This is a genomic window from Vibrio navarrensis (assembly GCF_000764325.1).
In the GTDB taxonomy this organism is placed as follows: Bacteria; Pseudomonadota; Gammaproteobacteria; order Enterobacterales; family Vibrionaceae; genus Vibrio; species Vibrio navarrensis.
This window is the reverse complement of the sequence record NZ_JMCG01000001.1, coordinates 1,672,470-1,787,812: the sequence shown is the minus strand read 5'-3', so window position 1 is coordinate 1,787,812 and position 115,343 is coordinate 1,672,470. Positions and strand designations below refer to the sequence as shown.

The following is a 115,343-nucleotide window of genomic DNA, read 5'->3' as shown; positions in this document are numbered from 1 at the left end:
CCACGACCATCGGCAATACGGTAAGTGCCCGCAGAGTGCCATGCCATACGAATCATCAAACCGCCGTAGTGTCCCCAGTCGGCCGGCCACCATTCTTGGCTATTGGTCATTAACGCTTTCAGATCGCGCTTAAGCGCTTCTACATCAAGCTTTTTCAGCTCTTCACGATAATTAAAATCAGCACCGAGTGGATTGGTTTTGCTGTCATGCTGATGAAGGATGTCCAAGTTTAGCGCCTTAGGCCACCAGTCCATATTCGATATACCCGCTGACGTCGCACCGCCGTGCATCACCGGGCATTGGCCACTAGAACCTGTTTGATCGTTATGCATTATATTGCTCCTTGCCTAATTGTATGAACACTCGAAAGTAGAAAATCAGCTTGTATTCGAATGCGTTGAGATACTGTGTTGACGGTTAGAGTATAGACATAGGTTGCTGCTGAAACTAATTCGAAATACCGATACTTGTGATAGGTAGCATTGACTACCATCACGCTATGGTTATTTATAAATGTAACCAGTTACAGAAACCGGTTACATTTGGAGGGGTTTAAGTTATAGTGTCAGCAGTTTGAACTGGCTAACAATGAATTGCCAATTTTGTGAGAGAGGTCATCTATGACTAAGTCTGTTTTTCCTAACGATTTTTTGTGGGGCGGGGCGGTAGCCGCTCACCAAGTTGAGGGCGGTTGGGATCAAGGTGGTAAAGGCGTAAGCATCGTTGACGTGATGACTCGAGGGGAGCATGAGGTCGCACGCAAGATTACCGATGGTGTGCAGGCGGGAGAGTTTTACCCCAACCATCAAGCGGTGGACTTTTACCATCACTACAAACAAGACATTGCACTGTTTGCGGAAATGGGCTTTAAGTGTTTCCGCACGTCAATAGCGTGGACACGCATTTTCCCTAATGGCGATGAAACAGAGCCCAATGAAGCAGGCTTGCAGTTTTATGATGATCTGTTTGACGAACTGTTAAGTCATGGCATTGAGCCAGTCATTACGTTGTCACATTTTGAGATGCCGCTGCATCTGGTAAAGCAGTACGGCAGTTGGCTCAACCGCGATTTGATTGATCACTTCACCAAATTTGCGCAAGTGGTGATGACACGCTACAAACATAAGGTGAAATACTGGATCACCTTTAATGAAATCAATAACCAACGTAACTGGAAGCTACCGATCTTTGGTTATTGCAACTCAGGCATGCTTTACGCTGAGCAAGACCACCCAGAACAAGCCATGTACCAAGTGTTACATCACCAATTTATTGCCAGTGCGTTAGTGGTGAAACTGGGGCACGAGATCAATCCGGATTTTAAAATTGGCAGCATGATCCATATGATGCCGCTGTATCCTGCCACCTCACGTCCGGAAGATGTTTTGTTGGCACAAGAGTTGATGCGTGAGAAATATCTATTCAGTGACGTACAAGTTCGAGGCTATTATCCTAGCTATTTGCTTAAGGAGTGGCAGCGTAAAGGAGTTCAGGTTGAGATGCTGGATGATGATGAAGCCATTCTGCGAGCGGGTTGCGCTGATTATCTGGCAATCAGTTACTACATGACCAATATCGTCTCCGCAGAGCCTGATCCTAATAGTGAGACGACATCGCTGTTTGAAAACAGTCGACTTAATCCCCACCTTCCCGCTTCAGATTGGGGATGGCAGATTGATCCAGATGGCCTGCGTTATGCGCTTTCTGAGCTGTATGAGCGATACCAAAAGCCGATCTTTATCGTAGAGAATGGCTTGGGTGCGTACGATACTGTTGAAGAAGACGGTTCAATTAATGATGATTATCGCATTAACTACTTGGCGGCGCATATCAAAGCAGTAAAGCAAGCGATTCACTACGATGGGGTTGAGGTAATGGGCTACACCCCTTGGGGCTGTATCGACTGCGTTTCCTTTACCACTGGCGAATACAAAAAGCGTTATGGCTTCATCTATGTTGACAAACATGATGATGGAAGTGGTACATTTGCCCGTTCGAAGAAGAAGAGCTTCTACTGGTATCAAAATGTGATCGCCACCAACGGCAAAGAGATTTAATTGCCATTCTGAGCGACACGTTATATAGAGGCGCAATCGCGCCTCTTTTAGTGAGAAAAAAATGGCAACCATAACAGATGTGTGCGCGCTGGCAGGCGTTTCCAAGGCGACAGTGTCACGCGTTATCAACGGCAGCGAGCAAGTGAAACCGAAAACGCGCGAAGCTGTGCATGCGGCGATGCGCCAGCTTGGTTATCAACCAAATACACTAGCTCAAGCGCTCGCGACCAATACCTCGCACTCGATAGGTTTGGTGCTGCCTCACTTTGAAAGTAGCTATTTTGGCAGCGTACTGCACCATGCAGAGCAAGAAACACAAAAAGCGGGTAAGAAACTGCTGGTGGTCAACAGTAAAAACAGTGCAGCAGGGGAACGTGAAGCGGTTGAAACTCTAGCTGCCCAGCGCTGTGATGCGGTTTTACTTTATAGCCGCCATTTATCGCAGGATGAACTGGTTGGCTTGCAGCAAAAGATACAACGGCCGCTATTGATCCTCAATCGACGTTTGACCAGCCCTTATTTATACAGCTTTGGCCTCGATCAGCAGCAGGTGACGTCACTGGCCATGGATCATTTACTCTCACTTGGACACAGACAGATCGCTTGCATTGCGTCGCCATTACAGAGCGAGACGGGCAAAATTCGTTTTCACGGCTATCAAAAAGCGTTGCAAGATAAGGGTATTGCGGTAAGCACTGATTTGGTAATTGAGAGTAATAACACGCTGGCTGGTGGTTATGAAGCGATGAACGAGTTACTACAAACAGATGAAACGTTCACGGCCGTTTTTGCCAGCAACGATGATATGGCGTTAGGTGCAATGCGCGCACTGTACGATCACGGGAAAAAAGTGCCTAGCGATATCGCCGTAATCGGTATCGATAATGAGCCAGCTGCCGCTTATGCGATACCGAGTTTATCAACAGTCAGCCTGCCGATCGTTACCTTAAGTAAAGATGCGACACTTTGTGCTCTCAAGCTCGCCAACAAGGAAACTGTGCCTGTCGAGCATCGTGTTTACCAAAGCGAATTAGTGATTCGAGAATCAACCAGCAAACAAGGTTGATTCAATGAGAAGTTAACAACAATGCCCACCACTTTGGTGGGCATTGTTATTAAAACGGCTTTGAAACAACCTCTCGAGAGCAGAAGGCGTTAAGAGATAAAACGTTCAGGGAAATCAGAGAAGATCGCATCGACTTTGTCAAAATAACGAAACTTATCCGGCTGGTTAAGGGTAAAACACCAGATCTGATATCCGCCACGGCGCAAGTCGAGAATGTGTTTTTCTGTAATCCAGCGATAGTTTAAGTTACAACTGAACGCGTTGACTTCTTTCAGTACTTGTCTGTCTCGTTGTGACAAACGTTCACTTAGCACGGCCAGTCGGTAACCCGGGCAGTGTTTATGTAACTGCAAAATCACCTCGTGGCTAAAGCTAGACAGCAAGATTTTGTCGGTAGTGAGCGGGCTATCATCAAGCAACTCTTTGAGATCACGTACGATACTACTCAATTCGTGGCGATCGACTTTCACTTCAATGTTTAAGCCCAAATCATACTCAGCAGCCATTTTTAGCAGCGATTCCAATGTCATGATCGGTTCATCATTGAACTTGGGGTCAAACCAACCGCCAAAGTCTAAATCTTGTAATTCTTCCAACGTGTGCTCATCGATGCAGCCTTTGCCGTTGCTACAACGGTCGATCGTGTGGTCGTGGCAAACCACCAACACACCATCTTTGGTTGGTTGAACGTCAATTTCAACCCAACTGAGACCAAGATCAATCGCGGCTTGCACACTTGCCCGCGTATTTTCTGGGTAAGAACCTGCCACACCACGGTGGCCGACAATCATTGGAGGCATTGTTTTTCCTTAAAAAATCATACCAAAAAGCGGGTATGGATAACTTGGCGACGCTGTCACAGCAGAAACGCCACTAGTGTGATTCAAAGCACAAAAATCCATTGCATTTCAGACAGTTCACTCTCTTAAAACGCAGCATATCGCCCTTGTGGTCTTTTGTCTTCAAGCGAAGCGTAATATTTTTGCGTTCAAGCCAATTTGCTCAAACAGCAAAGACTTAATGAATGGGTGAGCTAAATAAGCAAAAGGGTCTGCCTAAAAAAGACAAACCCCAAAGTAGAACGTATAAGTTGCAGAGCGTTTGCGAATTACACGCCAGCACGTTTGAGTAGGCCAGCCATCAACGCAGAGCTAGAACGGACTTGCTTGGCCTTATTTCCCAACGTTTTTGCCAGCGCCATGTTATCGATACTTTTGGCAATGTAAGACATTGAACTGTAGAGATCCGTGGCCGATTTGATTTTCGCTTTGTCGTTTAGTGGTGCGAGAAGCTGAACCATCTGAGTTCCGCTCATGCCTTTATCGTTCGCATAGTCTTCCACCGCATTAAGTAGTTGATCAAGATCGATCATCGCTTCAGCACTTTCGATGCCTTGCTTTTTCATCTCTTTCTGATTGCGCTTACGCATTTGCTTGATCACAAAAGAAGGCGTATTGGCTTTTTTGTAAACCACGTAACCAAGCAGGGCAACCACAGCAATACCCCCTAAAACATAACCCCATACTGAACCTGAAGATTCAACCACAGGTTGTAGGGTTTCGACGGTATACTCCACGGTAGTTGGTGCATCAGACATAAAAATTACCTTTGAAAATGGCTTCGGTTTGGAAGCGTAATACTAAAATTCACTGGCGCAGGCTCGCATTGCGGTGCATCAAATTAATATGAATAACCCTCTCCCGAGAGAGGGTCTGCTAACTCATACTGTGATCATTGGGATTTGAACGAAAATAACAAGCCAACTTGCTACAAATTGTAAAAAAGAGTCGTCCTAAATCACATTTTCCTGGTGTGAATGAGTAAAAACTCAACAGTAAAGATTATTTTCGACTGGCATTGCGCTCCGTTTTCACGCTGGAGTAACGGACGATCTCATCCACCAGTTCGCGTATTTCTGGCGGCGTATAGTGAACCGCTTGTCGATTGCTGCGCGACTGAGACGGCGCCTGTGCCAACTCTCGTTTAGTCGCTGGTTTATGTGAACGCTGGATTACCTGATACAAGCTGTCCGCACCTTCAATGATCTGCCATCTTTTATCCCAAAAACTGCCCATACTGGTGCCTCCTATGTTTCAATTTGGTGCAAAACTTTGTTTAAAAAGGGCGAAGTACGCCGAATTTATCCTCTGAAACGATTAGGGCAATTTTCAGGCCAAAGTGACATGGTTCTAAGTTATTTTACTTCTGTTCAATTGATTAGGCTTAACCAAAACGCCAACTCTTGTCGCAAGTGTGTATAATCCTGAGCAGTTTATTTCTCTTTCAAATCGGCGTCATCACGAGGTTACTTTAATGACAAAGGCAAAATTGACGTTAATCCGTGGATTACCGGGTTCCGGCAAAAGTACCTTGGCGCAAAAGCTGGCGAGAGAACATCAGGCGATACACATTGAGACGGATATGTTTTTCGTCGACGCAAACGGAGAGTATCAGTTCGATCCGCAAAGACTAAGCGAAGCGCATCAATGGTGTTTAGCGCGTACCATTGAGCTTTTACAAGCTCAGCAGCATGTGATTGTCAGTAATACATTTGTACGCCACTGGGAACTAGCACCCTATCGCCGATACGCCAAAGAGAATCACATTCCACTTGAGGTTCTGGTTTGCAAAGGAGAGTTCGCTAGCGTTCATCAAGTGCCAGTACAGACGATAGAGAAAATGCGTAAAATTTGGCAAGATTAAACTCAGCTCCAATTTAACGTGCTATGTCGCATCTGTAACTGAAATACGATGTTTGTCAGCGCCGAAATTTCCCACTTAGCCTCGCAACAGTAATGTGCTCAGCTTGCCCGAGATGCGCAATTCGCCCCCAATCTGAATCATAGAAAATGATGATTCACGAGGATTAACGCGATGCGTCTTACCATCTTAGCTTCCTGCCTATTAGCCACTTTCGCTACTTATGCCGAAGGGCTGTATCCACCGCCAGAAGCCGATATTGTGTTGGCTGAAAACTACCAAAGCGGAATTAACATCGATGAGTACTGGTACAGCGAAAAACTGGATGGCATTCGTGCCTATTGGACAGGGGAGCAGCTCCAAACTCGCAGTGGCAAAAAAATTCACGCACCTGCCTGGTTTGTGCAGGCGCTGCCCAACTATCCATTAGATGGCGAGCTTTGGGCTGGGCGAGGTCATTTTCATCTTGTGCAACAAACCGTGTTGGATACCACCCCGATCGACCAAGCATGGCAGCAAATTCGCTTTATGATTTTTGATTCCCCGCATACAGCAGGTGACTACCGCAAGCGTTACCATCACATTACTGATTTGGTTCGAACAATGGACGTTCAACATATCCAATACGTTGAACATATGCCGATACAAAGTGAACAAGCGCTGTTTGCACACTTAGATGAAATAGATCAGCAGCAAGGTGAGGGGATAATGCTGCGTAAAATCAGCAGTCGCTATCAAGCAGGTCGTAGCTCCGATCTACTTAAACTCAAGCGTTATCAAGACGATGAGGCGGTGGTGATTGGCTATAAGCCCGGTAGTGGGCGCCTTATGGGTAAAATGGGCGCCATTTTGGTTAGGCTGGGGGATGGAACGGAATTTTATATCGGTAGCGGGTTTACCGATGTGCAACGCGAAACGCCACCAGCGATCGGCAGCACCATTACTTTTCGTTATAACGGCCTAACCCACAATGGCATTCCTAAGTTTGCTCGTTACTTGCGCCAGCGTGTTACTCAATAAGCGCGGACTATTGAACAGGGTTCTGGCAGCGCTGAAAAAGTTGCTGCCAAAACTGAATGTGCTCTAGATTGGCTTGGCGAAATTCTCGATGAGCTTCTTGGAGCCGATATGCCGAGTTTTGCTCTTCAAATGACGTAATGATGATGGGCAAATGGTTACTCAATTGGTAGTAAGCTGCGTCAAGTTCGGCGTTATACGCTTGAATCGACTTTATGTAGGTTTCATTAAAAACGTTGCGCAGGTAGTTAAAACGAGTCTGATCCCGGTTAGGACCGCAGTGAATAGAAGAAAAATGCTTCGATAGCATATCAGTGGTGAGATTCAGCCAACGTGTTGAGCGTTGTAGCGAGTAGTACAAAGCACCAATCAGCGGCGCTCTCTCTAATACTTCTTGGTAGGGGTAGACTGACAAAGTAACCGGTGCACCCACCTTGGCCGCGGCGTCTATCTGCGCAAAAATCGACAAGGCGTCATGAATCTCACTCCACTGGCTTTGTTGCCCCTCCATTAACCACTGATAACCACTCAATTGCTTTCTCATCGCATCACTGGTCAAGATTAAGTTTCGCAAATGGATGGACAAATGACCCTGTTTGATCATGGCAAGATCTTCCAGTTGTCTCCTCAAGCGAGCCGAGAGCGAGTCAGACATTAGGCATTGACGTAGCGTATCACTTAAACGTAGTTGATAGTCGAAATCTTGGAACTGATCCCAAACCTTTCCAAGCGACGAGTTCTTTTCAGCAACGATTTGAAAAAGGCCACAATCACGCAGCTCATAGCTGTCCAGTAAACCGAGCGATAAGCGAGGCAGCTCACTGTATAGCCGTCTTTTATCCTCAAGTGTGATAGCAAAAGAGGAGGGCGGTGTTGGCGCATCTACCTCTAAAACGTTGGCCAGACGTTCTGCATAGGTGACAAAGCGATCTTCAATACCGCTATTGTCGATGCAGGCAGTCAGCGAAAAGAGGGGAAATAAGAGTAAGCAAACACGCCGTAACATAGTCATCCTCAATAACATCCCATGTTTAGGATAGTATAAAGCCGGCGTTCGCCGGCTTGAAGAGTGTGGTCGATAACTGGGTAGATAGCTATTTTCCTACCAGTTGCAGCTGTATGTCGTCACTTTGCTTGTGCAACCAATGCAGACGCAACCCTAACATTAACGCGGCCGCTGAGAGGCCGACGATGAAGCCAATCCAAAAGCCTTGCGCGCCCATCGGCTCAACAACCCAATCGGTAATGCCAAGCACATAGCCCGTTGGCAAACCCAGCAGCCAGTACGCAATAAACGTACGGTTAAAGATGGCTTTCATATCTTTGTAACCACGAAGCGCACCTGCCGCAATAACTTGAATTGCATCGGTGCATTGATAGATGGCCGAAAACAGTAGTAGTTGCATCGCGAGATGGATCACCGCTTGGTTATCGGTATAGAGCAATGCAATCGGCTCACGCAGCAGCACCGTTGCTGTCGCAGTGAATACCGCAGTGAGTAGCCCAACCATCAAACCAACATGGGAAGCCACTCTTGCGCCTTCAGTGCTGGCTTCGCCAAGTTTATGACCAACGCGAATGCTGGTCGCCGCGCCAATACTCATTGGTAACATAAACAGCAGGGAGGAAAAGTTGATCGCCACCTGGTGGGCTGCAACCACCACAGAGCCGAGCGGTGCGACCATCAACGCCACAACGGCAAAAAGAGTGACTTCAAAAAACAGTGCGGCGGCGACAGGGAAACCAAGTTTAAAGAGTTTGATTTGAGCACTGAGATTAGGGCGATACCAAACATGGAATAGCTTCACCTGTTTGAGCCTTTGTGACGTCGTCACATAAAGCAGCAACATGAAAAACATGATCCAGTAGACAATGGCCGTCGCCACCCCACAACCGACGCCACCGAGCGCAGGCGCGCCAAGTTTGCCATAGACAAACATCCAGTTGAGCGGAATATTGAGCAGCAAGCCGAAAAAGCCAATGACCATCGCGGGTTTGGTCAAAGACAGCCCGTCGGTCAAGCTACGCAGTGTTTGAAACAGCAGAAAAGCTGGTACTGCAAAGATCACCGCGTGGATATAACCTACTGTTTTGGTCGCTAACGCGACTTCAACATCCATAAGGCTAACAATTCGTTCCGTTTGGAAAAGCACCACGATGATAGGCACACTGATAAGCAGTGCCATTACTGCGCCTTGCTGGATTTCATACGGCACATTGTCGCGTTTTCCGGCTCCATTGAGCTGAGCAACAACTGGAACCAGGGCCATCAACAGGCCAATGCCAAACAGAATTGAAGGAAACCAAATGCTTGAGGCAACAGAGACGGCTGCCATATCGATTGCACTCACGCCGCCGGCCATCACGGTATCGACAAAACCCATACCGGTTTGTGCAACGGAAGCAATGAGCACTGGTGTTGCTAACCTGACGAGGTTGGATGCTTCTTTCTTGTAATTTTGCACGTGTACTCCACTAGATAGGTAAATATGTTATAAGGTCTTATTGCATTTCCGGGGCAGACAAAGGCACGTAACCTATGGAGTGGTTGAGCTGATGAACATTCAGCACAGGTATCATTTCGGGAAAGTTGTCTGGTGTTGAGCGTAGGCCAGAACAATCAGTATGATTTTTTTGAAGCCTCCGGAATATTGATCCAAGATAATAATGGAATCTTAAACTACGCGCTAGAAAAAAGAGGTTGCATAGCATGTTTACAGGCATTGTTCAGGGAATGGCAGAAGTGGTCATCATTGATAGAAAAGAACAATTTCAGACTCATACACTCCGTCTATGCAATGAAATGCTAGAAGGGTTAAAAATCGGTGCCTCGGTGGCCCACAACGGCTGTTGCTTAACCGTGACTCGCATTGACGGTGAACTGGTCAGTTTTGACCTTATGCAGCAAACCCTATTACTGACTAATTTGGGCGACTTACAAACAGGCGATAAAGTGAATATTGAGCGAGCCGCGAAGTTTGGTGATGAGATTGGTGGACACAGCATGTCAGGCCATATCAGCAATACCGCTTTGATCGAAGAAGTGATTGATAGCCCCAACAACCGCACCGTTTGGTTTAGCTTGCCAGAGAAGCAAATGAAATACGTGCTCGAAAAAGGTTTTATTGGTGTGGATGGTTGCTCATTAACTATCGGTGAAGTGGTGGAAAATCGTTTTTCCGTGCATCTCATTCCGGAGACATTAAATCGAACTCTGTTTGGCGTAAGAAAGGTTGGAGAGCGAGTAAATATCGAATTTGACCCACAAACCCAAGCGATTGTGGATACCACTGAACGCGTGTTGGCGGCGAAAGGTTTGGCTTAACAACACACCGCCACGTCTCTGTGGCGGTAATCTTCTCTTAGAAAACCTGCTCGTCGTCGGCGTCTATCGTTAGTTGAATGGTGTCTTGCATTTCGTCCACCATCATATTGAGGTGGATTGCGTGGCAACAAGCTGGGCAGTCATCGTAGAAGTCTTGACTGCCATTGCTAGCGTCTAATGTAATACCGATAAGATGGCCACAATGAGGGCATTTGATGTGTTTTTCAGTGTAGTTACGCATACTTCTTTTCCTTACGTCTATTCTGGTTTGTGTCGGCAAACGTGGCGAGTGACGAAATGCTTGCTAGCCAAAGCGCTAAAAAGCCAGTTTATTTGTACACAACAGCACTACGCTCTGAATTTATGTTAGGCAGGAAAGTTGATGTTTGACTCAAAATAAGTGCAAAACATGACAAAAAACTCAATACATAGACAAACGAACAGAAGTTAAAGTGATATGACTCGAAAAATGTCATCGTTGTACTGAAAACGATGACATTCTTGATCTAGCACTGCTGGCTAGGCATTTAATTTATGCGTTTCACTCAGTAAGAGAGAACATTGTCAACCGCCTTCTGTGCTTGTTCCAGATAGTGACCGCCAAACTGATTGCAATGATTGAGAAGATGGTAAAGATTATAAATTTCTCGGCGCTGAGCGTAACCAAATGGGAGTGGTGCTAAGCTCTCATAGCCTTGGTAAAACTCGGGCTGAAAACCGCCAAACAACTCTGTCATGGCAATATCACATTCACGATCTCCCCAATAGCTCGCGGGATCAAAACAGAGTGGGCCACAGGCAGATAGCGCCACGTTTCCATTCCATAAATCACCATGCAATAGGGAAGGGCGAGGGTTGTGGCTAATGAGCTGACGCTTTACGACTTCGACAATCTCATCTAGCACACCAAAGTTGATGCCTTTTTCACGTAAGAGTTGTAATTGCCAACCGATTCGTTGTTCAGCAAAAAAAGTGTGCCATTTTTTATGCCAAGCATTGGGTTGCAGCACCGCGCCAATGAAGTTGTCTTGGTCTAAACCATACTCTTTCTGTTCTCCCCACAAATGCAACCTCGCAAGCTGTTGACCTAATTGATAGCTGCTTTGCGCATCTTCAAGTGGTTTGGTCGGGAGGTAATTGAGAATGATAAAAGCGTTGGATTTAGAGACGCCTGTCAAAATCAACTCTGGCAGATGGATGGTGCAGGTTTCTCGTAGCTGACGCAGATTCTCCGCCTCACTTTCAAACTTTTGCAGGAAATCACGCTCGTTGACTTTGACGAAATAACGTTGTTCGCCATCGCTGATCATAAAGCAGTCACTGATATCACCGCCAGCAAGCGGGATCTTCTCTACAATCTCGTAAGAGAACATTAAAGTGTCTGAAAGCTGCTCTGAAATCGCTTGCCACATAAAGCCTCCCATCTGACGACGCTGGTTTCAACCTAAGTGTATGCTAGAAGGAGAAACAAAATGTCGCCATTTCACAAACTTCAGCAATAATCAGGTAATTTTTCGAAAAAAAATAACTCAAATGTGAATTTAGTCGCTTATCTTCCCCCTTTTTCTGCCTTTTCCCTCTAGAGCATTTTTTGTTCGACCAGTATTATTCATTTTTTGACATTGGTTCCACGGTCTGTATGAAAATACTCATTTGCGATGATTCGGCGGTTGCAAGAAAGTCAATCAGCCGTTCAATTGTATGCGATAGCTCTGTGCATCTTCTCGAAGCGCAAGATGGCTATGAAGCACTGCAGATCATGATGGAACAGAATATCGATGTGCTGTTTTTGGATCTCACCATGCCAGTGATGGACGGTTTTGAGCTGTTAGCCAGTTTGCCCGTCAGTCAATACAAAACTCGTGTGGTGGTGGTTTCTGGAGATGTACAAAGGGAAGCGAAGCAGCGATGTCTGAATATGGGAGCCATCGCCTTTGTAGAAAAACCCTTTAGCGATGAAGAAGCAGAGCCCTTGTTCCAGCAATTAGGGCTACGCTACACCAACCCTCATGTTAAGCCTGTCCTTAAAGCCGAAGCGCTCACCACCCCACTTTTAAAATTTAAAGAGATCGCCAATATTGCTCTAGGTAAAGGAGCGGCGATTATGGCAGACCATCTCAACGAGTTCATTCAGCTACCGGTACCGAATGTAGGACCTCTCACTTGTGGTGAGCTCTACATGACGATGGTTGATGTAGTGAAAAGGGAAGGATCGGTCGCCGTTTCTCAGCGCTTTGTAGGTGGTGGCATTCATGGAGAAGCTTTAGTTTGCCTTCGTGGTAACGACATTGATCAAATAGGTGAGAAGCTCGGTTACCACAAAGACTTTACCACCCATAACGAGGTAATTCTCAACATTGCCAACTTACTGGTTTCTTCTTTTTTAACCTCGCTTGGTGGCCATCTCGACAAATCCTTCTCACTGCGTCAGCCCGCCATCATCGATATGGTGATTCAGGACATCGATTGTGGACAAGAATCAGACGAACTGTTTACCATTGAGTACACCTATTTTGCTGAAAGCATGGATTTTGAATGCGAGGTGCTATTTCTGATTGATAGTCCGTCGGTTGCCATCATCTACGACATCATGGAGACATTATGACTTCGGACTTAACGCTCGATATTGCCGATTTTCACTGGGTAACCCAAATTCTCGATACCATGGACTCAGGCTTGGTTGTTATCGACCGCTCATTTCAAGTGTGTGTCTGGAACAGTTTCATGCAGTCCTACAGTGGGGTGATGTCACAGCACATTTTAGGTAAAAGCCTTTTTGAGTGTTTTCATGAGTTGCCACGCGTCTGGTTGGAGACCAAAGTAAATACCGCCGCAGATCTGGCGACGCGCTCTTTCTCTAGTTGGGAAAACCGTCCTTATCTATTTAAGTTTCATAACTTTTCGCCAGTCTCGCATGGCAGCACCTATATGTATCAAGACATCGTTATCACGCCATTGCGTTCTCTCTGTGGTCAAGTGACACACATAGCGATCCAGGTTAATGATGTTTCCGAAATCGCTCGCAATAAAATTCACCTCAAAGAGACCAATCAGCATCTGTCTGAAATGAGCCGCCGTGATGGGCTGACCGGGCTGTATAATCGAGCCTACTGGGAACAGTCGATGAAAGAAGAGTTTAATCGAATGCAGTTTCTCGATACACACAGTTCACTGGTCATTTTCGATATCGACCATTTTAAACGCGTCAATGATACCTACGGCCACCACGCTGGCGATGAAGTGATTCGTAAAACCTCTAATATGCTCAAGAAAACCGCTCGCAGCAGCGACTTGTGCGGGCGCTATGGTGGTGAAGAGTTTACCGTTCTATTACCAAATACCAGTGCCGATCAAGCGCGTTATTTCGCTGAACGTTTACGCAAACGAGTCGAGCAAGAAATTGTTCGAGTCGAAGACTTCGTGATCAATTACACCATCAGTTTAGGTGTATGTGAGTTTAAACCTGCTTTTTCCGGATACGTGGAGTGGCTCAAATGCGCTGATAAGGCGCTTTATGCGGCAAAAGAGAGCGGCCGCAACCAAACTTGCGTTTACGAAGAGTGATCTCTGTTCGCTTTTGATGGAAAGTACGCCATTTGATCAAATTCTGCGATTTATAATTGATTAAGTTGGTGAAATTTCCCAGACATGTCTTAGTATTAACTTAGATAAAAAAGTTGTAAGCTTACGCGTGATGTAAGCATTCAGACGGAGAAGAAGAGTGGTTGTTGAAACCGATGGATACTTAGCTCTCATAGAGCACCTTGCCTTGAATCTTGATGTATTCGCGTCTGACGTTGGCGATACAGGCACAGAAACCATAGAAGATGTAGTCACAGACATGATTGCATCCAACATCATGGCTCTTTTTGAACAAAATCCAGAACTGCATTCCAGCATCCGTTTTAAATTGCTGAAAGAAGCCGATATGGTCGCAGACGATCTGGGTGAAGTGTTGGCGGGCGTTTGGCATAAGAAAGCGACAAACGAACAGATCAATTTTCTTGATGAGTACATTGCACTGGTAAAAAACCTATTTGACAGTGCTGTGGCTAAGTACGATTGATACTATTGGGTCAGAAGAGTTAGAGTAGAGAGTAACTCTTCTGACCTGCCAAAATTTATCCGCCCAATAAGGATTATCAAGCCGTGAAATGATCACCCCCATGCTTGTAGATGCATGCATAAACTGCAACCCGCCTAAATATATTCCTACATGATAGTCCGATTTACTGGTTTTAAAGAACAGCAAGTCTCCCTGTTGCTTCTGCTGCCATTCAATCTTCCGGCTCGCATCAAATTGCTCTCTCGTGGTTCTGGGCAGAGTAAATTGGTAGGCTTGGCTGAAGGCATGCTGAACAAAAGCCGAACAATCGACGCCATCTTTATCACTCCCACCAAACTGATATGGTGTACCATACCATTCGAGATAAAATGACTGTAGTTGAGGGTTGTTGGCTAAAACGTGCTCCGAAAGATTCATTTTATCAACCTCAGGCTGAGCCATCTTCGTCTGGCTACATCCACCAACAAGAAAAATCATTAGCAAAATTAAATAATTAAATTGTTTCATATGTAATCAGGATGTCTTTTTACTGTCATGTAACTGTCACGAACGGCCCATAAACTTGGCAGTAAATCACACTTTGTCTCATTCCTGTGACTTGATACTTTGGTTAATGTATGAATTCGCCCAAAACTAAACGCGCTTCTCTCTCTTTGATCCAAGCGATCAGCGTGCTGTTTCTCTCTATCATCCTCCTCGTCTTTGCACTCTCGATATCGAGTTACAACGGTGTGCAAAAGATAGGAACACAGTTTAGCACTTTGTCGACCCAAGCTTTACCACTTGCGATGAATAACGCCAAACTAACCCAGAATATTCTCGAACAGATAAAACTGCTCAACTACGGATCTTCACTTAAAGACCCGGATGAACTGCAAGCAACTCGCAGTAAAATTACGCAATTGACTTCAGAAACGTCTCAATACATTGAACGAGTAATGGCCATTACAGGCGCCTTTGAGCAAGTGATTTCCACGCGACAACAACAGCAGTTGCAAAGTAATGTCGATGCGATTGCCCAGATCACCTCAGATATCTTGGCGAGACAAGCACAAGCGATCGAGAACCAACAAAAAATTGACCAAGCAATTAGCAGTTTTCGCTATGGTCTCAGCTCAATTGGTCCAGAGATGAATCGCATCAGCTCGTTTTTGAGTGTCGATAACCCGGAATCCACCGATGCAGCAAACCGCTTTAGCGCAGGGGCAAGCTCCATGGAGAGTACGTTTCTCATGCTAATGATGCAAAGCGATCCAGAAAAGGCGGAGAGCGAGTATCGTGAAATGCGTAACCGTATCGCCGGGATCCGTCTCGCTTATGATGATTTTAAAGAGTGGCATCCAGATGTCACTGAATTTGCTAGCTTAACCGCGCCTTATGAGATGGTGTTGGCTGGCTTTAAAGAACAAGGCGTCCTAGCCATGTTGATGGAGAGAGTTCAAAATCAACAAGAGCAGCAGATGCAAATCACTCAAGCTACACATTTATCCAATGAAACCATCGAGCTATTGAACGCGATCTCGGCCACTGCCTCGTCATTGATCCACCAAGGCGAGCAGATTGTAAATCAAACCATTAGCAATATGATCCTCACTCTGACGCTCAGTGGCGTAGTGGTGGTTGCTCTGGTCATCACTTCATGGCTTGGTTTCCGTGCATGGGTCAATCGTGGTCTGAAAAATATTCTGAAGCGCCTTTCTGAACTCACCCAGCATAATTTTACCCAATTAGCCGAGGAAGTAGGACCGCATGAGATGCGTGAAGTGGCGAGAAAACTCAACCAAGTTATCAACTCCACGGGTGAGTCACTCACGGTCGTTACTAGAAACTGTGAGGCGCTCTATCAAACGGCAGAAATCAGCCACGGTGCGGCGGAGTATTCTAGCCAAAGTTTGAGTGTGCAAAATGATGCCTTAGCGGCGATGGTGGCGACGGTGACTGAACTGGAAGCCTCAATCAAAGAGATCGCGTCTGTTACCAGTGCCTCTTACGATGATGCCAAAACGGCGACAGAAAATACGCGACACGGCGTTAGAGTGGTCGAAGGAAGTCTCAATCGTTTGGCGCTGCTTGAACAGTCATTGAACATCAACGAAGAAGCGATGCGCGAGCTGGATTTACGCGTTAAAGCGATTCGCGAAATGGTCGATCTGATTAGCGGCATCGCGGAAAACACCAACTTGCTAGCGTTGAACGCGGCTATTGAAGCCGCCCGAGCGGGTGAGCAAGGACGAGGATTTGCTGTGGTAGCCGATGAAGTGCGTAAGCTGGCCAGCGATACCTCTAAACAAACATCAAACATCAGCGAAATGATGAACGAGTTGATATCGGCCGCTGAGAAAAGTCGCCAATCGGTCGACGAGTCGCGCAAGGGAATGGCCGAAGCACTAGCAGCAAGCAGTGAAGTGAAAGTCGCCTTCAGCGATATTGAGATCGCCGTTGGACATATTCGCGAGCGCGTTGAACAAATCACTTTGTCGACAGAAGAGCAGCAGCGAGCCACTTCTGAAGTCTCTCGCTCTATTGCCCATGTTTCTGAGCAGGGCGATCAAACTAGGCAGCAGTTGGAATCGATGGTGGAAAGCTCACAGCAAGTTGCGGATATTGCAGGTCAGCAGCAAGAGATGCTGCATAAGTATCAGCTGGCGAGCTAGGTTTAGCCAAGGCAACAAAAAAAGCTCAATCGCCGTATTGAGCTTTTACTTTTCTGAAAATGATTAACGTCGTTTGGTTTGGTAGCGAAAGGGCTGGGTTAGCATCTTATCTAGCCATTGTTCTCGCGCTTTCCTAATTTCTGGCACACCGATTTGTACCCGCTGGTGGCCCAGCTTCGGTTGAGCAACGTAGGTACGGAAAACTCTATCCCACAGCGAGAGGAAAAAACCAAAATTGGAATGCGTTTCCCGCGCAATCACTGAATGATGCACCCGATGCATGTCAGGCGTCACAATCACTTTTCTCATCACCGCATCAAGCCTAAGTGGCAGCTTTGCATTGCTGTGATTAAACATCGCACTGGCGTTAAGAATGATTTCAAACGCCACAATCGCCAGTGGTGAGACACCTAAAGCGAACACACTGCCGATTTTGATCAGCATAGAAAGCAAAATTTCTATCGGATGGAAGCGAGTGCCAGTGGTGACATCGATATCTAAGTCAGCATGATGCATACGGTGTAAACGCCATAACCAAGGCAGTCTGTGAAACAACAGATGCTGCAGATAGATGATGAGATCGAGCGCAATGACAGAAAGCAATACATTGGCCCATATGGGCAGAGAGAGCTGATGGAAAATGCCCATTTGCTGATCTTGAGCCATCTTAGCGGCTTCAAAAGCCGTCAGGGGCAGTAAAAGCGCAATGAGCAAGCCGTTAAGGGCGACCAAGGTGAGGTTGTTAAACCAACGCACCGTTTTAGAAACGGTCAGCGCTTTTCGTGGTCGGTAGTGCTCCCAAACGGCACAGAGCAACAAAACAGTAATAAAAATGCCAAAGCGAATAGTGGAGGGGTCGTTAAAACTCGGCTCGGTCATGTGATTCCTTTAAGCATAGTCGAAAGCGGTGTTGAGCTTGTCGCGTCTAGTCAGTAGAATCCAGTTCCCTTTTATCGACGCGTTTAGTTCGCCATGAGAATGCACGCTTTTCACCGTTTATACCAGTACCGCCAGTCCATCTCAACCAAGCCATTTCAGGCGCGAGGATGTAATGTCGTGCGCTGCCGCAATTGCCAAGTCGCCCTTGAGCACTGCTTGTGCGATATTCAGCCGAACGTACCGACCAATATTGCGTGCATGTTGATCATCTCGGACAATGAGGTGTTTAAGCCGAGCAACACAGGGCGTTTGATTGCTGATGTGGTGCAAGAAACGTACGTTTATCAATGGAACCGTACCGAACCAGAGCATAAAATGCTCGCCTTGTTACAGTGTGACGACTACCAGCCAGTGATCGTTTTTCCCGCAGATTATGTTGATCAAACAGAGCGCTTGATTAAGCAGCTTGATTCCAACATGTTAATACGTGAGCCGTCCAAACATGATAAACGTAAATGGCTGTTGATCTTTATTGACGGCAGCTGGCGCGAAGCGAGAAAAATCTTCCGCCGCTCTGATTATCTACAAAATCTGCCTGTACTCTCCATCGACCCCGAGCAATTGTCCCAATATCAAATGCGCCGCTCAGATAATGAGCAGCACCTATCAACGGCAGAAGTGGCGTCATTAGTACTCAGCCAAGCTGGTGAAACGTATGCCAGCCAGTGTCTGCAAAGTTGGTTTGAAACCTTTCGCGAAAGTTACCTGCTGAGTAAAAGCCGCGCCAAAACCGATGAAAGCAGGCCATGTCGAGCTGCATACCTTCGCCGCTTTAAAAGCGAGATATCTGTCTAAGTTATACTGCTGCGCTGCTGAGTAGTTGCGCAAACGATATCAATCAGCGGATAAATCCTGCCTGTGTCACGGTTTGTAGGCGTACAGATGTGGATAATGCGCAGATATTTATTATCTTTTGACTCCAATACATTGGGAGTCTGACAGGTCTTTTCAGGAGAGAACACATGTACTACGGCTTTGATGTCGGTGGCACTAAAATTGAGTTTGGTGCATTTAATGAAAAACTAGAGCGCGTTGCAACGGAGCGTGTGCCTACGCCTACCGACGATTACTCACTGCTGATTGACACCATCGTCGGTCTAGTTGAAAAGTACGATGCGCAGTTTGGCTGCGAAGGTAAAATCGGTTTAGGTCTGCCGGGGATGGAAGATGCTGATGATGCAACGGTTCTGACGGTAAATGTCCCAGCAGCAAAAGGCAAACCACTGCGTGCTGATTTAGAGGCGCGTATTGGTCGTAACGTAAAAATTGAAAACGATGCCAACTGTTTTGCTCTTTCTGAAGCGTGGGATGAAGAGTTGCAAGATTCGCCATCGGTGATGGGGCTTATTCTTGGTACCGGTTTTGGCGGCGGTTTGATCTACGACGGCAAAGTGTTCTCAGGCCGTAACAACGTGGCAGGCGAACTGGGTCACATGCGTTTGCCGATTGATGCATGGTTCCATCTTGGAGAGAAAGCGCCGCTGCTTGGCTGTGGCTGCGGTAAGAAAGGCTGTCTTGATAGCTATCTTTCAGGTCGTGGCTTTGAGCTGCTTTACGCCCACTATTATGGTGAAGAGAAAAAAGCCATCGACATTATTCAAGCAAACGCCGCCGGCGATGAGAAAGCCGCAGAACATGTTGAGCGCTTTATGGAGTTGCTGGCGATCTGCTTTGCCAATATCTTTACCGCAAACGATCCACACGTGGTTGCGCTGGGTGGCGGCCTGTCTAACTTTGATCTCATTTACGATGAGATGCCAAAACGCGTGCCTAAGTATTTGTTGTCTGTGGCGAAATGTCCGAAGATCATCAAAGCAAAACATGGTGATTCAGGCGGTGTTCGTGGCGCAGCCTTCTTAAATATCAAAGGATAAATTCAATAAAGGCTTGCAGATGCAAGCCTTTATTTTATGTTCAGTCGCGCTTCTTTTTGCCTACGCCCAAGTTATCTTTCTGCTTGAGCGTAATCAACTCAAATCCCAACTTCTTGAAGTGATTATCGCGATAATTGCGCACCGACTTGGTATCTGAAATCGCTTCGAGCTGCTGCTCCATTTTCAAATAAGCCGAGATGTCGATGCCTTCCGCTTCAGCAACCGCTTCGTGAATATTCCGATGTTTTTCGTAGGAAAAGGGCAGTGTTTTCTCAACGCCCTTGTAGATGTAAATTAGAGTGCGAACCATCAGTTTATCTCGCAATGAAAAAGGCCAACGAGTTGGCCTTGATTTAAATTGGCTAGATTTTGCCTTGAAGTGGATAGATTGTCACGCATTCTCCAGCTTTCAGCGTATCCACAGTTGCGGGGACGACGATCAGGCAGTTGATATTCTCTTTACTCTGTATCGTTAACCAAGAGGCCAGACTCTCAAACGAGTGCATTACCGGTGTCACCTGATTGCTTCCCATGCTATCCACCGTCAAAGAGCCATAGCAAAATTCGTGCTCTCCCAGAATGCCCTTAATCCCTTGAGTTAATCGCGCTTTTTGCCCTGCAGCCAGATAACCTCTTTCGCCACGAAGTTTACGCAGCATAGGTGCAACGGTTGAAAGAAAATAGCCTTGCAAACCTTCGAGTGTTGTCTCCATCAAGAAAAGCGGTTTTTGCTCAACGAATTGCAAAGAGAAACCGTTGTCATTAATCTCTGGAATAGAATTAAGTACTATGCCTTGCCAATTCTTAGCGCTTCCGTTGAGGAGGATAACCTCATTCAGATTTAGCGCCTCTTCAAATACTTGTACTCGTTGTTGACGCTTCTCAGTGCTAACAACGTGCGAGTTTACCTCACAACCGAGCGTATGCAGCATGCCAAGAAGAACAGCATGACAAACTTGAGAATCGTTACCATCGAGCGAAAATAGTGCGACACGTGGTTTTCGTATGACCTGACAGTGCTTGATCCCTAAAGTAGTTAGGGAAGAGAGATGTGTTTGCGTCAGTAGCGCACCGCCATCCATGACAACGTCACCATCATGAAGTATCGGTAGGGCCAACACACGCCCGTAAGCGTCAGCGAGGGGCACCGTTTCGCTCTCAGCGAGCGGCTTTAGATTAGAAAGGATACGCTCAATGCCGCTCTCTTGCGTCAACATATCTTGCGACACGTCATCTATTGTTGGGTGCTCTTTAGAGTGACATTGCTCTCGCGCGTAGCGAAGAACAAACTCGGCAATCGAGTCGAGATCATTGATGTTCATTTGCGGCAAGGTCGTCTCTAAGTGATTGGCATCAGATGCAATCGCAATGATGTTTTCATCGTGCGGGTACAACCACGGTTTACCGACTTCCTCGCGGTGCAACTCAATCTTATTAAAGGCGATATTCTTGCAGCCCTCGACCAGCAATAAATCCAGTTTGCTGTGATCAAAACGGCTAAGCAGATAGGCAAATTCAGCTTCAGCTTGCGGCGTTTCTGTCATTAAAGCAAAGCGCTTGTGCGAGGCGATCAGCATTTGCGACGCACCAGCTTTGCGCAGACGGTAACTATCTTTGCCGGGCTTATCGACATCAAAATCATGGTGGGCATGTTTCAGTACACCCACTCTTAAGCCCGCTTCAGTAAGTTTTGGCAGTAGCGCTTCAAGCAAGGTGGTTTTTCCAGTACCAGAATACGCTGCGAAACCGAGTAAAGGGAGAGATGATTTATGCATCATGAACAGATTTTTCCAAACTGGGCTAATTCTTGTGGCGTATTCAGATTCACAAAACATTGTGGCGAATCACTGAAATCCACATAACGTGCATGGTGCTGTGAAAAAAACAGCCCCATTTTGCGCTCGCCACGCTGTAAAAATGTCGTCAAAGCGGGCAGGACACGTTTGTGACAAAGTGCAAAGACAGGTTGTGGATGATGCCCATCGTGGGCGACCCAAATATCGCTGGATTCGTCGACCGACCTACAGAAACGCTCAACCAAGTCGAGACTGATATTTGGGCTGTCACAAGGCACAAAGCCAACCCAATCTGTTTCTATATGATTGAGAGCGGCATGCATGCCTCCGAGTGGCCCTTGGAATCCTTCAATATGATCCGCAAATACCGGAGCGAACGCTTGGTAGCGCGATTGGTTACGATTGGCGTTGATAAAAATACGATCGGTTTGCGGCTTAAGACGCTCGATAACATGTTGGATCAGCGGTTTGTGGTTAAGCTCAATAAACCCTTTATCATCGCCTCCCATTCGGGTGGCTTGCCCTCCGGCAAGAATGACCCACGTGGTCTGTGTTGGTTGCAGCATATCGGTTCTCTTTGATTGAAACTGGGTCTAGCCACTTCAAAATTGCTGCAGACTTTAGCAGAAATCCTTGGCTATTTCCCCAAGCAAGACGAAAGAAACACATCTATCGCCCGCTTGACTAACAAAGCTGTTAAACTTACGCACTTTCTTTGCTACACAGCGCAATCAATGCTTGCAGTCAACTCCTTGAACAAGTAACGTTGCGCAGTTTTTTTATTTGATACTGGACAAAAAAGGTACAGGTTTTGATTTCTACAGCAAACATCACTCAACAATTTGGCGCCAAGCCACTGTTTGAAAATATCTCGGTTAAATTTGGCGAGGGCAACCGCTATGGTTTAATCGGCGCAAATGGTTGTGGTAAATCAACCTTTATGAAAATCCTTAGCGGTGAGCTGGAACCCAGTGCCGGAAACGTGAGCTACGATCCGAACGAACGTGTTGCCAAACTAAACCAGAACCAATTTGCTTATGAAGAGTTTACGGTTATTGATACCGTAATCATGGGCCACAAAGAACTTTGGAAAGTTAAGCAAGAACGTGACCGCATTTACTCGTTACCAGAAATGAGTGAAGAAGATGGGATGAAAGTGGCAGATCTTGAGGTTGAGTTTGCCGAAATGGACGGCTACATGGCCGAAGCAAAAGCGGGCGAGCTGCTTTTGGCGGTAGGCATTCCCATGGAGCAGCACTTTGGTTTAATGAGTGAAGTAGCACCAGGTTGGAAACTGCGTGTTCTTTTGGCGCAAGTGCTGTTTGCTGATCCAGATATCATGCTATTGGACGAACCAACCAACAACTTGGACATTGATACCATCCGTTGGCTAGAAGACACGCTCAACGAGCGCAACTGCACCATGATTATCATTTCGCATGACCGTCACTTCCTGAACTCAGTATGCACTCACATGGCCGATCTGGACTATGGTGAGCTTCGTGTTTACCCAGGCAACTACGATGAATACATGACCGCAGCAACTCAAGCGCGCGAGCGTTTATTAGCCGACAATGCGAAGAAGAAAGCGCAAATTGCCGAACTGCAAACCTTCGTAGCGCGCTTCTCGGCCAACGCGTCAAAAGCAAAGCAGGCAACTTCTCGCGCTAAACAGATTGATAAAATCAAACTGGATGAAGTGAAGGCTTCAAGCCGTCAAAACCCATTTATTCGTTTCGAGCAATCGAAAGAGCTGTTCCGTAACGCACTGGAAGTTGAAAACCTGAGCCAAGGTTTTGAACAAGACCTTTTTGCTGGCTTCAATGCCATTTTTGAGGTGGGTGAGCGTGTTGCCATTATCGGTGAAAACGGCGTCGGTAAAACAACATTACTCAACACACTTGCAGGCGTACTAGAGCCTCGTACAGGCAGCTACAAATGGTCTGAAAACTCAAACATTGGTTACTACGCGCAAGACCACGCACACGAGTTTGCTGAAGACATGAACCTAATGGAGTGGATGGGGCAATGGCGTCAGGAAGGCGACGATGAACAAGTGGTACGTAGCTTCCTTGGTCGCATGCTGTTTGGTCAAGACGACATTAAGAAATCCGTAAAAGTGCTTTCCGGTGGTGAGCAGGGGCGTATGCTTCTCGGTAAGATCATGATGCACAAACCTAACATGCTACTGATGGACGAACCGACCAACCACATGGACATGGAATCGATCGAATCACTCAACAATGCGCTGGAGCAGTATAAAGGTACGCTGTTCTTCGTATCACATGACCGAGTCTTTGTTGACTCTCTAGCCACACGGATTATCGAGATCCGCAATGGTAAGATCACCGATTTCAAAGGTACTTACGCAGAGTTCCTAAAATCTCGCGGTGTCGACTAAGCGACACCGATTATTCTCATTAAGAAAATCCCCTCGCATCAACGAGGGGATTTTTATTCTTGATTCTATCCACTACCTTATTGCACGCAATGGGTGCGCTTGTTTTTGGTGCATTAGAACCAATTAAGTGCAAAATCTCTCTTCGCTATTTTATACATTTCGTTTAAGTAGAAAAAATATTGATAATTTTCATAGAGATGTGATTTATCAATAGAACGACCAATAGTTGGAGCATTCTTTGCTGTATGTAGCGCTCAATTGATTTTCTCACCATCATGGTGATGACAAAGTTTTCTGATGCACAGGATAAGTGCACTACATAAACGGAGAGCTCTAACAATGAGTGTTACCGCCAGTCAGGTTCAAGGAGCCGTTCAAACCCTGACCCAAAGTTCTGACACACTGTTCCTCCTTCTAGGAGCGATCATGGTGTTTTTGATGCATGCTGGTTTTGCCTTTCTTGAAGTGGGGACCGTTCGACAAAAAAACCAAGTAAACGCACTAGTCAAGATCATCGCCGATTTCGGTATCTCTGCGATTGCCTATTTTTTTATTGGCTATTGGGTGGCTTATGGAGGCACTTTCCTCGCTGATGCCAATACCTTGTCACAGGGTAACGGATACGAACTGGTCAAGTTCTTTTTTCTACTGACGTTTGCGGCGGCGATTCCGGCGATAGTTTCTGGTGGTATCGCCGAGCGAGCACGTTTTTATCCTGTCTTGATTGCGACTTTTTTTACCGTCGGTTTGGTTTACCCGCTGTTTGAAGGCATCATTTGGAACGGCAATTTTGGCATTCAAGCGTGGTTTGAAGGTCAATTTGGCGCAGGATTTCACGACTTCGCTGGCTCTGTAGTAGTGCATGGCGTTGGTGGTTGGATTGCACTGGTTGCGGTTTTGTTCCTTGGCATGCGAAAAGGGCGCGTACGTGCAGGAAAGCACACTAACTTTGCTCCGTCCAACATTCCATTTCTTGCATTGGGTGCATGGATCCTGTGTGTTGGTTGGTTTGGTTTCAACGTCATGTCGGCTCAAACCCTAAACGGCATCAGTGGTTTAGTCGCAATGAACTCTCTCATGGCGATGGCTGGTGGTATTGTTGCGGCGCTTGTTGCAGGTAAGAATGACCCGGGTTTTATCCACAACGGACCATTAGCTGGGCTGGTGGCAGTGTGCGCGGGCTCCGATCTCATGCATCCGATTGGTGCGCTCGTTACTGGCTTGATTGCAGGCGTATTGTTTGTTTACCTATTCACTTACTTACAGAACAAAACAAAAATTGATGACGTACTCGGGGTTTGGCCGCTGCATGGTCTTTGTGGAGCTTGGGGTGGTATTGCGGCTGGCATTTTTGGTCAAAGCGCTTTAGGCGGTTTGGGCGGGGTGAGTTTAAGCGTACAAATTCTTGGCACGCTGATGGGTATTAGTGTAGCGTTGATCGGTGCTGTACTTGTTTATGGTGCAATCCACAAAGCCAGTGGACTGCGCCTTTCTGAGGAGGATGAGTTTAACGGCGCCGATTTGGCCATTCACAAGATATCTGCCACTAACATGGAATAATAAACTCCTTGCAACAGTGTGAAAGGGGCCGCATTGTCGGCCCGTTTTGGTATCAGTTCACATTATTGCCTCTTAACGCTAGCAATTGCGACCATCGTCTAACCCTCATCACTATTGTTGTTATTCCTGCAGTGCTACTCTATTAACAAAAGATAGCGAGTGTCGTGTCTGAGTTTTTCTCTCGTTCATCTTCGCGCGACTATCACCACTTCGAGAAACAAGGATGTAACATGAATTTCCCATACCGAAACATTGTTGTATTAACGGGTGCTGGAATCTCTGCTGAGTCAGGCATTCAGACTTTTAGAGCACAAGATGGCCTTTGGGAAAACCACCGCATTGAAGATGTCGCCACCCCAGAGGGCTTTGCTAAAAATCCTGACCTGGTCCAAGAGTTCTATAACCAGCGCCGACGTAAACTGCAGGGCGAGCATATTGAACCCAATGCAGCGCATAAGGCGCTGGGGCGTTTGGAACAAGAGTTGGATGGCAAGGTTACTATCATTACTCAGAACATTGATAATCTGCACGAGCGAGGGGGTAGCAAAAACATCATCCATATGCACGGCGAGCTACTCAAAAGTCGTTGCAGTGTCTCGAATCAGGTGATTGAGCAGAGTGGAGACATTCATACAGGAGATTTATGCCATTGCTGCCAAATGCCAGCTCAAATGAGGCCACACATTGTCTGGTTTGGCGAAATGCCGCTCAGAATGGGGGATATCTATGCCGCGCTTGAAGAGGCTGACCTGTTTGTTTCTATCGGTACTTCGGGGGTGGTTTATCCCGCGGCGGGCTTTGTACATGATGCGAAAATGCACGGTGCGCATACCATAGAAATCAACCTTGAGCCGAGTGCGTTAGAGAGTGAGTTTGCCGAAAAACGTTATGGTAAAGCGAGTGTTGAAGTTCCACGCTTGGTAGAAGAGTTGTTAGCCCATATCGACTCTCAAGCAGCGGTTTGAGAAAGAACAGCCAAAGAAAAAGCGGCACTAAACCGCTTTTTCTTTGGCGATGTGGACTAGTTATCCACTTTCAACTTTTGGAAGTACTCATCGTATAAAACACTGGCTTCACCGACTTCATCTTGCCATACCCCATTATCCATCACAGATTGTGGTGGGAAAATGTTCGGATCGTTAGCAAACGCTTTAGGTAGCAGAGAGTAAGCGCTTTTCACCGGCGTCGGATAACCAATTTCCATCGCAATTTTCGCTGCGTTTTCAGGACGCAGAAGGAAATCGATCATTTTATGGGCGGCGTCAACATTCTTTGCTTGTGCTGGAATGGCTAGGCTATCCATCCAAAAAATAGCCCCTTTTTCCGGCCAGATGATCTCAATCTTGGCGCCTTCTTGGCGAGCCATGTAAGCAGAGCCGTTCCACAACATGCCCAGAGACACTTCACCAGCTAAATAGGGGTTTGCTGGAAAATCCGAGTTGAAGACCAGCACGTTAGGAATGAGTTTCTTCAATTCCTCAAAGGCAGCGTGAATCTCTTTCGCATCCGTGGTATTCGGTGAATAACCCAGTTTAGATAGCGCGATGTGGAAGACCTCACGGGCATCGTCCATCAACATCAGTTGGCCTTCCCATTGGGTATCCCAAAGATCGCCCCAATTTCTCACCGAGTTTTTGGAAAGCATATCCACATTGATGCCGATGCCCGTTGCGCCCCAAATGTAAGGAATAGAGTAGTCGTTGGCAGGGTCAAAAGGCTTATCTAAATAGTTGCTATCGAGTTCAGCGAAGTGGGAGAGTTTGGTTTTATCGATTTTCTGTAACATACCCTCTTTGCGCATTTTGGAGACAAAGTAGGTTGAAGGGACCACCAGATCGTAACCACCACCCTGAGTCTTCAGTTTTGCGTACATACTCTCGTTGGATTCGTATGTCGAATAGATGACTTTGATACCCGTTTCTTTGGTAAAATCTTCCAGCACTTCACTTGGAATGTATTCAGACCAGTTATAAAAATAGAGTTCCTGATCTGCGGCAAAAGAAGGGGTAGACAAGAAAGTAGCAGCACACAATGCGCCGGTATACAGTGCTTTTTTCATTACTGTTCCGCTCATGTTAGCGTGCCCTAAAGGGCAAATGGTTGTAAAAATAGGCTGAAATTCACGAATTAGACGCGAATAGGTCGGGATTATATCAGCAATAAAAAAAATAGGCAGCTCTTGGCTGCCTAAGTGGTTCGCAATGAAATCGTGTGTCGTTTTACTGACCAGCTTTCAGTTTCATAAAGTATTCTTCATATTTCACGGTCTTGTCGCCAACCGCAGCTTGCCACTCTACGCGATCCAGATCTTCCTGAGATGGGAAGAGTGGGGCGACATCTTTAAACTTCTCGTTAGATGCTTTCACAGCCGTCAGATAGCCAGTGTCGTTTGAGATCTGCTCTGCAATTTCTGGGCGCAGTAAGAAATCAATCATCTTATATGCCGCTTCAACGTTTTTCGCGCCAGAGCTGATCGCAAAGTTATCAACCCAACCGATGCCACCTTCTTTAGGGAAAACCAGCTTGAGTGGTAGGCCTTCTTTCTGCGCGGCTGCGGCACTGCCATTCCAAAGCATGCCAAGACCAACTTCACCAGACATGTATGGTGCGCCTGGGTTATCTGAGTTAAATACCAGTACGTTTGGCATCAGTTTTTGCAGCTCGGCATACGCTTCGTCGATCTGCTTTTCATCGGTGGTGTTACCTGAGTAGCCCAATTTACGTAGTGCGATGTGGAACACTTCACGTGTATCGTCCATCACCATCAGTTGGCCTTTTAACTCAGGTTTCCACAGATCTGCCCAGCTTTGGAAATCATTCGGATCATACATATCGGTATTGACCGCAAGACCTGTGATCGCCACAACGTGAGGAATCGAGTAGTCGTTATTTGGATCGTAAGGCTTATTCAGATAGTTACTGTCTAGGTTTTTGAAATTGCTCAGCTTAGATTTGTCGATCTTTTGTAGCATGCCTTCATCGCGCATCTTAGACACGAAATAGGTTGAAGGCACAACAAGATCATAGCCTTGATTGTGAGTCTTTAGCTTTGCATACAAGGTTTCATTTGACTCATAAGTTGAGTAAATCACTTTGATGCCAGTTTCCTTAGTAAACTGCTCTAAGATGCCACTGTTGATGTAAGGTCCCCAGTTCATGAAGACCAGCTCTTTGTTCTCATCTGCGGCAGCAGAAGCAGAAAATAGGGAAAGCGCACATGCACTACCAGCTAATAAAGTAGCCCATTTTTTCATTGACGTTAGCTCCAAACCAAACGTTGCCCGAAGGCTTTTGATAGAAAAACAGAATGATTCGCATCATTCTGTTTCGCGTTTAAATAGCAGCAGAAAGCAGCAGGATTATTTCACTTTCTCTCGTGCAATAAGCTGAGAAGTGATCACCAGTGCTAGCGACACCACTAACATAACTGTTGCAAGGGCATTCACTTCCGGTGAAATGCCGACTTTAACCATCGAATAAATCTTCAATGGCAAAATTTCATACGTTGGACCAGTAACAAATGAGCTGATGATTACATCGTCTAGAGACAAGGTAAAGCTCAATAGCCAACCAGCCGCAACCGCAGGTTTCGCTAGCGGGAGAATAATTTTTCTCAAAATCACCCACTCACTTGCCCCCAAATCCTTCGCTGCTTCCAACATTTTGACATCGAAGCCATTGAGACGGCTGTAAACCGTCACCACAACAAACGGTAAACAAAATGTAATGTGGGCAATCAGCAAGGTAAAGAAACCCAATTGAGCACCCAAAACCAAAAACAGAGCGAGTAACGAAATCGCCATCACGATATCTGGCGACATCATGACAACAAACAGCATTCCGTTAACCGCTTTTTTACCTTTAAAGTGATAACGGAAAAGAGCAACGGCTGTCAGACTACCAATAATAGTAGCTGCTGTAGCAGAAAAGATCGCCACATTAAACGAATGCCAAGCGGCTTGCATTAAGCTGTCGTTGTTCATTAGCGCGTGATACCACTTGGTGGTAAATCCGCCCCATTTCATGCCGAACTTGTTTTCGTTAAACGAGTTGGCAATCAAGACTATGATTGGCAAATACAAAAATGCATACACCAAGGTCATAAAGCTAAATCTAATTGTACGTCCCATTAGTCCAGCTCCACTTTCTTATTCAACAGTTTTCCTGCACGGTAGTAGGCGTATAGCATAATTGCCATTGCAATGGTCAAGGCAATACTGGTTGCCGCGCCAAATGGCCAATCACGAGCATTGAGGACTTGGCTCTTAATTACGTTACCGATCAATAGGTTTTTCGCGCCCCCCAACAAGTCGGCAATGTAGAACATGCCAAGAGCGGGCAGTAACACCAACAAACAACCGCCGATGATGCCCGGCATGGTGAGAGGCAAAATCACCTTAGTTAGCGTTTGTAGCTTATTCGCACCCAAATCTTTCGCGGCTTCAATATAGGTGTAATCCAATTTCTCGATCGCCGAATAGAGCGGCAAAATCATAAATGGCAGCAAGATGTAAACGAGGCCAATCATAACCGCAGTTTCGGTGTACATCAGGCGTAGCGGTTTATCGATAATGTCCAAGGTGAGTAGGGCATTATTGAGGATGCCTTGTGTACCTAAAACGATTTTAAGTCCATAAGTGCGGATCAGTGAGTTGGTCCAAAAAGGCACAATCACCAAAAACAGCATAAAAGGACGCCACTTCGCTGGCATCTTGGCCACAATATAGGCAAAGGGATAACCGATAACCAAACAGATCAAAGTCGCAACAATCGCCATGTAAAAAGAGTGCAACAGCACTTTGGCATACAAAGGATCGAGCAATCTCGCGTAGTTATCGAGCGTGAATGTCATCTCTATTAGATTGGCTTCATCACGAGTCAGAAAACTGGTTCCGATGATCATCAGGTTTGGGATCAGAACAAACAGCACTAACCATGAAACAATCAGTGTGATGATGGCGTTTTGCAGACTAAATTTCTTGCTCATCACTTAGCACCACTTCCCAGCTTTCTACCCAAGTAATGGCGACTTTTTGTCCTAGAGAATGATCTACGTCAGGATCATCTTCGTTAAAGAACTCGCTTACCATCACACGCATTCCTGACTCTGTTTCAATGACCGAATCCAGTGTCATGCCTTTGTAGGTCCGTTCAGTAACGTGACCAACGATGCCTTTCTCTTCCGATTCCTTGATCTCTTCGATACGTAAATCTTCTGGGCGAAGCAACACTTGCAGCTTTTGACCTTGCGTAATCGGTTCATCGAAGTAAACCACTGAGTCCACCCCTTCGATTTCAGCTCGGATACGTTTCTCGTCAACACGCTCTTTGGCAACCGCTTCGAACACGTTGATTTCACCGATGAAACGCGCAACGAACAGATTCTTCGGATCTTCGTAAATTTCACGTGGAGAGCCATCTTGCTCAATGACACCAGAGCGCATAACGATGATGCGGTCGGACATTGACAAGGCTTCTTCTTGATCGTGGGTGACAAAGATAAAGGTAATACCTAGTTGGCGCTGTAGCTGCTTCAACTCAATTTGCATCTGCTTACGCAGTTTGTAATCAAGGGCAGAGAGAGATTCATCGAGCAACAGAACTTTAGGCTTGTTGACCACAGCACGTGCGATAGCGATACGTTGTTGCTGACCTCCAGAGAGCTGATGAGGCTTGCGCTGTGCCATGCTTTCTAGTCGTACCATTTTAAGCGCTTCCATCACGCGTGGCTCAATGTCAGCAGAAGGTCCCTTCTGCATACGCAGACCAAATGCAACGTTTTCAAACACCGTCATGTGAGGAAACAGCGCATAGCTCTGGAATACCGTGTTGACATGCCTTTGTTCCGCAGGAACATTGGTAACATCCTGATTGTCTATGGTAATTTGCCCTTTATCTGCAGTTTCAAAACCTGCAATCATGCGTAAAACCGTTGTTTTACCACAACCAGATGGGCCTAGGATCGTTAAAAACTCACCATGATTAACGTCCAGATTTAAATTACCGATGATTTCCTTACCATCGAAACTCTTACTGATGCCAGTCAAGCGGATAACTGGCTGTCCTGCGTTCTGTTTAGCGTTCAACGTCTGTATTTCTCCCACATTGGTCTTGTCAACTAACTAGTACGACCTGTAGCTATTCACATGTAAGGGGCGCATCATAATCACCAAATTTGTGAATTCAAAGTGTTTTCTTATTCGGAAACAGAAAAAGTTTTGCATGCAAAAGTCGATGTTTCTTACCATACTTCCCCTAGGATTTAGTGACACAATCAACCTGTTGATTGCAAGACAAAAATCCCTGAGCTAAAACCTTCCGCCACCTATACATTTCAAGCGGTTAATTATCAGCCAAATAACAAATATTGCAAGGACTGGTAACAAAACAGAGTTTAGCAAAAAGTAGATTTCAGTATAATGAAGACAATTCTAATCAGCGAGTTAGGTAGATAAGGTACGCAGTAAACCTTGGAATAGACATGAACAACGAATTTGAAAAAGATTTTAACCTTGGTGGCACCATAGATAGGGCGCTTTCTGGGCAATATGAGTTAAAAGCAGGGGCGATTTTTCAAGAAGCTTGGAAGTTGACCATCCGACATCTTTTCAGCTTTTCCCCCGCCATTATCGCTTTTCTGTTAGTGCAGTTAGCTATTTTTTACATCGCGTTACAATTGCAATTAGGCGATCCCGCCGTTTTGCTCGACGCAATTGTCGACCCGAATTTGCTCAATGAGCAGATCTTGTCGGCTATCTATATTGCCAATTTTAGTTTCGAGGTGGTGAGCGCACCGATTTTTGCTGGTGTCAGCTTAATGGCTATGAGCCATGCTGCTGGGCTGAAAACTAAAAACCGTCACATCAGCAAAGGGCTGCAGTTTACTATTCCTGTTATTCTGGCGACACTGTTCAGCCTGATGCTACAGGGGGTGGCCGGAATGCTTTTACCATTTGTGTCACTCTATTTATCGATGGCATTCAGTTTATCTATCTTACTGATTTGTGAGAAGAACGTACCACCGATGCGCTCTCTGCTGTTATCATTTAGGGCGATAAATCGCAAAATACTGGTCATTTCAGGGCTCTATTTACTGGTTATGTTGCTGTTTGTCGTTGCCATTCTTTTCTATGGCATTGGTTTGATTTTCGTGTTGCCGTTCTTTTTCCATCTCAAAGGAATTCTCTATCGAGAGATGTTCGGTATCCGACTCAAGGTCGTTACAGTGCAAGATTCTGGCGATCATAACGATGACAATAATTCGCAGGTGTTCAATGCCTAACAACACATCTCCTTCCATTTTTCTTAAAGCGACAGCCATAGCGATGGCTGTCGCTTTTTCATCTATTGGTCCTTATCTTTTTTACGAAGAGCAGCGTCGTGAGCTGGAAGCTCAACAGGATGACGCAACAGGAGCTGCAGAAGCGTTGCCTGATTTTGCCTCAATCACAGATACTCGAGAAAAGAAACAGGCATTTTTTGATTATTTACGCCCTAAGATTGCCGCAGAAAATCAAAAAATTCTCAAAGACCGTGAGTTTTTGCTCACTCTGAATATTGCCGAACTGTCGCAAAAACAGAGAGAGAGGGCGTTGCGTCTAGCCAAACGTTACGATGTCACGGTGACAGACACGCAATTGAACCGAGCTTGGCTTAGTGAAATGCTTAAACGCGTTAATGTGCTTCCTGAGTCGTTGGTGATGACACAAGCGGCGAATGAGTCTGCATGGGGAACATCACGATTTGCTCGTGAAGCCAACAACCTCTTTGGGCAGTGGTGTTACACTCGAGGTTGCGGCGTTGTCCCTTTGCAGCGCAGTGAAGGCGCATTTCACGAAGTGGCCAAATTCTCTTCCGCTCAAGAATCGATTCATCGTTATTTTATGAATGTGAACCGCAACCGAGCTTATGCAGAATTGCGTAATATTCGCCAAAATTTGGCAGACAAACAGCAGGATCTGTTGAGTGTCGAAACGGCAAGCGCATTAACTCATGGGCTATTGGCCTATTCTGAGCGGGGTATGGATTACGTCCAAGATCTGCAAGCGATGATACGTCACAACAGCGAGTTTTGGAGCCAATAAATAGGATGCAAGTAATGATGAAAAGAAACCTAGCTCTACTAGGATGTGCGATGAGTCTGTTTTCTTCCTTTGGCGTTCAAGCTCAGGAATACATGTTTACTTACTCGAAGTTGTTCTCGCAACTGAAAAACAACAGCAAAGAAGGACATGATGATGTCAAAGTCGGGATCTTCTTTGTCAACCCGCAAACTAAGCAGCTATGTAATATAGAGAAGGCTTGGATGGAAAAGGAACAGCATTACGAAGAGTTTGTTATCCCGCCATCCCAAGAGCTCTTGTTACCACTGGATAATAACTTGAAGTCAGCCAACCCACTGGTCTTTGTCCACACCCCACAGGATATGCGTTGTGACTATTCACTGGTAGTGATGACTAAAGAGCCGCTCGAAGGGAAAGTAACCTACCAGCAACTAGCCCCTTTGATGCCACAAATGAAGGCTCTTTTGGACGATTTAGGGGGCATGTTTTCCAGTTGGTTCACTCCTGAAGTTGAGGGAGTGACGATGGAATTTGCTAATGGACTCAATAGTAAGGTCACATTTTCTAACGGTGATGAAAAAGCGATTGTGAATGGCAAAGTACAAGTTGCGCTAACGGAGATTGGTGAAAAGGGATTTGTACTTTTACCGCAAGCCACAACACGGGTTCTGCCTTACTTGCCTGCGGCAAAAAAATAGTCTTCAACAGGAGTAAAAGAGGCTGCCGAAATGGCAGCCTCTTGCATTGTGTCTTTAAACCAAGCAGGTTACACAGATAGATTGGTTACATCCAATTTCAGTGCGGGATCAAAAGCTTGCACTACGTCGTCTTCGTCTGCGACGACATTTGGCACATCTTCTTTATCAAAGCCAATATCACCACCATTGATAACACCTGAGTCTTTGTTGATTGATTTGAAATCAAACAATTCAAAGTCCGCCAGATGGCTTGGCACAACATTTTGCATCGCTCTGAACATGGTTTCAATTCGTCCTGGGAAACGTTTGTCCCAGTCATTAAGCATCATCTTAATGTTCTGACGTTGAAGGTTTGGCTGAGAGCCACACAGATTACATGGGATGATAGGGTAGCCGACCATATCTGCGTATTTAATAATGTCTTTTTCACGGCAATAAGCCAATGGACGAATAACAACGTGCTCTCCATTATCAGAGACCAGTTTCGGTGGCATTCCTTTAATTTTTCCGCCATAGAACATATTGAGGAAAAGAGTTTCCAGGATATCGTCACGATGATGGCCAAGCGCGATTTTGGTTGCGCCAAGCTCTTTCGCTGTGCGATACAAAATGCCACGGCGCAAACGAGAGCACAAAGAACACGTGGTTTTCCCTTCGGGAATTTTGTCTTGCACGATAGAGTAAGTGTCCTCTTCGACAATCTTGTACTCAACCCCAAGACTTTCTAGATACTCAGGCAACACATGCGCAGGAAACCCCGGCTGTTTTTGATCAAGGTTCACAGCAACCAGAGAAAAGGAGACAGGCGCGCTTTTTTGCAAACTCAGCAGAATATCCAACATCGTAAAGCTGTCTTTACCACCGGATAAACAGACCATAATGCGATCGCCATCTTCGATCATATTAAAGTCAGCAATAGCTTGGCCAGTATTGCGACGAATGCGCTTTTGAAGCTTATTAAAGTTGTATTGTTGAGCTTTCGTACGCTCTTGAATTTGCTCTGTCATCTGCTGCTAATCTTAAATTCATCAAAATAAATGAAGTGCGTATGATACGGATAAATTTGCAAGATGCCAGTGCCGACAAGAAAAAATCCCAGAAGAGACTCCTGGGATTTTTATCGGTTTAGGAAGCGATGTTGGGGTCGAGCGGACTGACATAACCTTTCGGTTTAAGCGCCAACACATCACAGTTAATCTTATCAATCACGTGTTCAGCGGTATTTCCGATAAAGACCGCTGAGAGCCCGGTACGCCCAGTTGTCCCCAAAATCACCATAGCGGCATTCAACTTGTCTGCCGACGCGGGGATGATATCTTCTGGCAACCCCTGCTCAACCATGGTGTGCTCTTCATCTATCCCATATTGCTGCCTCAATGCCTTCATGGACGTGAGATGATGGCCACGTACCGCATCGGTATAGGTCGTCGGGTCAAACTCTGGTAACTCAATAGTAATATTGGCAGGTGTTACTGGATAAGCATTAACCAAATACGCTTGTGCATCCAGTCTGGATGAAATTTCCAGCAACCGCTCAACCATAATGTTATTCAGTTCGATATGTGTCGGGTTATCCGAGCCCACGTTGACTGATGCGATGATATTCGCTTGCTCTGGCCAATCGGCGTTTTTAATCAAGAGTACAGGAACAGGGCACTTACGTAACAAATGCCAATCTGTTGGTGTAAAGATGACCGACTCAAGGACATCGTGCTTACGCGTCCCTTTAATTACGATGTCATGACTGCCTGAAAACACTTCGGCGATGATGGCCTCATAAGGGCGATTATGCCACACCACCTTGATATCAAAAGTCATCGATTCATCAATATATGGCTTTGCAATTTTTCTCATCCACTGCTCGCGTTGATAGATAACACCGCGGCGCATCGCATCACGCTCGTCTAAAGACAGCATAGATGTCATGTCATAGGAGAAATCGTAGATGGATAGAAAGAAAGTAACATGACTCTTCGAGACACTCTTTCTAGCTAATTGTACAGCTCGCGCCAGTGCAGGTTGTTCATCTTTGTTGATGTCGGCAACCACAAGGATTTTACTGTAAATACTCATATCTAAGCCCGCTCATGTTGGAGAACCATATAAGTAACTGTAGCTTAGAAAAGAGATAAATATTAGGAGTTTAGAAGGGTTTTACATAAAAGTATGATGCAGCTCATCTCTGAGCTACATCATTAAAAATGGATTAGTCGTTAGAGACGCCAGCCAGTTCCATTAATGCGCTGTGATCGAGGATAGTAATATATTTCCCCTTAACACTGAGTATTTCAGACTTTTGGAATCGCCCAAGAAGACGGCTAATGGTCTCAACGGTCAAACCAAGGTAGTTGCCGATATCACCACGTGTCATAGTCAAACGGAACTCACGAGGGCTGAATCCGCGCTGAGAGAAACGAGTTGAAAGGTTGTAAAGAAATGCCGCCAAACGCTCTTCCGCATTCTTCTTCGACAGCAGCAGAATCATTTCTTGATCGCCTTTGATTTCACTGCTCATTAGACGCATGATCTGTTGGCGTAGCTTTGGCATTTTGCCTGAAAGGTCATCAAGAATTTCGTAAGGGATCTCGCAAACCATCGAGGTTTCGAGCGCTTGGGCGAAACTAGGATGAGCATCGTCGGTAATCGCATCAAACCCAACTAAGTCCCCGGCAAGATGAAAGGCTGTAATCTGCTCATCGCCTTGCTCAGTGATGGTATAGCTTTTGATCGTACCCGAGCGAATCGCGTAGAGAGATCGTAACTCATCACCCGCTTTAAAAAGCTCTTGGCCTTTTTGGATCGGTTTTTTTCGCTCGATAATCTGATCAAGTTGATCCAATTCAGCTTCATTCAATGTAAATGGGATACAGAGTTGGCTGATACTACAATCTTGACAATGAATCGCACACCCACCGGACTGGATACGCTTTGTCGCAGGTTTTTCAGAAATCATAACAACCTTTCACTATTTGATATACGTCAATATTTTAGCACTGGTGAATACTAAAGGGTAGTAAAAAAGCGTTTGCTCAATGTGAGTCAACGGGCAAGACCGAGCATCGTAGCTGCGCCAAATCCGGTATAGAGTCCATATAGAAGCAAAATTGTGGCCGATGTATGCCTAAAAATGGATGATTTTTGAATTCGAGCGAAATACTCCGCGCCGATTCCGACCAGTAACATGGCGGGCAGGGTGCCCAAACCAAATGCCAGCATCATCAAAGCACCGTTTAAAGCACTGCCAGAGAGCGCGGACCAAGTGAGGGCTGAGTAAACTAAGCCACACGGCAACCATCCCCATAGAAAACCAAAAGGGATCGCTTGTAAAGGGTGGCGGATCGGCATGAAATGTTGAGTCATCGGCTTAATAAAACGCCAAAGCAGTTGCCCAAGTTTCTCCACGAAGAGAAGTCCGTTCCACCACTTCGCGATATAAAGCGCAACCAGAATCATGAATAGAGCGGCCAGTAAGCGTAACCACGCTAGCGATTGATTGAGTCCAGCCATGTCACTGAGAGAAGAGATTGTTCCACCGACAATGGCGCCAAACAGTCCATAGCTCAATAAACGGCCCAAATTATAGAAAAGCGTGTTCAATTTTGGCGAAGGATTTTTACTGCCTAGATTGAGCAATGAGGCAATCCCACCACACATTCCCAAACAATGGCCAGCGCCCGCTAATCCGATCATCAACGCGCCAAGGTAATCACCATTCATTACCTACTTTCTCTCGCTTTGCTGCTGAGATTCTTGCTCGTCATCAAATAGTATGTTTGTTCCTTGACGCTCAAGATCTTCAAATTGTTCGCTTTTGACTGCCCACAAGAAGATCGCGACGGCAAAGCAAACCAAAACAATGGCAATCGGAATGAGAATGTACAAGCTTTCCATATTACTTACCTTGCTCTTTGAGCAGTCTGAGCGAATTAGAGACAACGATGATAGAGCTTGCCGACATGCCAACAACGGCGATGTAAGGGGCAACCAATCCAGCAACCGCTAGCGGTAAAATTAACAGGTTATAGCCTAGAGACCAAGCCAGATTTTCTCGGATGATTTTTCTAGTGCGCAGTGCGAGTTCTCGAGCTTCGAGTAATTTATCAAGTCGATCACCAAGCAACGTCATATCTGCTGATGCTTTAGCAACGTCAGTACCGCTGCCCATCGCGACCGAAAGGTGAGCACCAGCTAAAGTTGGTGCATCGTTTATACCATCGCCAACCATCATGGTAATGTCTGAAGCATCCAAGTTTTGTAAGTAGGCGAGCTTATCTTCGGGTTTGGCAGAAGCTATCACGTGTTCAATGCCCATCGCGCTGGCAACTGGCGTTGCATTGGCAAGAGAGTCACCGGTGAGCAGCGTTGTTTTTATTCCTGCCTCAGCAAACTTCTGCAAAAATTCTCTGCTCTCTTTACGAATCGGATCGTGATAAAAAAATGTGGCGGCGTGTTTGCCAGCAATAGAAAGATATACCGCATGACTTTCAGGCTGCTCACGCTCTAGTACATATCTGCTGCTACCAATTTTTACTTCCTCACCGTTCCAGTAACCACAAATACCAGCGCCAATGACATTGGTCACATCGACTGCTTGAACATCTGAATCTGCGTATCTAGCAAAAGCGCGAGCAATTGGGTGGTTAGCATGGGATTCCAAACTGCTCGCAAGCGCGAGACATTGTGTTTCTGGCCATTCGGCAAAGGTTTCCGTGCGCTGTATCTCGATATCACCTTTGGTCAAAGTACCCGTTTTGTCTATCACCAGATGATTGATTTTACACAGGGTTTCAAACACATGACCTTTGCGCAGTAAGATACCAAAATTACCCATACGTGAGGTCGCACAAGTCAAGGCTGTTGGCGTGGCAAGCGAAAGAGCACAAGGGCAGGTTGCCACAAGCACAGATAACATGATCCAAAACGCATCTTCCGGCTTAGTTTGGTGCCAGTAGAGCCAGGTTGCCGCTGAAATGAGCAAAATGACACCGACAAAATAACGTGCAACGACGTCGGCAATTTCGGCGATTTTCGGTTTAGAATGCTGTGCCTCATCTTGAAGTCGAACGATATTTGAAATTACCGAGTCCGCTTTAGAGCAGGCAACCTCCAATACAAAAGATTCATCACCATTGAGCGTACCAGCATAGACAAGATCACCCATCTGTTTAACAACATGGATCGACTCTCCCGTTAGCATAGACTCGTCAACATGCACACGCCCTTCCACCACTTTACCATCGGCAGGGATATGCTCGCCGGGCAAAACACGGATTTGATCGCCAACTTTCAAACTTTTTACTGGGACCTGTTTGCCTTCAAGGGTGGTTGCAATTGCTGGGATCAACTTGAGCAGATTTCCACTAGCCGCGGCGGCCTTTCTCCGGGCTCTCATCTCCAGAAAACGTCCTACCAAAAGAAAAAAGGTAAACATGGAGATAGATTCAAAAAAGACTTCACCTTGCTCTGTCACGGTAGCGACTAAGCTTGCGCAATAAGCAAAGATGAGTGCTATCGACACAGGCACATCCATACCGAGAGTTCTACCTTTAATGCTTCGCCAAGCATTAAGATAAAAAGGCAGTGCAGAGTAAAGAAGGACCGGAGTGGCAAAAATTAAGCTCACCCAGCGGAAATAATTTTTGAACTCAGGTTCAAGATCACCAAAAACCTCAAGATAGAGCGCGACCGCCAACATCATCACCTGCATAGTCGCAAGGCCAGCAATACCTAAACGATAGAGATATTGCTTCATGGTTGCGTGATAAGCCGCTTCTTGTTTGTCCGCTTCAAAAGGAGCGGCTTTGTAGCCTAATTGATGAATTCCAGATAGCAGTTCACTGAGTTTAGTCTTTGATTTATCCCAAGAAAGTAAAGCTCGGTTTGTCGTAGTGTTTACTTTTATAGACAAAACCCCTTGCTTGCTATTAACTTGCTTTTCAATCAACCATGCACATGCCGCGCAAGAAACGCCCTCCAGAGAAAGCATTACCTCACAGTAATTGTTACTGTGACGGACAAACTCTGACTGAACTTCCTCGTTGTCGTAATGCACTAAGGCTTTGAGCTGCTCAGGGACTAAATCAACCTTTTCTGCCGGCGCAGTTCGATATTGATAGTAAGAGACTAAGCCATTATCGACGATTGTTTGTGCAACGGTTTCACAACCTGGGCAGCACATTGAACGAACATCGCCCAATATCTCCACTTTGAAATCCGTGTTGGCTGGTACATCTTCACCACAGTGATAACAGGATTTTGTCATAGTGCTAATTCATTAAAAGCGTAGAAGGAGAGGGGAACGTGACACGACCTTGAATCAGCCATTTCTGGTCATGAGGCTGAAGCTCAACGAACCATGGCCCTTCAATGTGGTTATCCGGAACCAGACGATAGACACCTTTCGCATCAGCGGTTAATAGCTTAGTGAAATCACGATCCGGTAAAGTGCGATGAGTGAAGGTCGCAGTGAGAGCGGGGAAATGAGCTAAGCTTCCTTTATCAAATACAATAGTGACGCCGGTATCATCTGAAGCGATAGTTGCATTGAGGCCGAGATCTTTGGCTACTTTGATCTTACTGATGTCAACGTTGATCCCTTTGCCTTTTTTATAGTAATCCTCCGCAACGAGCGAAACCGAGTTCTTAGAGAAGACTATGACCGTCGCTATCGTCCAAGTCACTACCGTGAGTGGTAAAATGATCAGGAACCACGGCCAGAATTGTTTATACCAAGGCTTTACCATAAAAAAGTTCTCAACAACAAAATGAAACGTAAGGGCTTTAATTTAAAGGAAAGACAGCCCCTGAAGAAGGGGCTGTTATTGAAATGTTACTTATTATTTTCAGTGTTGCTCAGGCTCCAAACGTAAGCAGCAACCAGTTGAACTTTGTCTTCACCTAGAATATCTTTCCAGGCTGGCATTACGCCAGAACGGCCATTCATGACGGTTTCTGTCACATCTGCGCGCGAATCACCAAATAGCCAGTCCTTGTCTGTCAAATCTGGTGCACCAACAGCAGGGTTACCTTTTCCATCGGTACCATGACATGCAGCACAAACGACAAAACGAGATTTACCTGCTTCGGCTTCGCGAGCATTTACCGAGCGACCCGATAAGCTCAGAACGTAGCTAACAACTTCCTGAACCCCTTGCTCACCCAGCGCGTCTTTCCAACCTGGCATCTGACCAACACGGCCATGCATGATAGTTGTAACGATGGCTTGAGGCTCACCACCATACAACCACGCGTTATCAGTTAGGTTAGGAAAACCTTTTTGACCACGCGCATCTGAACCATGGCACTGTGAACAGTTTTGCAAGAACAAACGTTGACCAACTTTAGTTGCTTCTTCATTTGCTGCAATTTCAGGGATAGAACGCAAAGCACTGCCGTTGTACGCAAGACTACGAAACGCTTCACCAAAGTAGGTGTTAGCATCATCAAGCTCTTTGGCATACTGGTTTAGCTGCTTGTTTTGTTGTGCTGACGCGATGGCTTCTTTGTACTCTGCAACCGTACGGACGGTTTGGTCTGAACTTTGCCACCCAAGTACCCCTTTGAAGCTTCCCAAGCCAGGGAATAGCGTCAAGTACACCGCAGCAAAAACAAACGTACTGATGAAAAGATAAGTCCACCACTTTGGTAGCGGATTGTTCAGCTCGCGAATACCATCGTACTCGTGGCCCATATCTGCACCTTCTTCGACGCCCATTTTATCTTTGGCACACCAGAAAAGAAGTACAGCACAGCCCACAAGCGTACCGACAGTAATCACGATAATCCAGAGACTCCAGAATGTAGTCATTACTTCGTAACTCCTTGTTGATTAGGGCTAGATTTCTCTTCATCAGCAAATACTAAATTGGCTGCTTCATCAAAACTGGCCTTACGTTTTTTGCTGTAAGCCCAGACGACGATACCAATAAAACTGACAAAAAGTACGACAGTATAAATACTGTGAATTGTACCGAAATCCATAACAACCCCCTTATTTCATTGCATGACCCAAAGACTGAAGGTAAGCGATGACAGCGTCCATCTCTGTTTTTCCTTCAACATCTTTGCCAGCGTTGGCGATTTGCTCATCGGTGTATGGCACGCCGAATTGATTGCGGAACAACTCCAGCTTCTTCTGAGTTAATTTGCCATCCAGTACATTCTCAGCTAGCCAAGGAAAACCCGGCATATTTGATTCAGGTACCAGTTCACGAGGGTCCAGTAAGTGGACACGGTGCCATTCGTCCGAATAACGACCACCTACGCGGGCTAAATCTGGACCAGTGCGCTTAGAGCCCCATAGGAATGGATGCTCCCACACACTCTCGCCAGCGACAGAGTAGTGACCATAGCGTTCTGTTTCAGAGCGGAAAGGACGAACCATCTGGCTATGACATACGTTACAACCTTCACGGATGTAAATATCACGACCTTCCATCTCTAGGGCAGAGTAAGCGCGTAGATTTTCTACAGGCTCTGTGGTTTGTTTTTGGAATATCAGTGGAGTGATTTCAACAAGTGCTCCCCAACTAATTGCAAAAACGATAAAAATAGCCAACAAACCGACATTACGTTCAATGATTTCGTGGCGATTATTAGAATTTGAACTCATTCTTCAATCTCCTTATGCCGGTTGTGGAATAGCTTTCAAGCTATGTTTTGGTGCACTGACAGTTTTGTACGTATTGTAGGCCATCAAGAACATACCAGTTAGGAAGATGAAACCACCTAGGAAACGTACAAAGTAGAATGGGTAAGACGCTGATACAGATTCAACGAAACTGTAAGTCAACGTACCATCAGAGTTCACTGCACGCCACATCAGACCTTGCATTACGCCAGATATCCACATCGCTACGATGTACAGAACAGTACCAATTGTCGCTAACCAGAAGTGAACGTTGATCAGACCAACAGAGTACATACGTTCTTGACCAAACAAACGTGGGATCAAGTGGTAAACAGAACCGATAGAAACCATGGCAACCCAGCCCAACGCACCTGAGTGAACGTGACCGATGGTCCAGTCTGTGTAGTGTGATAGCGCGTTGACAGTCTTAATCGACATCATCGGGCCTTCAAAGGTAGACATGCCATAGAAGGAAAGAGACACAATCAAGAAACGCAGGATAGGATCGTAACGTAGCTTATGCCATGCACCAGAAAGTGTCATGATACCGTTAATCATACCACCCCAAGACGGAGCAAATAACACAAGCGACATCACCATGCCCAAAGACTGAGTCCAGTCTGGTAGAGCAGTGTAGTGCAAGTGGTGAGGACCAGCCCAGATATAAAGAGAAACGAGCGCCCAAAAGTGAACGATAGACAAACGGTAAGAATAAACAGGACGTTCAGCTTGTTTAGGAACGAAGTAGTACATCATACCTAAGAAGCCAGCTGTAAGTAGGAAACCTACCGCGTTATGACCATACCACCACTGCACCATAGCATCCACTGCGCCAGAATAAATCGAGTATGATTTACCCAAAGAGACAGGAATCGCCATACTGTTCACAATGTGCAGAACGGCAACAGTGATAATAAAGGCTCCAAAGAACCAGTTCGCCACGTAAATATGAGAGGTCTTACGTTTGATTAATGTTCCGAAGAACACCACAGCATAAGAAACCCATACCGCCGCGATCGCGATGTCGATAGGCCATTCTAACTCCGCATACTCTTTACCCGATGTTAGACCGAGAGGCAGAGTAATCGCTGCAGAGAGGATGATCGCCTGCCAACCCCAAAAGGTAAAGGCAACCAAAGGTCCACCGAAGAGACGAGTTTGACAGGTGCGCTGTACAACATAATAGGATGTTGCGAACAGGGCGCTAGTACCAAACGCGAAAATTACCGCGTTAGTATGCAATGGACGTAAACGACTGTACGTCAACCACGGCGTATCAAAGTTAAGCTGTGGCCATACTAACTGAGCGGCAATCAAAACACCAACAGCCATACCAACAATACCCCATAGAATGGTCACTAGGGTAAACTGGCGAACGACTGTATAGTTGTAGTTTTGTTCAAGCTGCTTTTCTTGGCTCATTTGCATGCTTCCAATTTCTAATTAACTACACTTTACTTCCAACACGACTTGCGTCGTAACGCCACCCAAACCAGCTCAAGAAACTAAGTCATTTCATGACGTTATTTCCCTTGCCGACTTTAAAGAAAAGTGGCATTTTCAGCCTGTAACTATACTTGAATTAACAAATCAATGACAGAGTAGTAACCTTACTGATGCTCGGGAATTGCTCTTTTATTTAAAAACTTTGAAGTTTGTAACAAGGAAAACGGTAAAAATGGCGGCGCAAAAGTTAACAAAGGCAAGGCTCGCACAAATATTGCTCATCCTGACAGTATTAGTCATCGCATTTATCTGGCGCACATTGAAATATGAGTCACTACAAATGCTGGATTGTTCACAAAGCCAACCATGTGAATTAACAATTTCTCAAGAAAAGTTAGAAATAAGGCGAGAAAGTGATGGTATACGCATTCAACTGCCCAAAAATGGCACTTTAAAAATTGATTTAAATCAAAAACAGTATTCTATAACTCGTGATGAAGAAAGTATTCTTCTAAGCACTCAAAGCTATCCTGTCACGTTCTACATCCGTAATAAAGACGTTACTATTGCCAAGGTTTTATATAGATAAATCTGACACAACACGCGAAATTTTAATTCCAAAATCCTCATCACTCTTAGCAATCAATAGAAGTAGTGGTATAAAGGAGATCAATTTACAAAATCATAAATTAGAAAATGCGTTGTCAGACTGTGTTTAGCCATGAGCTTGATGAAACGAAAGCGATTAGCGAGTTTCGCATGAAAATCAGTAACAAGCATCTTGCAATGCTTATTTGCTATTACACAGAAGAGTATTGTTGCGATAAGTTGCAACACGCATTTAAGACTCAGTTTCCTGGCATCCCATTTCATGGCTCAAGCTCATGTCAAGCCATCATGACAGAACATGGTTTTCATCCTGGTCCAGTGGTGGGTGTATTCGCGATATTTGACAGTGGCTTGAGCAATGCCTACGGCACGGGAATCTCTGTGGAAGCAAACCTTCCGCAGATGGTTGATCACAATGTTCAACAGGTGCTTGAAATGGCGCTCTGTCATGCCAATCGACAGAGTGAAGTGCCTAGCCTCATCCTTTTGCATTCAACGCCAGGTAATGAAGAAGAAATCATTCAAGCTTTAGATCAATACTTTGGAACTCTGGTGCCCATCATTGGAGGGAGTGCAGCAGATAATCAAATCAAAGGAGCCTGGTCTCTTTTTACCTCTCAGGGCACGAGCAGAAATGGGATTAGTTTGACGGTTTTCTTTTCATCTCAATCCATCTACACCGGATTTAGTGCGGGTCATATTCCAACAGAGGTAACAGGAAAAGCAACCAAAGTTCACGGGCGAGAACTGATTGAAATTGACAATCTCCCCGCGGCTAGCGTTTATAAAGAGTGGGCAAAGCTTCATTTCAAGGAAAATGAAACGCATAACATTATCTTCGATGTGGCAACCGCATATCCGTTAGGGCGCATCGCTGGTCATCTTTATGATCATCCTTATTTTATCCTTTCCCATCCCATTCGCGAGACAGAGCAAGGGGGGATTGAGCTGTTTTCAAAGATAGACGAAGGCGATAGACTTTATCTGATGCGAGGTTGCAAAGAGCAACTGATACGCCGAGCTGCACGTGTCGTCAATGCGGCATTTTGGCAAAAGCTGGAAGACTCCAACAAGATTGGCGTAATTAACATCTTCTGTGCAGGTTCAATGATCCAAATTCGCCAAGATATTGATGCCGTACTCACACAGTTAGCCGATGAGCTCAATGGCAAACCCTTTATTTGTCCTTTTACTTTTGGGGAGCAAGGAAGATTTATAGGCGGAGAAAATGGTCATGGCAATTTAATGATCTCCTCGGCTATCTTCCATTCACCACATGACGCATAAAATCGAAAACACCTTTATCAAAGAAGAGCTGCAAGAAGCGCTGGCTGAACTAAAAGAGAGTAGGGAACGTGAGAAGAGATTGGCAGAAGAGAATAAAGCCATTCTTAGCGCTATCTCCGCCATGAGTGAAGCTAAAAATCGCCATGAAATATTTTCCGGCTTAAAACGCGTGTTGAAAAAATACATAGATTTTGATGATTTTATTGTACTTTCTCGCCATCGCGAAGAACCCTCATTTTCAACACTACTGACCACCAATCGAGTTTTTGCTCACATCACATGGTCTGAGGGCGACAGATTCAACCGCGCTTTAGGCGGTGAATGTATCCTGCTGTTTGAGCCTTATAAAGCCAATGAATTCCAAAACATTAACAGCTTCATTCAAACTCACATCGGCTCCGTGTTATTAACAGGCATAGACGCAGAAGTGACGCAGTCCGTCATTCTACTCGTTGGGAACAGGTCAGGGCAGTTTAGCATTGAGTCAAAGGAAACGCTGAAACGTTTTTTACCCTTAGTCGAACGCGCTGTTATTGATATTGAACACAAAGAAAAGTTACAACGTATCGTAGAAGCTAGAACTCACGAACTGGCTGTGGCGCGAGAAGAATCAGAGCGAGCCAATAAGGCCAAATCCGAGTTTCTTGCCATGATGAGTCACGAGCTCCGAACTCCACTTAACTCCGTTTTGGGCATGCTCGATCTACTTAAGGATTCCGGGATTTCTAAATATCAAAGCGAAGTTGTACAACAAATGGAAAACTCCGCAGAGCTCTTGTTGGCACTCATCAGCGACATACTAGATATATCCAAGATCGAATCAGGTAACTTTTCTTTATTAGAACAATGGACCAATTTAAGTGACACTGCAACTTCTGTGTTGAAGCAGCAACAGCAACTAGCAGAAAACAAAGGACTCAGTTTTCACTACAGTTTGCTCTTTGACCCGCATAAGGATTATTGGCTTGACCCAATACGTATTTCGCAGATTCTATTCAATCTAGTGGGCAATGCAGTCAAATTTACTCAAACTGGTGAAATACATATTCGTTTAGCTGTCGAGAGAAATAATCTGGTATTGACCGTCAGAGATACTGGTATTGGTATAGAAGAAGATAAAATTTCATCACTATTTGTCGCATTTAAACAGGCGGATAGCTCAATCACACGTAAGTTTGGCGGCACAGGTTTGGGCCTCGCAATCACCAAGCATCTTGTAGAATTAATGTCTGGAACTATCTCAGTTTCTAGTGAGTTTGGAAAAGGATCTGAGTTTTTAGTCCGTTTACCAGTCAAAGAGCTAAGACGGAGCAAGAGTGGTAACGTCACTAAGACTGAGCCGTTCAATAAGATCTTGAACATACTTGTCGTTGAAGACACCCAATCTAATCAAATGGTCATTAAGTTGCTTCTGTCTAAGTTAGGACATAAGGTATTCATGGCAAACAATGGGAGTGAAGCCATTGAATTTATTGGACGAGATGAAGTGTCGCTAGATATGGTACTCATGGATGTCTCGATGCCAGTCATGGACGGACTAACAGCCACACGCACACTTAGAAGCAACGGTTTTCAAGTGCCTATTGTCGCACTAACAGCACACGCTCTAGAAAGTGACCGTCAAGATTGCTTGGAATCTGGAATGGATAGTTTTATCGCAAAACCTGTCAGAAAGCATGAACTAGAGAGTGTTATCCAAACATTCCACCGCGATGAATCTTAGCAGAAACGCTTGAGCTTAATATAGAACAAAACAAACGCAGATTGTTTTGTTCTATATTATGGATTTTATGGTAAATCGGTTATGTTCAATTGCGATCGTCGTGTCGTTATGAGAGAAAAGTGCAGGCATATAAGATTAGAATGATCCTTTATTTAACATAATATACATAATGCGCACTGAGATAATGGCATTACAGGGTCACTTATTAGCAACGCCAATGCTCCGCAAGCCATTGAAATACCTGTTAAACCTAGCCCGTTAAACTTTTTCCATATGAGCTTTCCACTACGTTTCAAACGCTCTAATTGAATAACACGTGAGCTATTTAGACAACATGAGGCGTCCGGGAACACGGGCTTGGATTTCTTTTAGTGCAGATCCTGGCATCTGTACACGAGCAAACCAATACGGCTTGTGCTTCTCCACAAAGGCATTGCTCTGATTCAGACCGTCATAAATGGAATACGCGCGAGCTTGCGCTAAAGCCGCGCCGGCGATATTTCTATTTTCGACTGGCACCTTATCTAAATCTTCCTGTACAGCTGTTTTAACAAACACTGAGTTGGGTGACCAATCTAATGAGTCTAAAACGCGTTGCGACAACTGAGCTTCAAGCTCATGAATGACTTTGGGTAGAAAAGATATATTCGCCATTACTTCTGCACAGGCATAGTACTCTTCGCGTTTGTCCTGCTCACGATACTTAATCATCGTTTCGACTAACGCATCTTCGAACGTATGAGTAAAATGATTAGCAATTAAAAACTGGCCAACGGTTCTTAATACGCCAAGAAGTATTCCAACATCTGGTTCTTTAAAACCAGCGTCAGACAAACGCATTCGAGTAACATTCGCGGTGACTATCATATGCTGCCACATTTTGGGGGCAATTAACTTAGTATTCGCATCAGACCATTTGAGCATCGGCCTCGCCATCAGCACCGGAAAAAGTAATCGGCAATTTTCGATGCCAATTTGACCTATTGCGACTTTTGCATCGGTAACCCCTTTAGCAGCCTTCCCTATACGTTCGCAGAATTTGGGGTTGGAGACTAAATCCACCACACTTGAGCTTAGTTGATGGCTCAACGTGGTTAGTGTGCTCAACTTGCTAAAACTCAAAGATGGTGAGTAAGCAAAAGAAGCCAGATGATCAAAGTGTGGAATTCCGTTAAACAGCTTATCTATGGGATTACTAAGCAGTTTTTTAACTAGAAGATGCTCGGTATGACGGCTTACATCCGCAACGACTCTTTTAAGGGTATTTTGACGATCTTGTACCCTTTCTCGCTTCTCCTTAACTCTGGCTTGCTCACATTCCAACAGGATACGTTGATTACGAGTAATCCGCTCATTTTCGGAAAAGATGACATCATCGCAGTAGCGACCTTGCAAACTGAGCAAACTGTCAACATTAGACTGATCGAGCAAATACTTAATACTCACCAACCATTTTGCATGCCGTACTTCAACTTCATTGGCGACCTGCTCTGCAATGTCTACGGCTTCTTTGGTATATCGTCTATTCGCTAAAAGCAAAACACTCTTCCTTGAACTTTATTTGATATACCTAATTTTATTACATAACCACATAACTTGGGATATTTGTGTGATTTTGGTTCCGAATATTGTGATTGGAAGTTACAAGAAAAACAGTAACGCATTCAACGTAATGTACTTAGGTGAATCACAAGCATGCTTTCCGCGCTGCGGTAACGATAACGAGAGCCTATTTTTAGAAGCGCCTTGCCTGCAGTGCAGATCTTTTGATCACCAATACCAGAGACTCGCTTAACGATGGCATACTTTTCCGTGTGCTCTAGGTAAATGACTAGGTCACAGTACCCTTCGTAGGAATGGAACTGTTTATTTACTTTAGTTTGCAATTGTTTTTTTTATCTTTGCCGCAACAGGATTCCTTGCGGAATCGTCAGCAGAAGATGGAAAAGCTAAGCAAATTGTGATGAAAAAAGTGACACTGTATCTCATGCATTTTCCTTCTTGAAGAAAAGTCCGAGATTAACGTGTCACTCCTTTGATTTGAACATGATTGTTTACGCTTCTCGCGTGAGTCGAAATAACGATGAAACTGAGATGTTTCTCAGGCGTGCTTTTTCCCTTTACTTGATTTAAAGCCCTGGTGTGGGAAAACATTTCTAATGCGCTGTTGAATTTTTTTCGGAACTTGCTCGCTGAAAACCAATTTCATCCCCGTGCGTTGGCTGTAAACTTTTAACTCACCATCAAAGGGCGTTTTATCACCAATCTCCTGCAAATTATGGCGGAATGATGGTGGCAAATTTCCCTTAACCGCATTGATATGCCCTTGCTTAAAGCTAATTTTCAATACAGGTCTGTCGATGGCGACTAACCAAAAGATTAACACCGCTGCAATCACGATAACATAAAGCATAACGCCCTCCTTGGTTTAGTCTGATAGCAGTTTACTTAAGTCTTCTTTTAAGCTGGTAACCGCAGCACTGGCTTTTTCGCTACGCGAAGCTTCACTCAGCAAATATTCAATCGCATCAGATAAAGTGCATCCCAACTCATTTGCTCGAAATGAAAGCTTCTCCCACACGCGATAATCGAGATCTATCGACTTTTTCTTTGTGTGAATCTGCTCTGCGTTAAAATGTCGTTTACGTTTGGCGCGAATGGCTTGCTTAAGCTTTTTATCTAGATCGAGAGCCATATGACGTTCAATCCACTCGATTACTTGCGTAGGTTGATGCTCCAACCTTCGAAGCTCAGCAACTGCGGCATCCGCTTCACTTGAATCGATGTGACGGGTAATCGCTTCTCCATCCTTCCATTTATTGACAAGATATTGCCACTTCCAGCCACATTCTAAATTCTCTAACTGTTGATATTTCATCTATTCCATCCCAGCACATTTATGGTGACAGCGTAACTCAAGCCGCGTCAGTTCTCAAGCTAGAGAAGATGCCAAGTAGAGTCAGATCAACCTTTTTCTTTATCGTAGGCATGCTCGTGGCAATTTACCTGCAGAATTTCATGATTCTGATATACTCCGCTGCAATTCCCGTTGATAAAGAATGTAGATGAACCAAGTTAACTGGCAATTCGTAACGCCTCAATTCGACCATTTTCGCCATGTCCTTTCCGAGCTCCACAACATTGAGCAGACAGACTACTTAGAGCTGCAACCCAGAGCCGCTTCGGCACTTGAAGCCTTTACGATTTCCTCTGGAATGCATCGCTTCTTACTTGTCAACTGTGGCGACAACTCTGTATTCAGAGGTCTTATCAAAGAAGCGCTGCAAGAAACGATATCTAATCATAACGTGTTATCGACCGAATCCTTGGCGGTAGATCAATTGTTTGATACTTATCGGCTCGATAAAAACGGACAAATAGAGATGCTAGCGGGCCAACTCTCACAAGTAGAAAACGTCATTCTGATTGTTTCCGCCAATTTGATTCTAGCTAATCCGCTGCTTTGGCCAAAAATCAAAGCAGCGATGCTTGGTGAGCCAGTGTTACCGAAACCGTTAAAAGCCGAATGGTTTTCTCCACAAGTTGAACCAGTTGTTTATCAAAGCAAAATGGTGATCACTGGCGACAGAAATCAACTAGCAGAACTGGACTATCTTGATGAAGACCTGCTTTCTGTTCTTTCAATGTACACTGAATTGGAGGAGGATTTTCATCTTGATGATGACAACCTGACTCCTTACATCGGCTATTTAAAGTGGTTATGCAATAGATATGAGTTACCCTCTTTTGATCAGGACGCACTTTTACGTTTGCTTACAGCCGGTGTGAGAGAGACGGAAGATCAACATTACCTGCCTCTGTCTCCACTTTGGCTACGCAACATACTTTCTCTTGCGGCCATTGAATCGGATAACTACCTCATAACTGGGGCAAATATGGATCGAGCGATCGAAGAGAAGCAGTTTAGAGAGTCCTATCTTCCTCATCGTGCTATTGATGATATTCTTGATGGACAGGTGATTATTGAAACCACGGGCGAACAGATCGGACAGATTAATGGGTTAACCGTTATTGATGTTGCAGGGCACCCCGTTTCTTACGGCGAGCCGGCACGTATTTCATGCGTGATACATTTTGGCGATGGTGATGTTTCTGATGTGGAACGTAAAGCGGAACTTGGAGGCAATCTACACGCTAAAGGCATGATGATCATGCAGGCGTTTTTAAGTAGTGCACTGCGACTTGATGAACCATTACCCTACTCCGCTTCGATTGTATTTGAACAGTCCTATAGTGAAGTTGATGGTGACAGTGCCTCTCTCGCTGAACTCTGTTGTTTGGTAAGCGCACTTTCCGAGCAGCCAATTGACCAGCAAATCGCAGTCACAGGAGCGGTAGACCAGTTTGGTCGCGTTCAAGCTGTTGGTGGATTGAATGAAAAAATTGAAGGCTTCTACCAAGTTTGTAAACATCAAGGGTTTACAGGTGAACAAGGCGTTATTCTTCCAGAAACGAACTTAAAACATCTTGCATTGCATAAAGAGGTCGTCGAGAGCATTAAAGCGAAAGAATTTCATATTTGGGCTGTATCATCTATTGATGAAGTGATTCCGCTGATTATGGGAAAACCATTTCGTGGCGAAGAAGACAGTGTGCTAAGTATGATTGCTGAGCGCATTGAGAATTTTGCTAAACATGACCATCCTCAAGGCTTTGTAGAACGTATTAAAAACTGGTTTGTCTAGTACTCATCGGAGTTGTTTAGCGTACACGCGTTCACTAAGATGCCTTGGTCAAAAATTGGAGTATACAGACAATGCAAAACAAACGTGAATCATATACCCGAGAAGATCTATTGGCATCTAGTCAGGGCGAGCTTTTTGGTCCTGGTTATCCGCAGCTCCCTGCACCAAATATGCTTATGATGGACCGTGTGACCAAAATGTCAGAGACAGAAGGCGATTTTGGCAAAGGTCTTATCTTAGCTGAGTTGGACATCAAACCGGATTTATGGTTCTTTGATTGCCACTTTCCTGGTGACCCTGTAATGCCAGGCTGCTTAGGTTTGGACGCCATGTGGCAACTTGTTGGTTTCTTTCTTGGTTGGGTTGGTGGCCAAGGTAAAGGCCGTGCATTGGGTGTCGGTGAAGTGAAGTTTACCGGGCAAATCTTACCAACAGCGAAAAAGGTCACTTACGAAATTCATATGAAGCGTGTCGTAAACCGCAAATTGGTCATGGGTTTAGCTGATGGCCGTGTTCTTGTTGATGGCAAAGAAATTTATGTCGCAAAAGATCTGAAAGTCGGCTTGTTCCAAGATACGTCTGCATTTTAGTTTCACTGATTTTGTAGCGGCCCGGTTTGGGCTGCTTATTTTTTCACCAAACCATTTAGTTATAGTGCACCAAATTGATATTTACTAACGGCAAAAGAAAAGGCTCACTAAGAAGTGAGCCTTTCTTACAAATCCTTCTAGTTGTATGTGGACATCATTTATAGAGACCAGAGTGCTTGTCATTTCTGGCGTCACGCCAACCACCTAACCAATACGAGCGAGCATCCATCTGCTGATAAGGACACTCCTCCTGAGACCTACCATTTAAGCCAGCCTTGTAGCCTTGGGATTGTGCTCGATCTAGGCGATCACGCTTTTGTCTCTTCATAATTTTTTACCTCATACGGTCCATTATAACTAACGTACTACTATGAAAGTTTGATGGAGTTTTTGTGACTCCACAATTAAGAATCGATCACTTGCGAGCATTTCTCAAGGTATAAAAAAAGCACAGAGTCAAAAATGTGAGCCTGTGCTTAGTTTAAAAAATCAGTCTATTTTCTGCGGAAACCAAAAAACACTAACAGTGTCAAAGAAAGCCAACCAAGGCCTGCTCCTTTACGTTCTGCCGCCGCTTTATCGACAGGTCTCGCTTCGATGTCTGCTGAAGTCGCACCTGCAATTGGAACTAATTTGACAGCCACAATCGTTTCATCTTTGCTGCCACCACCACAGTAAGCATTATGTGACGTAGAATCATAACCTCCATCACACTTAATCGCAGTAGCAGAAATCACGCCCGCATCATTGATATCGGAAGCATCCACTATTCTATATTGGTTATTGCTTGTCGGCGCATTACTGCCATTGGTGAGATCATCCAAAAACCAAGCTTTGTCGTTAAAGATAGCACGCCGCTCTTGATTCGCTCCTGCTCCACCATATGGAAAGATAAAACCGCGCTTTCTCCGCTCTTTACCATCAATTTCACGGGTATCTTCAGCATCAACTTGACCAACAATCTCGTTGTAATTATTGATCCCGCCCATTTTGCCACCAGCCCCCGAGAAGAATAGATTATCTAACGAAGTTAAAAAGGTCGCCGAAATAGAGTCTGCTGTGACATCTTCGATTAAAAACAATCGATTAGCCGCCGCACCTTCTGAGGGTTTTGAACCAGAACGCTTGGCTTCGCCGACAGCGACAAATTTATCATTGACGTTGGTCACAACAGAGTTGCTATGGATAATGTCGCTACCAATTTTCATCTGTGCGCCACTAACCACTTTCGTTTCCCAAGTCGTTTTATCAAAAGCGCTATCATCGATAGTTCCGACAAAGACACTGGCATTGAGATAGTTGTCATCAGAAAAGGTGTTGTAACCCACCCCATAGATAGTGATAGGTTTATCGTTTTCGTCTCTTAAAAGAGCAAAATCTCTCATACTACCTTGTGCGAGACGATTTCTATCTCTATCCCCACCTTGAGGCCAAACAATTTGGCTAACGTTGCCATTTTGATCCCAAATCGCTGCTTTGGAAGTGTGGTGAGAACCATAGTCATTCGTCGCAGATGTGGCAATGCTGCCAGAAGTGTAAGAGCCATCTGTTTTCCAGGCTCGAGACTGATAGAAATCCCCATTTGGTACAACAGGAGCAACGACAGTATTGCGAGTTTCTAAAGCCGTTTGATCAGCTTTTACCACACTCTGATTGCCTACTGGCAAACCAGCTTCAGTCAAGCTATTGATAACGTTGTTGTATTTATTATCGTAAGCATTGGAAGCTCCTTCAACAAAGGCCAGCGCGTTCGATGTATAGTCTTTACTCAGCTCTTTTGACCATGGAGCCCAGTGAACGGAAGCCCAAGTATCGCAAGTTGAGTAACGCAATTCGCGAAAACAATAGGTTCTGAAATCATCGTAATCTTGGATGTAACTGAAGGCAGGATCCATGGCAAATGGCACTTCTTCACGATAGCTAACCCCATCGACAGATATTCTCGTCTCCAAAGCCAGTTTAAATTGCTCATCACCACAAGCGGCAGCATTGTCAAAGCAGCCTTTATCAAACGGTAGCGTTTTTCCGCTATCCTGATAGACGTTTCCAGCTTGAATGGCAACACCATAGGCTTCGTTGTACGAAGAAGTGCTGCCATTTTGGGCTGGGTCAACTTCCACAACTTTGTATAGCGCGGCGTTTGCCTGCATTGCACTACCCACCAGCAGTGCTACGGTCGTCATTTTGAATTTCATACTGCAATTCATTGGTTTTTAACTATCCTGTTGCATTGCTTCGAGCTCTTCCCATCTCTCGAAAGCGATTTCTAATTCCTGCTCCAAAGCGGTTAACTTATCGAGTACTGGTTGCGTTTTCTCTACAGGCTGCGAGAAGAAATCGGCAGAGTTGACCTGCTCTTGCAAGGCTTCAATGTCGGTTTCTAGCTGTTCCAAACGAGCAGGTAGCGCCTCCAACTCTCTTTGGAGCTTATACGATAACTTCTTCGAGGTGTTCTTTACTGGCGTTGTTTTGGGAGTATCCTCAACCACTTTCGTTTTAGGAGATTGTTTTGTCTCAATTTCCCTTGCCAAGATCGCCTGAGAACGTTGTTGCTGCGCGTCGTGATAACCGCCAACAAACTCTTCAATCCGCCCTTCACCTTCAAAGATCCAACTTGTGGTTACGGTGTTGTCGACAAATTGTCGATCGTGGCTAACCAAAAGCAATGTACCCTGATAATTGGCAAGTAATTCTTCCAAAAGTTCCAACGTTTCAATATCTAAATCATTGGTCGGTTCGTCAAGAATCAATAAGTTATTGGCTTTAAGGAAAATACGCGCAAGCAAGAGCCGGTTTTTCTCACCACCAGAGAGTGCTTTGACCGGCGTTCTGGCACGTTTGGGCGAAAAGAGAAAATCTTGCAAATAACTCAATGCATGTCTATCACGCCCACCAACCGTCACTTCCTGTTTACCATCGGCCAGATTGTCAATAACGGTTTTTTCTGGATCTAAAATCTCACGGTACTGGTCAAAGTAAGCAACTTCAAGTTTAGTACCACAATGAAGCTGCCCGGCATCTGGCGACAATTGGCCAAGCAACAATTTCAGCACTGTACTTTTGCCGCACCCATTTGGACCAATCAATGCGATGCGATCACCACGCATGATATTGAAGCTAAAATCATCAACGATTGTCTTACCATCAAAGGCAAAATGGATATTTTTCGCCTCAAACACGATCTTGCCCGAACGCGATGCATCATCAATCTGGATCTTCGCTTTACCTTGCACTTCCACGCGATTTTGGCGCTCTTCACGCAGTTTTTTTAATGCGCGAACACGTCCTTCGTTACGGGTTCTGCGTGCCTTAATGCCTTGACGAATCCAAACTTCTTCTTGGGCGAGTTTCTTGTCGAATTCTGCATTCTGCATCTCTTCAACCCGAAGCATCTCCTCTTTTTCTACCAAGTAGTTTTCGTAGTCACCCGGGAAAGAGGCGAGCTTGCCACGGTCAAGATCGACGATACGTGTCGCCATCGCCTTGATAAAGGCACGGTCGTGAGAGATAAAGATGATAGAACCACGGAAATCTTTTAAAAACGTTTCTAACCATTCGATCGTCGTGACATCTAAATGGTTAGTCGGTTCATCCAGCAGCAAAACATCTGGATCGCAAACCAATGCTTTGGCCAGAGCCGCTTTACGCTGCCAACCACCGGACAAATCGGTCAGCTTAGTCTCTGCGTTAAGCTGAAGGGCCGCCAAAACGTGGCTCACTCGATCATCAAAACGCCACGCATTAGCGTGATCCAGTTGTTCTTGCACTCTGGCAAGCTGGTTTATATTTTTCTCACTTGGGTCAACCGCAACAAGATCCAAAAGATCATGGTAGATCTTTAACTGCTGGCCGATTTCTGCCAACCCACCAGCAACATAATCATAAACTGTTCCCGATTCATTTCTTGGCGGATCTTGCTCTAGACGCGATACCACCACATCTTGCGTGATCTGAAACTTGCCGTCGTCCATTTGGATTTCACCAGCAAGCACCTTCATTAAGGTCGATTTACCTGCTCCATTACGGCCAACTAAACAGACTCTCTCATTTTCTTGTAAGGCAAAATCCGCTTTATCGAGCAGAGGATGGTCACCAAATGCCAGTTGACCATTATGAATGGTAAGTAATGCCATTATCTTCCAACCATTGAGTTAATTCTTTGAGATCAAAAGGCCAGTTTATTTCGGCCCCTTGGCAATGCAATACAGGAATGGTGACACCGTAACGAGAAAACAACCCATCGTCGAAAGCTATGTCGATAACCTCGAGTTTATCCCCTATTCCTGCTTGATTTGCGAGTTCAAGGGCCATCTCACAGAGATGGCAGCCTTGTGTGCTGTAGAGTATCACCAATGCATTCACCATTAGTTCTGATGCGTTACCAACCAGCAGTTATGGATCTGCTTATTGCGTTCAAAATCGAGTGGTAACGTCTGTGAAGAAATATTTTGAGCGTTCAAACCTAGCTCTAGAAGCGATTCCAAGTCCATTTTGAAGTGGCGCTTATTATTGGAGAAGACAATCGTTCCTCCCAGTCTGAGCAGACGCTTTAGATTTTTCATCAGTTTGATGTGATCACGTTGTACATCGAAAGAAGCTTCCATCCGTTTCGAATTGGAGAATGTCGGTGGGTCGATGAAAATAAGATCATACTGCCCCTGCGCGTTCTCTAGCCACTGCAGACAGTCGGCTTGCTCAAACTTATGTTGATTGCCTACACAACCATTTAACGCCATGTTGTCTTTTGCCCATTGCAGATAGGTTTTGGACATATCGACGGTCGTCGTAGAACGAGCACCACCTTTAGCCGCGTGTACCGTCGCACTACCTGTATAAGCAAACAGATTCAAGAAATCCTTGCCCTGTGCCATTTCACCAAGACGACGACGAGTGATCTTGTGATCAAGAAACAAACCCGTATCGAGGTAATCGTAGAGATTAACAATGAGCTTAACGCCATACTCGTTGACTTCCATCGTCTGTGCGACTTGAGCCATTTTCTGGTATTGATTGCGCCCTTTTTGTTTTTCACGCACCTTAAGCACGACTTTGTTCGCTTCAATGCCCGTCACCTGTATGGTGGCACGAATAATATCCGTCAGACGACGTTTCGCTTTTTCCTCTGGAATGTCTTTAGGCGCTGCATACTCCTGAATCACAATATGATCGAGATAGATATCAATTGCCACATTGTATTCAGGAAGATCAGCGTCATAGATGCGATAGCAATCCAGTTGTTCTTTCTTTGCCCACTTGCCCACTTTGCCGATATTTTTCTTCAATCGATTGGCAAAATCAGGGGCAATGGAAAGAGGTGTATCGGCGCCTTCAATCTGTTCGGCGCTTCTTTGCGCTATGGTGTAGTTCTTTTGGTGACAAGGTAACGCACCGTTATTCAATTTAAACTGCTTATCAGCACGCATACGCAGACAGCTTAGTAGCTCATCTGAACTCGAGAAGATGGAGGCAGTACAACCGCCAAACTCAGACTTAAGCTGTCCACCAAATGCGGTGTAAAGTGCAATTAAGCCTGGTTCTGTACCCAAACGCTCACCGTATGGGGGGTTAGATACAATAACGCCATGGTCGAAACCTTGCGGACGTGACAGTGTTGCCGCATCACCCAATTTAAATTCAATCAGCTCAGCCACACCTGCACGTCGCGCGTTTTCACGTGCAATGCCAAGGACTTTTTCATCGTTATCAAAGCCATAAAACTTTGCGTCAACTTTTTTGACACCACGTCGAGCGGTGACACTCGCTTCTGATTTTATCTGTGCCCACACTTCAGGTTCAAAATCTTCTAAGCACTCAAACACCCATTTCTCACGCTTCACACCCGGAGCCATGTTCGCAGCCATCATTGCCGCTTCTATCAGAAGAGTGCCTGAACCACACATTGGGTCGAGGAGTGGTTGAGTTGAGTTCCAGCCAGAGCGAAGGATGATTGCGGCAGCCAGCGTTTCACGCAGTGGCGCTTTTCCCGAAGCCGGACGGTAGCCGCGTTGATGTAATCCGCTACCGACCATGTCAATACCCAAAATTGCTTTGTCTTTGTGTAGTCGCACGTGCAAACGCACGTCTGGTCTTTCTTTACTAATGTTCGGGCGAGGCAACCCTTTCTTTTCAAAACAGTCCACCACAGCGTCTTTCACTTTCATCGCACCGTACTGGCTATTTCTTATTTCACGGTTGGTTCCGTTGAAATCGACAATGAACTTTTTCGTGCTGTGGAACTGATTTACCCAGTTAATCGCGACGGTTGCCAGATAAAGATCCATATCATCCTGACAGGTAAACTCAGAAAGGATTCTTACGAAACGAGAAGCTAGACGGCTCCACAAACAGCAACGATAAATCTGCTCATTTGAAGCAGAAAATTTCACCCCTGCCTGTACGGGTTTGGCGTCTGTGATCCCTAGATTCGTCAGTTCTTCAGCAAGAAGGTTTTCTAACCCATTTGAGGTAACAGCAAGATATTGGTTCATAGCGTTCTTTAGCAATTAAAAATGGTGCTGATTATACCTGATATTCTTTTCAATGCCTCGTATTTCAAAGGTTTTCTCCTCCACTGACTCAGGTGGCAAACAACTGCTCAACTTCTAAGCGGTCATTCCCTTTCAAATGTTATGGCTCAGGTCACTGTCAACGTCATCTCTTATCCAGATTAATTGGCCCACAAGCAAAGTGAATACTTATTTACATTAAATTTGGTATATACCAGATTTAAATCTGCTGTGTAATTTACTTACCAATAGGGCAAAACAGGGAACAATTGGCGGTTATTTGGCCGCTATCGTCCTAATTCGGGAGGTTAAATGGGAAGAAAAAATTGGCTCAAAATCACACAGTCGAACCTAGAAAAAGTAGAGATATGTTTTGTAGACGTAATTGAGGCGCAAAAAAAATCGACCTCATGGGTCGATAAGTGCAAACAATAGGAACGAAAATAAAGGAAAGTTTTACCCAACAAGGGCCATAGGAAGGCATAAATCGGCTTGATTAGGAACGCTCATTCGATCGTGCATCACTTTAATCGCTTCACCGTAAGCCAATGACTTTTCAGCCGTTAATAAGAAGCCCGTCAGCTGCACTGGGCACACCAAACTTGCGTTGTCCCCTGCTTCTAAAACAATAAACAGCCCTCGATTGAAGCTATTGGACAATAGCACCAGTTCCCCTTCTACCGGTTGATGCTCTGCTGTACTTGCATCAAAGAACCAGCTCTTAGGTTGAACAGGCTTGTGAAACCGCTTTGCCGCCACGCAATACAGTGTGAGCTCATCCTTACGATATTCATTAAGCTCTAGATAAGCGAGACCTTCTTTGAAGGTTTGAAATGCACTGGCGTCGTCTACCGTGAACTCATTTTGCGAAAATGCACAATCTACAAGATGTTTCTTGGTCAGGTTTGTTTGGAAGACGTAGGTATCCCCCAAATCAAGCATCAAACAAGCCGAGGACTTGTCGAAATACCATTTCCATTTATCACTTGGTTTAAGCATTATTCCATTCTCACGTTAGCTCAGAATTAAGAAGGTAAACGCTTAATTACCTTCCAGTACTTTTGATTCTACAAACCAACGGACAAAAAAAAAGAGGAAACACGTTCCTCTTTCTTTCGTAATAAGACTTGATTTCTCAGTAGCTTATCGCTTGTAAGTCACAGATTTTTAACAATATCGCGTACCAGACCTGGCCCATGGTAAATAAAGCCAGAATAAACCTGAACTAGATTCGCCCCCGCCATCATTTTCTCTTTCGCGGCGACAAATGAATCAATACCGCCAACACCGATGATAGGAATGTCACCCTGTAACTCCTGATGAAGTAGACGGACGACTTCGGTACTGCGCGATTGCAGAGGACGGCCACTTAACCCTCCCGCCTCATTAGCGTACTTCATTCCTTCCACAATACTGCGATCAAGAGTCGTGTTGGTCGCGATCACACCATCGATCTTATTTTTGATCAACGATTGGCAAATCTGCTTAATTTCCTCATCCGTAAGATCCGGCGCGATCTTCAGTGTCAACGGGACATATTTGCTGTACTTTTCTGCTAGCTCTTCTTGCTTGTGTTTCAACGAGGACAAGAGTTCATCTAACGCTTCACCATATTGTAGAGAGCGCAATCCTGGTGTATTGGGTGATGAAACATTCACCGCAATATAGCCAGCGTATTCATACACTTTATCCATACAGATGAGGTAATCCTCTACCCCTTTCTCAATCGGCGTATCTTTATTTTTGCCAATATTGATCCCAAGGATACAGCTGTACTTGGCTTTTTTAACATTCTCAATCAGGTAATCAACACCTTCATTATTGAAGCCCATACGATTGATAATGCCCTCGGCATTGACTAGGCGGAACAAGCGTGGTTTGTCATTGCCAGATTGAGGTCGTGGCGTGACGGTACCGACTTCGACAAACCCAAACCCCATCGCGTCAAACGCTTCAATGCATTCTCCATTTTTATCGAGCCCCGCGGCCAAGCCGACAGGATTACGGAAGGTTAATCCCATACACTCAACAGGACGATGTGGAAGTTGTTGACGATAGAATAGATCGAGAGGTGTTCCAGTGAAACGTTTGAAATTTTGAATGGCAAGGTCATGCGCCTTTTCGGCATCCAATTGAAAAAAGCCAGCTCTGGCTAGACGGTAAAGCATTGTGCCTCCGAAAGAAAAAAGCCCCGTGTAAACGGGGTGGTATTATTTACTTAAAATTGGCGCAATTCAAACAAAATACGGCGATTATTGATAAATGCAGCCATCTTTTATTTAATATCTTTAATTATCAGTCCCTTATAGTTAAGAACAATGTAGGTACATATTGAAAGATAACAAAGCAATCGTTTGAGTGGATACGAAAAGAGACACCGTAACGTGTAAATGGTCACTTTATAATCTCAGAGTAATAAAAAAGCCCCTTTCGGGGCTTTAAACTTATCTAACGGGTAAAAACCTAGTCATTTGCACTGCAATTGAGGTTAAGTAATACCAGTTCACGCAGAGCCACTGAGAATTTAGCAAATTCGTGAACACTACCCACCTTGAACTCATTTAAAATGCTTTCCCAGCGGTGTAGTGACGTTTCGTTGCGCTCCATCCATTCATCGAGTGCTTCGATCACATCAAACTCTCCATCAGCACTACGACAGTTAAGCACTTGCGCAGTTAATAAACGTTGCTGCCAATCTAAATCTTCACGGAACGCCGCTCGCGCCAATGCTTGCCAGTTGTTATCAACGGCCTGACTGTTGATCTGTTTGAGGAACCAATGCAGTGAAAGGCGATCACCCAGATTAAAATACAACTTCGATGCTTGCTCGACGGTTTTGCCCTTCTCTCTGGCGACCGCAGAAATATCCAAAGCCGACTGCAAACTAGAAAGACGTGACACTCTGTTGGCCAAACTCGCGTCTACCCCACGCTCTATCCAAGAACGTGCCAGCTCTTCATGCTCTTCCACTTCGGCTGAGACCAACATCTCATCTAAGCTGCGAGTGATCACATCCACATCAGCGCGGTAACGTTCAATCAACTCACTTACGTTGTTCTTACCACTGCGATTACGGAGCAACCAGCGAGCAACACGACGCAGCATGCGACGCACGTTAAACATAATTTCGTACTGTGCATCCGCGGAAGCGACGTTATCGAGATCGCGGGTTTTGTCTAAAATGTCACCGAGATCGTAGATTTCTCTTGCAGCGCTGTATGCATTAGCAATGTCAACAACGGTTGCTCCTGTCTCTTCCTGCAATCGCGTAACGAAATTACATCCCATTTCGTTAACCATTTGGTTTGCAAGAGCCGTTGCAATGATCTCTGTACGAAGCGGATGAGATGACATCTGCTGCGCATACTTATTACGTAGCTCACTTGGGAAATACGCGACAAGCTGCTTGGCATGGAACTCGTCGTTGGCGATATCATCGTTAGCCAATTGTTCTTTCAGCACCATTTTGCCGTAAGCAACCAATACGGCAAGCTCTGGGCGAGTCAGACTACGTCCGGTTTTTTCTCGTTCCAGTAGTGTCTCGTCATCTGGAATACTTTCCAGCGCGCGATCAAGATAGCCCGCTTTTTCCATGGTGTGAATAAAGCGAATTTGCTCTTTAACAACACTGACACCTTGTTGCTCGGTGACAGAAATAGACTCGGATTGACGGTAAGCATCATCAAGAACAATCTCGCCAACTTCCTCTTCCATGGATTCCAAGATGGCGTTGCGCTGTTTGATCGTCATATCGCCATTGGAAACCAAGCCGTTGAGGAAGATCTTGATGTTCACTTCGTTATCAGAACAATCTACACCACCTACGTTGTCGACAAAGTCAGTGTTAACCCGGCCGCCGTTCAGCGCATACTCAATACGACCTTTCTGCGTCATGCCCAAGTTGCCGCCTTCACCGACAATACGAGCTTGTAGATCACGTCCATCAATACGCAGCACATCGTTGGCACGGTCACCAACGTCTGTATGCGTTTCTGTCGACGCTTTGACATAGGTACCGATGCCACCGTTCCAAAGTAGATCAACTTCCATTTTCAGGATCATTTTGATCAACTCATTCGGCGCCAAAGAGGCTTTCTTCGTAGACAGCATCTTCTGAATTTCTGGCGTCAGTGTAATCGACTTCGCACGACGAGAGAAAACACCGCCACCTTTAGAAATCAGCTTAGCGTTATAATCTTCCCAGCTTGAGCGAGGCAAGTTGAATAAACGGTTACGCTCTTCCCAACTGGTTGCTGAGTCCGGATTTGGATCAATGAAAATGTGCAGATGGTTAAACGCGGCCAGCAGGCGGATGTGCTTGGAGAGCAGCATACCATTACCAAATACGTCACCCGCCATATCGCCAATACCGACTGCGGTAAAGTCTGTGGTCTGACAGTCAATACCCATTTCACGGAAGTGACGCTTCACCGACTCCCAACCACCTTTCGCGGTGATGCCCATCGCCTTGTGGTCGTAGCCGTTTGAGCCACCGGAAGCAAACGCATCACCCAGCCAGAAGTTGTACTCTGCCGATACTGAGTTCGCCAAATCAGAGAATGTCGCCGTCCCTTTATCCGCCGCGACAACCAAATAAGGGTCGTCTTCGTCATGTCGCACCACATTTTTCGGCGGAACCACTTCCCCTTCGATAATGTTATCAGACACATCCAAGAGCGCGCGGATAAACTGTTTGTAGCAACGTTGACCTTCGGCAAAGATTTCATCACGAGTGGTCATGGTGTGCTGACGTTTACAAACAAAGCCACCTTTCGCACCCACGGGCACAATCACAGTATTCTTAACTTGCTGCGCTTTAACCAGACCCAAGATTTCAGTACGGAAGTCTTCTTGACGATCAGACCAACGCAAACCACCACGAGCGACTTTACCACCACGCAAGTGAACACCTTCGATATCCGGTGCGTAAACAAAGATCTCAAACGCTGGGACTGGTTGTGGGATCTCAGGGATCTCGCTTGGTTTCATTTTCAGAGACAACCAAGGTTTCGGCTGTTTCTTGTCGTCCACTTGATAATAGTTGGTGCGAAGCGTGGCTAAGATCATTTCCATGTAGCGGCGAATGATACGATCATCATCCAAGCTCTCAACATGATCCAATTGTTCCGTCATCGCTTTGATGAGATCTTCTTGGCCTTTCTCCGAGCCCTTGTATTTGGGATCAAAACGCTTAACAAACAGATCCACCAGCGCTTTGGCCAAATCTGGGTAATGGCTTAAGGTATCTTCGATATATTGCTGACTAAATGGGAAGCCCACTTGACGCATATAACGTGCGTAAGCACGAAGGATGGAAATTTCGCGACCAGTGAGGGACGCACCGAGCACCAAACGGTTGAAGCCATCACTCTCCAGCTCACCCGCCCAAATCGCGGCAAATGCTTGTTGGAAACGATCGCGTGCTTCACGCAGATCCACCACTTTGTCGCTCTTATGCAACATGGAGAAATCAAGGATCCAGAATGTCTGACCATTGGTTTTGTGGATCTCATACGGCGATTCACCGATCACTCGTAGACCTAAATTTTCGAGCATTGGCATCACATCAGATAGATGGATCGGCTCGTCACGATGATACAGTTTCAAACGCACTGCTTTGGAATCCGCCGCTAACTCTTGTGGGCGATAAAACAGCATACCTAATTTATGTTCATCACTGAGTGATTCCAAACGCTCAATATCGTCCACTGCGCTACCTGGCATCATGGCTTCTTTATAAGAACGCGGGAACGCCTTCATATACTCTTTTGATAGTGGTAAGCCTTTGCTTTCGCCAAAGTTAGCAATGATGGAGTCTTTGAGGCGATCATCCCAAGATGAGGATACTTCCATTAGGTTTTGCTCGATATTCTTTACGTCTACGTCGATGTTGTTGTTGTCTACCCGCACAATGTAGTGGGTACGCGCCAGAGGGCTTTCGGAGAAGAATGTGGTGAACTCCACTTCTTGCTCGCCGCCAAAATATTGCTTCAGGATGCGTTGGGTCTGACGACGAAGTTCGGTGTTATAACGATCTTTGGTCACGTAGACCATGGCGCTAAAGAAACGTCCAAACGGGTCTTTACGCACGAAAAGACGCAGAAGATCTCGATCGTGCATTTGCACCACGCCCATGCCAACTTCAAGAAGCTCTTCTTCGGTTGCTTGGATTAGCTCATCACGTGGATAGTTTTCAAGAATATTGTGCAGTGCTTTGTAGGAATACGAACCGTGACGGTAGCCGCTAGCTTCAAGAATTCGCCCCACTTTCTCACGAATCAGTGGGATAGAAGAAACGGCTTGGTTATAAACGGCGGAAGTGTAAAGCCCCGTAAAACGATGTTCACCGATAACTTTGCCGTTTTCATCAAATTTCTTAATGCCGATATAATCGTTGTAAGCGGGTCTGTGAATTCTTGAAGGCTTGTTGCCTTTGGTGATAATCAGCGCGTAAGGTTTTTTCGCTTCTAGACGAGCAGAATCGGAAAGCTCAGACAGCTTCACACCGCGAACTCGTTTCTCGTCTGCAAATAGGCCAAGGCCCTTTTCTGCCGTTGGCAGTAATTCGCTGTCGCCATCGACATTGCTCAGGTCATATTCCTTATAACCCATGAACGTGAAGTTGTGGTCCCCTAACCAACGAAGAAAGGCAATACTTTCATCGAAGCGTTCATCGTTCACGGCAATAACCGATTTCTGTTTTTCTAGTTGTGTCGTCACTTCTTTGAGACGCTCAACCATTGGTTGCCAAGCGTTCACCACCAAGCGAGTGTCAGAAAGCACATCGAGCAATTCTTGCTTTAGCGTCTGCATCTCCTCTTTCTTGCTCAGACGATCCACTTCGATATGGAACAGTGACTGAAGCACGCCGCCTTTACCGTTGACCTCAGTCACCGCGCCTTTACTATCACGTGTGATTTGCGTTGGGTTGTTGAGCATCAAGTGACAAGAGAGGTCCAAACGACTCAAGGTCATTTTGATGGAATCGACCAAAAACGGGCTGTCCGGAATAACGACTTCAACAATAGTGTGGGTAGATTGCCAACCTTGGCGACTCACTGTTGGGTTAAACACCCTGACAGAGATCTCTTCCGGTTTTTTCTCATTGATATGATGCCAGAGGCTAACAACAGCGCCATAAAGATCCGATTCGTTACGCTGAATCAAATCGTCGTTGGACATATTACTAAATAAGTGTTGAGCTAATTTAGTGACTAAAGGCTGGTGAGATAGCTCGAGTTTGTCCTGAATCAGTTGATACACTTTTTCAAGCAGAACCGGCACTACATTTTCACGCGCGGTCATATTCACACTCCACATTAGAATAGTTTTTTGTAGGGGACACTTAGCATTAAATCGGCTTAAAAGACCTAATAACTAAGCATAGGTAATGCATGTGCTTATTGTAAAAGCATTATTGAAATTTAGTTAATAAAATTAACGAACTTGGCAGGTGAAATGTTTGAGAATGTGATTGAGATTCCTGTTTAACTCGCTGTTAAACGGAGGAGTTACAGAGTTTCTAACTTTATAAACTTATTATTTTGGTCAGTTGTTAGTCTGAACCGACCTCTAAGCCCCAATTGGCTAAGAAACGGCCTAAAACGCGTTGCCGGGAGTTGTATCCTAAGCCCATTGTCTGTGACAACTTGCACCGAGCTCGCCGCACCCGAATAGTGTGCGAGGAAGGTCTGATAGCTGATATTTAAGCTGAAGTAATATTGATTCATCGTTTGCAAACAAGCAGCTGACACGAGGCCAGCTGCATATGATTTAACCTTTAGCTTTCTAGCGCTTTGCTCACTTTTTCGAACAGATCTTTCGCCAGATTATCCATCGCTTTGAGTGATTCTAACTCAGCACGCATCAGTGCTTTACGCTCATCATCGTACTTGGCCAATTTCAGCAATGGGTCGATCAGTCGAGACGCAACCTGCGGATTGGTGCTGTTGAGCTCGCGTAGAATTTCTCCCGCGAAACGGTAGCCGCTACCCGATTTATCATGGAAATGAACAGGGTTGAGATTCAAGAAAGAGCCCACCAAACTGCGAGTACGGTTGGGGTTTTTCAGGCTAAATGCTTCATGCTGCATTGTCTGCTTAACCACCTCAAGGGCATTTGCAGCAGGGTTGCAACCTTGAATCATGAACCACTTATCCATAACCAGACCATCGTGTTTCCACTTGTCACTGTAGTCTTGCATCAAAGCTTCACGACAAGGCAGTTGAGCGTTGTTAGCTGCGCTCATTGCTGCAATGGTGTCGGTCATATTGTTTGCTTGGTAATAATGCTTTTCAACCAGCTCATTACCACCAGCGATTCGCGCTAGATAGCCAAGACAGATGTTGCGTAGTGCGCGTTTTCCAATCGCAGCATGATCGATACTGTATTGCGCTTGTTTCAAGCTGTGATACACCGCACTGAGCTCTTCTTGCAGTTGATCTGCGAAGATCGCTCGCATACCTTCCAAGGTTTTTGCAATCGCATCAACATCAACGAGCTTATACCAACCAGAAACTTCGTTATGCTGCGGCAACGATAACACTTCAGCGATGAACGCAGGTTCAAGATCGGCACTGAGCAGTACGCCGCGGAATGCGTCCACCACTTCTGCCGCCACTTCAACGTCACCACCTTGCTGCACACGTTGCACGTTGGCGCGAATGTATTTCGCCAACAACATTTGGCTTGCATCCCAACGAGCGAACTCGTTACGCGCATATGTCATCAAGAACATCAGTTCTTCGTCAGAGTAGTTGTACTCCAGTTTCACTGGTGCAGAAAACTCTCTCAGCAGCGAAGGCACTGGGCATTCGGAGACATTTTCAAACACAAAGGTTTGTTTCTCCGCTTTAACATCGAGCACGTTAGAGACGGATTTGCCTTCTACGATAAGCGGGATCACACTACCACCAGCCGCATACAGCTCAATATCGAATGGAATATGAAGAGCGTGCTTTTCTGCTTGGTCTTGCGTTGGCTCAGTGAATTGCTCAACCGTCAGCACATAAGTCTGCGCTCCGGCATCATATTGGCTGCTCACCCGCACGGTCGGTGTACCAGACTGGCTATACCAAAGACGGAACTGAGTCAGATCAACGCCCGTTGCATCTTCCATCGCTGAAACAAAGTCTTCACACGTCGCAGCCGTGCCATCGTGACGCTCAAAGTAAAGTTTCATCCCTTTTTGGAAGCCTTCTTCCCCAAGCAAGGTATGATACATACGAATCACTTCACTGCCCTTTTCGTATACGGTCAGGGTGTAGAAGTTATTCATTTCAATCACTTTATCCGGACGGATCGGATGTGACATTGGGCTGGCATCTTCAGCAAACTGCGGTCCGCGGATCACGCGCACATTCTGGATACGATTAACCGCTCTTGAACCAAGATCAGACGAGAACTCTTGATCACGGAAAACCGTCAAACCTTCTTTCAAACTCAACTGGAACCAATCACGGCAAGTGACACGGTTCCCCGTCCAGTTGTGGAAATACTCATGACCAATGACCGCTTCAATACCAAGATAGTCGCTATCTGTTGCAGTCTGAGAGTTAGCCAGAACAAACTTCGAGTTAAAGATGTTGAGACCTTTGTTCTCCATCGCTCCCATGTTGAAGAAATCCACTGCGACTATCATGTAGATATCGAGATCGTACTCTAGGTCGAATCGCTCTTCATCCCACTTCATTGAGTTGATGAGCGAAGTCATCGCGTGTGGAGCTCGGTCGAGATTGCCTTTGTCGACAAAAATTTCCAGATCAACTTTGCGACCTGATTTCGTGGTATAGATGTCACGCAACACATCGAAGTCACCTGCAACCAGAGCGAATAGATAAGCTGGCTTTGGATGAGGATCTTGCCATTGTACCCAGTGACGTCCACCTTTGAGCTCACCTTGAGCGACACGGTTACCGTTACTCAGCAGGTAAGGATAAGTTGCTTTGTCTGCGATAACTTTGGTGGTGTAACGAGCCAGCACATCTGGACGGTCGAGATAGTAAGTGATGCGACGGAAACCTTCGGCTTCACATTGAGTACAGAATGCGCCGCCTGATTTGTATAGACCTTCCAAGGCGGTGTTCGCCTCAGGATCAATCTCTGTCACAATAGTCAGCTCAAACTCGGTCGGAAGCTGCGATAGAACCAGTGAAGCCTCTTTCACTTCATAGGCCGACCAAGCTTCACCGTTAACACTGACAGAACGAAGTTTCAGCGCTTCACCGTCCAATTCAACGACATTGCTCTCGCCCAACTGCTTCACTTGCGAAACGGCCGTTACCAGAGTGTTGTTATCGTAAAGATCAAAAGTCAGATCAATATCGGTAATGGTATGCGATGGTGGCGTATAATCTTCGCGATATTTAGCCTGTGGGGTCTGAGACATATCTATAAATCCTTGTACAGTGAATCAAAACGTACCTGCTACCTTGTGTACGACATGCTCATCTTTGTATCGATAAGCAGACGTATTTATGCATCTGTGAGTTCAATTATCTGGCAGGTACCGGAAAATTACCCAAGTAAGATGCGGTTGACGAACGAATAAAACAAGTCTCACAACAAAAAAAGAGAGAACTTTATAAAAACCCTCTCTTATCCACACTTTGTACTGTTTACTCATGGTTCAATTCACATTCAACGAACTCGGTTCAGCACCGCTAACATCTCACCGCTTTCTTCTTCCAGAGTTAGCTTATCTCTTTCCAGCGTGTAGGTCGTATTGTGCTCACCGTTCTCATACAACAAAACTAGGTGATTGCCCTCGGTATAATAGACGCCTTGCGTGACGGACTCACTACCTCCTTCAGAGGTAACGCGAAACATAAAGACAAAATCGGGTTGCAACACCAGATCCACTCGGTTGATTTGATTGGCAATCATCCCTTCCCCGGAAAGATGAGCGCTCGACCAAATACCAGCTAGCGCATTGGGCAATCCTTTAGTAAAAGTCACCCCATTCAGATTGAGCATGTGGTGGTTGCTTTCATACTGGTACACTTGAGGTTGATCTGAATTTAGCCCGAGAATAATGGTGTCTTCGTTGGCCGCGTACATCCCTTGCCAGTGGTCGACACTGTAGTCTCGTTTCTGGATGTCGATTTGGAACTGGTAATCTGAACCTAGTGACAGTTTGATCGCTCGGAAATCTTCTCGGCCAGACTCAGGATCGGGATTGACCAAATACCAATCACCCAGCAAGAGTGGTGTATCAAAATAGGTTAAATCAGACGGGGCTTCGCCCACTTCATTCGCCTGTGTGAAAGGAAACATGATAACAGCAAGGAAAAGTAGGAAATGTCTCATCGTTTTATCTCCGGACCTTTTCTTACAGCTTAGGTCTGGAGATAAAATAATGCGAAATTTTTAGATCTAAATCACATTATTACGCGATAAAAAATAACAGAACGCTCGTTTAACGGTGCGTTCATCAAGATGAAATGGTTTTAATTTACGAAGGATTTTTGCACATGGAATGATGAAGAAACGAGCCTAGTTAGGCTCGCTTGAAGGTTTAAGATTTTGCCATCTTAAGCATGTCGACCATAATCGAGACCGATTCATCTAAGTAGGCATCGGGATATTCGTAGTCTTTTGGCACATCATCAAGATTGTCAAAAGGCTTTTTCCCTTCGAGAAGCTGACGCTGATTAATGCGATCAAGTCGAGTTTTTTCAGCACTTTCAGATTCTTGCTTACGCACTTTTTCGTTTAAGGACAACTTGTTGTCATCTTTTTCCGCTTTGTACTTGGCAATATCTTCAGCGATGAATTTAAACTCAAGCTGGTTGGCAATTCTCGCATCGTGCTTTAACTTTAATGCATTGACCAATTCAGCATTACGCTGTAACACCGTATAGTCTGCTTTCTCAATGCTATCCCAAGGCAACGCATTATCTTCAACGCTCTCGCCTGTCTCTTCAGGGTCAACCGCGGTTGGATAGGCGATATCTGGCACAACCCCTTTATTTTGCGTGCTCCCGCCGTCGATACGATAGAATTTTTGGATCGTATACTGAACATAGCCGAGCTCTTTGTCGAACAAATCATAAATATGATTCAAAGAGCGATGTTGTTGTACCGTACCTTTGCCAAACGAGTTTTCACCCAGAATAATGGCTCTACCGTAATCTTGCAGCGCAGCCGCAAAAATTTCCGATGCGGATGCACTGTAGCGATTGACCAATACCGTCATTGGACCCGCATAGCTGATTTCTCCGTCGGTATCCGCATTGACTTTCACTCGGCCGTAGCTGTCACGAACTTGCACTACCGGGCCTTTCTCAATGAAAAGACCCGTCAATGCCGTCGCCTCTGTAAGCGCTCCACCACCGTTATTTCGCAAATCAACGATGATGCCGTCGACGCCTTGAGACTTAAGGTCAGTTAACAACTTGTCGGTATCTTTAGACAGACCAACATAAAAACTCGGCACTTCCAGAACACCGATTTTTTTGCCGTCTTTTTCGATTGTCTTCGCTTTTACCGCTCTGTCTTCTAGGCGAATCTTATCTCGAACAATTGTGACCACGTAACTCTTTGCATCGTTACCATCAGGCAAAACTTGCAGATTCACTTTCGTTCCTTTCGGACCTTTGATCAACTGCACAACGTCATCGAGACGCCAGCCAATGATATCGACAATCTCTTCGCCATCTTGACCGACACCGATGATTCGATCACCTTCGCCAAGCTGTTTACTCTTTGATGCAGGTCCACCAGCCACCAGTGAGCGAATCACCGTATAATCGTCAGTCATTTGCAGCACGGCACCGATCCCTTCCAGAGACAGATTCATTTCCGATTGGAATTGCTCTGCGTTACGCGGTGACAAATAGCTGGTGTGTGGATCGACTTCACGAGCAAACGCATTCATGTACAATTGGAAAACGTCTTCGTTACGCGTCTGCGTAATGCGCTTCATCGCGTTGTTATAACGTTTTTCCAAAACCTCTTTGATCTCTGGCCACTCTTTACCGGTTAATTTCAGGTTAAGCGCATCATATTTAACGCGTTTGCGCCAAAGCTCATCGAGTTCCGCTTTATCTTTTGGCCAAGCAGACTTAGCTCGATCCAGTTCAATAAAGTCATCGTTATCAAATGTAATTTCCTTATCTAACAGCTTGAGTGCAAATGAGAAACGCTCAAAACGCTTCTTCATCGACAAGTTGTAGACGTCAAAGGCTATCTGATTTTCGCCAGCTTTAAGCTGATCATCAAGCTGAGTTGACCAAGTGGCGAAGGCATCGATATCAGCTTGTGTGAAAATGTTCTTGTTGTAATCGAGCAGCTCAATATAGCGAGTAAAAATCGCTTTAGAGAAGTCATCGTTTAGATTGAAATGTTTATAGTGAGAGCGGGTGAATCTGGAAGTCACTCGCTTGCTCGCGGTTTCATGCTGAATTTCAGGAGCAAGAACAGGAAGATCTTTGATGGATAATTTGGCTTCGAGAGCCTGAGCTGATGCTGCCAGCCAAAGGCTAGCAGCGATCAAGGTCAATTTTGAACGGCATTTCATGCGTAGGAGTGTCTCCTTTATGCGCGCAAGTGCTCCGCTTTGACAACCATTTGTAGGCCGTTAGCTAGTTGAACACGCACATCATCCTTGTTGATTTCTACGATTGTCGCAGCCATGTTGCCTTTGCCCATATTGACGTTGACTGTCTTGCCGACAATATATTCATCGGCATTCAGCGCACGCGTTTCAACCGGCTTCTCTGCTGGTTTCTGGGCTTGTGGCTTGTTGGCACGACGTTGTTGTGGTGCTTTTTTTGCCTTAGGCTTATCAGCCTTGCTTTCTTCACGAGCTTTCTGCGCTTGTTCTTTGCGACGAGCTTGAACTTTCGCTTTGCTTTCAGCCAGAGTGGCCTTAGCGTGCTCTACATGTTCTTCTTCCAGAACACCACAGGCATTACCATCAAGGTCAACACGTGTTGCGCCCGCTTTAACGCCATGTAAATAGCGCCAAGATGAAGTGTACTGTCTTAACGCTGCACGAAGCTGAGTTTTGCTCACTTTCTCATCGTCGCTCAGACGATCCGCAAGATCTTGAAAAATACCGATTTTAAGTGGCTTTGCTTCACCTTCTAGAGTAAAGCAATTAGGGAAACATTCAGCAATATATGCAATAACTTCTTTGCTGTTTTTTAACTTTTCAGTCATGAGTTGTCCTGGTTAGAGCGGCCTGTCCGCGAGCATTAAGATAAAAATATCCTCGTATTATAGTGACCTGCGAACGAAAAACCACTCTCGTTACCGAATTTATGCTTTGTTCGCGTGGGAATTAAGCAGCTTTTCTACTTCCGCCATAAAAAATGTGAGTCCAGCTTCATCTATTTCACTGAATCGGCCAACACTTGGGCTATCAATATCTAAAACGCCAGCCAAGGTACCGTTAATAGAAAATGGCAGTACAATCTCCGAATTGCTCGCAGCATCACACGCAATATGCCCTTCGAACTGGTGCACGTCATGGATACGCTGCACGGTGTTGGTTGCCGCTGCTGTGCCACAAACCCCTTTACCCATAGGAATACGCACACAAGCTGGTTTGCCTTGGAATGGCCCTAGAACCAGTTGTTCTTCTTTATAGAGATAAAAGCCAACCCAGTTCAGATCTTCAAGCTCCATAGAGAGCAAGGCACTGATGTTTGATAGATTGGCAATCAAATCGTGTTCAGATTCGATCAAGGCCACGGCTTGTTTAGTCAAGGTTTGGTATTGTTCAATAGTCATATCAACTTCCGATTTTACTGCAAACGCACGGCATGACTACGCTGTGCGGGTGTTTCTGAATTTACTTGGGATTCCCATCGAGAACGGCTAGAATGCTCGCTCGAACATAAATAGGACTTATTCTCATTATAATGATTTCCTCATCTGACACTATTAGCCGTTCCTGGTTGATAACACAAGTAAAAAAACATAAGTCAAAGCTTCTGTTTGCCAATTTCATTGCTGTCATCGCCACTTTGCTCAGCGTGCCTATTCCTCTCTTGATGCCGTTAATGGTCGATGAAGTACTCATGGACCAACCGGGTAAAGGTTTAGAGTTAATGAATGGTGTTTTACCTCAAGCTTGGCAAACTCCGACTGGCTATATCTTCTTTACCCTATTTTTGGTCGTGTTGATGCGCGCATTGAGTCAAGCGTTCAACATTCTTCAAAGCCGTCAATTTACTCTGGTTTCTAAAACCATCACCTACCTGATGCGGGCCAAAATGATCGACAAGCTTGGCAGGATCAGCATTCGACAATACGAGACAAGAGGCAGCGGCGGAATCAATGCCCACTTGATCACTGACATCGAAACCATCGACCAGTTCATCGGCAGCACGCTAGCAAAATTTGTCATTAGCCTGCTAACAGTTATAGGCACAGCCGTCGTCTTGCTGTGGTTGGAATGGCGGCTAGGCCTGTTTATTTTGCTTGTGAATCCGATCGTTATCTACTTCTCCCGTAAGCTTGGCAGCAAGGTCAAGCATCTTAAGCGACATGAGAATCAAGCGTTCGAACAGTTCCAAAGCCGCTTAGTGGAAACTCTCGATGGGATTTACCAGTTACGAGCGGCCAACAAAGAACGTGAATTTTTGCAAGAGTTGAAACAGCAAGCCGATCAGGTGCGCATCAATGCCGACAAGTACGCCTGGCAGTCGGAAGCCGCTGGACGTGTCTCCTTTTTGCTGTTTTTGATCGGTTTCGAACTCTTTCGCGCCGTCGCTATGTTAATGGTGCTGTTTAGCGATTTAACCATTGGCCAGATTTTTGCCGTGTTTGGCTATTTGTGGTTTATGTTGACCCCCGTACAAGAACTGCTCAGCATTCAGTTTTCTTGGTATAGCGCCAAGGCGGCACTGACCCGTATCAACGCTCTTCTTGAACTGGAAGAAGAACATAGGCCGATTTCGAAAGTAAATCCTTTCTTAAACGAAGGCGAAGTGGAAGTAAAAGTAGAGCAGGTAAATTTTGCTTACAATAGCGATAATCAGGTGCTCAACAATCTGTCTTTAACTATTCCCGCTGGAAAAAAAGTCGCTTTAGTCGGCGCAAGTGGCGGCGGAAAATCAACCTTGATCCAACTTTTGATTGGGATCTATCGAGCCAGTAGTGGTCGGATTCTGTACAACGGAGAAACCACGGAAGACATTGGATTTGAGATTATCCGCAATCAGATAGCTGTTGTTTTACAACAACCTATACTATTTAATGACAGCTTACGGCATAATCTCACCTTAGGTGGTGCTTACGAAGAGAATGCACTGTGGCATGCGCTCGAAGTTGCTCAGCTGCAAGATGTCATCGCCCAGCTTACTGATGGACTTGAAACGCAAGTTGGACGCAACGGTATTCGGTTGTCCGGCGGACAACGCCAGCGCCTAGCCATTGCACGCATGGTGCTGAGCAATCCTAAGTTTGTTATTCTGGATGAGGCGACCTCTGCGCTCGATACCGCAACGGAAGCTGCGCTGCATAAAGCGTTGAATGAATTTCTTCGAGGACGTACCACACTGATTGTTGCCCATCGGCTATCAGCAGTGAAACAGGCGGATATCATCTATGTTTTGGAAGATGGACAGGTTACGCAATCAGGAACCCATTTGGAGCTGGTTGAACAAGACGGGTTATATCAAACACTCTATGGCAGTGTACAATCCCACGCCTGATACTTTTTTATTGACACGTGCACCTTTCCACGTTGAGAGGTCATTATGACCTCTCAATCACCCAACTCAGCCACTCAGCATCGCACGGAAATTACGCAAGTACGCCTATGTCAGGGTTGTGAGCTGCCTGTCGATGTGATTTCGGTTGCTTCCGGCAAAAGCGCCTATTGCCCTCGCTGTGGCACGCAGCTTTACCGCGGTGGTCGACCAAGCCTCTCGGGTAATTTGGCGATTGCCATCACCTGCCTGATGCTGTTTATTCCTTCGCACTTTTTTGACTTTATTAGTATTCGTCTGTTTGGTGTGATGATCCCGGCCACCCTACCCTCAGGAGTGTGGGCGCTGATGGGGGAAGGATACGTTGCACTGTCACTTTTAATTTTCTTTTGTAGCTCTCTTGCCCCGTTTCTGGTGTGCAGTGCTGTGGTACTTGCGCATCTTGCCCTCAAACGAGGCTGGTTTCATCTGCTCAAATATTCGCTTGCTACCGCGCAGACATTAAAGCATTGGATGATGCTGGATGTCTTTCTCGTCAGCATCGCCGTCTCCTGCTTTAAGCTGCAAGACTATTCTGATATTTTTGTGGGCCCTGGGCTTATTGGGTTGTTATTACTGCAGCTTTTTAGCGTGCTACTCATTACACGCGTTAGTGTGCGGCGTTATTGGGAAACTTGGCATGCTGAGCACCGCTACCAATTAGAAGAAAAGCACGTCCACTGTCACAACTGTCATATGTCTCAACCCGAAGCCGAGCGCTGTATCCGTTGTGACAGTCCGTTGCATCATCGGAAACCTTATTCTTTGCAAAAAACTTGGGCGTTTTTAATTGCCGCGACGATTGCCATTTTCCCTGCAAACTTGATCCCGATTTCGATTCTGATCACCAACGGGCAAAGATTGCAAGACACCATTTTCTCCGGCGTCGCCTCGCTGATTAAAAATGGCATGCATGGCATTGCTGCCATCATATTCATCGCCAGTATTGTTGTGCCCGTGGCCAAAATCCTCGGCTTGGCTTATATCCTGATTTGCATTCACATTAAGCGATCTGTGTATCATCGACAGCGAATGATCATTTACTTTGTGGTGAAGTGGATTGGAAAATGGTCCGTATTGGACCTGTTTGTTATCTCAATTATGATGACCTTAGTGGATCGAGGTCGGATTTTAGATTTTACCCCCGGATATGGTGCGGTCGCTTTTGGTTTAGTGGTCGTTTTTACCATGTTGGCCGCAGAGAGTATCGACCCTCGTCTGATTTGGGACGATTACTCGCAAGCAAAAAAAGATGAGTCTGTGCATGAACACACCTACTAGTTCACAAAATTCTTACACCCCTGACGTGCGTAAAAACCGCGGGATTTCTCCCCTGTGGATACTGCCAATCCTGACCATGTTATTAGCTGGCTGGCTCGTTGCCAAAGCGATTCATGATGCCGGTCAGCGTGTGCAGATCTATTTCTCCGATGCACAAGGACTCATTGCAGGTCGCACCACGATTCGTTATCAAGGTCTTGAAGTTGGCATGGTGCGAGATATTAATCTTTCTGAAGATCTTTCGAATATCTACGTCGATGCGGACATCTATCCAGAAGCGACCAAACTGCTCAATCAAAACACCCGGTTTTGGTTGGTTAAACCCACCGCAAGTCTTTCCGGCATTTCTGGGTTGGATGCTTTGGTCTCCGGCAACTACATTGCGATCCAACCGGGTGAATCCAGTGAAGCAGAAACTGTTTTTCACGCGTTAGAGAAAGCGCCAACCGACCTTTTGGCCAATCAAGGTTTAACTCTGAAACTCAAAGCCAAAGATCTGGGTGGCGTCTCAATCGGTTCTAAGATTTTCTATAAAAAGATACCGATCGGTGAAGTGTACAGCTATCAATTGGATGAAGATGGCAAGTCGGTAACCATCCACGCCAGCATTAACGATGAGTATCGACACATCATTAACGACCAAAGCCGCTTTTGGAACGTCAGTGGGATCGGAGCCAGCATCGGTTTTGAAGGTGTGGATGTGCGCTTGGAAAATATGACCGCTCTGCTCGGCGGTGCGATTGCGGTCGATTCCCCCGACGATGGTGAACCTGTGGAGGAGAATAGCGAATTTCGTCTTTACCGCGATCTCAAAACCGCTGGGCGAGGTATTTCTGTCACCATTACGTTACCGGACGACCACAACGTGAGTCCAAACGGCGCGCCAATTATGTATCGCGGGATTGAAGTCGGACAAATCACCGACCTATCGCTTTCAGAAGGACGCGAAGTGATTGTCGCATCTGCGGCGGTTCAACCTGCGTTCAATGATCTGCTCACCAGTGGCAGTAAGTTTATCCTTGAAGAGGCAAAAGTCTCGCTCTCAGGCGTTGAGAATATTGGCAACTTAGTGCGCGGCAATTTTCTCACTTTGATACCCGGCGACGGAGAGCGAACTCGTCGCTTCAATGCCATTCGTAAAACCGAATACAATCAAGAGCAAGCTAAGTCGATTGCCATCCGCCTGTTATCAGACAACTCGTTTGGCTTAGATGTCGGTGCGAATCTGCTCTACAAAGGGATTGTTGTCGGTTCGGTGATCAAAGTTGGGCTGCTTGACGAAGGCTTAGGGCGTAAGCAGCATGAAGTCTACTTTGACGTACTGATTGACAACCAATATGCCCATTTGATTCGCTCGCAAAACCGCTTTTTTGTCACTGGAAGTGCCAGTGCGGAGCTGACTGAATCAGGCTTAAATATCTCCGTTCCACCAGCGAAGCAGCTTTTAACTGGGTCGATAAGCTTTGTGAGCGAGGGTAAGGAGAAAATTAGCCCTTCGTATCAATTACATCAAAGCCGCTCACTGGCCGAGCTGGCAAAGTACAATCAGAGTGGATCTCAAACTCTGACGCTGTTTTCGTCTGAGTTGCCGCCAATTTCCAAAGGGAGCCCCCTGCTCTATCGTAATCTGCCCGTCGGAAGCGTCTCTGACTTTCAGCTTGCTGAAGGCGGTGTAACGGTCGAGGTCAGCATTGAAAATCGCTACAAACATTTGATTACCGAGCAAACCGTATTTTGGAATCGCTCCGGAGTAGAAATAGAAGCCAGCCTTGCTGGTGTTGCAATCAAAGCCTCTCCCTTAAAAACCTTAATTCAAGGCGGGATCGCTTTTGATTCTATTCCCGGCATAGAAAACAAAATTGCCGAGAAGTGGAAACTCTACCCAGATCAAAATGAAGCTCGCACATTCGGCCGTATCATCTCGCTCACCACTAATGGGCAACAAACCATCAGCAAAGGCATGCCCATTCAGTACCAAGGAGTCAAAGTGGGTGAAGTTACTCTTGTCGTGCCCGATTTTAGAAGCGGCACGGTGAGCGCCTCAGCGCGCATCTACCCTGAGTATGTCAGCCATATTGCGGTTGAAGGCAGCCATTTCTGGCTAGCCCAACCGTCCTTAGGTATTGGTGGCATAGATAATTTTGACGCACTGCTGGCGAAATACATCCATGTCCTGCCGGGCCAAGGTCAAGCTCAATACCGTTTCAAGCTAGAAAGCGATGCCCCAAATTCTCGCGGAGTCGTTTTCACCTTACAAAGTGAGCAACGCGGCTCGATAAAAGTCGGCACGCCAATCCTTTACCGCCAGATGGAAATCGGCCAAGTGACCTCCGTTGAACTTGGAGAGTTTGCCGATCGCGTGATTTCCACCATCAAAATTGACGCGCAATACGCGTATTTGGTGCGACAAAACAGCGTTTTCTGGAATGCATCCGGAGTCGATGTGTCCATTGGCTTGTCTGGGGCCAGCATTAAGGCAGGAACCTTAGACAGCGTCGTGCGTGGTGGTATCGCATTTGCCACCCCACAACAAAAGCAGCTCGCGCCCCCAGCAAAAAGTGGCCAGCCATTTTTCCTCAATGACAAACCGGAAGAAGATTGGCTCAATTGGCGAACGCCGATACCTAAACCTGAATAAGTTGAGTATTAATCTCTTTCAAATGCAGCCAAATGGCTGCATTTTTCTTATTTTGTCGCTGAACTAATTCGTTTATCATGCCAAGCAAATTTAGCCCTTGGACCATCGCTGTGCATTCTAACGTCTACCTTCCAGACGCGTTTCTGGAAAAAATCGAATCCATCCTCCCTGCTGACTTAAACATGAAGGACTTTATCGCTTACTGTCAGCAGCCATTGCGTAAAAGCATCCGCGTTAATACCTTAAAAATTTCAGTCGACGCTTTTTTACAACGCGCCAAAGAAAAAGATTGGCAACTCGCCCCTATCCCTTGGTGTGAAAGCGGATTCTGGATCGTCGCCGACGAGAGTGATGTTCCTCTTGGCAACAGCGCGGAACACATGGCCGGCCTGTTCTACATACAAGAAGCAAGCTCTATGTTGCCAGTCAGCGCACTGTTTATGCATCAGGAAAACTACGCCAGTGTCCTCGACACGGCCGCCTCACCAGGCTCTAAAACCACTCAAATGGCGGCACTGATGAACAATCAAGGTATTTTGGTCGCCAATGAATATTCCGCCAGTCGCGTAAAAGTGCTGCACGCCAACATTGAACGCTGCGGAGTGCGAAATGCCGCGTTGAGCAACTTTGATGGTCGCGTGTTTGGCGGATGGCTGCCAGAGAGCTTTGATGCCGTGCTGCTGGATGCGCCTTGCTCTGGTGAAGGTACGGTGCGTAAAGATGAAGATGCAATGAAAAACTGGTCACAAGCCTCGGTGGTAGAAATCGCAGCGACACAGCGCGATTTAATCGAAAGTGCCTTTCAAGCACTAAAACCCGGTGGCGTGATGGTTTACTCAACCTGCACCCTCAGCACAGAAGAAAATCAACAAGTTTGTCATCATCTGAAGAACACCTTTGGTTCCGCCGTCGAGTTTGAAAGCCTGAGTTCTCTTTTCGACGGTGCCGAGAAAGCACTGACCGAAGAAGGCTTTCTGCATGTCTTCCCGCAGGTTTATGACAGTGAAGGTTTTTTCGTCGCCAGAATTCGTAAACACCACAGTGTCGAAGTACCATCCGTGCATAAAAAGCTGGGCAAGTTTCCATTTACCAAGGCGAGCAAAAAAGAACACGCGACGATAGAAAAAGCGCTCAGCGACGATCTCGGCATCGCTCTTCCTTCAGATAGCACTATCTGGCTACGTGAGCGAGATGTTTGGTTGTTTCCTGATGCGCTTGAAGCGATGCTGGGCGAACTACGCTTTTCTCGGATGGGGATAAAATTGGCGGAAACCCACAAACACGGCTTCCGCTGGCAACATCAAGTCGCTACCTCATTAGCGACAGGCAGTGAAAAATCAGTGTTCGATCTCAATACAGAGCAAGCACGGGAGTGGTTTATGGGACGAGATATCTACCCTGAAAATTACAACGGGAAAGGAGAAGTGATTGTTCGATACAGCGATGCAGTGATCGGCCTAGGTAAATGGGTTTCTAATCGAATTAAAAATGGCTTACCGCGCGAACTGGTCCGCGATGGCAACTTATTCTGACTTTTCTCATTGATGTTTTTAGGCTGATTCCAGAATCAGCCTTTTGTCGTCAATTTGGCTAGCAGCATGCACACCCTGTACTACACTTTTAATTAATGCAGTGTTCTTGTGAAATGACATTCCCTTCATGTCAGTATCCAACCAAAGACCTCTGTGTTTAGCGCAGGCTCCCTGAGAGCCATTTCCCCTGGGCCCAAAAATGGAACTTTTTGGGCCTTTTTTTGTAACTTATTTCACTAAACGAATGCCATCAGGCTCGATCGTAATTACGCCGCTCTTGTATAAGCCGCCAATGGTTTTCTTAAACGTCCCTTTGCTGGTACGAAACGCAGCGAAGATCTCTTCCGGCGAAGACTTGTCGTTCAAGGCCAAAAAGCCGCCTTTTTTCTGCAGCAGTTGCACCACTTTCTCTGACAAATCATCCATTTTGGCCACACCCACTTTTTGCAAAGCGAGATCAATCTTGCCATCTTCACGAATGCTTTTTACAAAACCTTTGAGCTTTTTGCCAATGAACAGTTTTCCAAACACATCCGATGGGAAAATCATGCCCCAATGGGCGCCATTAACAATCGCCTTGTACCCCAGTTGGCTGCGCTCTGCAATGATCAGCTCAACCTCTTGGTTTTGGGAATAATTGGCGGGTGTTTTATCCAGTAACTTGTTGAATTTCGTCGTACCAACAATGCGACCAGACGCTTTGTCTGAATAGACATACACCAAGATGCTTTGCCCTGCACTTAAGCGACCACGCTGTTCACTATAAGGAACCAGCAGATCCTTCTCTTTGATGCCCCAGTTGACAAAAGCGCCAGTGCTATTCACGCCTTCCACTTTCATCAAGCCCCACTCACCCACCTGAGCAATTGGCGTCTCCGTGGTTGCAGCAAGGTGATTATCAGAATCAAAATAGAGAAACACGTCCAGTTTGTCGCCGACTTGACACTCTTGCGGCGCATGTCGATTTGGCAACATCACGCTGCCATACTCATCCCCATCGAGGAAAACACCAAATTCGGTGCGTTTTATTACTTCTAAGTTGTTAATTTGACCAACTTTAATCATTGAATACATCTCACGGCAAATTTGCAGAGATTATACGTTATCTCTGCTATTCTTGCGCAAGTCCCGATACAATTAATTTTCCACAAAGGGTTTTTCGTTGATTTCTGTAGATAAGCAAGATTCCATCACCTTAAAAATCAGCCACATCATGGGCGCGAGTAAAAAACTGGATCTTGATCTCTATCTCTTCGTTCCGGGTGAACTGGGCCTAACGCCTGAAGTGCTATCCGAATCAGAGTTTTACTACACCTCTATGGGGCAAACGCGTTCCTATTTCAGTGATGAAATTCTATTACCTCTCGTTCATAGCCGCCTTGCGAAGCGGGGGCGATTATCGAACACGCAATATCGGGTCAGCTTAAGTCTGTTTGCCTATCAGTACGTTGTGGCGCTCGATAAAGCAGTGGCCAAACTCAACGACAGATCAGGTGACAGCGTCACGGAAGATCAGGTAGACCAAGTCATCGAACTGTCGATTGATATTCTCAAGCGCCTACGTCGTTCGATTCCCTATGAAGAAGTGCTAAAACGCTATTACGTGAATATCGATAATTATCTCTCTTGGTACACCGAGCAGAAGTTTTTGTCTTTGGTTGCACATCTGCCACGTGAGGGAGATTACTCGACGATTAAACAACGTTTGATCACCTTATGCGAAAAAGAGCAAGCGCACCGCAAACTGAACAAGTACAACTCACCCAATGTGGTGGAAGACACCACCCGCATGACCAACAAAATGCGTTTGCTGCGACGCTTAATCGAACACCCGATTGTATTGACAGAGAAAACCATTTCGCTAGGCAAAAATATTAAACGCATGATCAAAGGGATTGCGACCGGATTAGTGATGGTATTTGTCACCACCACGGTTATAACTGCGCGCGATTACCTTGGCGAAATTTCGGCTTCATTTATTGTCGCCATGTCCGTCATTTATGCTCTGCGGGAGATCTTCAAAGACGATCTGCGCGATATGATGTGGCGCTGGATCCGTAAAGGCAAACCGAAATGGCGTCGTCAGTACATCGACCCGACCACAGGCAAGCAAGTTGGACAAAAGCTCGAGTGGTTTGACTACACCGTTTTTGCCAAACTGCCTGACAGAATTCAAGCCATTCGCAAGAAGCGCGTTGTGCAGCGTGAAGAACAGATTTTGCATTATCATGCACAAACAGAGATGAGCACATCGAAGTTTCTCAGCGGCTATGAGCAGACTCGGGAAACCTTGAGCATCAGCTTAAGGCCATTTACTCGTTTGATGGATAAAGGCACCAACCGTATTTATCGTCTTAACGAAGGACAAGTCAGTCGCGAATCGATAGAAAAACGCCATCTGTTCAACTTGATCATCAAAGAAAGCGGCCAACAAGGAGAGCCCGTTTACTACCGCTGGAAAATCATCATGAACCGCTCAAAAATCGTTGCTATCGAGAAAATCGAACCCGTTGAATGACAAATGGAACTCTGCTTTGCCCATTTCATTCCCAACAGTGCTAAGCTTGTCGTTCTGGTGATATACAAGAGCCAATCAGCCGTTTTCTGGCACTTTGTCGCCACAGAACATTCTTACGCTACAATAAAGCACATAGCTGGCTTACAATAGCGGGCAAATTCGTTGGAAGTAGAGAACTATCAAAGTGAGCTCAAAACACACCTATTTAGCTTGGCAAATCATCACCGCGAGCCCAGCAGAAAAACTTGTCCTACTTATGCTCGCTGACAATTCGGATTCTACTGGCTATGTCACCATCAATCTTGAGGAAATGGGGCCGCTGTGCTGTTTATCGACCTTTGGCCTTGCTGAATGCCTTCGCTCCTTGTCGCAGCAAAACCTTGTTGAGAAAGTTAAAGTCGAGTACCGGCAAGGGGCAGAGTTACATATCTTCAAAGTGCTGCTGAGTTCGGTACAAGCAGAGCAATCTGCAACTGCAACTGCAACTGCAACTGCAACTGCAACACAGACTCAATTCCCTAACTTGCCGATGCAAGCTTTGCAAACTCGGAATCAGACTTTAAATCAGCCACCTCTAGGAAATACGATTTCCACACACGACCTAGATGAGACCGAGATCCCGATGTGGGCTGAGCGTGCTTTTAAGTTTTCCGGCCTAGTGAGCGAACATGTTTTAGTATGGAAAAAGTTTGTACTTTGGCACAAATCCAAAGCCAGTGAACTGTTAACCATTGCCCGACTTGAAAACAAACTTCAATATTGGCTAATAAATGAGAAACTCAATGAAAGACAGCAAACGAAAACCTCAGAACATTCAGGAGATAGAAACCAAACTTCGGCAAATGGGTATAAACCAAAGCTTAGCCCATCTGAGCGATTCAGGCAGCAGCTCATTCAGCGAGGAAAAAAGCCAACGTTTTGACAATGCCATTACCGAAGAGAGCGACAATGAGCCTTCAGACTGGTGCCTGCACGTATTTGGCTCTTTTCTAAGTGTTTATGAAACACAATGGGAGTACCAATATGGCAGTTTGCCAACGGGGAAGTTCATTGTCTTTGCAGAATCAATCGACCCAAATGGCCTAAATCGAGTCTTAAAACATTGCCACGAGCGCATCCAACTGGGCAACAGTTGGCCTCCTCAAATGGGGGAGCTTTGGGTATTGCGCGATGCTTTAACCAGTGAAGAGCTGTTAGATAGTCGCCTACGTGTTCTTTCCAGAAAGCCCGAAAACAAGTTAGAAAAATGGCTAATTCAAAACAAACTTTATGACTTAAGCCGTGTTGCCGAAAACAAGCTCGATGCATTATTTAAGAAGTATTATCTTGAAGCAAAACGCCTTGAAGAACGAGGCGAGCTTAAAACAGAGCTGGTTGAATATGCTCTTCCTAGTCATTCGGTGAAAAACCTCAACGACTTACAAAGAGAAGAATATGAAACACGCCATGGCAAGGCTCTGAATCCGCGTATCCAAAAAATTATCGATGAGAAAAAGTTAAAATCTTAGCAATGGTGTGGCGGAAATTAAGCATGTTCCGCCACTGACTCATCAGGAACACTTTTTGATGGAGAGTGTTAGATCAAATTGTGCCATCGGTTCGCTCCCATGCAAAGTGGGACATAAGGCGGTGATACGCACATCCTGATTGACTCGCTCACCCGTTTCCAGCGTTTGTTGCAGCATGCGGTCAATCACGTCTCCATCGTGACAGACAAAATGCACGTCTGCCTCTGGGCGTTTGAGAAATTCCGCTTTCACGCCTTTGAAAGCCAGCGAAATTTTTTCCCCTTGATTACTCGCTTTGCTCATAGCAAGGAAACCACCCGCCACGTCCGCACCAACCGCCAACGCACCAAAATACATACTGTTTAGATGATTTTTAGTTCGCTTACGTAACGGGATTTTGACCTCCACCATTTTTTCATTAATGGCGATGATTTTCGGCCGACAGAGCCAGATCAACGGTACTTTAGTAAAACCGAACATGTTCAGATAGAGATTGGCTTTTTGAATTGGGCTGAGCATCGACATTCTTCCATGAAAACTAGTCAGACCAGTTTGTGCAATCACACCCACAATGTCAAAGAGTTGTTAACAAAAAAGAGAGCCAGATTAACAACTCATGACTCCCTCCCTTGGTATTTGCCCGCGTACCAGACAATGTTTAGAAGTGGAATAACTCGACGGAGTCCATATCAAGCAACGCTTGTTGTAAACGCGGCAATTTATCCAGATTCGACAAAAGAATTAAAGCGGGCTTATTAACAGTGGCTGCGGATTTTACCGATTTTTGCACCAGTTCCAGTACCGCATCATTTTGCGCATCGTAAGCATGTAGATGTGATGGATTGCTTTGGTCGACTGCCAGAGTGAACTGAGCCAAATTCTCAATATTGACCGCCAACCCATCAAAATAGTGCAGCAGTTTATCGCTCAGCAGTGCGGCAGAGGGAGTATCAATACTAAAAATAACTTTCAACCCCTGTAACCCACGCGGCAAGCCTTGTTCGGCAAGTAAGTCGATGATGGTCGCTGCGTCCGCTAAGGTACGTACAAAAGGGACGACGACCTCAACGTCCACACCTTGAGCACGTAACTGCTTGATTGCATCGCACTCTGTCGCAAAAATAGGTTTATAATTTGCATCGCAAAAACGCGACACACCGCGAGCTCCCATCAAAGGGTTGGCTTCCATAGCATCCGCTTGAACCACGCCTAACGAGGCATATTCTGGCAAGGTTAAGTCACTTAAACTCACTCTGACACTCTGCGGCCCTTCGGTTTCATCTGCCAATCTAGATTGTAGCCAGGAAACCCATTCATTGGCTGACAAGTTCTGACTGCGATACCAAGCCGAAGTGGAAAAATAGATACGCTTTGAACCCTTTTTTTCTGGCGATTGCGGCAAAACAAAATTCAAACTCAGTGCGGGATGAATGCTTCCCTGAACAAAATGCTCCATGACGACTCCAATTGTGTAATTATGTCACCGACGATACCGAGCTTAAAAATAAGTTTCAAGTATATTTATTCATATTTTTGACATATTAAATCACCCATTGGCTATACAAAGAGGTAGAAGACATTCGTTCCCTATCTGGCTGGAATCAAAAGTGAATCCACTTACCCGCTATCCCCTTCACTTGTTTACAGTTTACAACGCAATTAGATTGATAAGTTTATGGCCAAATGGTTTATTCCTTGGTGCAATTCCGTTATCTTTACCGCTTCGCAATAAAAGAACAAAGCTATCACATGCCACTAAAAACCGATGAATTGAGAACCCAACCTTTGGGTCCAATGCCTACCCCTGCGGAGCTGAGCAGTGCACATCCCATCACTGATGATGTGGCAGAACGAATCGCTCAATCACGTAGACAAATTGAAGATATTTTGACAGGAAAAGACAACCGTCTTCTGGTGATTGTCGGCCCTTGTTCGGTGCACGATACCGACGCAGCGATCGACTACGCTACACGTCTAAGCCAAATTCAGGGTCAATATCGCAACGAACTATTCATTGTGATGCGTACCTACTTCGAAAAACCTCGTACCGTAGTTGGCTGGAAGGGGCTGATCACCGACCCTAACTTAGACGGCTCTTACGCCCTAGAAGCCGGCCTTCACAAGGCAAGAAAACTGCTGTTGGATATCAACAAACTTGGCTTGGCGACGGCAACCGAGTTTCTTGACATGATCACTGGTCAATACATCGCAGACCTCATCACTTGGGGCGCTATTGGGGCAAGAACCACAGAGTCTCAAATCCATCGAGAAATGGCTTCGGCCCTCTCCTGTCCTGTTGGATTTAAGAATGGCACAAACGGTAACGTGAAAATCGCGATAGATGCTATTCGCGCTTCAAAGGCCTCTCACTACTTCTACTCGCCTGACAAAAATGGTCGCATGACCGTCTACCGAACCAGCGGTAACCCATTTGGGCACATTATCTTACGTGGCGGCGACACTGGGGCAAACTTCGATGCACAGTCGGTAGAAAATGCGTGTAAAGCGCTGGCCGAATTTGATTTGCCTCAGCGCCTCATCGTTGACTTTAGCCACGCCAACTGCGAGAAGCAGCACCGTAAACAGCTCGATGTCGCGAAAGACATTTGTGCTCAAATTCGCGCGGGCAGCACTTACGTGGCAGGTATTATGGCTGAAAGCTTTATTGAAGAAGGCAACCAGCCAATGACAGATTTGAACAATCTGCATTACGGCCAATCCATTACTGACCCATGTTTAGGCTGGGCAGATACCGAACAGATGCTGGAGCTTTTAGCTCAAGCGGTAAAAGAAAGCAGATAAGATTGTAAATTAAGGATCGTAAACCATGTCGTCATTTGACATTGTTTCTGAAATCGACATCGTTGAATTGCGTAATGCAGTGGATAACTCAAACCGTGAGCTTTCTACTCGTTTTGATTTTCGCAACGTAAAAGCCAGTTTTGAGCTGGTTGAGGAAACGGTGAAAGTTTCCGCTGAAGGTGATTTTCAGCTCAAACAGATGCGCGACATTTTGCGTGGACATCTTGCCAAACGTGGGGTTGACGCCAATTCGATGGATGCCAAACAAGCCGAACAAACTGGCAAGAACTGGCATCAGGACATTGTGTTTCTGCAAGGTATTGACACTCCAATGGCGAAAAAGATCGTTAAACTGATCAAAGATTCCAAGATGAAAGTTCAGGCGTCAATTCAAGGCGACAAAGTTCGTGTGACGGGTAAAAAGCGGGACGACCTGCAAGAAGCGATTGCCGCAATTCGTGCCGCAGAGCTGGGACAACCTTTCCAGTTCAATAACTTTCGCGACTAAATACGCACTGAGTAAGCAAAGCTCAATCGCATCTCGCTGCTAGGGACCGATAAAAAGCCTCTCAAGAGGCTTTTTGTTCGTTTACTGTCTTATCTTTAGATCACCAAATCTGTTCCTTGCATAAAATTGAATGCCTGACTGCTTTTAGGAAACAGAATGCACAGGTTACGGTATTCACCTCGACTTTGGTTTACCATTTCTGCTAACTGTGCGGAATCGCTATAACTGCGTCGGTTCGCATCGCGCCGCACCATTTCCAGAAATCCCTTCTCAAGCTCAGACCAATACAGCACCATCTCTGCTTTTTGCATATAACGCAGTGCTTTAATAGGCAGGAGTTCGACATCCTCACTACAACGTATCCAAACACATTGACAACCTTGCTCGAACGGCGAGCGAGTTGCCTCGGTAAACACTTGTTCCAATTGACGATTGTTTTTTGCCTCTTGTACATCATTTCTAGCAAAAAATTGTTCCCAGAAGACTCGACGTTCCTCAACACTTGATAGTAACGACTTGATCACACTACGTTTTGACTCTGCAAAGTCAGCCAATAAGCTCAAATTTTGCGGCAATAGCGCTTCCAGTGACTCACGGATATTGCGAATAAGTACAGGCGACGACCCACCACTGGAAATCGCAATTTGGATCCGACCACGGTTGATCATAGACGGAGTAATAAAGTCGCAATACGGTTTGTCATCCACCACGTTGACCAACACATTGTGGGCTTTCGCATCACGATAAACCTGATGATTGAGCTCGGGGTTATCTGTCGTTGCCCACACTTGGACGTAGTGTCGATTAATTAATTCAGAAGAGTAAAAACTTTTCAGCCAATGGCACTCTCCGCTTTTCACCACATCCAGCAGCTCTTCAACCAGGCTTGGAGAGACAATCGTCACTTTGGCACCAGCTTTGAGTAACGCTTCAATCTTTCGGCTTGCTACCTCGCCACCACCAACAACGAGCACAGGTTTGTTTTCCAGAGCCATGAAAAGAGGAAAATATCGCATTTCAATCCTTGTTTGTTCTATCTGTCTGAAGCGTCATCCTAGCAGATTTGGTGCACTGATATCACTAAGCATGCTAACAACAAATAATTTTTGTTCAAATTTCCAGTTATGTTCAGAATATAGTTTCAAAATGATTCTTAGGTTCGCTCTTTTCAACCATATTATTAGAAGTGTAAATAACAAACACTCTGTTGCACCGCAGTGGGAGCTCGTTGCACTATTTACATTAGATTAACATTTATTCATTCTAGTTACCGCAGGGTTTGTGAGTTCTCTCAAAATTCTTTTTAAATTATATATTTGAGAATTCGAAAATCCTTTCCTACGCTTATAAATAATTGATTTCCAGATGCCGTTTAAAATGGAAATCAAGCACATAGGGCACACACAACACAGATTGAGCACGTTGTATCAGGTGTCACCTGGTTAAACTTGGATCATACAGGAAGGATACAAATGGCAAATAAATTAACGGTTCTTGCTTCCGTCGTAGCGGCTTCTACTGCAGTTATGTCGTCAAATGCATTTGCAGCAGATAGCACATTGGATAAAGTCACTAAACAAGGTTATTTGACTTGTGGCGTGAGTACTGGTCTTCCAGGCTTCTCTAACCCAAATGCAAAGGGTGAATGGGAAGGTATCGACGTAGAATATTGTCAAGCCATCGCAGCAGCTGTACTGGGTGACAAAACAAAAGTTAAGTATGTTCCGCTCACCGCGAAAGAGCGTTTTACTGCATTGCAATCTGGCGAGATCGATGTTCTTTCTCGTAACACCACTTGGACATTGCATCGCGACACAGCATTGGGGCTTAACTTTGTCGGTGTAAACTATTACGACGGACAAGGCTTCATGGTGAAAAAAGAGTTAGGGATCAAGAGTGCAAAAGAGTTGGATGGCGCTTCCGTGTGCGTTCAATCTGGTACAACAACCGAGCTTAACTTGGCAGACTACTTCCGCAACAGCGGTATGAGTTATAAGCCAGTCGTGTTTGATACTGCAGCGCAGACTTCAAAAGGCTTTGATGCAGGTCGTTGTGACGTATTAACCACCGACCAATCAGGTCTGTATGCGCTGCGTCTCAATTTAGAAAACCCAAGTTCAGCGGTAGTACTACCTGAGATCATTTCCAAAGAACCTCTTGGACCTGTTGTTCGTCAAGGTGATGACCAGTGGTTCAACATTGCGAAATGGACTCTAAATGCAATGATCAACGCCGAGGAGTACGGCATTACATCCAAAAACGCAGAGCAAATGCTTAAGTCTGACGATCCAAACATCAAGCGTATTTTGGGTGTCGATGGTCCAAAAGGCAAAGGCTTAGGCATCCGTGATGACTGGGGTTACCAAGTCGTCAAACAAGTTGGTAACTACGGCGAAAGCTTTGAGCGCACTGTTGGTGCAGGTTCACCACTACAGATCGCTCGTGGTGTTAATGCCCTTTGGAATGCCGGCGGCTTTATGTACGCGCCACCAATCCGTTAATGATAAGAGTCTAGCTAAGAATGGGCGGTATGTGATGCCGCCCTTTTTCTAAGTAATGGATTAGAGGTTATAGCTGTATGAAACCCGACAATAAATCACTTTCCACAGGAGCTGGAAAGCCAGCTTCGGGCACCAATTTGTTTTACAACCCCACTTTTCGCTCGGTGCTGTTTCAGGTCCTAGCCATTTTGGCTCTGGTCTTCTTCTTTTACACCATAGTAAACAACGCACTCACCAACTTGGAGTCACGCGGTATCGCAACGGGTTTTGACTTTTTAAGTCAAGAAGCCGGATTCGGCATCGGTCTCACTTTGATTGAGTATGACGAAACCCACTCATACGGTACAACGTTTGTCGTAGGTCTACTCAATACAGCGTTAGTGTCGTTTCTGGGTATTATCGTTGCGACTTTTCTCGGATTTGTTATCGGCATCGCGCGTTTGTCGACTAACTGGTTGGTAAGTCGTTTTGCCGCCGTCTATATAGAGACCTTTCGCAATATTCCGCTGCTGTTGCAGATCTTCTTCTGGTATTTTGCAGTCTTGCAGGCGCTTCCGTCACCAAGGGAAAGCATTAGTTTCGGCGAATATGTTTTCCTTAACGTAAGAGGACTGTTTTTCCCCAAGCCGATCTTTGAATCGGGCAGTGCATTCGTCTTCGCCGCGTTAATTGCTGGTGTGTTGGCGACCATTTTTATTCGCATTTGGGCAAAAAACAAACAAAAACTCACCGGTCAACAAACCCCGATGGGACGCATCGCCTTCTCTTTAGTGATAGTGCTCCCGGTATTGGTCTACTTTATTGCTGGCTCGCCAATCGCATTTGAATATCCTGAACTCAAAGGCTTTAACTTTCGTGGTGGCATCAGCATTATTCCTGAACTGGCTGCTTTATTAGTCGCTCTCAGTATTTATACTGCGGCGTTTATTGCAGAAATTGTTCGCTCGGGTATTAATGCCGTTAACCATGGTCAGACTGAAGCTGCGATGTCTCTAGGCTTACCTCGGGCGCGCACCTTAAAGCTGGTTATCATCCCTCAAGCGTTGAGAATCATTATTCCACCGCTGACCAGCCAGTACTTGAACCTGACCAAAAACTCCTCACTTGCTATGGCGATTGGTTATCCCGATTTAGTCTCTGTCTTTGCTGGTACAACATTAAACCAAACCGGACAAGCGATTGAGATTATTGCGATGACCATGGCGGTTTATCTGACGTTAAGTCTTTTAACATCCGCCTTGATGAATCTTTACAACAAAAAAGTTGCGCTGGTGGAGAGATAATATGCGAGTACATCAATTTCAACCGAATCTGCCGCCGCCAGCAAACACTGTTGGGGTTATTGGTTGGCTGCGGAAAAACCTGTTTAATGGCCCCATTAACTCGATTGTCACCGTCATTCTGGCCTATTTTGCACTGTCAGCACTTTGGCATATCGTCGATTGGGCGATCATCAGCGCCGATTGGTCTGGTTTAACCAGAGATGACTGTACACGTGAAGGGGCATGCTGGGTATTTATCAGCGTTCGCTGGGAACAGTTTATGTATGGCTTTTACCCTCAAGCTGAGTTGTGGCGCCCTCGCCTTTTCTATGCGTCTTTAGCAATTTTCACTGTGCTTTTAGCATATGAAAAAACACCAAAACGTACTTGGATTTGGCTCTTTTTCGTCAACATCTACCCATTTATTATCGCCGCGCTGCTATACGGTGGCATATTTGGCCTAGAAGTGGTCGAAACCCATAAATGGGGTGGCTTGTTAGTCACACTAATCATTGCACTGGTTGGCATCGTCGTTTCACTGCCTATTGGCGTCGCTTTGGCACTAGGAAGACGCTCAGATATGCCGATTATTCGCAGTATGTGTACCGTCTATATCGAGGTGTGGCGTGGGGTGCCGCTGATTACTGTGCTATTCATGGCGTCAGTCATGCTGCCTCTGTTCTTATCTGAAGGATCTGAGACAGACAAACTGATCCGTGCATTGATAGGCGTGGTCATGTTCAGCGCCGCCTATATGGCAGAAGTGGTTCGTGGTGGTTTGCAAGCCATACCCAAAGGCCAATATGAAGCGGCTGATGCGCTTGGTTTGAGCTACTGGAAAAAAACGGGGCTGATTATTCTTCCTCAGGCACTGAAGATTACTATCCCTTCAATCGTGAACACCTTTATCGGCCTTTTCAAAGACACCAGCCTGGTACTCATCATCGGTATGTTCGATGTATTAGGCATTGGACAAGCAGCCAATACCGACCCCGAATGGCTCGGTTTTGCTACCGAAAGTTATGTATTTGTCGCGTTAGTGTTCTGGGTATTTTGTTTTGGCATGTCGAGATATTCGATATGGTTGGAAAATAAACTACACACCGGTCACAAACGATAACTCTGTAAGCTCAAGGACGTATTATGACGCAACAACAAGATTACATGATCCAACTGAAGGATATGAACAAGTGGTACGGTGAGTTTCACGTACTAAAAAACATCAATTTGAATGTCAAAAAGGGCGAGAAAATTGTTATTTGTGGCCCGTCCGGTTCTGGTAAGTCCACCATGATCCGCTGCATCAACCGCTTGGAAGAACACCAAGCAGGGCAAATCATCGTTTCTGGTACGGAATTGACCGAGGACTTAAAAAACATTGAGGCGGTGAGAAAAGAAGTCGGCATGTGTTTTCAGCACTTTAACCTCTTCCCACACCTGACAGTCTTAGAAAACTGCACGCTCGCCCCAATTTGGGTGAAAAAGATGCCTAAAGAAGAAGCGGAAGCGATCGCGATGAAATACCTTGAACGTGTACGCATTCCAGAACAGGCAGACAAGTTCCCAGGCCAGTTGTCAGGTGGTCAGCAACAGCGTGTTGCGATTGCAAGATCGCTGTGCATGAGCCCTAAAGTCATGCTGTTTGACGAGCCGACCTCAGCGCTGGATCCGGAAATGGTGCGTGAGGTATTAGACGTTATGGTGGAACTGGCTGAAGAAGGGATGACCATGCTTTGTGTTACCCACGAAATGGGTTTTGCCAAAGAAGTGGCAGACAGAGTGATATTCATGGATGCGGGTGAAATCATTGAAGAGAATAATCCGAAAGATTTCTTCGAAAATCCGCAATCTGATCGAACTCAGAATTTCCTCGCACAAATACTCCACCATTAATACAGAGAAAAACCAAGAGGTGTTGCGAAACACCTCTTTTTCTTTTGCAGATTCGCAATAAAGTGTTACAACTTGAGCGATACATAAGTTACTATTTCTACTATTATTTTGCCTAGTTAGGTACAACGTCAGGCTTGATTTTTGGAACTATCGGCCTCATTAATGTACATATAAGTAAACCGATCTTTTTAAGAGGAAGATTATGAACAGTCCAATGTTTTCTCGTACAACCAGTATGGAAAGTACACTTCAGACAAATAAAGTACTGAAGAATACCTATTTCCTACTGTCTATGACCTTAGTCACTAGTGCTATTGCAGCGATGGCAACGATGGCGATTGGTATTTCGCCCATCGTGGCGCTCGTCATGCAACTCACCGCACTTGGTATTCTGTTTTTTGCACTACCGCGTAGCATTAACTCGTCAATGGGGATCGTCTGGACATTTGTCTTTACAACCCTAATGGGTGGTGCATTAGGCCCGATGCTAACCTACTACGCGTCGATTCCTAGCGGCCCAACCATCATCGCACAAGCGCTAGGCTTAACCGGTATGGTGTTTCTTGGCCTTTCTGCCTACACCATCACCAGCAAAAAAGATTTCTCTTTTATGCGTAACTTCCTGGTGGCAGGTTTGATCATTGTTATCGTCGCCGCCATCATCAACATCTTTGTGGGTTCGACACTGGGTCATTTGGTCATCAGTAGCGTTTCTGCTCTGGTTTTCTCCGGCTTTATTCTGTACGACACTAGCCGTATCGTACGTGGAGAAGAGACCAACTACGTCAGCGCAACCATCTCGATGTACTTGAACATTCTCAACTTGTTCACTAGCTTGTTAAGTATTCTTGGCATCATGAACGACGATTAATCTCGTTTTAAACATAAAAAAAGCCCGAGCTCGGGCTTTTTTATGCGCATATTTTAAATTTATTAGCATTATTATTGCTACCCATCTCGAAAATTTTCTAACTCACTCGCATATATATGCAAGTTAAACTTCTAAAACGCCTTTTTGAACGACGCATTAAATTTAACCACTCAATTCAATCTGCACAAACTTCGGTTGAGCTATCGATGAATACTAGGCTACTCTACTCTTCTTTGTCGCCACTTGTCGAAACAACGACGGATAACCACCATGTTTGTTTATAACGGAAAAGAAATTGAAACTGATGCTCAAGGCTACCTGCTCGATCACACGGTGTGGGATGAATGCATGATCGCCATACTCGCGGAGCAAGAAGGGATTGAATTGACCGACGCACATTTGGAAGTGATCCACTTTGTTCGCAACTTTTATCTGGAATTTAACACTTCTCCTGCGGTGAGAATGCTGGTAAAAGCGATGGAAAAAGCGCATGGCCCAGAAAAAGGAAACAGCAAATACTTATTTAAGCTTTTTAAGCAAGGCCCGGCAAAACAAGCCACTAAATTGGCTGGATTGCCTAAACCCGCAAAATGTTTATAAGCGCTCTTGTAGCCAAGGCTGGCTACAAGATTTCGAAGCCATCAAAGTCTCGATAAACACTCTCTTCTCGGCTCAATGCATCAACTTGTGCCGTTTTTGGTCCGTGGGTCAACCAACGAGCAAATGCCTCAAGGCTTTCTTCTTCGCCGCAAGCGATCACTTCAACATTGCCGTTGTGCAGATTCTTTGCATAGCCGACTAACCCCAGCTTCAACCCTTGATGTGACGTGTGATAGCGAAAGCCAACGCCCTGAACTATGCCCGAGACCACAAATTTCTCGCATCGTTTTGTCATCCGTATACCTCTCCGTTTTTTTGAGTGATATATTTATCAACTCTATTCACCCCACAAAGGACAGTGGGTCACTACGAGTATAATAATTATGAAAGAAATTCCATTTCGTTGGATTGATAAGTATCTCATCCACTTAAAAATTCAAGAAAAATTCTATTTGCTCTTCCTCCTCCCAGTTTTAGCATTATTGATGCTAACTTTTGTTCTCACCAATGCCGCAGATGCGATGCTAAATGAAGCGTATCAAGATCAGCTCATGCTGGTTAAAGGTCTGATTGAATCGGGAAATTTGACGCGTAATCAAGTCGCTGAACTGCTCTCCGCTTACCCTGCGATTGCAATTGGCAACGGAAAAGACGCGGTTTTGGTGATGAATGGCGCGTTTAGTCTGGTCTCTTCGCAGCAAGGCAATTTGTTATCGGCACTTTCAAGTACGCATCTCACTATTATTCTCGGTTCGCTGTTTGTTTTGGTGATGGGTGTCTACTACATCATGACCTTTATTGGCGGCGCGATGTTTACCATGAATAAAGCGCTGAGCACCTTAGCCAATGGCGACCTCACCGCTCGTATGAACTTCTTTCAGGTGAGAGACGAGTTCAGCACCATTGCGATCACCATCGATAAAGTGGCAGAACGTGAGCAAAAGATGGTGTTGTCTATCCAAGAATCCGTCGCTTTGATGCAGCAGATCAGCTCAGACTTGAACCAGTCGATGCATAAAAGCTCTGACATTTCAGGCACTCAACAAGAGCACCTCAATTCTTTAGCCAGTGCCACAGAACAGATGGCGTCGACTATCCGTGAAGTCGCCAATTTGGCGCATGATTCCAGCACTCAAACGGAAGATGCACGTAGCGTGGCACAATCTGGTCAAGTGAAAGTGGTGAACACCTTGAGTTCGATTTCTAAACTGTCGACAGAAATTCAATCTGCTTCTCAGGCTGTAGAAGAGCTCGATGCCAATGCAGCGCAGATCGATGAAGTGGTCACCACCATCAACGGTATTTCAGAGCAGACCAACCTATTAGCTCTCAACGCCGCGATAGAAGCCGCACGTGCGGGTGAACAAGGGCGTGGTTTTGCGGTCGTGGCGGATGAGGTTCGTGCGTTAGCGGGAAGAACTCAGAAAGCAACCGTCGAAATTCAATCCATGATTGAAGCATTACAACGTAACAGCCAGTCATTAACCAAGCTGATGGAAGTCACCGTGAGCAATGCCAGCCAAGGGCAAGCGTTGATGTCGGAAGTGAATCATGAAATCGCCTCGCTCGCCGATAAGAACCAAACTATCTCCGATAGTAGCTTGCAAATTGCAACGGCGGCTGAAGAGCAAGGCGTCGTGGCCGATAATATTGCCGCAAGCGTGGAGGAAATACGTCATCAGTCCAATCAGGTTTGCGAAATGATCACCATGACATCACGTAATGTCGAGCAACTTCGCACACAAAGTGATGCAATGGAAAGCTTGCTCACTGGGCTGAAAGCTTAACGATCATCCAAGTTAATCAGGCCGCATAACGCGGCCTTTTTGTTATTTGCTTTTCTACGCTGATTCCATGAAAATACCCCACTTTCAAATTTCTTAAGAGTACTGCAATGTCTGCTTCAATCTATTTAGCCAAAGGCCGTGAGAAATCCGTCATCAGACGTCATCCATGGATTTTTTCTCGTGGCATCGACAAGGTGGAAGGCAATCCGCAACTGGGAGAAACCGTTGACGTATTGGCTCACGATGGTAAATGGTTGGCAAAAGCGGCCTACTCTCCTGAATCGCAAATTCGCGCTCGCGTATGGAGCTTTGAAAAACAAGACATTAACAAAGCGTTTTTTGTAAAACGTCTCCAAGACGCGCAGCTTCTTCGTCAAGAAGTTATTGAACGCGATGGTTTGACGGGTTATCGCTTGATCGCGGCAGAATCCGATGGTATGCCAGGTGTCACCATCGACCGTTACCAAAATTTCTTTGTCTGCCAACTGCTCAGCGCGGGTGCAGAACATCAAAAGCAAAATATTGTTGGCGCTTTGGTTGAGGTATTTCCTGACTGCAATGTTTACGAACGCTCAGATGTGGCCGTTCGTAAAAAAGAGGGACTGAAAGAAACCACTGGTGTGTTACATGGTGAAATACCGCCTAAATCGGTCGTTATCGAAGAAAATGGCGTCAAAATTAGCGTCGACATCGTCGGCGGCCACAAAACCGGTTTCTACCTCGATCAACGCGACAGTCGCCAGCAAGCGATGAAGTACGTCAAAGATAAAGAGGTTTTAAACTGCTTTTCCTATACCGGCGGTTTTGGTCTTTATGCTTTAAAAGGCGGAGCCAAACGCGTGATCAACGCAGACGTCTCGCAACCCGCCTTGGACACTGCAAAATTCAACGCAGAGTTGAACGATTTTGATATTTCCAAGAAACGCGCCGTGTTCTTAAATGCCGATGTGTTCAAACTGCTACGTGAATATCGCGACCAAGGCACTCAATTTGACGTGGTGATCATGGACCCACCCAAGTTTGCCGAAAGCAAAGCGCAACTCAATGGCGCATGTCGTGGCTATAAAGACATCAACATGCTCGCGATGCAAATTCTCAAACCCGGCGGCACACTGCTCACCTACTCTTGCTCTGGTCTGATGGACCAAGTGTTGTTCCAAAAAATCATTGCCGATGCCGCAGTCGATGCTGGCAGAAGCGTCAAATTTGTAGAGCGTTTCGAACAGGCGGCCGATCACCCAACCGACACGGCCTACCCAGAAGGTTTCTACCTCAAAGGTTTTGCGTGTAAGGTGCTTTAAACATACTCATCCCGAGCATGTCCGGTGAAAAATGGGAATGATTAAAAAAGGGCCTTTCGGCCCTTTTTGTTTAGTTAATTGTCATGGATCTTCAGTAAGTCATTCAAAATCGCATTCATGTTGGTAATTGCACCATCAGCGATATAAGACTGATACTGCGATGCACCATTCTCAATAACCACCGTTTGATTGCTAGAACCATCTGAAATGGTCAGTTCTAAATGACCACCGTTAAGAGTAAGGCCTATTTCGTTTCTCGCCAGCAATGAATCGATAGAATCAGACTGATCCGTATGAAGCAGATCGGAAAGATCGATCTTATCTTCACCTGCCGTAAAGTCGGTAATAATGTCTCTCTCACCATCACGCAGTCCTGTGCCATAGTCAACAAACTTGAAGATATCCGCTCCTTCCCCACCGGTTAGAATGTCATCACCAAGACCGCCGATGAGGATGTCGTTGCCACCTTGACCATAAAGGATATCGTTACCCTCTCCACCATTTAGGATATCGTTGCCTCCACGACTATCACCCGCAACGTTAAATAGCTCATAATTGTTCTTAATGAACTCATAGATAGCAACTTGAGACGGTGTAACACCATCGCGCAACTCAAGGAACATAACCAAAGCGTTATATCCCGCACCATCAACTAAATCCGTAGGTTTATCTGGGTTACCATCTTGCCCCCATGGAAGATTATCGGTATTTATTGCGTCACCAAACAGAATATCGTCACCGTCACCGTCACCGTCACCGTCACCGCCATTGACCGTATCGTTACCCATTTCCGCAATATCTGTGATGGTTTTAGAGCCTTGCAGAGCGGCCTGAAGTTCCTCAGCAGAGTTTACAATTTGAACTTCTCCAGCCTGAGCATAATACTGGCTGTAGCTATTGATTGAACCAACTTCTGCCCATGCATAGCTTCTCCCATTCGGCAAAGCTGTATTACTCTCTCCTTCAAAACTGAATTCAAAGTAGTAATTTCCTGCATTAACTACCTCTATACTGATAGTTTGTGAACTATCCGTTTCCCCTGAGGAAACGAGCGTTCCATTAGCACTAAATAGCTTCCAGACAAAATCACCTCTAGCGATACGAAGCTCAAACTGAACTGTTGAGTTGTCGTCTACAATTGAAGTCACTTCAGAGACATATTTAGTGGCATCAGTATTGTTATCCCATCTAGCATCTGGGTCAGTCATCACCAATTTTTTATCTGCGTAGTAAACACTACCAGAGCCATCCGTTTGTACCGATTGTGCATGTGTTCCATTATCAAAATGCAACACTGCATTGGTTACATACATTCCATCAACGGCTTGCAGTGACGTTTCTGCGGTATTGTCAAAAAACTTCAGGTGGCTTTCTGTAATACCATCACCGATACCAATTGCATGAACTGTGCTCTGATTGCTCAAATCTTTGAATGCCTCAATGGCATCATACATATCCCAATAATCTGTTGTATTACCCGCGCCATTATCACCGCGGTTGCTGAAAGTTGGATCCCCATCTGTCAGGAAGTAAGTTAAGTTCTCATAACCTTCTGTTGGCTGTTCGCTAAACCAATCACTCGCTAAATCAAACGCCGCTTCGTAGTTAGTGCCACCCTGCGCATCCATATCTTGAATTTTAGTCAATAATTGCTGCAAGTTATCGGCTGTTAGCTGAAGTTTCAAAGCTGAGTTCGCGCTTGATTCAAAGCCAATTAAATGAATATTGATCACACCGTCATGATTCACTAAATCTTTTGCGAGGCTTGTCAGTGCATCAATCACCAATTTCATTCGCGAAGCATCATACTGTGACTGGCTTTGGTAACCATTGCTGAAACCATTGTCATTACCGGCCAAGTCAAACTTCATTGAACCTGACGTGTCGATAATTAGAGCAATATTGTAATTGACACCCGGTTGAACGCTGACAACATACCCACCAATATCGCCCATCAACACATCGTCGCCTTTGCCGCCTTCAAGCGTGTTATCACCGTTTGGTGATCCATCAGGCAAACTGACCGTGCCAATGTCTGTCGAAGCATACTTAGGCCAATCTATCGCTTGACCACTGCTATCCACTTCCTGTGCACCAGCCGTGACGGTAAGTTTGGGTGAAGTTCCTACTGGTGCTTCTAAAACTACTGCCACTTTGCCATCAGAGTCCAGTGCGCTTACCGGAATACTCCAAAGGCTGTTACCAAGATTCTCACCAATTGACAAAATCACGCCACTAGGTACACCCGACACCGTCACTTCCGTGATGACTTCACTACCATCGTTATCATTCAGGTCAATATCGATATTTAGCTGATATATTTCTGCCGTTTTGACTAACTGACCACCACTTACTTCAAACTTGCCATCTGCGAAATACAAACTCTCTACACTGTAGAAGTCATGATGCGCGTTGCCTGTTCCTTGGTGGATTAAGGTAAAGTCTGAGTAATTATTTAGCGTCAAGCTGTAGTCACTACTGCTGCCAGTCAAATAGGCCTTATCAAAGCCAATGCCGCCATAATAAGCCGTAGAAGACTCTGCACTACGTGATACAAGGATATCATTACCAGCATCCCCATCTAACCGGATGCTGCTAGAAGAAACGGAACCAATCAAAATGTCATTGCCGTCACCACCTCTCAAGTACTCTGTGGTAGACGTTCCGTTGCTGCCAATGATTACGTCATCACCACGACCACCATTGGCCGTCATTTGTGAGCCGGAGCCGTAGACGATGGTGTCGTTTCCATCCAAACCTTCAACCAAAGCACCATGGCTAATAAGATAGTTATCATCACCGTTCGCAGAACTGTCGGCAAGTTTACCTTCTATCGCAGCAAGCTGAGCTGCCACTAAAGTATCGGCGACATTGCCACTAACAGAACTCAAAGTGGCAGAAACACTCAAGCCATCACTGATTGGAGTGACCAAAGTGGTAACCGTTGCGGTATCTGTCTTGCCTGTACTATCAACGATGGTGTAAGTGAAGCTTGCCGACCCCGTAACACCTTCGTTTGGCGTAAAGATGATCTCTCCTGTCGCAGCATCATATGATACGGCTCCATCGTTTGAACTAAAACCATCAGCAACGATAGAGATAGTGTCACCATCATTAAGATCGTAATCATTGCCCAAAAGCAGTGTGCTATTTAGTACGAGCTCACTACCCTCTTTAGTCGTCAGTGTATCGCCAATCAACGGATAGTCGTTTAGATCATGCTCGCCATTATTGAAGTTGCCGTTAGCATCAACAGTACCTAGATTGACATCGAGTACTGCATTTCCACCCTGATCCCAATACACAATTTCAATCTTATGGTAGCCATCGCTGCTTATCTCAAAGGAGCTATGCATGGTTGTTGTAGGTGATTGATTACGGTCAACTGTCGCTACAGCAACGCCATCAATTAATATTGTATAGCCATCATCTGCTCTCACTTTAAATGCGTAATTGCCTGCTTCTAGATAAACCGAACCACTCATCTTAATCACACCATCTGTGTGATTTGCCACTTCGCCCTGTAATGATCCTGCATCATTATTTAGGAAATCAGCAACCTGAGATTTTGAACTCAAGCTATTGTTGTTGGCATCTAATGAGTAATTAATGTCACGCGCTTCAAAGGTAAGTTCTGGGTCTTTACTCGCGATAACATCCAATGCATCTTGAACCGAAGTCAGATTTCCGTTTTCACTATCATTGGAACTGTAATAATAACCCGTCAAACCGCGGTATACAGATACCGTGTCATCCTGTGCCACAGGCGCAACCGAAGTATCGACAACCACAATCTGTACAATCGTGGTCGTATTACCCGCTTTGTCTACGGCGCTAACAGAAAGATCATTACTACCTTCTGCCAGCGCATTACTGATATGAATGGTATATTTACCTTCTGCATCCGCTGTACCAGTGACTGTTCGAGGGGCACCTGTCGCATCAGTGTAGGTAATAGTCACGCTCGCACCCGCTTCCGTTAAGCCAGTAATGGATGGAGTTGAATCGTTGGTGACATTGTCCTCTTTAGACCCGCTATTTGTTTCATCAGTAATTTTGGAAGTAAGAGAAACCGTAGTATCTTTCGAAATATGAACAACTTCTGAATCAGCTGTATTACCAGCGCTATCAGTGGCACTTACCACGACGTTTAGTTGTCCATCAGTCAGTTGCGAAACATCTACAACGACTGAGAAATAGTCAGCATTCTCATCACTAGTATCGACCGAGATCCCCGAAGAGATCACCATTGGATTACCGTCTTTATCAGTAATTGTAATGGTATCTATAGACGCTCCTTTTTCGACAAAACCGGAGATAGTCACATTTCCCTGTTCATCAAAATTAATGACATTATCGCCGCTTATTTCTTCAACAAAAACTTCGATGTCTAAGCTTTGGTCAACTTTATAAACTTCAGTGCTAGCCTTACTGAACTCATTCCCCGCACCATCTGTCCCAGTGACAGTGGCAACAATATGAGGATATTGAAGCGTAGTATTAACTAACTGAGAACCTAATACTTCGACCGTAAATAGGTACTTACCATCTGCATTTGTATCATTGGAAACCAATGCACGACCAATCTCGACTCCACCAAGAGTAATTGTAACGGTATCGCCAGGTCTAGCATCACCACCTACCCAACCAGTGATAGGAATCAACACACCTTCAGCAGACTCATTGGCATTAATGATTCTGTCATCCGTGATTGGATCTACATTAATAGAGGCTGTCGCGGCAAGGTCTACCGTGTGAGTTGAAGAGCCTGTTGTATCGACGGTGTGACCCGCCGCATCCGAAGACGTCACCACCGCGTCGAACGCCGTATCCGCGGCCAAGTCTGAACCTGCAACGTCCACAGACCATGTGCCACCTGCGGCCACTGTGGTTGTGTAAGTCTTACCGTTGATTTCTAGCGTGACTGTATCGCCTGTCGCGATATCGCCACCTGTGGCTGTACCGGTCACGGTCACTGTGCCTGCCGCTTCACTCGCGTTGATCACATCATCAGCAGTAATTGGATCAACTGAAACACGATTAACACTCACTGAAACTTCTGCAGTATCAAACGCAACTCCATCGGTAATAGTATAAGTAACAGTTGCTTTACCACTAAAACCATTCGCTGGCGTGAACTCGAGTTTGCCGTCGACGATCGCGACCGTACCTTGCTCTGCTGGGACCGTCGCGCCTGTGATGGTCAACGTATCGCCATCCACATCGCTGTCGTTCGCCAACACATCGATGGTGATCACGCCACCGTCTTCTGTGCCTGACGCCGTATCGTCTGTGGCCACTGGGCCGTCGTTCACCGCATCCACGGTCACTTTCACGTCCGCAGTATCGGTTCCGCCATTGCCATCGCTGATGGTGTAGCTGATGGTCGCTTCGCCGTTGAAGTTCGCCGCTGGCGTGAACTCGAGTTTGCCGTCGACGATCGCGACCGTACCTTGCTCTGCTGGGACCGTCGCGCCTGTGATGGTCAACGTATCGCCATCCACATCGCTGTCGTTCGCCAACACATCGATGGTGATCACGCCACCGTCTTCTGTGCCTGACGCCGTATCGTCTGTGGCCACTGGGCCGTCGTTCACCGCATCCACGGTCACTTTCACGTCCGCAGTATCGGTTCCGCCATTGCCATCGCTGATGGTGTAGCTGATGGTCGCTTCGCCGTTGAAGTTCGCCGCTGGCGTGAACTCGAGTTTGCCGTCGACGATCGCGACCGTACCTTGCTCTGCTGGGACCGTCGCGCCTGTGATGGTCAACGTATCGCCATCCACATCGCTGTCGTTCGCCAACACATCGATGGTGATCACGCCACCGTCTTCTGTGCCTGACGCCGTATCGTCTGTGGCCACTGGGCCGTCGTTCACCGCATCCACGGTCACTTTCACGTCCGCAGTATCGGTTCCGCCATTGCCATCGCTGATGGTGTAGCTGATGGTCGCTTCGCCGTTGAAGTTCGCCGCTGGCGTGAACTCGAGTTTGCCGTCGACGATCGCGACCGTACCTTGCTCTGCTGGGACCGTCGCGCCTGTGATGGTCAACGTATCGCCATCCACATCGCTGTCGTTCGCCAACACATCGATGGTGATCACGCCACCGTCTTCTGTGCCTGACGCCGTATCGTCTGTGGCCACTGGGCCGTCGTTCACCGCATCCACGGTCACTTTCACGTCCGCAGTATCGGTTCCGCCATTGCCATCGCTGATGGTGTAGCTGATGGTCGCTTCGCCGTTGAAGTTCGCCGCTGGCGTGAACTCGAGTTTGCCGTCGACGATCGCGACCGTACCTTGCTCTGCTGGGACCGTCGCGCCTGTGATGGTCAACGTATCGCCATCCACATCGCTGTCGTTCGCCAACACATCGATGGTGATCACGCCACCGTCTTCTGTGCCTGACGCCGTATCGTCTGTGGCCACTGGGCCGTCGTTCACCGCATCCACGGTCACTTTCACGTCCGCAGTATCGGTTCCGCCATTGCCATCGCTGATGGTGTAGCTGATGGTCGCTTCGCCGTTGAAGTTCGCCGCTGGCGTGAACTCGAGTTTGCCGTCGACGATCGCGACCGTACCTTGCTCTGCTGGGACCGTCGCGCCTGTGATGGTCAACGTATCGCCATCCACATCGCTGTCGTTCGCCAACACATCGATGGTGATCACGCCACCGTCTTCTGTGCCTGACGCCGTATCGTCTGTGGCCACTGGGCCGTCGTTCACCGCATCCACGGTCACTTTCACGTCCGCAGTATCGGTTCCGCCATTGCCATCGCTGATGGTGTAGCTGATGGTCGCTTCGCCGTTGAAGTTCGCCGCTGGCGTGAACTCGAGTTTGCCGTCGACGATCGCGACCGTACCTTGCTCTGCTGGGACCGTCGCGCCTGTGATGGTCAACGTATCGCCATCCACATCGCTGTCGTTCGCCAACACATCGATGGTGATCACGCCACCGTCTTCTGTGCCTGACGCCGTATCGTCTGTGGCCACTGGGCCGTCGTTCACCGCATCCACGGTCACTTTCACGTCCGCAGTATCGGTTCCGCCATTGCCATCGCTGATGGTGTAGCTGATGGTCGCTTCGCCGTTGAAGTTCGCCGCTGGCGTGAACTCGAGTTTGCCGTCGACGATCGCGACCGTACCTTGCTCTGCTGGGACCGTCGCGCCTGTGATGGTCAACGTATCGCCATCCACATCGCTGTCGTTCGCCAACACATCGATGGTGATCACGCCACCGTCTTCTGTGCCTGACGCCGTATCGTCTGTGGCCACTGGGCCGTCGTTCACCGCATCCACGGTCACTTTCACGTCCGCAGTATCGGTTCCGCCATTGCCATCGCTGATGGTGTAGCTGATGGTCGCTTCGCCGTTGAAGTTCGCCGCTGGCGTGAACTCGAGTTTGCCGTCGACGATCGCGACCGTACCTTGCTCTGCTGGGACCGTCGCGCCTGTGATGGTCAACGTATCGCCATCCACATCGCTGTCGTTCGCCAACACATCGATGGTGATCACGCCACCGTCTTCTGTGCCTGACGCCGTATCGTCTGTGGCCACTGGGCCGTCGTTCACCGCATCCACGGTCACTTTCACGTCCGCAGTATCGGTTCCGCCATTGCCATCGCTGATGGTGTAGCTGATGGTCGCTTCGCCGTTGAAGTTCGCCGCTGGCGTGAACTCGAGTTTGCCGTCGACGATCGCGACCGTACCTTGCTCTGCTGGGACCGTCGCGCCTGTGATGGTCAACGTATCGCCATCCACATCGCTGTCGTTCGCCAACACATCGATGGTGATCACGCCACCGTCTTCTGTGCCTGACGCCGTATCGTCTGTGGCCACTGGGCCGTCGTTCACCGCATCCACGGTCACTTTCACGTCCGCAGTATCGGTTCCGCCATTGCCATCGCTGATGGTGTAGCTGATGGTCGCTTCGCCGTTGAAGTTCGCCGCTGGCGTGAACTCGAGTTTGCCGTCGACGATCGCGACCGTACCTTGCTCTGCTGGGACCGTCGCGCCTGTGATGGTCAACGTATCGCCATCCACATCGCTGTCGTTCGCCAACACATCGATGGTGATCACGCCACCGTCTTCTGTGCCTGACGCCGTATCGTCTGTGGCCACTGGGCCGTCGTTCACCGCATCCACGGTCACTTTCACGTCCGCAGTATCGGTTCCGCCATTGCCATCGCTGATGGTGTAGCTGATGGTCGCTTCGCCGTTGAAGTTCGCCGCTGGCGTGAACTCGAGTTTGCCGTCGACGATCGCGACCGTACCTTGCTCTGCTGGGACCGTCGCGCCTGTGATGGTCAACGTATCGCCATCCACATCGCTGTCGTTCGCCAACACATCGATGGTGATCACGCCACCGTCTTCTGTGCCTGACGCCGTATCGTCTGTGGCCACTGGGCCGTCGTTCACCGCATCCACGGTCACTTTCACGTCCGCAGTATCGGTTCCGCCATTGCCATCGCTGATGGTGTAGCTGATGGTCGCTTCGCCGTTGAAGTTCGCCGCTGGCGTGAACTCGAGTTTGCCGTCGACGATCGCGACCGTACCTTGCTCTGCTGGGACCGTCGCGCCTGTGATGGTCAACGTATCGCCATCCACATCGCTGTCGTTCGCCAACACATCGATGGTGATCACGCCACCGTCTTCTGTGCCTGACGCCGTATCGTCTGTGGCCACTGGGCCGTCGTTCACCGCATCCACGGTCACTTTCACGTCCGCAGTATCGGTTCCGCCATTGCCATCGCTGATGGTGTAGCTGATGGTCGCTTCGCCGTTGAAGTTCGCCGCTGGCGTGAACTCGAGTTTGCCGTCGACGATCGCGACCGTACCTTGCTCTGCTGGGACCGTCGCGCCTGTGATGGTCAACGTATCGCCATCCACATCGCTGTCGTTCGCCAACACATCGATGGTGATCACGCCACCGTCTTCTGTGCCTGACGCCGTATCGTCTGTGGCCACTGGGCCGTCGTTCACCGCATCCACGGTCACTTTCACGTCCGCAGTATCGGTTCCGCCATTGCCATCGCTGATGGTGTAGCTGATGGTCGCTTCGCCGTTGAAGTTCGCCGCTGGCGTGAACTCGAGTTTGCCGTCGACGATCGCGACCGTACCTTGCTCTGCTGGGACCGTCGCGCCTGTGATGGTCAACGTATCGCCATCCACATCGCTGTCGTTCGCCAACACATCGATGGTGATCACGCCACCGTCTTCTGTGCCTGACGCCGTATCGTCTGTGGCCACTGGGCCGTCGTTCACCGCATCCACGGTCACTTTCACGTCCGCAGTATCGGTTCCGCCATTGCCATCGCTGATGGTGTAGCTGATGGTCGCTTCGCCGTTGAAGTTCGCCGCTGGCGTGAACTCGAGTTTGCCGTCGACGATCGCGACCGTACCTTGCTCTGCTGGGACCGTCGCGCCTGTGATGGTCAACGTATCGCCATCCACATCGCTGTCGTTCGCCAACACATCGATGGTGATCACGCCACCGTCTTCTGTGCCTGACGCCGTATCGTCTGTGGCCACTGGGCCGTCGTTCACCGCATCCACGGTCACTTTCACGTCCGCAGTATCGGTTCCGCCATTGCCATCGCTGATGGTGTAGCTGATGGTCGCTTCGCCGTTGAAGTTCGCCGCTGGCGTGAACTCGAGTTTGCCGTCGACGATCGCGACCGTACCTTGCTCTGCTGGGACCGTCGCGCCTGTGATGGTCAACGTATCGCCATCCACATCGCTGTCGTTCGCCAACACATCGATGGTGATCACGCCACCGTCTTCTGTGCCTGACGCCGTATCGTCTGTGGCCACTGGGCCGTCGTTCACCGCATCCACGGTCACTTTCACGTCCGCAGTATCGGTTCCGCCATTGCCATCGCTGATGGTGTAGCTGATGGTCGCTTCGCCGTTGAAGTTCGCCGCTGGCGTGAACTCGAGTTTGCCGTCGACGATCGCGACCGTACCTTGCTCTGCTGGGACCGTCGCGCCTGTGATGGTCAACGTATCGCCATCCACATCGCTGTCGTTCGCCAACACATCGATGGTGATCACGCCACCGTCTTCTGTGCCTGACGCCGTATCGTCTGTGGCCACTGGGCCGTCGTTCACCGCATCCACGGTCACTTTCACGTCCGCAGTATCGGTTCCGCCATTGCCATCGCTGATGGTGTAGCTGATGGTCGCTTCGCCGTTGAAGTTCGCCGCTGGCGTGAACTCGAGTTTGCCGTCGACGATCGCGACCGTACCTTGCTCTGCTGGGACCGTCGCGCCTGTGATGGTCAACGTATCGCCATCCACATCGCTGTCGTTCGCCAACACATCGATGGTGATCACGCCACCGTCTTCTGTGCCTGACGCCGTATCGTCTGTGGCCACTGGGCCGTCGTTCACCGCATCCACGGTCACTTTCACGTCCGCAGTATCGGTTCCGCCATTGCCATCGCTGATGGTGTAGCTGATGGTCGCTTCGCCGTTGAAGTTCGCCGCTGGCGTGAACTCGAGTTTGCCGTCGACGATCGCGACCGTACCTTGCTCTGCTGGGACCGTCGCGCCTGTGATGGTCAACGTATCGCCATCCACATCGCTGTCGTTCGCCAACACATCGATGGTGATCACGCCACCGTCTTCTGTGCCTGACGCCGTATCGTCTGTGGCCACTGGGCCGTCGTTCACCGCATCCACGGTCACTTTCACGTCCGCAGTATCGGTTCCGCCATTGCCATCGCTGATGGTGTAGCTGATGGTCGCTTCGCCGTTGAAGTTCGCCGCTGGCGTGAACTCGAGTTTGCCGTCGACGATCGCGACCGTACCTTGCTCTGCTGGGACCGTCGCGCCTGTGATGGTCAACGTATCGCCATCCACATCGCTGTCGTTCGCCAACACATCGATGGTGATCACGCCACCGTCTTCTGTGCCTGACGCCGTATCGTCTGTGGCCACTGGAGCAACACCATGAGTTGATAAAACCGAACTTGTTACGGTATTTCCCGCCGAGTCCGAAGACGTCACAACAACTTCGAACTCGGTGTCCGCCGCTAGGTCGCTGCCCGCCACATCCACTGTCCAGTTGCCGTTCGCATCAACCGTGGTTTCGTAGTCGGTACCATTGATCGTCATGGTCACTTTATCGCCTTGTGCGATATCGCCACCTGTGGCTGTACCGGTCACGGCCACTGTACCTGCCGCTTCACTCGCGTTGATCACGTCATCTGACGTAATCGCATCCACTGTCACTGTACCCGCTGTCGCAGACGTATCGACTGTGTGTGTTGAAGTGGTAGAGGCGGAGTAAGGATTTCCTGCACTATCCACACCAGTTACTGTCGCAACAAAACTGTTATCGTTTGCTAGATCGGTACCCGAAACCTCCACACTCCAAGTTTTGTTTGCCAAAACCGTTGCTGTGTATAAGGTGCCGTTAATTGTCATTGAGACTAGATCACCAGCCTTAGCATCAAAACCAACCCGGCCACTAACAGTAACGGTTGACTGACTCTCAGCAAGATTAATCACATCATCGCTGGTGATAGGGTTGACACGTATTGTCGCCAGTGAAGATGTATCAACAAAGTATACTTCGGTAGAGGTAGATGAGCCGATTTGACCCTTGCTGTTCACAACATCTACAACAGCGGAGACTTGTTTGTCAGAGTCAGCAAGTAACTCATTACCAGGGACATCAATTGCATACCTGCCGTCGACAACTTGCCCACTAAACTCGTTGCCATTAACAATTAGCGTTACCGTTCCTTGTGCAAACTCTTCCCCCGAAACGGTACCAGTAATAGTGATATCACTTTGAGATTCAGTTGCATTGATTACCGAGTCTTCAGTAATTGGATCGATGTCAATGTTCACGATAACAGGCGTGTCATCAAATCTATGAACGGACTCCCCTGTGGAGGTGACTTCGTTACCTGCTGCATCTGTTGAATTAACGGTAACTTCAAAAGCAGTATCAACAGCAAGATCTGAACCGTTTACTGATAGCTCCCACGTTCCATCTTCAGAAACGCTGCCTTTGTATTCGTTGCCGTTAATGATAGCGGTAACAACATCTCCAGATTTAATGTCACCACCACTCGCTGAACCAGTCACTATAATTGTTTGGTTTTTCTCTGTTTCTGTAATCACATCATCAGAGGTGATTGGATCGATAGAAACCGTACCTGCCTGAGCCGTAGTATCCAGAGTAAACGTCAGCGTGCTGCTGCCAGAAGTGTTGCCTGCCGCATCGGTCTGACGAACAGTGATGGTGTTTTCACCTTCTACTGGCGTTGGCGCTGTAGTTGTCCATTCGCCATTAACAAAGTACTCCACCGTCGCACCTTCTTCGGTGCCTACAACGGTGAAATCGCCTTTATTGGTCAGGAAGTCATCAGCAAAACTGCCGCTGTCAGTGTCTAGTGAGATCTGCGGTGCATCTGGCGCTGTGGTATCTAACGTGAACGTCAGCGTACTGCTGCCAGATACGTTACCAGCCGAATCGGTCTGACGAACGATGATGGTATTTTGACCTTCAACTGGCGTGGGTGCGGTGGTGGTCCATTCGCCATTAACAAAGTACTCCACCGTCGCACCATCTCCAGTGCCAGCAACGGTGAAATCGCCTTTGTTGGTAAGGAAGTCATCGGCCAAGCTGCCGCTGTCGGTGTCTAGTGAGATCTGCGGCGCATCTGGCGCTGTAGTGTCTAACGTGAATGTGAGCGTGCTGCTGCCTGAGGTGTTGCCTGCCGCATCGGTCTGACGAACGATGATGGTGTTTTCACCTTCTACTGGTGTTGGAACTGTCGTTGTCCACTCGCCATCCACAAAATATTCGACCGTCGCACCATCATTTTGTCCAGAGACGGTGAACGAACCATTATTGGTTAGGAAATCGTCCGCTTCAGAACCACTATCTACATCTAGTGTAACGGTTAATAGAGGTAAAGTTTCTGCTGGACTGATAGTTGCCGCATCAGAAGAAAGAGAACTGTACACTTCAAAAAGAGAAAGACTTTGCGCTTGGTTAAGCCCTAGGTCCTGCAAACCTTGGGTAGTAAACGCGGTACTTGCTAGGGTCTCGCTTCCGTCGCGGGAAATCGTCCCTGCCGACACCAAACTTGAACCGCCCGTTTCGCCTGCGGCGGTAGCAAACTCATCACCCAGTTGGGTTGGATCTTGTCCGTCTTCTAACGCTGCAAAAATCTGCTGCACATCATCAGTAATGTCATTGCTGCCGTTTTCTGTCGCCACTCGAACTGTAGGCACCTCAGATTCATCTAGGGTATCAATCACAACTTCGCCAGGTGCAGGTGTTTGTCCGGGCGCTAGCATTCTTATATTACCGTTCAAATCAATAACAACAATTCGACCAGCGGTAAGGGCAGCTCCAGAAAGAAAGGCTGAGAAATCCATAAGTAAACCTCTGTGATGACGGTGCAGTTCTGCCAATATTTTGACGGGCACATTAATTCTATTTTCTTAGCCATTAGTATATCAAACGGGGATCGCTAGAACATCCGAAAAACCAATCTCTTTTACATTTTTGTCACCTATTGGGGACTTTGCTCACACAGTCTCATTTATGAAGCAATATCACAGATCTCGTCCTATCATTACGGAACATCATTTCTTTAAAACATCCATTTCAACAAGTTAGAAAAAGGCGATGGAATTCGTTACAATGACTGATATTTTGCGATTGAGCACGCAAGCTCAACATTGATTTAATGATTTGTTGCGCTAAAAAATTGACGTTTTATCGTAATCTTCTCAAAATTAAGACAGCTAATCTCTTAGACTTAGCGCAAACAACGAGTAGGAGAAATTGAGTGAAGTGGACCCGAATAAGCACATTAGCCGCTGGGTTAGTGATGTCACTTCCTGCTGTGGGGCAAACATTAGAGCAAGCGGTTGCCATTACGCTTGCCACCAACCCTGAAATAAAAAGTGCATTTAACGAGTTCTTAAGTAAGCAATATGCTAATCAGGCCTCTTCTGGCGCTTACTTGCCCAGAGTGGACTTAGAGGCAGGTGTCGGTTTCGAATCCATCAACCCTGCCGGTAATCCTCCTCGTGAATCAACCGATATGACACGAAAAGATGCGTCTTTAACCCTAACGCAACTGATTTGGGATGGTTCTGCCACACTCAACGATATGGATAGAACAGCAGCGGAAGCGGAGTCGCTACGTTACCAACTGTTAGCAGATGCGCAGGATAAAGCACTAGAGGTGACCAAAGTCTATCTGGATGCGGTGAAAGCGTACGAAATCTTAGCGCTTTCTGAAAGCAATCTCATGACTCACAAACGTATTTACAGTGACATTAAGAAACGAGTCAACTCTGGCATCGGTTCTACCGCAGATTTGTCTCAGGTCGAAGCTCGATTGGCGAAAGCGCACGGTAACTTAGCCGCTGCACAAAATAATTTGTTTGATTCTCATACTATGTTTACTCGTTTGGTTGGGCAAACACCACAATCACTGATTTTTCCACGAGCGGATCAAGAGCGAATTCCATTTACCGTCGATGAAGCGATTAGTCAGGCTTTTGAGCATCACCCGGTAATTAAGGTCGCAACGGTGGATGTCGATTCGGCCCGTTTTCAGTATAAGCAGACCAAAGGGCGCAACTATCCTACCTTTACGTTTGAAGCGTCACAGACTTGGCGTAGCGACGCAGGTGGCATTGAGGGACAGAGTGACGAGCTAACAGCCATGCTTCGTATGCGTTACAACTTGTACAACGGAGGAACGGATTCCGCGAACTCTGAAAGTGCCGCTTATCAACTCAACAAAGCAAAAGATCTTCGCGAAAGAAGTTATCGGAGCGTCGAAGAGGGGTTGCGCCTAGCTTGGAGTGCGCTTGACCTTACTTTGCAGCAGAAAGAGTTTTTGGCCGATCACGTTGACTCAGCATCCGATACAGTGATTGCTTACGAAAAGCAGTACCGTATTGGCAAGCGCACTTTGCTAGATTTGTTAAACACCGAAAACGAACTGTTCGAAGCTCGCAAAGGTTACTTAGATGCTAAGTATGCAGAGCAATACGCCAAATTTCGTGTGATGAATGCGACTGGGCAATTGCTCGATACGCTGCGAGTCGATATCCCCAAAGAGTGGACCCTAAAGGTGGAATACTAATGAAATCATACACTTTACCTTTTGCCTTAGCTGCTGTTTTGGTATCTGCCTCCATACTGGCGGACGAATACGATTACCGCCCCACTCCAGTTGCGGATCAAATTGATGATTTACAAGACCAAGACAGAGATGGCGTAATTAACGCCCGCGATTTGTGCCCCGATACGCCAAGTACCGCGGAAGTTGATAACGATGGCTGCGGAACTTACATCAAAACCACGCAGCAGATGCAAATTCGGGTGTTATTTGCCAACAACTCCGACGTGATTAACCCGGTATTTCGCAGCCAAATCAAAGAACTGGCTGAGTTTTTGAAACTTTATCCATCCACGTCAATCGAACTGCAAGGTTTTGCCAGCCGTACGGGCAATGCAAAGCTAAACCTAGAGCTGTCTCAACGCCGAGCGGATAACGTTAAAGAGATGCTCATCAGTTATGGTATTTCATCAAACCGAGTGCGCATTGTCGGTTTTGGTGACAGTAAACTGGCGAATGATGGAGATGACGAAGTCAGCCACGCTTTGAATCGTCGCGTCGTGGCATCCGTTGTTGGTCACAAAGGTGACATCAAAGAAGAGTGGACCATTTTTACCCGTCTACCAAAAAGCAAAAAATAATCTTTAGGGGCGAAAAAGCCCCTTATCTTTGTCGAGCCGCCACCAACGTAAACTCAGATACTCATTGGTAAGGCTGCGATAAAATGATACCCTACGCGGGTCTTTTCATATCGAGATTTTAAAATGAGCAAATTAACTGCGGATATTCAAGCGAATCTGGACCTTTTCATTCAAGAAACTCA

At 46.4% G+C, this 115,343-nt stretch carries 93 protein-coding genes and 2 pseudogenes (2 of these 95 cut by a window edge); 42 read left to right on the top strand and 53 right to left on the bottom strand.

What is annotated here, in order from left to right; translation table 11 throughout:
• Window positions 1-332, bottom strand: partial view of a catalase/peroxidase HPI gene (gene katG / locus EA26_RS07935; RefSeq protein WP_039426507.1) — the 5' end (the start) only. The gene continues 1,843 nt to the left of window position 1, outside the view; 332 of the gene's 2,175 nt are visible here — the first part of the coding sequence; the start codon lies at window positions 330-332; the stop codon falls past the left edge of the window.
• A gap of 288 nt (window positions 333-620) precedes the next feature.
• Between katG and EA26_RS07930 the strand changes: the two genes are divergently transcribed.
• Together EA26_RS07930 and EA26_RS07925 are read left to right on the top strand one after the other, a co-directional pair.
• On the top strand, window positions 621-2,057 hold the full coding sequence (locus EA26_RS07930) for a 6-phospho-beta-glucosidase (protein ID WP_039426505.1): 1,437 nt from the start codon (window positions 621-623) through the stop codon (window positions 2,055-2,057).
• Window positions 2,058-2,118: 61 nt separating this feature from the next.
• The gene (locus tag EA26_RS07925) at window positions 2,119-3,123 is read left to right on the top strand and encodes a LacI family DNA-binding transcriptional regulator (RefSeq protein WP_039426503.1); all 1,005 of its coding nucleotides are present in this window, start codon (window positions 2,119-2,121) and stop codon (window positions 3,121-3,123) included.
• 89 nt (window positions 3,124-3,212) lie between these two features.
• On the opposite strand, the gene EA26_RS07920 is transcribed toward EA26_RS07925, so the two are convergent.
• The 3 genes from EA26_RS07920 to EA26_RS07910 form a co-directional block, all read right to left on the bottom strand.
• On the bottom strand, window positions 3,213-3,923 hold the full coding sequence (locus EA26_RS07920) for a glycerophosphoryl diester phosphodiesterase (RefSeq protein WP_039426500.1): 711 nt from the start codon (window positions 3,921-3,923) through the stop codon (window positions 3,213-3,215).
• 308 nt (window positions 3,924-4,231) lie between these two features.
• The gene (locus EA26_RS07915; RefSeq protein WP_039426498.1) at window positions 4,232-4,720 is read right to left on the bottom strand and encodes a hypothetical protein; all 489 of its coding nucleotides are present in this window, start codon (window positions 4,718-4,720) and stop codon (window positions 4,232-4,234) included.
• A 244-nt stretch (window positions 4,721-4,964) separates the two neighbouring features.
• A complete protein-coding gene (locus EA26_RS07910; protein ID WP_039426495.1) occupies window positions 4,965-5,198 on the bottom strand; it encodes a hypothetical protein in 234 nt (77 codons plus the stop codon).
• Window positions 5,199-5,436: 238 nt separating this feature from the next.
• On the opposite strand from EA26_RS07910, the gene EA26_RS07905 reads away from it, so the two are divergent.
• Complete coding sequence (locus tag EA26_RS07905) at window positions 5,437-5,826, top strand: ATP-binding protein (protein WP_039426492.1); 390 nt, start codon at window positions 5,437-5,439, stop codon at window positions 5,824-5,826.
• Between the two features lie 171 nt (window positions 5,827-5,997).
• Window positions 5,998-6,843: a DNA ligase gene (locus EA26_RS07900; protein ID WP_039426490.1), complete on the top strand. Its 846-nt coding sequence runs from the start codon at window positions 5,998-6,000 to the stop codon at window positions 6,841-6,843.
• Window positions 6,844-6,850: 7 nt separating this feature from the next.
• Here the strand turns inward: EA26_RS07900 and EA26_RS07895 are convergent, their stop codons facing one another.
• Window positions 6,851-7,846, bottom strand: coding sequence for a DUF3080 family protein (locus EA26_RS07895; RefSeq protein WP_039426488.1), 996 nt, complete (start codon window positions 7,844-7,846; stop codon window positions 6,851-6,853).
• An 88-nt stretch (window positions 7,847-7,934) separates the two neighbouring features.
• Entirely contained in the window at window positions 7,935-9,305 is a 1,371-nt protein-coding gene (locus tag EA26_RS07890) for an MATE family efflux transporter (RefSeq protein ID WP_039426486.1), read from the bottom strand.
• 245 nt (window positions 9,306-9,550) lie between these two features.
• On the opposite strand from EA26_RS07890, the gene EA26_RS07885 reads away from it, so the two are divergent.
• Entirely contained in the window at window positions 9,551-10,165 is a 615-nt protein-coding gene (locus EA26_RS07885) for a riboflavin synthase (RefSeq protein WP_039426483.1), read from the top strand.
• Window positions 10,166-10,202: 37 nt separating this feature from the next.
• Here the strand turns inward: EA26_RS07885 and EA26_RS07880 are convergent, their stop codons facing one another.
• Together EA26_RS07880 and EA26_RS07875 are read right to left on the bottom strand one after the other, a co-directional pair.
• The gene (locus EA26_RS07880; RefSeq protein WP_039426480.1) at window positions 10,203-10,406 is read right to left on the bottom strand and encodes a CPXCG motif-containing cysteine-rich protein; all 204 of its coding nucleotides are present in this window, start codon (window positions 10,404-10,406) and stop codon (window positions 10,203-10,205) included.
• 304 nt (window positions 10,407-10,710) lie between these two features.
• Entirely contained in the window at window positions 10,711-11,577 is an 867-nt protein-coding gene (locus EA26_RS07875) for a fructosamine kinase family protein (RefSeq protein WP_039426479.1), read from the bottom strand.
• Between the two features lie 227 nt (window positions 11,578-11,804).
• On the opposite strand from EA26_RS07875, the gene EA26_RS07870 reads away from it, so the two are divergent.
• The 3 genes from EA26_RS07870 to EA26_RS07860 all read left to right on the top strand — a co-directional run bounded on the left by EA26_RS07870 (window position 11,805) and on the right by EA26_RS07860 (window position 14,231).
• Window positions 11,805-12,770, top strand: a complete 966-nt coding sequence (locus tag EA26_RS07870; RefSeq protein ID WP_039428869.1) for a response regulator — start codon at window positions 11,805-11,807, stop codon at window positions 12,768-12,770.
• Entirely contained in the window at window positions 12,767-13,729 is a 963-nt protein-coding gene (locus tag EA26_RS07865) for a sensor domain-containing diguanylate cyclase (protein WP_039426477.1), read from the top strand. Before EA26_RS07870 ends, EA26_RS07865 begins: the two co-directional genes overlap by 4 nt.
• Before the next feature lie 157 nt (window positions 13,730-13,886).
• Window positions 13,887-14,231, top strand: a complete 345-nt coding sequence (locus EA26_RS07860; protein WP_039426476.1) for a DUF3802 family protein — start codon at window positions 13,887-13,889, stop codon at window positions 14,229-14,231.
• Here EA26_RS07860 and EA26_RS07855 read toward each other — a convergent pair.
• The gene (locus EA26_RS07855) at window positions 14,199-14,738 is read right to left on the bottom strand and encodes a C40 family peptidase (protein WP_052079653.1); all 540 of its coding nucleotides are present in this window, start codon (window positions 14,736-14,738) and stop codon (window positions 14,199-14,201) included. The two genes, EA26_RS07860 and EA26_RS07855, sit on opposite strands and share 33 nt — an antisense overlap.
• Window positions 14,739-14,848: 110 nt before the next feature.
• Here EA26_RS07855 and EA26_RS07850 point away from each other — a divergent pair, with 110 nt between their 5' ends.
• Window positions 14,849-16,885 carry a methyl-accepting chemotaxis protein gene (locus EA26_RS07850; protein WP_039426474.1) on the top strand — a complete coding sequence of 679 codons (2,037 nt, stop codon included), beginning with the start codon at window positions 14,849-14,851 and terminating at the stop codon, window positions 16,883-16,885.
• Window positions 16,886-16,948: 63 nt separating this feature from the next.
• Here EA26_RS07850 and EA26_RS07845 read toward each other — a convergent pair whose 3' ends face one another.
• A complete protein-coding gene (locus EA26_RS07845) occupies window positions 16,949-17,764 on the bottom strand; it encodes a sterol desaturase family protein (protein WP_039426471.1) in 816 nt (271 codons plus the stop codon).
• A gap of 93 nt (window positions 17,765-17,857) precedes the next feature.
• On the opposite strand from EA26_RS07845, the gene EA26_RS07840 reads away from it, so the two are divergent.
• Both EA26_RS07840 and nagK read left to right on the top strand, forming a co-directional pair.
• A complete protein-coding gene (locus EA26_RS07840) occupies window positions 17,858-18,619 on the top strand; it encodes a tRNA-uridine aminocarboxypropyltransferase (protein ID WP_039426470.1) in 762 nt (253 codons plus the stop codon).
• Window positions 18,620-18,786: 167 nt separating this feature from the next.
• Window positions 18,787-19,698, top strand: a complete 912-nt coding sequence (nagK, locus tag EA26_RS07835) for an N-acetylglucosamine kinase (protein WP_039426468.1) — start codon at window positions 18,787-18,789, stop codon at window positions 19,696-19,698.
• A 40-nt stretch (window positions 19,699-19,738) separates the two neighbouring features.
• Here the strand turns inward: nagK and EA26_RS07830 are convergent, their stop codons facing one another.
• From EA26_RS07830 to mobA, 3 genes and pseudogenes are all read right to left on the bottom strand, one after another.
• Complete coding sequence (locus EA26_RS07830) at window positions 19,739-20,008, bottom strand: DUF2960 family protein (RefSeq protein ID WP_039426466.1); 270 nt, start codon at window positions 20,006-20,008, stop codon at window positions 19,739-19,741.
• A gap of 963 nt (window positions 20,009-20,971) precedes the next feature.
• Window positions 20,972-21,476, bottom strand: a pseudogene (gene mobB / locus EA26_RS22575) (molybdopterin-guanine dinucleotide biosynthesis protein MobB); the annotation flags it as partial.
• The gene (gene mobA / locus EA26_RS07820) at window positions 21,473-22,060 is read right to left on the bottom strand and encodes a molybdenum cofactor guanylyltransferase MobA (RefSeq protein ID WP_039426462.1); all 588 of its coding nucleotides are present in this window, start codon (window positions 22,058-22,060) and stop codon (window positions 21,473-21,475) included. The pseudogene mobB and the gene mobA, both read right to left, overlap by 4 nt.
• A gap of 245 nt (window positions 22,061-22,305) precedes the next feature.
• On the opposite strand from mobA, the gene EA26_RS07815 reads away from it, so the two are divergent.
• From EA26_RS07815 to cobB, 3 genes are all read left to right on the top strand, one after another.
• Window positions 22,306-23,895, top strand: coding sequence for an ABC-F family ATPase (locus tag EA26_RS07815; protein ID WP_039426460.1), 1,590 nt, complete (start codon window positions 22,306-22,308; stop codon window positions 23,893-23,895).
• Window positions 23,896-24,234: 339 nt separating this feature from the next.
• A complete protein-coding gene (locus EA26_RS07810; protein WP_039426458.1) occupies window positions 24,235-25,455 on the top strand; it encodes an ammonium transporter in 1,221 nt (406 codons plus the stop codon).
• A 164-nt stretch (window positions 25,456-25,619) separates the two neighbouring features.
• Entirely contained in the window at window positions 25,620-26,420 is an 801-nt protein-coding gene (gene cobB, locus EA26_RS07805; RefSeq protein ID WP_265183018.1) for a Sir2 family NAD+-dependent deacetylase, read from the top strand.
• A gap of 56 nt (window positions 26,421-26,476) precedes the next feature.
• Here cobB and EA26_RS07800 read toward each other — a convergent pair whose 3' ends face one another.
• The 5 genes from EA26_RS07800 to potA all read right to left on the bottom strand — a co-directional run bounded on the left by EA26_RS07800 (window position 26,477) and on the right by potA (window position 31,559).
• Window positions 26,477-27,514 carry an extracellular solute-binding protein gene (locus EA26_RS07800; RefSeq protein ID WP_039426453.1) on the bottom strand — a complete coding sequence of 346 codons (1,038 nt, stop codon included), beginning with the start codon at window positions 27,512-27,514 and terminating at the stop codon, window positions 26,477-26,479.
• A gap of 160 nt (window positions 27,515-27,674) precedes the next feature.
• Window positions 27,675-28,709 (bottom strand): extracellular solute-binding protein, encoded by a 1,035-nt coding sequence (locus EA26_RS07795; protein WP_039426450.1) that lies wholly within the window; start codon window positions 28,707-28,709, stop codon window positions 27,675-27,677.
• 105 nt (window positions 28,710-28,814) lie between these two features.
• Window positions 28,815-29,585 carry a spermidine/putrescine ABC transporter permease PotC gene (gene potC, locus EA26_RS07790; protein WP_039426447.1) on the bottom strand — a complete coding sequence of 257 codons (771 nt, stop codon included), beginning with the start codon at window positions 29,583-29,585 and terminating at the stop codon, window positions 28,815-28,817.
• Window positions 29,585-30,442, bottom strand: a complete 858-nt coding sequence (gene potB, locus EA26_RS07785; RefSeq protein ID WP_039426444.1) for a spermidine/putrescine ABC transporter permease PotB — start codon at window positions 30,440-30,442, stop codon at window positions 29,585-29,587. Before potB ends, potC begins: the two co-directional genes overlap by 1 nt.
• Window positions 30,426-31,559, bottom strand: a complete 1,134-nt coding sequence (gene potA / locus EA26_RS07780) for a spermidine/putrescine ABC transporter ATP-binding protein PotA (RefSeq protein WP_039426442.1) — start codon at window positions 31,557-31,559, stop codon at window positions 30,426-30,428. Before potA ends, potB begins: the two co-directional genes overlap by 17 nt.
• Before the next feature lie 377 nt (window positions 31,560-31,936).
• Between potA and EA26_RS07775 the strand changes: the two genes are divergently transcribed.
• Genes EA26_RS07775 through EA26_RS07765 form a run of 3 tightly spaced genes read left to right on the top strand, consistent with a single transcriptional unit; the run spans window position 31,937 to window position 34,216 of the window.
• Window positions 31,937-32,737, top strand: a complete 801-nt coding sequence (locus tag EA26_RS07775; RefSeq protein WP_039426440.1) for a DUF2189 domain-containing protein — start codon at window positions 31,937-31,939, stop codon at window positions 32,735-32,737.
• Complete coding sequence (locus EA26_RS07770; protein ID WP_039426437.1) at window positions 32,730-33,539, top strand: glucosaminidase domain-containing protein; 810 nt, start codon at window positions 32,730-32,732, stop codon at window positions 33,537-33,539. Before EA26_RS07775 ends, EA26_RS07770 begins: the two co-directional genes overlap by 8 nt.
• A 14-nt stretch (window positions 33,540-33,553) precedes the next feature.
• A complete protein-coding gene (locus EA26_RS07765) occupies window positions 33,554-34,216 on the top strand; it encodes a DUF2987 domain-containing protein (RefSeq protein ID WP_039426434.1) in 663 nt (220 codons plus the stop codon).
• A 68-nt stretch (window positions 34,217-34,284) separates the two neighbouring features.
• Here the strand turns inward: EA26_RS07765 and ttcA are convergent, their stop codons facing one another.
• From ttcA to ccoN, 11 genes are all read right to left on the bottom strand, one after another.
• A complete protein-coding gene (ttcA, locus tag EA26_RS07760) occupies window positions 34,285-35,223 on the bottom strand; it encodes a tRNA 2-thiocytidine(32) synthetase TtcA (protein WP_039426432.1) in 939 nt (312 codons plus the stop codon).
• Between the two features lie 118 nt (window positions 35,224-35,341).
• Window positions 35,342-36,289 carry a universal stress protein UspE gene (gene uspE / locus EA26_RS07755; protein ID WP_039426429.1) on the bottom strand — a complete coding sequence of 316 codons (948 nt, stop codon included), beginning with the start codon at window positions 36,287-36,289 and terminating at the stop codon, window positions 35,342-35,344.
• A gap of 133 nt (window positions 36,290-36,422) precedes the next feature.
• Entirely contained in the window at window positions 36,423-37,169 is a 747-nt protein-coding gene (fnr, locus tag EA26_RS07750) for a fumarate/nitrate reduction transcriptional regulator Fnr (RefSeq protein WP_039426427.1), read from the bottom strand.
• A gap of 86 nt (window positions 37,170-37,255) precedes the next feature.
• Window positions 37,256-37,933: a sulfite exporter TauE/SafE family protein gene (locus EA26_RS07745; protein ID WP_039426424.1), complete on the bottom strand. Its 678-nt coding sequence runs from the start codon at window positions 37,931-37,933 to the stop codon at window positions 37,256-37,258.
• Between the two features lie 3 nt (window positions 37,934-37,936).
• Window positions 37,937-38,107: a cbb3-type cytochrome oxidase assembly protein CcoS gene (gene ccoS / locus EA26_RS07740; RefSeq protein ID WP_039426420.1), complete on the bottom strand. Its 171-nt coding sequence runs from the start codon at window positions 38,105-38,107 to the stop codon at window positions 37,937-37,939.
• Window position 38,108: 1 nt separating this feature from the next.
• Window positions 38,109-40,478, bottom strand: a complete 2,370-nt coding sequence (locus EA26_RS07735; RefSeq protein WP_039426418.1) for a heavy metal translocating P-type ATPase — start codon at window positions 40,476-40,478, stop codon at window positions 38,109-38,111.
• A 4-nt stretch (window positions 40,479-40,482) separates the two neighbouring features.
• Complete coding sequence (locus EA26_RS07730) at window positions 40,483-40,959, bottom strand: FixH family protein (protein WP_039426416.1); 477 nt, start codon at window positions 40,957-40,959, stop codon at window positions 40,483-40,485.
• A gap of 86 nt (window positions 40,960-41,045) precedes the next feature.
• On the bottom strand, window positions 41,046-42,023 hold the full coding sequence (gene ccoP / locus EA26_RS07725) for a cytochrome-c oxidase, cbb3-type subunit III (RefSeq protein ID WP_039426414.1): 978 nt from the start codon (window positions 42,021-42,023) through the stop codon (window positions 41,046-41,048).
• A complete protein-coding gene (locus tag EA26_RS07720; RefSeq protein WP_039426412.1) occupies window positions 42,023-42,196 on the bottom strand; it encodes a CcoQ/FixQ family Cbb3-type cytochrome c oxidase assembly chaperone in 174 nt (57 codons plus the stop codon). The genes ccoP and EA26_RS07720 overlap by 1 nt, the downstream gene beginning before the upstream one ends.
• Window positions 42,197-42,206: 10 nt before the next feature.
• Entirely contained in the window at window positions 42,207-42,827 is a 621-nt protein-coding gene (gene ccoO, locus EA26_RS07715; protein ID WP_039426409.1) for a cytochrome-c oxidase, cbb3-type subunit II, read from the bottom strand.
• Between the two features lie 12 nt (window positions 42,828-42,839).
• On the bottom strand, window positions 42,840-44,267 hold the full coding sequence (gene ccoN, locus EA26_RS07710) for a cytochrome-c oxidase, cbb3-type subunit I (RefSeq protein ID WP_039426407.1): 1,428 nt from the start codon (window positions 44,265-44,267) through the stop codon (window positions 42,840-42,842).
• Between the two features lie 256 nt (window positions 44,268-44,523).
• Here ccoN and EA26_RS07705 point away from each other — a divergent pair, with 256 nt between their 5' ends.
• The 3 genes from EA26_RS07705 (at window position 44,524) to EA26_RS07695 (ending at window position 47,910) form a co-directional block, all read left to right on the top strand.
• Complete coding sequence (locus EA26_RS07705; protein ID WP_039426405.1) at window positions 44,524-44,880, top strand: hypothetical protein; 357 nt, start codon at window positions 44,524-44,526, stop codon at window positions 44,878-44,880.
• A gap of 107 nt (window positions 44,881-44,987) precedes the next feature.
• A complete protein-coding gene (locus EA26_RS07700) occupies window positions 44,988-46,187 on the top strand; it encodes an FIST signal transduction protein (RefSeq protein WP_039426402.1) in 1,200 nt (399 codons plus the stop codon).
• Window positions 46,177-47,910: an ATP-binding protein gene (locus EA26_RS07695; RefSeq protein WP_039426400.1), complete on the top strand. Its 1,734-nt coding sequence runs from the start codon at window positions 46,177-46,179 to the stop codon at window positions 47,908-47,910. Before EA26_RS07700 ends, EA26_RS07695 begins: the two co-directional genes overlap by 11 nt.
• 152 nt (window positions 47,911-48,062) lie before the next feature.
• Here the strand turns inward: EA26_RS07695 and EA26_RS22570 are convergent.
• The 4 genes and pseudogenes from EA26_RS22570 to matP form a co-directional block, all read right to left on the bottom strand.
• Window positions 48,063-48,185: pseudogene (locus EA26_RS22570) on the bottom strand (DUF3693 domain-containing protein); the annotation flags it as partial.
• A 46-nt stretch (window positions 48,186-48,231) separates the two neighbouring features.
• Window positions 48,232-49,449 (bottom strand): HDOD domain-containing protein, encoded by a 1,218-nt coding sequence (locus EA26_RS07690; protein ID WP_039426397.1) that lies wholly within the window; start codon window positions 49,447-49,449, stop codon window positions 48,232-48,234.
• Between the two features lie 562 nt (window positions 49,450-50,011).
• Window positions 50,012-50,323, bottom strand: coding sequence for a DUF3634 family protein (locus tag EA26_RS07685; protein ID WP_039426396.1), 312 nt, complete (start codon window positions 50,321-50,323; stop codon window positions 50,012-50,014).
• 15 nt (window positions 50,324-50,338) lie between these two features.
• Window positions 50,339-50,788, bottom strand: a complete 450-nt coding sequence (gene matP, locus EA26_RS07680) for a macrodomain Ter protein MatP (protein ID WP_039426395.1) — start codon at window positions 50,786-50,788, stop codon at window positions 50,339-50,341.
• Window positions 50,789-50,975: 187 nt separating this feature from the next.
• On the opposite strand from matP, the gene EA26_RS07675 reads away from it, so the two are divergent.
• Window positions 50,976-52,616 (top strand): S16 family serine protease, encoded by a 1,641-nt coding sequence (locus EA26_RS07675; protein ID WP_039426393.1) that lies wholly within the window; start codon window positions 50,976-50,978, stop codon window positions 52,614-52,616.
• A 71-nt stretch (window positions 52,617-52,687) separates the two neighbouring features.
• Entirely contained in the window at window positions 52,688-53,206 is a 519-nt protein-coding gene (fabA, locus tag EA26_RS07670) for a bifunctional 3-hydroxydecanoyl-ACP dehydratase/trans-2-decenoyl-ACP isomerase (protein ID WP_039426390.1), read from the top strand.
• 154 nt (window positions 53,207-53,360) lie between these two features.
• Here the strand turns inward: fabA and rmf are convergent, their stop codons facing one another.
• From rmf to msrC, 14 genes are all read right to left on the bottom strand, one after another.
• Window positions 53,361-53,534, bottom strand: a complete 174-nt coding sequence (gene rmf / locus EA26_RS20360) for a ribosome modulation factor (RefSeq protein ID WP_061896343.1) — start codon at window positions 53,532-53,534, stop codon at window positions 53,361-53,363.
• A 166-nt stretch (window positions 53,535-53,700) separates the two neighbouring features.
• Window positions 53,701-55,413, bottom strand: coding sequence for a DUF3466 family protein (locus EA26_RS07665; protein WP_039426387.1), 1,713 nt, complete (start codon window positions 55,411-55,413; stop codon window positions 53,701-53,703).
• Window positions 55,414-55,419: 6 nt separating this feature from the next.
• Window positions 55,420-57,339, bottom strand: coding sequence for an ABC transporter ATP-binding protein (locus EA26_RS07660; protein WP_039426384.1), 1,920 nt, complete (start codon window positions 57,337-57,339; stop codon window positions 55,420-55,422).
• On the bottom strand, window positions 57,317-57,571 hold the full coding sequence (locus tag EA26_RS07655) for a glutaredoxin family protein (protein ID WP_039426382.1): 255 nt from the start codon (window positions 57,569-57,571) through the stop codon (window positions 57,317-57,319). The genes EA26_RS07660 and EA26_RS07655 overlap by 23 nt, the downstream gene beginning before the upstream one ends.
• Window positions 57,571-59,694: a bifunctional 23S rRNA (guanine(2069)-N(7))-methyltransferase RlmK/23S rRNA (guanine(2445)-N(2))-methyltransferase RlmL gene (gene rlmKL / locus EA26_RS07650; protein WP_039426380.1), complete on the bottom strand. Its 2,124-nt coding sequence runs from the start codon at window positions 59,692-59,694 to the stop codon at window positions 57,571-57,573. Before rlmKL ends, EA26_RS07655 begins: the two co-directional genes overlap by 1 nt.
• A gap of 474 nt (window positions 59,695-60,168) precedes the next feature.
• Window positions 60,169-60,711 (bottom strand): cell division protein ZapC, encoded by a 543-nt coding sequence (locus tag EA26_RS07645; RefSeq protein ID WP_039426378.1) that lies wholly within the window; start codon window positions 60,709-60,711, stop codon window positions 60,169-60,171.
• Between the two features lie 158 nt (window positions 60,712-60,869).
• Complete coding sequence (gene pyrD / locus EA26_RS07640) at window positions 60,870-61,880, bottom strand: quinone-dependent dihydroorotate dehydrogenase (protein WP_039426375.1); 1,011 nt, start codon at window positions 61,878-61,880, stop codon at window positions 60,870-60,872.
• 295 nt (window positions 61,881-62,175) lie between these two features.
• Entirely contained in the window at window positions 62,176-67,017 is a 4,842-nt protein-coding gene (locus EA26_RS07635) for an NAD-glutamate dehydrogenase (RefSeq protein ID WP_039426372.1), read from the bottom strand.
• A gap of 206 nt (window positions 67,018-67,223) precedes the next feature.
• Complete coding sequence (locus tag EA26_RS20355; protein ID WP_081946422.1) at window positions 67,224-67,442, bottom strand: DUF2835 domain-containing protein; 219 nt, start codon at window positions 67,440-67,442, stop codon at window positions 67,224-67,226.
• 50 nt (window positions 67,443-67,492) lie between these two features.
• A complete protein-coding gene (gene pepN, locus EA26_RS07630; RefSeq protein WP_039426369.1) occupies window positions 67,493-70,099 on the bottom strand; it encodes an aminopeptidase N in 2,607 nt (868 codons plus the stop codon).
• A gap of 251 nt (window positions 70,100-70,350) precedes the next feature.
• Window positions 70,351-70,986, bottom strand: coding sequence for a hypothetical protein (locus EA26_RS07625; protein WP_081946423.1), 636 nt, complete (start codon window positions 70,984-70,986; stop codon window positions 70,351-70,353).
• A 241-nt stretch (window positions 70,987-71,227) separates the two neighbouring features.
• Entirely contained in the window at window positions 71,228-73,231 is a 2,004-nt protein-coding gene (gene prc / locus EA26_RS07620) for a carboxy terminal-processing peptidase (RefSeq protein WP_039426364.1), read from the bottom strand.
• 17 nt (window positions 73,232-73,248) lie between these two features.
• On the bottom strand, window positions 73,249-73,875 hold the full coding sequence (gene proQ, locus EA26_RS07615) for an RNA chaperone ProQ (RefSeq protein ID WP_039426361.1): 627 nt from the start codon (window positions 73,873-73,875) through the stop codon (window positions 73,249-73,251).
• Between the two features lie 99 nt (window positions 73,876-73,974).
• On the bottom strand, window positions 73,975-74,448 hold the full coding sequence (msrC, locus tag EA26_RS07610) for a free L-methionine (R)-S-oxide reductase MsrC (RefSeq protein ID WP_039426358.1): 474 nt from the start codon (window positions 74,446-74,448) through the stop codon (window positions 73,975-73,977).
• Between the two features lie 131 nt (window positions 74,449-74,579).
• Here msrC and EA26_RS07605 point away from each other — a divergent pair, with 131 nt between their 5' ends.
• The 4 genes from EA26_RS07605 to rsmF all read left to right on the top strand — a co-directional run bounded on the left by EA26_RS07605 (window position 74,580) and on the right by rsmF (window position 81,863).
• Entirely contained in the window at window positions 74,580-76,376 is a 1,797-nt protein-coding gene (locus tag EA26_RS07605) for an ABC transporter ATP-binding protein (RefSeq protein WP_039426355.1), read from the top strand.
• A gap of 45 nt (window positions 76,377-76,421) precedes the next feature.
• Window positions 76,422-77,693, top strand: coding sequence for a paraquat-inducible protein A (locus EA26_RS07600; protein WP_039426352.1), 1,272 nt, complete (start codon window positions 76,422-76,424; stop codon window positions 77,691-77,693).
• Entirely contained in the window at window positions 77,677-80,331 is a 2,655-nt protein-coding gene (locus EA26_RS07595) for an MlaD family protein (protein ID WP_039426350.1), read from the top strand. The genes EA26_RS07600 and EA26_RS07595 overlap by 17 nt, the downstream gene beginning before the upstream one ends.
• A 110-nt stretch (window positions 80,332-80,441) precedes the next feature.
• The gene (gene rsmF, locus EA26_RS07590; protein WP_039428864.1) at window positions 80,442-81,863 is read left to right on the top strand and encodes a 16S rRNA (cytosine(1407)-C(5))-methyltransferase RsmF; all 1,422 of its coding nucleotides are present in this window, start codon (window positions 80,442-80,444) and stop codon (window positions 81,861-81,863) included.
• Between the two features lie 228 nt (window positions 81,864-82,091).
• Here the strand turns inward: rsmF and EA26_RS07585 are convergent, their stop codons facing one another.
• A complete protein-coding gene (locus EA26_RS07585; protein WP_039426348.1) occupies window positions 82,092-82,928 on the bottom strand; it encodes a CvfB family protein in 837 nt (278 codons plus the stop codon).
• A 97-nt stretch (window positions 82,929-83,025) separates the two neighbouring features.
• On the opposite strand from EA26_RS07585, the gene EA26_RS07580 reads away from it, so the two are divergent.
• From EA26_RS07580 to EA26_RS07570, 3 genes are all read left to right on the top strand, one after another.
• Entirely contained in the window at window positions 83,026-84,381 is a 1,356-nt protein-coding gene (locus tag EA26_RS07580; protein ID WP_039426346.1) for a hypothetical protein, read from the top strand.
• A 184-nt stretch (window positions 84,382-84,565) separates the two neighbouring features.
• Window positions 84,566-85,303: a hypothetical protein gene (locus EA26_RS22165; protein WP_039426345.1), complete on the top strand. Its 738-nt coding sequence runs from the start codon at window positions 84,566-84,568 to the stop codon at window positions 85,301-85,303.
• Window positions 85,224-85,889, top strand: coding sequence for a hypothetical protein (locus EA26_RS07570; RefSeq protein WP_039426342.1), 666 nt, complete (start codon window positions 85,224-85,226; stop codon window positions 85,887-85,889). Before EA26_RS22165 ends, EA26_RS07570 begins: the two co-directional genes overlap by 80 nt.
• Window positions 85,890-85,931: 42 nt before the next feature.
• Here the strand turns inward: EA26_RS07570 and EA26_RS07565 are convergent, their stop codons facing one another.
• Both EA26_RS07565 and EA26_RS07560 read right to left on the bottom strand, forming a co-directional pair.
• The gene (locus EA26_RS07565) at window positions 85,932-86,408 is read right to left on the bottom strand and encodes a PaaI family thioesterase (protein ID WP_039426339.1); all 477 of its coding nucleotides are present in this window, start codon (window positions 86,406-86,408) and stop codon (window positions 85,932-85,934) included.
• Window positions 86,409-86,547: 139 nt separating this feature from the next.
• Window positions 86,548-87,345 (bottom strand): putative PEP-binding protein, encoded by a 798-nt coding sequence (locus EA26_RS07560; protein WP_039426336.1) that lies wholly within the window; start codon window positions 87,343-87,345, stop codon window positions 86,548-86,550.
• 293 nt (window positions 87,346-87,638) lie between these two features.
• Here EA26_RS07560 and EA26_RS07555 point away from each other — a divergent pair, with 293 nt between their 5' ends.
• Together EA26_RS07555 and EA26_RS07550 are read left to right on the top strand one after the other, a co-directional pair.
• Window positions 87,639-88,691 (top strand): 3-deoxy-7-phosphoheptulonate synthase, encoded by a 1,053-nt coding sequence (locus EA26_RS07555; protein ID WP_039426333.1) that lies wholly within the window; start codon window positions 87,639-87,641, stop codon window positions 88,689-88,691.
• Window positions 88,692-88,716: 25 nt separating this feature from the next.
• Window positions 88,717-89,199, top strand: a complete 483-nt coding sequence (locus EA26_RS07550) for a YajQ family cyclic di-GMP-binding protein (protein ID WP_039426331.1) — start codon at window positions 88,717-88,719, stop codon at window positions 89,197-89,199.
• Window positions 89,200-89,294: 95 nt separating this feature from the next.
• Here the strand turns inward: EA26_RS07550 and EA26_RS07545 are convergent, their stop codons facing one another.
• The gene (locus EA26_RS07545; RefSeq protein WP_039426328.1) at window positions 89,295-90,215 is read right to left on the bottom strand and encodes a precorrin-2 dehydrogenase/sirohydrochlorin ferrochelatase family protein; all 921 of its coding nucleotides are present in this window, start codon (window positions 90,213-90,215) and stop codon (window positions 89,295-89,297) included.
• 456 nt (window positions 90,216-90,671) lie between these two features.
• On the opposite strand from EA26_RS07545, the gene EA26_RS07540 reads away from it, so the two are divergent.
• From EA26_RS07540 to EA26_RS07515, 6 genes are all read left to right on the top strand, one after another.
• Window positions 90,672-91,700, top strand: a complete 1,029-nt coding sequence (locus tag EA26_RS07540) for an amino acid ABC transporter substrate-binding protein (protein WP_039426325.1) — start codon at window positions 90,672-90,674, stop codon at window positions 91,698-91,700.
• A gap of 77 nt (window positions 91,701-91,777) precedes the next feature.
• The gene (locus EA26_RS07535; protein ID WP_039426323.1) at window positions 91,778-92,983 is read left to right on the top strand and encodes an amino acid ABC transporter permease; all 1,206 of its coding nucleotides are present in this window, start codon (window positions 91,778-91,780) and stop codon (window positions 92,981-92,983) included.
• 1 nt (window position 92,984) lies between these two features.
• Window positions 92,985-94,082, top strand: a complete 1,098-nt coding sequence (locus EA26_RS07530) for an amino acid ABC transporter permease (protein WP_039426321.1) — start codon at window positions 92,985-92,987, stop codon at window positions 94,080-94,082.
• A gap of 23 nt (window positions 94,083-94,105) precedes the next feature.
• A complete protein-coding gene (locus tag EA26_RS07525; RefSeq protein WP_039426318.1) occupies window positions 94,106-94,855 on the top strand; it encodes an amino acid ABC transporter ATP-binding protein in 750 nt (249 codons plus the stop codon).
• 202 nt (window positions 94,856-95,057) lie between these two features.
• Window positions 95,058-95,726 carry a Bax inhibitor-1 family protein gene (locus EA26_RS07520; RefSeq protein WP_039426316.1) on the top strand — a complete coding sequence of 223 codons (669 nt, stop codon included), beginning with the start codon at window positions 95,058-95,060 and terminating at the stop codon, window positions 95,724-95,726.
• A gap of 270 nt (window positions 95,727-95,996) precedes the next feature.
• Entirely contained in the window at window positions 95,997-96,326 is a 330-nt protein-coding gene (locus EA26_RS07515; protein WP_039426314.1) for a TusE/DsrC/DsvC family sulfur relay protein, read from the top strand.
• A 22-nt stretch (window positions 96,327-96,348) separates the two neighbouring features.
• Here the strand turns inward: EA26_RS07515 and yccX are convergent, their stop codons facing one another.
• Window positions 96,349-96,621 (bottom strand): acylphosphatase, encoded by a 273-nt coding sequence (gene yccX / locus EA26_RS07510; RefSeq protein WP_039426312.1) that lies wholly within the window; start codon window positions 96,619-96,621, stop codon window positions 96,349-96,351.
• An 88-nt stretch (window positions 96,622-96,709) separates the two neighbouring features.
• Between yccX and EA26_RS07505 the strand changes: the two genes are divergently transcribed.
• Together EA26_RS07505 and EA26_RS07500 are read left to right on the top strand one after the other, a co-directional pair.
• Complete coding sequence (locus EA26_RS07505; RefSeq protein WP_039426310.1) at window positions 96,710-98,113, top strand: methyl-accepting chemotaxis protein; 1,404 nt, start codon at window positions 96,710-96,712, stop codon at window positions 98,111-98,113.
• 107 nt (window positions 98,114-98,220) lie between these two features.
• On the top strand, window positions 98,221-99,414 hold the full coding sequence (locus EA26_RS07500) for a class I SAM-dependent methyltransferase (RefSeq protein ID WP_039426307.1): 1,194 nt from the start codon (window positions 98,221-98,223) through the stop codon (window positions 99,412-99,414).
• A gap of 74 nt (window positions 99,415-99,488) precedes the next feature.
• Here the strand turns inward: EA26_RS07500 and EA26_RS21335 are convergent, their stop codons facing one another.
• Window positions 99,489-112,814 carry a cadherin-like domain-containing protein gene (locus EA26_RS21335; RefSeq protein WP_152593665.1) on the bottom strand — a complete coding sequence of 4,442 codons (13,326 nt, stop codon included), beginning with the start codon at window positions 112,812-112,814 and terminating at the stop codon, window positions 99,489-99,491.
• Between the two features lie 416 nt (window positions 112,815-113,230).
• Here EA26_RS21335 and EA26_RS07490 point away from each other — a divergent pair, with 416 nt between their 5' ends.
• From EA26_RS07490 to EA26_RS07480, 3 genes are all read left to right on the top strand, one after another.
• Window positions 113,231-114,544, top strand: a complete 1,314-nt coding sequence (locus tag EA26_RS07490) for a TolC family outer membrane protein (protein ID WP_039426305.1) — start codon at window positions 113,231-113,233, stop codon at window positions 114,542-114,544.
• A complete protein-coding gene (locus EA26_RS07485; RefSeq protein ID WP_039426302.1) occupies window positions 114,544-115,161 on the top strand; it encodes an OmpA family protein in 618 nt (205 codons plus the stop codon). The genes EA26_RS07490 and EA26_RS07485 overlap by 1 nt, the downstream gene beginning before the upstream one ends.
• Window positions 115,162-115,284: 123 nt before the next feature.
• Window positions 115,285-115,343, top strand: partial view of a DUF2750 domain-containing protein gene (locus EA26_RS07480; protein WP_039426300.1) — the start only. Its footprint extends 292 nt past the window's final position; only the first 59 of its 351 coding nucleotides appear in the window; it begins with the start codon at window positions 115,285-115,287; its stop codon lies beyond the right edge, outside the window.

Bases quoted from the DNA above. Each gene is read 5' to 3' on its own strand.
- EA26_RS07540 (WP_039426325.1), top strand. From the start codon at position 90,672: ATGGCAAATAAATTAACGGTTCTTGCTTCCGTCGTAGCGGCTTCTACT.
- EA26_RS20355 (WP_081946422.1), bottom strand. From the start codon at position 67,442: ATGAATCAATATTACTTCAGCTTAAATATCAGCTATCAGACCTTCCTC.
- potC (WP_039426447.1), bottom strand. From the start codon at position 29,585: ATGGGACGTACAATTAGATTTAGCTTTATGACCTTGGTGTATGCATTT.
- EA26_RS07870 (WP_039428869.1), top strand. From the start codon at position 11,805: ATGAAAATACTCATTTGCGATGATTCGGCGGTTGCAAGAAAGTCAATC.
- pyrD (WP_039426375.1), bottom strand. From the start codon at position 61,880: ATGCTTTACCGTCTAGCCAGAGCTGGCTTTTTTCAATTGGATGCCGAA.
- EA26_RS07660 (WP_039426384.1), bottom strand. From the start codon at position 57,339: ATGGCATTACTTACCATTCATAATGGTCAACTGGCATTTGGTGACCAT.
- EA26_RS07800 (WP_039426453.1), bottom strand. From the start codon at position 27,514: ATGAAAAAAGCACTGTATACCGGCGCATTGTGTGCTGCTACTTTCTTG.
- EA26_RS07735 (WP_039426418.1), bottom strand. From the start codon at position 40,478: ATGACAAAATCCTGTTATCACTGTGGTGAAGATGTACCAGCCAACACG.
- rlmKL (WP_039426380.1), bottom strand. From the start codon at position 59,694: ATGAACCAATATCTTGCTGTTACCTCAAATGGGTTAGAAAACCTTCTT.
- EA26_RS07600 (WP_039426352.1), top strand. From the start codon at position 76,422: ATGACCTCTCAATCACCCAACTCAGCCACTCAGCATCGCACGGAAATT.
- EA26_RS07900 (WP_039426490.1), top strand. From the start codon at position 5,998: ATGCGTCTTACCATCTTAGCTTCCTGCCTATTAGCCACTTTCGCTACT.
- EA26_RS07925 (WP_039426503.1), top strand. From the start codon at position 2,119: ATGGCAACCATAACAGATGTGTGCGCGCTGGCAGGCGTTTCCAAGGCG.
- msrC (WP_039426358.1), bottom strand. From the start codon at position 74,448: ATGACTATTGAACAATACCAAACCTTGACTAAACAAGCCGTGGCCTTG.
- rmf (WP_061896343.1), bottom strand. From the start codon at position 53,534: ATGAAGAGACAAAAGCGTGATCGCCTAGATCGAGCACAATCCCAAGGC.
- yccX (WP_039426312.1), bottom strand. From the start codon at position 96,621: ATGACAAAACGATGCGAGAAATTTGTGGTCTCGGGCATAGTTCAGGGC.
- nagK (WP_039426468.1), top strand. From the start codon at position 18,787: ATGTACTACGGCTTTGATGTCGGTGGCACTAAAATTGAGTTTGGTGCA.
- ccoP (WP_039426414.1), bottom strand. From the start codon at position 42,023: ATGACTACATTCTGGAGTCTCTGGATTATCGTGATTACTGTCGGTACG.
- EA26_RS07595 (WP_039426350.1), top strand. From the start codon at position 77,677: ATGAACACACCTACTAGTTCACAAAATTCTTACACCCCTGACGTGCGT.
- EA26_RS07895 (WP_039426488.1), bottom strand. From the start codon at position 7,846: ATGTTACGGCGTGTTTGCTTACTCTTATTTCCCCTCTTTTCGCTGACT.
- EA26_RS07775 (WP_039426440.1), top strand. From the start codon at position 31,937: ATGAACAACGAATTTGAAAAAGATTTTAACCTTGGTGGCACCATAGAT.
- prc (WP_039426364.1), bottom strand. From the start codon at position 73,231: ATGAAATGCCGTTCAAAATTGACCTTGATCGCTGCTAGCCTTTGGCTG.
- EA26_RS07545 (WP_039426328.1), bottom strand. From the start codon at position 90,215: ATGCGATATTTTCCTCTTTTCATGGCTCTGGAAAACAAACCTGTGCTC.
- EA26_RS07880 (WP_039426480.1), bottom strand. From the start codon at position 10,406: ATGCGTAACTACACTGAAAAACACATCAAATGCCCTCATTGTGGCCAT.
- EA26_RS07665 (WP_039426387.1), bottom strand. From the start codon at position 55,413: ATGAATTGCAGTATGAAATTCAAAATGACGACCGTAGCACTGCTGGTG.
- EA26_RS07865 (WP_039426477.1), top strand. From the start codon at position 12,767: ATGACTTCGGACTTAACGCTCGATATTGCCGATTTTCACTGGGTAACC.
- mobA (WP_039426462.1), bottom strand. From the start codon at position 22,060: ATGCTGCAACCAACACAGACCACGTGGGTCATTCTTGCCGGAGGGCAA.
- EA26_RS07685 (WP_039426396.1), bottom strand. From the start codon at position 50,323: ATGCTTTATGTTATCGTGATTGCAGCGGTGTTAATCTTTTGGTTAGTC.
- EA26_RS07745 (WP_039426424.1), bottom strand. From the start codon at position 37,933: ATGAATGGTGATTACCTTGGCGCGTTGATGATCGGATTAGCGGGCGCT.
- EA26_RS07605 (WP_039426355.1), top strand. From the start codon at position 74,580: ATGATTTCCTCATCTGACACTATTAGCCGTTCCTGGTTGATAACACAA.
- EA26_RS07830 (WP_039426466.1), bottom strand. From the start codon at position 20,008: ATGGTTCGCACTCTAATTTACATCTACAAGGGCGTTGAGAAAACACTG.
- EA26_RS07525 (WP_039426318.1), top strand. From the start codon at position 94,106: ATGACGCAACAACAAGATTACATGATCCAACTGAAGGATATGAACAAG.
- EA26_RS07875 (WP_039426479.1), bottom strand. From the start codon at position 11,577: ATGTGGCAAGCGATTTCAGAGCAGCTTTCAGACACTTTAATGTTCTCT.
- uspE (WP_039426429.1), bottom strand. From the start codon at position 36,289: ATGAGTATTTACAGTAAAATCCTTGTGGTTGCCGACATCAACAAAGAT.
- fabA (WP_039426390.1), top strand. From the start codon at position 52,688: ATGCAAAACAAACGTGAATCATATACCCGAGAAGATCTATTGGCATCT.
- EA26_RS07655 (WP_039426382.1), bottom strand. From the start codon at position 57,571: ATGGTGAATGCATTGGTGATACTCTACAGCACACAAGGCTGCCATCTC.
- EA26_RS07720 (WP_039426412.1), bottom strand. From the start codon at position 42,196: ATGGATTTCGGTACAATTCACAGTATTTATACTGTCGTACTTTTTGTC.
- EA26_RS07635 (WP_039426372.1), bottom strand. From the start codon at position 67,017: ATGACCGCGCGTGAAAATGTAGTGCCGGTTCTGCTTGAAAAAGTGTAT.
- EA26_RS07625 (WP_081946423.1), bottom strand. From the start codon at position 70,986: ATGTTTCCTTTCACACAGGCGAATGAAGTGGGCGAAGCCCCGTCTGAT.
- EA26_RS07515 (WP_039426314.1), top strand. From the start codon at position 95,997: ATGTTTGTTTATAACGGAAAAGAAATTGAAACTGATGCTCAAGGCTAC.
- EA26_RS07705 (WP_039426405.1), top strand. From the start codon at position 44,524: ATGGCGGCGCAAAAGTTAACAAAGGCAAGGCTCGCACAAATATTGCTC.
- EA26_RS07565 (WP_039426339.1), bottom strand. From the start codon at position 86,408: ATGCTCAGCCCAATTCAAAAAGCCAATCTCTATCTGAACATGTTCGGT.
- EA26_RS07770 (WP_039426437.1), top strand. From the start codon at position 32,730: ATGCCTAACAACACATCTCCTTCCATTTTTCTTAAAGCGACAGCCATA.
- pepN (WP_039426369.1), bottom strand. From the start codon at position 70,099: ATGTCTCAGACCCCACAGGCTAAATATCGCGAAGATTATACGCCACCA.
- EA26_RS07910 (WP_039426495.1), bottom strand. From the start codon at position 5,198: ATGGGCAGTTTTTGGGATAAAAGATGGCAGATCATTGAAGGTGCGGAC.
- EA26_RS07585 (WP_039426348.1), bottom strand. From the start codon at position 82,928: ATGATTAAAGTTGGTCAAATTAACAACTTAGAAGTAATAAAACGCACC.
- EA26_RS07560 (WP_039426336.1), bottom strand. From the start codon at position 87,345: ATGGAGCATTTTGTTCAGGGAAGCATTCATCCCGCACTGAGTTTGAAT.
- EA26_RS21335 (WP_152593665.1), bottom strand. From the start codon at position 112,814: ATGGATTTCTCAGCCTTTCTTTCTGGAGCTGCCCTTACCGCTGGTCGA.
- EA26_RS07570 (WP_039426342.1), top strand. From the start codon at position 85,224: ATGGGTATAAACCAAAGCTTAGCCCATCTGAGCGATTCAGGCAGCAGC.
- EA26_RS07930 (WP_039426505.1), top strand. From the start codon at position 621: ATGACTAAGTCTGTTTTTCCTAACGATTTTTTGTGGGGCGGGGCGGTA.
- EA26_RS07675 (WP_039426393.1), top strand. From the start codon at position 50,976: ATGAACCAAGTTAACTGGCAATTCGTAACGCCTCAATTCGACCATTTT.
- EA26_RS07695 (WP_039426400.1), top strand. From the start codon at position 46,177: ATGACGCATAAAATCGAAAACACCTTTATCAAAGAAGAGCTGCAAGAA.
- EA26_RS07485 (WP_039426302.1), top strand. From the start codon at position 114,544: ATGAAATCATACACTTTACCTTTTGCCTTAGCTGCTGTTTTGGTATCT.
- EA26_RS07700 (WP_039426402.1), top strand. From the start codon at position 44,988: ATGCGTTGTCAGACTGTGTTTAGCCATGAGCTTGATGAAACGAAAGCG.
- EA26_RS07855 (WP_052079653.1), bottom strand. From the start codon at position 14,738: ATGAAACAATTTAATTATTTAATTTTGCTAATGATTTTTCTTGTTGGT.
- EA26_RS07795 (WP_039426450.1), bottom strand. From the start codon at position 28,709: ATGAAAAAATGGGCTACTTTATTAGCTGGTAGTGCATGTGCGCTTTCC.
- ccoN (WP_039426407.1), bottom strand. From the start codon at position 44,267: ATGAGCCAAGAAAAGCAGCTTGAACAAAACTACAACTATACAGTCGTT.
- potB (WP_039426444.1), bottom strand. From the start codon at position 30,442: ATGAGCAAGAAATTTAGTCTGCAAAACGCCATCATCACACTGATTGTT.
- EA26_RS07555 (WP_039426333.1), top strand. From the start codon at position 87,639: ATGCCACTAAAAACCGATGAATTGAGAACCCAACCTTTGGGTCCAATG.
- EA26_RS07500 (WP_039426307.1), top strand. From the start codon at position 98,221: ATGTCTGCTTCAATCTATTTAGCCAAAGGCCGTGAGAAATCCGTCATC.
- EA26_RS07885 (WP_039426483.1), top strand. From the start codon at position 9,551: ATGTTTACAGGCATTGTTCAGGGAATGGCAGAAGTGGTCATCATTGAT.
- EA26_RS07550 (WP_039426331.1), top strand. From the start codon at position 88,717: ATGTCGTCATTTGACATTGTTTCTGAAATCGACATCGTTGAATTGCGT.
- proQ (WP_039426361.1), bottom strand. From the start codon at position 73,875: ATGACTGAAAAGTTAAAAAACAGCAAAGAAGTTATTGCATATATTGCT.
- EA26_RS07535 (WP_039426323.1), top strand. From the start codon at position 91,778: ATGAAACCCGACAATAAATCACTTTCCACAGGAGCTGGAAAGCCAGCT.
- EA26_RS07645 (WP_039426378.1), bottom strand. From the start codon at position 60,711: ATGCTTAAACCAAGTGATAAATGGAAATGGTATTTCGACAAGTCCTCG.
- EA26_RS07845 (WP_039426471.1), bottom strand. From the start codon at position 17,764: ATGACCGAGCCGAGTTTTAACGACCCCTCCACTATTCGCTTTGGCATT.
- EA26_RS07915 (WP_039426498.1), bottom strand. From the start codon at position 4,720: ATGTCTGATGCACCAACTACCGTGGAGTATACCGTCGAAACCCTACAA.
- EA26_RS07505 (WP_039426310.1), top strand. From the start codon at position 96,710: ATGAAAGAAATTCCATTTCGTTGGATTGATAAGTATCTCATCCACTTA.
- fnr (WP_039426427.1), bottom strand. From the start codon at position 37,169: ATGATTTCTGAAAAACCTGCGACAAAGCGTATCCAGTCCGGTGGGTGT.
- ccoS (WP_039426420.1), bottom strand. From the start codon at position 38,107: ATGGAAAGCTTGTACATTCTCATTCCGATTGCCATTGTTTTGGTTTGC.
- EA26_RS07840 (WP_039426470.1), top strand. From the start codon at position 17,858: ATGAGAATGCACGCTTTTCACCGTTTATACCAGTACCGCCAGTCCATC.
- EA26_RS07810 (WP_039426458.1), top strand. From the start codon at position 24,235: ATGAGTGTTACCGCCAGTCAGGTTCAAGGAGCCGTTCAAACCCTGACC.
- EA26_RS07730 (WP_039426416.1), bottom strand. From the start codon at position 40,959: ATGGTAAAGCCTTGGTATAAACAATTCTGGCCGTGGTTCCTGATCATT.
- EA26_RS07920 (WP_039426500.1), bottom strand. From the start codon at position 3,923: ATGCCTCCAATGATTGTCGGCCACCGTGGTGTGGCAGGTTCTTACCCA.
- matP (WP_039426395.1), bottom strand. From the start codon at position 50,788: ATGAAATATCAACAGTTAGAGAATTTAGAATGTGGCTGGAAGTGGCAA.
- EA26_RS07905 (WP_039426492.1), top strand. From the start codon at position 5,437: ATGACAAAGGCAAAATTGACGTTAATCCGTGGATTACCGGGTTCCGGC.
- EA26_RS07850 (WP_039426474.1), top strand. From the start codon at position 14,849: ATGAATTCGCCCAAAACTAAACGCGCTTCTCTCTCTTTGATCCAAGCG.
- ccoO (WP_039426409.1), bottom strand. From the start codon at position 42,827: ATGAGTTCAAATTCTAATAATCGCCACGAAATCATTGAACGTAATGTC.
- EA26_RS07520 (WP_039426316.1), top strand. From the start codon at position 95,058: ATGAACAGTCCAATGTTTTCTCGTACAACCAGTATGGAAAGTACACTT.
- EA26_RS07530 (WP_039426321.1), top strand. From the start codon at position 92,985: ATGCGAGTACATCAATTTCAACCGAATCTGCCGCCGCCAGCAAACACT.
- EA26_RS07765 (WP_039426434.1), top strand. From the start codon at position 33,554: ATGATGAAAAGAAACCTAGCTCTACTAGGATGTGCGATGAGTCTGTTT.
- ttcA (WP_039426432.1), bottom strand. From the start codon at position 35,223: ATGACAGAGCAAATTCAAGAGCGTACGAAAGCTCAACAATACAACTTT.